This window comes from Sphingomonas arvum (genome assembly GCF_026013565.1).
Lineage (GTDB): Bacteria > Pseudomonadota > Alphaproteobacteria > Sphingomonadales > Sphingomonadaceae > Sphingomicrobium > Sphingomicrobium arvum.
Window position 1 is genome coordinate 1,306,954 of record NZ_JAPDOB010000001.1, and the last position, 112,333, is coordinate 1,419,286.

A 112,333-nucleotide genomic window follows, 5' to 3' on the forward strand; every position below is an offset into this window, starting at 1 on the left:
GCCAGCCTGGCGCTGGACGCGCGCCTGCTGCTGACCGCCGAGCGCCTGCGCACCCGCAAGCCCGACCAGGCCATCGCTTTGCTCAACCTCCCGTCGGACAGCGGCAGCCTGAACTTCCTGGTGCAGCCGGTGCAGGCCTGGGCGTTGGCCGAGCGGCGCAATCCGGCGGCCCTTAGCGTCCTGAGCGCCATTCCGGCCGGCAGCGTGTCGAGCCCGATCGTGCCCGAGCTGCGTGCGCTCATGCTGCTGCGGCTGAAACGCGGGGCGGAGGCGGAGCCGTTCGCCCGGCAGGCAGTGGCGCAGGCGGGCGGCCGGGCCGTGCCGCTGCGCATCGCCATTGCGGACGGCTACATGCAGCTGCGCGACCCGCAGCGCGCCCTGGCGTTCCTGGACGGGTCCGACCCGACCACGCACAAGGCTCGCGCGCTGGTTCAGGCCGGCAGGCGACCCGGCGGCGCCATCGAGACTGCGGCGCAGGGCTTCGCCACCTTGCTGACCGCATTGGCGCTCGACCTTAACCGGGAGAACGGCCAGGCGCTGCCAATCGCGATGGTGCAGGTCGCCCGGTACGCCGATCCGGCCAACGAGCCGGCGCGCGTTTTGCTCGGCCTGCTCCTGGGCCAGGCCGATCGGACTGACGACGCGCTGGTCGCGCTGCGCGGGATCGACGAGCGCAGCCTGTTCGCACCGCAGGTCCGAGACGCCGAGATTCGCGCGCTGGTGAAGGCTGGCCGCGAGCAGGAGGCGCTCGCCCGCGCCCAGGCCTTTGCGCAGGGGCCGGACGCGTCCGCAACCGACTGGGGCCGGCTTGGCGACATGTTCGACGAGCTCGACCGCAATCCGGAAGGTGCGGCCGCTTATGCTCGCGCCATTGCCCTGCTGCCGCCGGAATCAACCGAGCGCTGGCAGCTCTACCTGCTCTACGGGGCCATGCTGGACCGGTCAAAGCAATGGGACCAGGCCCGCGCCGCACTGGAGACCGCACGCAAGCTCGCGCCGCAGAACCCGACGGTGCTTAATTACCTGGGCTATGCGCAACTGGAGCGAGGCGAAAACCTCGACGCCGCCGAGGCGCTGATTACCGAGGCGCACCGCCTGAAGCCGGACGACGGTTCCATTACCGATTCGCTCGGCTGGGCCCAATTCAAGCGAGGCCGGGTCGACCAGGCGATCGCCACCCTGACACAGGCGGCTGCCGGGCAGCCCGCGGAAGCCGAGATACACGAGCATCTCGGCGACGCCCTGTTCACCGCCGGCCGCAAGTTCGAGGCACGCCACGCATGGAACGCAGCCCTGATTACCGCCGAGGACGAAGCCAGGGCGCGGATCCAGTCCAAGCTTGGGGCCGGGCTGAACCCGGGCAACGCCGCACCTTGAAGAAAGCGGTCCTGACGCGCTGGAGCGAGATCGCGCCGGCCAAGCTCAACCTGGCGCTGCACGTGCGTGGCAAGCTGCCGGACGGCCGCCACGCGCTAGAGACCATCTTCGCCTTCTGCACCGACGGCGACCGGCTGTGGGGTGAGCCGGCGGACGAGCTGTCGCTGACGATCACCGGGCCGTTCGCTGCCATGCTGGACGACGGGGGATTGAATTTGGTGCATCGTGCGGCCGCAGGTCTCGCCGCTGAGGCGCGGGTGGGGCGTGGCGCGGCGCTCACGCTCGACAAGCGGCTGCCGGTCGCATCGGGGATCGGCGGCGGCTCGGCGGATGCTGCGGCGGCGCTGCGGCTGCTGACATCCATGTGGGGCATCGATCCCGCCTTTGCCTCCGTGGTGGCGCCGCAGCTGGGCTCGGACGTGCCCGCCTGCCTGCTGTCGATGACCTGTCGCGGGGAGGGCGCCGGGGACGAGTTGGCTTTGGTCGACGCGGGCATCAGCGGCGCGGCCGTACTGCTGGTCAATCCGCGCGTGCCGCTGGCGACCGGCGACGTGTTCGCGGCGTGGAAAGGCAATGATGGCGGACCGCTGATCGACTGGCGGACCGGCCGCAACGACCTGGAGAAACCAGCCCACAAGCAGGTACCGGTGATCGGCCGCGTACTCGACTGGCTCAAGCGCCAGCCGGGCGCCGAGTTCGCGCGCATGTCAGGCTCCGGCGCAACCTGCTTCGCCCTGTTCGCAACGGAAGACGCGCGCGAGGCGGCGGCGTCGGCCTGCCCGGCGGAATGGTGGCACCTGGCGACCACCCTGCGCTAGGACGAGCCATGCGCCCGATCCTCACCGCCGCCCGGATGCGCGCCGCCGAGGAGGCAGCCATCGATGCCGGCACAACGGTCGAGACACTGATGGAGCGCGCCGGCGCGAGCCTGGCGGAAGCTGCCTTCCGCTTTGCTGGGCCAATGGACACGCTGGTGATCTGTGGGCTGGGCAACAATGGCGGTGATGGCTATGTCGCCGCGCGGCACCTGGCCCTTCTGGGCACTCAGGTGCGAGTGGCAGCCTTGGCGGAGCCGAGTACCGACGCTGCGCGGTGGGCAAGGCAGCAATGGAACGGCTCTGTGGAGAGCTTCGAAACAGCCAGGCCGGCGTCCCTGCTGATCGACTGCCTTTTTGGCACCGGTCTCAAGCGCGGCTTGGAACCCATTGTTTCACAAAGACTTACCGAACTAGCTGGCGCTGCTCAACTGACCGTCGCCTGCGACCTTCCGAGCGGCGTTGAGGCGGACAGCGGTGCGTGCTTGTCGCGGGTGCCCACCTGTGACCTGACCGTCACCTTCGGCGCGCTCAAGCCCGCGCATCGGCTGATGGCGGCGTTACCCGCCATTGGACGGGTGGTGCTGGCGGACATCGGCGTCGCAGCCCAGAGCCCATGGTTCGAGATCGGCCGTCCCGACCTACCGCCGCTCGCACCCGATGCGCACAAGTACAGCCGCGGGCTCGTCCATGCGCTCGCGGGCAAGATGCCGGGCGCGATTGCGCTGGCCGCGTCCGCAGCCGCCCGGGCCGGAGCCGGCTACGTCCGAGTGTCGACCAGCCGGGCAATCGACCATCTCCCCGCGGCCGTGGTCCAGACGGACACGGCGGCCCTTACCGATCCGCGGATCGGCTGCCTGCTGGTCGGTTCCGGCATGGGCGACCTGCCGCAGGTGCTGACCCTTGCCCTCACATCGCATGCGCCCAAGGTCATCGACGCGGATGCGCTCGGATATGTCGGGGAACCAGACCGCCTCAAGGGCCAGGACGCGATCGTGACGCCGCACGAGGGCGAGTTCGTGAAGCTGTTCGGCAACCTGGCCGGCAGCAAGCCGGAGCGGGCGCTTGCCGCGGCTGCCCTGTCCGGCGCGGTCGTGGTCTACAAGGGCCCCGACACTCTGGTCGCGTCGCCCGACGGCCGCCTGGGCTTCGCGCCGCCCGCGCAAGCCTGGCTGGCGAGCGCGGGCACCGGTGACGTCCTCGCCGGCATCATTGCCGCCCTTCGCGCCCGCGGGCTGCCCGCGTTCGAAGCAGCTTGCGCAGGCGTCTGGTTGCATGGCCGTGCGGCGGAACTCGCGGGATCCGGCATGATCGCCGACGACCTGCTCGCCGCCATTCGCCAAGTCCAGTGAGCGTCGAGCCGATCGTCCGCATCGCGGCGCGCGGCGATGGCGTCACCACCGGTGGCCGCCACCTCGCGCTCGCCGCGCCCGGCGACCTTGTTGACGAGAGTGGGGCGATCACCCCCGGGCCGCACCATCAGCCGCCGCCTTGCCGTCACTTTCCCGAGTGCGGCGGTTGCCAGCTCCAGCACGTCGACGATGCCGCTTACCGCCGCTACCTGGTCGATCGCGTAGCGGGTGCTCTTGCGGCGCAGAGGTTGGAGACGGACGTGCGCGAGCCGCACCTGTCGCCGCCGCGCAGTCGTCGCCGGGCCACCCTGCGTGCCACGCGGGTGGGGAAGGGGATCCTGCTCGGCTTCAACGCCGAACGCTCCCACCGCATCGTCGACATGCGCGAATGCCACGTTCTTCGTCCGGAGCTGTTTGCGCTGGTGGCGCCGCTTCGCGGCCTGCTCGCAACCATTCTGCTCGCCAAGCGACAGGCGGAGGTCAGCCTCACCCTGTGCGACCAGGGAGTGGATGTCGCGCTCTCCGGAGTCGCGGCCGAGGGCCTCGCGGCGGCCGAGGCACTGACCGCCTTCGCCGAGCGGCATGCGCTAGCCCGCCTCAGCCTGGATCAGGGCTACGGGCTCGAGACGCGCTTCGAGCCGCGGCCCGTCACGGTCGCCCTATCCGGCACGCCGGTCGTACTCCCGCCCGGGGCCTTCCTCCAGGCGACGGATGACGGCGAGCAGGCGCTGGTCGCCGCCGTGCTCGAGGGCGTCGCGGGCGCCGTCCGACCTGCCGACCTGTTCGCCGGGCTGGGCACCTTCGCGCTGGCGTTACCCGGTCAGGTCTATGCCGCCGAAGCCGCTCGTGATGCCGTGCTCGCCCTTAAGGCCGCAAAGCCGTCACTCGCCGTCGAGCACCGCGACCTGTACCGAAGGCCGCTCAGCGCTGCGGAGCTGGCCGGTTTCGACGCAGTAGTGCTCGATCCGCCGCGCTCCGGCGCCGAGATGCAGGTCGGCGAGCTAGCCCGATCGGCGGTCCCGCGCATCGCCTACGTCAGCTGCAATCCCGCGACCTTCGCCCGCGATGCCCGCATCCTCTCGGACGGCGGCTACGCCCTGCGCTGGGTCCGTCCGGTCGGCCAGTTTCGCTGGTCCGTCCATGTCGAACTGGCGGCCAGCTTCACCCGCTAGTGCAGCAGCGCCAATGCTGCGTGCAGCGTCAGGCCGAGCAGACACAGGGTCGACAGAATGAACAGTGACAAGCGGATGGCGACGATATTGACGGTCGCCTGCACGATGCTGTGCGCGATCCGCAGCCCGACGTAACCCCAGGCGAGCGCAACGTTGATCCATGCGTCGAACCCCATGATCGCGAGCGCCAGGACTATCGCGTAGAAGATCGTCGGCTGCTCCATCAGGTGGTTATAGTTGTGCGCCTTCCACTGCGCCCGGTCCTCGCCCGCCTGGTCCAGCGCATGGCCGCGCGAGCCGCGCGGAATGGTGCTCAGCTTGACACCCAGGCGGCGGAACGCGCCGGCCCGCGCCACGGCCATCCACACCAGCATGACCAGCGACCAGGCGACCAGCGCCACGACCGGCCCGAGCAATGGACTATGCCCCATATGAAAAACCCTCCCCCGAATGCTTCCGGGGGAGGGTTAGTCATTTCGCCTGCGTATGCAAACGGCGCTTAGTCGAACAGCTTGGCGAACGCCCGCTTCTCACGGTTCTTCCAGGCGCCCCGGTGGTAGGCATCCGACGCGAGCAGCGGCAGCACGGAAGTCGCCTCGGCGAACACCATCTGCTCCATCGCGGTGCTGACCTTGCCCCAGCTGGCCGCTTCCTGAAGCGTCGAGGAGGAGCAGGCGCCGTCGCGCACGTCGGCGACCGTGATCTGCACGGCGTACTTGTGCACCTCGACATCCTCGTGGCCGAGGATCTCCGCGCAGACCACCGTGTCTTGCGTGAAGTTCTTCGGCACACCGCCGCCGATCATCAGCAGACCGGTCGTGCCGGCCTTGATCTTGATGTCGGTCAGCTCGCGGAAGTCCGCGATCGAGTCCATCGTCATGTAGCGGCGGCCCGCCTTCATCGCGTCGACCTGGTGCTTCACCAGGCCGAAGCCTGCCGAGCTGTCGGTGAACGCCGGGCAGAAGATCGGCACGTCATGCTCGTAGGCAAGCTTGACTAGGCTGTTCTCCTTCTTGCCGTTGTCGACCAGCCACTTGCCCATCTCCTTGATGAACTCGCGGCTGCTGTACGGACGCGGCTCCAGCGAGTCGGCGATCTTGCCGACCGTGAAGTCGGTGTCCTGCAGCTGCACTTCGTCGATGTACGTGTCGTAGATCCGGTCGATGTACAGCGAGCGCAGCGTGTCGTCGTCCGGGATCTCGTTGGCCTGGTAGTGCTTGTGGCCAAGCGCCTCGAAGAAATCCATGTCGACGATCGACGCGCCCGTGGCGACGATCGCATCGACCATGTTGGAGCGGACCAGCTCGGCATACAGGTCCATGCAGCCGCCGGCCGAAGTGGAACCGGCGATCACCAGGATGATCGAGCAGTCCTTGTCCTCCAGCATCTGGTTGTAGATGCCGGTGGCCCGCGACAGGTCGCGGCTGGTGAAGCTCATCTTGCCCATCGCCTCGACGATCGGGCGAGCATCGAACTTGGTGATGTCGATATGCTCGACGGTGCTGGCCAGCAGCTCCGCCTTGCGGGTGTCGTTGATCTTGGTCTGGTCGTTCATGTCCAACTCCAATGAGCCCCCTCCCGCGATGGGGAGGAGGTCTCGATCAGCGGCGTGTCGTTACTCGTGGAGGGGACAGCCTCACCCTCCGATCGCCCTCGCCGGAGCAAGGGTTATATGGTCTATAGCTGAACCACGTTCGAGCGGTTCGCTTCACGGCTCGGCGCGCCGTAGAGGCTCGCCATCGGTTCGTCGGTCACGATCACCGACGTGGCGGTGGCCGAACCGAAGCCATTGAAGCCGGTCCGCATGGCCGAGCCATAGGCGCCCAGCATCCCGATCTCGATATAGTCGCCCGCCTGAACGTCGCCTGGCAGCTCGAATGGCCCGACCATGTGGTCGAGGTCGTCGCAGGTCGGCCCGTAGAAGCTGAAGCCCATGTCGCGGACGTCCGACTCCGGCTCGCGGACGAGCTCGACTGGGAAGCGCCAGCCGATATGCGCGGCGTCGAACAATGTCCCGTAGGCGCCGTCGTTGATGTACAGCTCGTCGCCCCGCCGCTTCTCGACCCGCACCAGCACCGAAGCATATTCAGCGCAAAGGGCCCGGCCCGGCTCGCACCATAGCTCGGCCGAGTAGCTGATCGGCAGCTTTTCGAACGCCTCGTGGATCACCGCGAAGTAGGTCTCCAGCGCCGGCGGCTCCATGCCCGGGTAGGCCGACGGAAAGCCGCCGCCGACGTCGACGATGTCCACCGTCACCGCGGCCTCGACGATCGCATCGCGGACCCGCGACATTGCTTCGGCATAGGCTGCCGGGGACATCGCCTGGCTGCCGACATGGAAGCACAGGCCAAGGGCGTCCGCCGCCTGGCGAGTGGCCATGAGCAGCGACTTGAGTTCGTCGGGCGCCGCGCCAAACTTGGAAGCCAGGCTCAGCTTGGCATGCTCGCTCGACACGCGCAGGCGCACCAGCAGGTTAAGGTCGCTCGCCGCCACACCATTGGTCGACGTCGCCGCGACGATCTTCTCCAGCTCCTCGAGCGTATCCAGGCTGAAGGTCCTGACGCCATGCTGGAAGTACGCCTCGGCGATCGCCTCCTCGGCCTTGACCGGGTGCATGAAGCACAGGGTCGCGCCCGGCAGCGTGCCCGCCACTAGTCGCACCTCGCCGATCGACGCCACATCATAGTGCGTCACGCCGGCGTCCCACAGGACCTCCAGCAAGTCAGGCGATGGATTGGCCTTCACCGCATAGAGCGAACGGCCCGGAAACTTCTCCGTGAAGAAGCGGGCAGCACGCTGAGCGGCATGGGGACGGAGAAGCGTCACCGGCTGCACCGGCTTGAGCTTCGCAATCTCGGCAGCACCGGAAACAACGGCGGTACCGATCGGGGCGGTCGCTAGCCCCAGCGCGCGATGATGCTTGTGCAACTCAAGGGACCTCCAAGTGCCTTTCGGCGAACGTTGACGAAAGCTGCCTTGCGGTTGGAAGTCCCATGGGGCAGCGGAGGCGCGATATATGGGGGGGTACCCCTTAACGCAACATGTTTTCTGACCCTCTTGCGGACGCGTGGCCACAGTTCGTCGCCGCCCTGCCACACCTCGGCTAAGGCCATGAACTCACGAGAGAAAGTGCCAAGTATGGAATTGGATCGAGAAGGGGTTGTGGCCGCGGCGCAGCGCATCGCCGGGCTGGTCGAGCGAACGCCGCTGATCGAGGCGCATCTACCGGGCGGCCGAGTCTGGCTGAAGGCCGAGTGCCTTCAGACTGGTGGCAGTTTCAAGCTACGCGGCGCCACCAACCGACTGCTGCAGCTGAGCGAGGTTGAGCGCCGCGCTGGCGTGGTCGCCTTCTCGTCGGGCAACCACGCGCAAGGGGTGGCGATCGCGGCCAAGCGGCTCGGGATCCCGGCGGTGATCGTCATGCCGAGCGACGCGCCGGCGCTGAAGGTGGCGGGCACCCGTGCTCAGGCAGCAGAAGTGGTCTTCTATGATCGTGCGACGGAGGACCGGGTCACCATTGCGCAAGCGCTCGCGGACGAGCGCGGTGCGGTGCTGGTGCCAAGCTTCGACGATCCGCACATCGTGGCGGGGCAGGGGACTGCCGGGCTGGAGCTGGTGGAGCAGTGCCCCGAGCCGGTGCGCCGCGTGCTAGTCTGCTGCGGCGGCGGCGGACTGTCAGCAGGGATCGCGCTTGCGGTGCCGGATGCGGAGATCGTCTGCGTTGAGCCGGCAGGCTGGGACGACATGGGAAGCTCGCTTGAACTCGGCCGCATCGTCCCGGTCGAGCCGGATGCACCGCCAACCCTGTGCGACGCGCTGCAGACTCCGCGGGTGTCGCCGATCACTTTCGGCATCCTGCAAGGGCGCGGCGCCCAGGGCGTGTCGGTCAGTGACGAAGAGGTGAAGGCCGCCGTGCGGTGGGCGTGGCAGGAGCTTCAACTGGTCGTGGAGCCGGGTGGCTCGGTGGCTCTGGCGGCGTTGCTGGCCGGGAAGGTACCGGTCGAGCCGGGGACCGTCGCCGCCCTGTCTGGCGGCAACATCGACCCGGCGCTGCACGCGGAGCTGATCGGCTAGGCTGCGGCTGTCCGATACCGCCCCGGATGGACCTGCTTGGGCGAGTTGCGTTCAACCGTTCGGGTCAGCTCTTCCAGCTCCGCCGCCAGCGTCTGCAACTCGGCCGCAAGCGCCTTGGGGTCGACTTCGGCGAGGTTGGCCGAAGCATCGAGCAATGTGTCGAGCATCATGGCGATGCACGGCAAGATGGTTTCCTCGATCCGGTCAAAGGCCTCGGCGAGGCGGGCCTGCTGTTCGCGCGCGTCCATGACCATGCTAGATGGACCCCAACGGTTAAGAAAACGCTGAAAGGTTGCAAATAGTGACGGGTTTGGCCGCGGCGGTCTTCTCAGTGGCGATGATCGCCGCCTTCGTCCTGCTCGGCTTCGGCGTCAAATTCGCGCTCGGCACCGAGTACCGCAAAAATGGCTTGCTGATGATCGTGGCCGGACTGGTAATCCTCGCGAACGTCGGAATCTGGACGATCTAATGAATTAGCGGCGGCCGACCGGCGCCTTCGGCAGTGGCTGGGCGAGCCGCATGTCGACGTAATCCTCGACCAGCCTCATCAGCACGTCCAGCTCGTTGGCGAAGAAGTGGTTCGCGCCGGGGATCACCTCATGGTTGATGGTGATGTGCCGCTGCGTGCGCAGCTTGTCGACCAGCTTCTGGACGGCCGCCGGGGTGACGACTTCATCCGCCTCGCCCTGGATGATGATGCCGCTCGACGGGCAGGGCGCCAGGAAGCTGAAGTCGTACATGTTGGCAGGCGGTGCGATCGAGATGAAGCCCTTGATCTCGGGCCGCCGCATCAGCAATTGCATGCCAATCCACGCACCGAAACTCACGCCCGCGACCCAGGTCTGCTCGGCCTCGGGATGGATTTGCTGCACCCAGTCCAACGCGCTCGCCGCGTCGGACAGCTCGCCGACACCGTTGTCGAACACGCCCTGGCTCTTGCCGACGCCACGAAAGTTGAAACGCAAGGTCGCGAAGCCCCGCTTCACGAAGGATTGGTAGAGCAGCTGCACGATCTTGTTGTTCATCGTGCCGCCCGCCTGCGGATGGCTGTGCAGGATCAGCGCAACCGGCGCACGCGGCCTCACGCCCGGATGAAAGCGGCCTTCGAGACGGCCCTCGGGACCGGGGAAAATGACTTCGGGCATGAGCCTCTGACGCTTGGAATGGTGGTTTGAACCTGCGGACGCCTATATAGGGCCCGTTCACAATCAGGCAATCGGCGGCTTTTTGCGGGTGACCGGACGAACCTATCTCGACCATGCGGCGACCACGCCGATGCTGCCGGAGGCGCAGGCCGCGGTGGTCGAGGCGATGGCGCGCTGGGCCAACCCGTCCAGCCCGCATGCCGATGGCCGCGCCGCCCGCGCGTCTCTGGAGCGAGCCCGCGCCGACATCGCGGATGCGCTCGGCTGGCACCATGACGTCATCTTGACCTCCGGCGCGAGTGAGGCCTTGGCGATCGCCGGGCAGCGAGCCTCCGTGGCCGGCCGCTGGCATGGCGCGACGGAGCACGATGCGGTTCCCGCCGCCATGGGGCAGCGGAGCGGGGTTGTTCCGGTCGGACGTGACGGCCTGATCGACCGAGACGCGCTGGCCGACGCTCTGGCGCAGGGACCAGCACTCGTCGCCATCCAGCAGGTCAACAACGAAACGGGCGTCGTGCAGCCGCTTGACGCTATCGCCGAACAGGTCCGTGCCGCGGGCTCCCTGCTGCTCGCGGACTGCGCGCAGGGTGCCGGCAAGCTGCCGTTGCCTGACGCCGACTTCATCGCGGTCTCGGCCCATAAGCTGGGCGGTCCGCCGGGAATCGGAGCGCTGCTTGTCAAGGACTTGGGTGCGCTTGCTGCTACCGGAGGGCAGGAAAAAGGCTACCGGCGGGGCACGCACAACCTGCCCGCCATTGCCGGCTTCGCAGCCGCCCTGACTAGCCGCCGCTTCGCTGACGCCATGCCGCGCCTAGCCGAGCTTCGCGCTCGCCTGGCGGCGCAGCTTCCCGCGACGATCATTGCCGCCGATGCACCCCGCAGCCCTGCTATCGGCGCCTACGCGATTGCCGGTGTAAGCAGCGCCGCGCTGCTGGTGCAGCTCGACCTCGCCGGCTTTGCGGTAAGTACCGGAAGCGCCTGCTCCAGCGGCTCGATGAAGCGTAGCCACGTCCTCACCGCCATGGGGGTGTCGGGCGAGCTCGCCGACCGCACGATCCGCATCAGCTTCGGCCCGGATACCACGGCGGCAGAGGTCGAGGCGATCTCCGCCACCATCAGCCGCATCGCTGATCGCGCACGAGCTGCATGATTTACCTCGACTATCAGGCGACCACCCCGGTTGCCCCGGAGGTCAGGCAGGCGATGCTGCCCTGGCTCGACCACTTCGCCAACCCGCACAGCCCCAGTCGCCCGGGGAGAGAGGCGGCGGCAGCGATCGAAATCGCCCGGAGCCGGGTCGCGTCCTGCCTGCCGGGCGGCGGACAGGTGACCTTCACCTCCGGCGCTACGGAAGCGCTGAACCTTGCGCTACGCGGGGTGGACGTGTCCGGCCGCGACAAGATCGTCACCGTGGCCACCGAGCATGCCGCCGTGCTGGACACGTGCGAGTGGCTGGCAGCGCAGGGTCGCGAGGTCATCCGCTTACCCGTCGGAGCGGATGGTCTAGTCGATCTCGACCGAGTGCGTACGGCGGTGGACGATCGCACGGCTCTCGTTGCCGTCATGCTGGTCAACAACGAGATAGGTGTGATCCAGCCGATCGCGGAGATCGCCGCCATTGCCCGCCGGGCCGGCGCGTTGATGCTGTGCGATGCCGTCCAGGGCTTGGGCCGCATGGCGATCCCCGAGGGCCCAGACCTTGTGGCCTGCTGCGCGCACAAGGTTCATGGGCCCAAGATGATCGGTGCGCTGTGGGTGCGCGACGGCGTGTCCGTCGCGCCGCTGATTCACGGCGGCGGGCAGGAGCGGGGCCTCCGCTCTGGCACACTCTCGCCCATGCTCTGCGTCGGGTTCGGGGAGGCGGCCAAGCTGGCTCGCGAGCAAAGACCTGACGACCATGCCCTTGTTGAGCGGCTGTGGAACGTGGCGCTCGAGGCGCTCGGACCCGGTTGGCAGATCAACGGCAGCACCGAACAGCGCTATCGCGGCAACCTTAATCTCCGCCGGAATGGACTGGACTCGGCCCGATTGCTGACCGACTTGCGCGACATCGCCTTCTCGCTCGGCTCCGCCTGCGCCAGTGGCTCCGGCAGACCCAGTCACGTACTGCGCGCGCTCGGCCTGAGCGACCGTGAGGCGCGCTCGTCCGTCCGGCTCGGCTTCGGCCGCTATACCAAGGAGGCAGAGCTTGGCGATGCCTGCCGCCGCATCGCCGCCGCGGCCGACGCCCAGGCCCGCTTCGCCGCATGACCCTGGTGCACTTCCTTCGGCCCGACGGCAGCCCCGACCGCGACGTCGAGGCTGCAGCTGGTGCGCGCCTGCTCGACGTCGCCCAGGCCGCCGGCCAGCCGCTAGAAGGGACCTGCGATGGCGACATGAGCTGCTCTACGTGCCACGTCATAGTCGCCTCAGACGACTTCGCGCGTCTGCCCCCGCCGAGCGAAGAGGAAGAGGATCTGCTCGACCTCGCGCATGGCGTCACCCGCACCAGCCGCCTTGCCTGCCAGGTTGTCCTGCAGGGGGACATGGCCGAGCTCACGGTCCGCATCCCCTGAGCTTGCGCCGACGGCCGGGCCCCGCCATATGCGCTGCGGGAGTCGGGCGGACGGGGCTGTCGCCAACCTGGTCAGATCCGGAAGGAAGCAGCCACAACGATTTCGTCCCGGGTCGTTCCGGCTCCCACCCAGGTCGCTGCGGGGGCTGGTGACGTTGGAGGCAGGGGCTCTCAAGCATGGCTGGCGCTGAGCCTCAGACCGTTATGCCAGTTCGTCTGCCGGCGCTCACGACCTTGCTGTCTCCACCATCACCGGTAATCCACTCCCTGCCCGATGGCTCGCGCATGGCGGCCGCAACTCGTACAACGAGCAACGATGATTGACTCCGAATCGCCTGGCCTGGGCCTCGACCTGCCCGCGCAACCGCTGGAGAAGAGCGCGGCCGCCTCACCCTACCGGGTGCTGGCCCGCAAGTACCGTCCGCAGAGCTTCTCGGAGCTGATCGGGCAGGAAGCGATGGTCCAGACGCTGGCGAACGCAATAGCGTCCGGCCGGATCGCTCATGCGTTCCTGCTCACCGGGGTGCGTGGCGTCGGCAAGACCTCGACCGCCCGGCTCGTGGCCAAGGCCCTGAACTGCATCGGCCCCGACGGGCAGGGCGGCCCGACCATCGATCCATGCGGCCAGTGCGAGCCCTGCCGCGCAATCGCCGAAGGGCGGCATATCGATGTGACGGAGATGGATGCCGCTAGCCACACCGGCGTTGACGACGTGCGGGAGATCATCGACGCCGTGCGTTACGCTGCGGTCAGCGCGCGCTTCAAGATCTACATCATCGACGAAGTGCACATGCTGTCGAAGAACGCCTTCAACGCCCTGTTGAAGACGTTGGAGGAGCCGCCCGCGCACGTGAAATTTCTGTTCGCCACGACCGAGGTGAACAAGGTGCCGGTCACCGTGCTGTCCCGCTGCCAACGGTTCGATCTAAAGCGCATCCCGGCCGAGCGGCTGCAGGCGCATTTCGCCCGAATCGCGGAGCTGGAGCATGTCGAGGTCGAAGCGGAGGCCCTCGCCGTTGTCGCTCGCGCGGCCGAGGGCTCGGCCCGTGACGGCCTGTCGATCCTCGACCAGGCGATCGCCCACGGCGAAGGTCAGGTTACCGCCGCCCAGGTCCGGGACATGCTCGGCCTCGCCGACCGCGGCCGTGTTCGCCAGCTGCTCGCTACCCTATTGTCCGGCGATGCGACGGCGGCACTGGCGCAACTCGACGAGGCACATGCGCTGGGACTCGACCCCGCAGCGTTGATGCGTGGGCTGATGGAGACGGTTCATGCCGTCACCCGAGTCAAGGCGGGCGCCAGCGCCGACGTCCTGTCCTCGGCCGAGGAGCGGGCGGCCGCCGAGGAGCTGGCCGGCAAGCTCGGCTGGGCCAGCCTTCATCGTTTGTGGCAGTTGCTGCTCAAGGGATTGGCCGACGTCGGCCAGGCGCCCGACCCGCACGAAGCCGCCGGGATGGCCCTGCTGCGCGTGATCCACGCAGCGGAATTGCCAGACCCGGCGACGGTACTGGCGCAGCTGCAAAATGGCGCCACGATCGCTGCCGCGGCGCCGGCCGTCTCGCCGGCGCGCTCGACCGCGGCGACCGTCGCCAGTGCCGCGCCTCCGCCGCCTCCCAGCTTCGTCGACCTGGTCGAGCAGCTGGAACGCTCGGGCCAGGCACTGCTCGGCCTCAAGCTGCGCGACCAGGTCGGCTTGGCCCGCTACGCCCCGCCCGAGCTGGCGCTGAAGCCGCTCAAGCCGCTCGGCCCCGACTTCCCGCGCGAGTTGGCCGCCGCGCTGAAGTCCCTGACCGGCGCCACCTGGACCATCAACCTGTCAGATGGCGAGGCCGAACCGTCGCTGAAGCAGCAGGAGGATATGGCCGAGGAACGCGCACGCGCCGCCGTGCTGGCGGAACCTTCCGTGGCGGCAGCGCTTGCGGCTTTTCCCAACGCGACCTTAGAGTCCGTCTCCAGACCAGGAGCTTAAGACATGCCTGAGATGCCCGACCTCAACGCCATCCTTGAAATGGCTCAGAACGCCCAGGCCGAATTACAGCGGGCCCAGGACAATCTCGACAAGGTCGAAGTTGAAGGTGCTGCTGGCGGCGGGCTGGTCAAGATCCGCGCCACTGCCAAGGGCCGTATCCTGAGCGTCAGCATTGACGACACCCTGCTGTCCCCGTCCGAGAAGACCATGGTTGAGGACCTTGTCGCCGCCGCCATCAACGATGCGCGGGGTAAGGCCGACCAGGCTGCCGCGGCCGAGATGGAGAAGATGCAGTCCAGCCTCCCGCTTCCGCCGGGGTTCCAGATGCCCGGCATGTAAGCCGGCCGACAGGATGTTGCGCACGGCGCGCGGACCCGGCACTCTCTTCCTGTATTCAGGAGGGAAGAACGATGGCGCTCGGTGCGATGCAGGATTGGCCCCTTAGGGTAACTCGCCTGGTTGATCACGCCGAACGCGAGCATGGCGGCCGGGAGGTCGTTTCCGCCTGGGCCGACGGCTCGATGACCCGCACCACCTGGCGCGAGGTAGCGGCGCAGGCGCGGCGAATGGCCCGCGCGCTGGAGAAACTCGGCATTCGGAAAGGGGAGCGGGTCGCCACCATGGCGATGAACCACGGCCACCACCTCACCTCTTGGTATGGCGCGATTGGCATGGGGGCGATCCTTCACACCATCAATCCGCGCCTGTTCTGCGACCAGCTCGCTTATATCGCCAATCACGCCGAAGATCGGGTCCTGCTCTACGACAAGGCGTTTGCGCCGCTGGTCGAGAGCCTAAAAGGCGAATGGCGGTCGATTGAGCATTATATCTGCATGGACGATGGCGAGTTCACTGACTGGGTCGGCAGCGAGGGTGACGACTACCGGTGGGCCGAAGGCGACGAGCGCGAGCCCATCGGCCTGTGCTATACCAGCGGCACCACCGGCAATCCGAAGGGCGTGTTGTACGAACATCGCTCCACCATGCTCCACACAATGATGGAGGTGACACCGGACATTTTCGGCATGTCGGCCCGGTCCACCGTCCTGCCGATCGTCCCCATGTTCCACGCCAATGCCTGGGGTGTGCCGTGGGCGGCGCCGATGACCGGCTGCAAGCTGGTGTTGTCCGCCGACTACCGGCCGCAGCAATTGTGCGACCTGTTCCGCAACGAAGGCGTGACCCATTCCGCCGGCGTACCCACCGTTTGGCTGGGCATGATTGAACATATCGAGCGCACCGGCGAAGACGTCGCGCAGCTCAGCCACGTCACCATCGGCGGGTCGGCCGCGCCTCGTGCCATGATCCAGTGGTTTCGCGCGCGCGGCGTCCAGGTCGGCCACGCCTGGGGCATGACGGAAACGTCGCCGATCGGCACCTGCGGCGCTCCGCCGGCCGGCTGGGACGAGATGACAGACGCCGAACAGCTGGACTTCATCGCGCGCCAGGGCCGCATTCCGTTCGGCGTCGAGCTGCGGATAGTCGATGACGCCGGCACCGAGCTCCCCCGTGATGGGAAGGCCTCGGGCCGCCTACAGGCACGCGGGCCGTGGGTTGTGCAGCGCTACTTCAAGGAAGAGCGGGATGCGGCTGATGCGGACGGCTGGTTCGACACCGGCGACGTCGCCGCGCTGCATCCCGACGGCACCATGCAGATCACCGATCGCTCCAAGGACGTGATCAAGTCCGGCGGCGAGTGGATCAGTTCGATTGAACTGGAGAATTGCGCTGTCGGCTGTCCGGGCGTTGCCGAAGCTGCCGCTATCGGCATTCCCCACCCGAAGTGGGATGAGCGCCCGCTGCTGCTGGTGGTTCGCGCCGCGGGCAGCGATGTCCAAGAGGCCGCCATCCGTGCCCACCTTTCTCAGCACATTGCCAAATGGTGGCAGCCGGACGCCATCGAGTTCGTCAACGAACTCCCACACACCGCGACTGGCAAGTTGAGCAAGAAGACCTTGCGCGAGCAGTTCGCCGGATACCGGCTGCCAGACGCGCACGCGATGGTCGGGCGCTGACCTAGCCAATCGCGCCCGCATCCCCTATCTGCGCGAGCAATCAACCCACCGCAGCAAGGACCTCGCGACCCCATGGCCGCTCAATATGCTTATGTGATGAAGGACATGGTGAAGTCCTTCCCCGGCGCGCAGAAGCCGGTGCTAAACAACATCAACCTGCAATTCTACCATGGTGCCAAGATCGGCATCGTCGGACCCAATGGTGCCGGCAAGTCGACCCTGATGAAGATCATGGCAGGGGTCGACACGGACTTCCAAGGCGAAGCCTGGCCGGGCGAGAATGTCACCGTCGGCTATCTGGCACAGGAGCCGCAACTCGACCCCACCAAGAACGTGCTGGAGAACGTCAAGGACGGTGCCCGCGAGGTGGCCGACATGGTCGATCGCTTCAATGCGATCTCGGCCGAGATGGGTGATCCCAAGGACGACACCGACTTCGATGCGCTGATGGAGGAGATGGGCGAGCTCCAGGGCAAGATCGACGCGGTCGATGGCTGGACGCTCGACAACCAGCTCGAGATCGCAATGGAGGCGCTGCGCTGCCCGCCGTCCGAAGCCGCAGTGGATAACTTGAGCGGCGGTGAGAAGCGCCGCGTGGCCTTGACGCGCCTGCTGATCCAGAAGCCGTCGATCCTGCTGCTTGACGAGCCGACCAACCACCTCGACGCCGAGAGCGTGCTGTGGCTGGAGAACCACCTCAAGGAATATCCGGGCGCGGTGCTGATGATTACCCACGACCGCTACTTTCTCGACAATGTGGTGCAGTGGATCCTCGAGATCGACCGCGGCAAGTACTTCCCCTACGAGGGCAATTACTCGACCTACCTGGAGAAGAAGGCCAAGCGGCTGGAGCAGGAGGAGCGCGAGGAGTCCGGCCGCCAGAAGGCGATCAAGGACGAGCTGGAGTGGATCAGGCAGGGCGCCAAGGCCCGCCAGACCAAGTCCAAGGCGCGTATCGCCAAGTTCGACCAGCTGGTCGCCAGCCAGGAGAAGCGCATTCCCGGCAAGGCCGAAATCCTCATCCAGGTGCCCGAACGCCTGGGTGGCAAGGTCATCGAGGTCAATGGCGTCACCAAGGCCTATGGCGACAAGGTATTGTTCGAGGACCTGACCTTCACCCTTCCGCCCGGCGGCATCGTCGGCGTGATCGGCCCGAACGGCGCCGGCAAGTCGACCCTGTTCAAGCTGATCACCGGCCAGGAGCAGCCCGACTCGGGCAACGTCGACATCGGCCCGACCGTGCACCTGGGCTATGTCGACCAGAGCCGCGACCACCTCGATGCGAAGAAGAACGTCTGGGAGGAGATCTCGGACGGGCTCGACTACATGAAGGTCAACGGCCACGACCAGTCCACCCGCGCCTATGTCGGTGCGTTCAACTTCAAGGGACAGGACCAGCAGAAGAACGTCGGCAAGCTCTCCGGCGGTGAGCGCAACCGCGTCAACATCGCCAAAATGCTGAAGCGCGGCGGCAACGTGCTGCTCCTCGACGAGCCCACCAACGACCTCGACGTCGAGACGCTGGGCGCGCTCGAGGAAGCCATCGAGAACTTCGCAGGCTGCGCCGTGGTCATCAGCCACGACCGCTTCTTCCTCGACCGCCTGGCGACCCACATCCTCGCATTCGAGGGCGACAGCCATGTCGAATGGTTCGAAGGCAACTTCGAAGCCTACGAGGAAGACAAGAAGCGTCGTCTGGGCCCGGAGGCGGACCGCCCGACGCGGACGAGCTACAAGAAACTCGCCCGCTAACCTGGTCTTCTACGAGCGCTCGGCTGGCTCGTTCAGCCGAGCGCTTGAGCGACCTGCAAGATGGCGTCGTCCATCAAGGCTCCACGCGCCCGGGCCCGCGGCTGCAATCAGCAGGAAGATAAAGCAGAACAGGATGGCCGCGTCGCCCCCGTTCGCCGCGGGGTAGAAGCCCTGTGGCGCGTGAAACATGAAATAGGCGACGGCCATCTCGCCAGCCACCACGAAGGCGACGGGCCGGCTGAACAGGCCGACTACCAGCAGCAGCCCGCCGAGCGCCTCGAGTACGCCGCCGATCCACAGCAGCGACCCGACCGGCGGCATTGGCATGCCGGTGGCGGGGAAGCCGAACAGCTTGGCCGTCCCGTGCGCCATGAACAGCAAGCCGGCCATGATCCGCAGCGTCGCGAGTGCCTGCGGCGCCCAGCGGCCCTGCCCAGCCGCCAATGTCTCACTCGCCATTCAATCTCTCCCGGTTGCCGCTCCCGAACGCCCCATCGGCATTTCGGTTCACCTCCGCAACCATTGCTCCGCTTAAGCCTTGCACAATAGGATTGAGCCTGCTCGAACCGGTCGCATGCGCGCTCTTGTGCCCACTACCAAGGCAAGCCGCGGGATAGCCGGAATTCGGCAAGGAGCAGTGGTAGGTTTCTAGGTGTCGCCTTTGTCGCCTTCCGCACTGCAACATGGCCGTGTTAAGAGCGCACCCATGACTTCGACCAACGACATTCGCCGCAGCTTCCTCGATTATTTCGAGCGCAACGGGCACTCGCGCCAGCCCTCCGCGCCGCTGGTTCCGCAGAACGATCCGACCTTGATGTTTGTCAACGCGGGCATGGTGCCGTTCAAGAACGTGTTCACCGGCCTCGAGACCCGCCCGTACAGCACCGCCACCAGCTCGCAAAAGTGCGTCCGCGCCGGCGGCAAGCACAACGACCTCGACAATGTTGGCTACACCGCGCGCCACCACACGTTTTTTGAAATGCTCGGCAACTTCTCGTTCGGCGACTATTTCAAGGAGCGCGCAATCACCCTCGCCTGGGGGTTGCTGACCAAAGAGTGGGGTCTTTCGCCCGACCGGCTGACGGTGACGGTCTATCACACGGATGACGAAGCATTCGACTTATGGAAGCGGATCGCCGGCCTGCCTGACGAGCGCATCATCCGAATCGCCACCAAGGACAATTTCTGGGCGATGGGCCCGGACGGCCCGAGCGGGCCTTGCTCGGAGATCTTCTTCGATCACGGCGACCACATCCCCGGCGGCCCTCCCGGCAGCCCGGACGAGGATGGGGATCGCTTCGTCGAGATCTGGAACCTCGTTTTCATGCAGCACCTGCAGGAAAACGAGCAGATCGTTTCCGATCTGCCGCGCCCTTCGATCGACACCGGCATGGGTCTGGAGCGCATCGCGGCCGTCATGCAGGGCGTGCACGACAACTATGACACGGACACGTTCAGGGCGCTGATTCATGCCTCGGAAGAACTCACCCGCACTCGCGCAGAGGGCGAGCAGCAGGCTTCGCACCGGGTGATCGCCGATCATTTGCGGGCTGCTGGCTTCCTTGTGGCGGACGGCGTGCTGCCGGCGAACGAAGGGCGAGGCTACGTCCTGCGCCGGATCATGCGCCGGGCGATGCGCCATGCGCACCTGCTCGGTGCGGCCGAACCGCTGATGCACCGTCTGGTGCCCGCATTGGTCGCCGAGATGGGGGCCGCCTATCCAGAGCTGGTCCGCGCGCAGCCGTTGATCGAGGCCACGCTCCGTCAGGAGGAGACCCGCTTTCGCCAGACGCTCAGCAATGGCCTGAAGCTGCTGGACGAAGCGACCGCGAGCCTGGCGCAGGGCGGCACGCTGCCGGGCGAGACCGCGTTCAGGCTCTACGACACCTTCGGCTTTCCCTACGATCTCACCGAAGACGCGCTGCGCTCGCAGGGGTTGTCAGTCGATCGCGGCGGCTTCGACAGCGCGATGGCCGAGCAGAAGGCCCGGGCGCGCGCCGCCTGGAAAGGCTCCGGTGAGAAAGTCTCCGACGAGCTCTGGTTCGACCTTGCCGAGGAACATGGTGCGACAGAGTTCACCGGATACGCCGGCCACGAGGGCGAAGGCGTCGTTCTGGCGATCATCAAGGATGGCCAGCGCGTCGAGCAGGTCGGGGAGGGGGAAACCGTCCAGCTGCTGCTCAACCAAACGCCCTTCTACGGGGAAAGCGGTGGGCAGGTCGGCGACGCCGGAAAACTGAGCAGCCTCAATGGCCTGCAAGCTGATGTTACAGATACATCAAAGCCGCTCGGCCGCCTGCATGCGCTGACTGCTACGATTCGTGCAGGCTCCGTGAAAGTCGGAGAGTCGCTCCACCAGAGCGTCGACGAGGAGCGGCGTCGGGCGGTTCGCGCCAACCATAGCGCCACGCACCTGCTGCACGCCGCCCTGCGCCACCGCCTCGGTACGCATGTCAGCCAAAAGGGCAGCCTGGTCGCTCCCGACCGCCTGCGGTTCGACTTTTCGCACCCGTCCGCGCTTACCGCCGACGACATCGCGGCGATTGAAGCCGAGGTGAACGCGCACATTCGCCACAACCAGCCGGTCGCAACTCGCCTGATGACCCCGGACGAGGCGATCGCGGAAGGCGCAATGGCCCTGTTCGGCGAGAAGTATGGCGACGAGGTCCGGGTGCTTTCCATGGGCCTCGACGGCGACTCCACCTATTCGGTCGAGCTGTGCGGCGGGACCCACGTCAGCGCACTCGGAGACATCGCCCTGTTCAAGATCGTCTCGGAAAGCGCCGTCAGTTCCGGGGTCCGCCGCATCGAGGCGCTGACCGGCGAGGCCGCGCGCCAGTGGCTGATCGGCCGCGATGCCCGGCTCCGCGACATCGCCGCGAGCCTCAAGGCCGCACCCGACGAGGCGCCCGCCCGCGTCGCCGCGCTGGTCGAACAGACGCGCAAGCTCGAGCGTGAGCTGGCCGAAGCCCGCAAGCAGCTCGCCATGGGCGGCGGTGCCGCTCAGTCCAGCGGGCCAGAGGAGGTCGCCGGCGTGCCGTTCATCGGTCGCGTGGTCGAGGGTCTCGACCCCAAGGCACTGCGCCCGGAGATTGACACGCTCAAGAAGCAGCTCGGTCGCGGCGTAGCGGCGCTGATCGCGGTGAACGACGGCCGCGCCAGCGTGGCGGCGGGCGTCACCGACGACCTCGCGGGCCAGCTGTCCGCTGTCGACCTGGTCAAGGCGGCAGTCGCGGCGCTTGGCGGGCAGGGCGGCGGCGGCCGGCCCGACATGGCCCAAGGCGGCGGACCGGACGGCACCAAGGCGACCGAGGCGCTCGCCGCCATTCGCGACGCGCTGGCGAAGGTCAGCGCCTAGCGCCGCCGCCCCAACGCCGGCTCGGCGCTGAGCTCGCCTTCCTCCCGGATCTGAGCGCGAAGTTCGGAGCGCTTCTCGTGGATGGAGGCGATCACCGGGCCCATGGCAACGCCGATGTCGACCAGCACCGCCTCGCTCATCTGCAGGCTGCCCTCCATGGTCTCCGGCACGGCATCGGTCGCGCCCGCCTTGTACAGCTGCGCCGCATGGGCCGCATCTCGCGCCCGGGCAACAATGGTCAATTGCGGGCAGGCCTCGCGAATGGCGCGGGTCAGGCGCACGGTCAGCACGGGGTCGTCCATGGTCAGCACCACCGCCGCCGCATCCTGCAGGCCGAACCGCTCGACTGGGTGGCCGCGCGCCACGTCGCCGAAGATCACCCGGTAGTCGGCCGTCCGGGCCTCGGCCACGCAGTCGATGTCCCCGTCCACCGCCAGGTAGCGCCGACCGTGGCTCGCCAGCATGTCCGCAACTAGCCGCCCGACGCGTCCGAAGCCGAAGATCAGCGTCAGCCCGGCCGTGTCCCCCGCACCGCTGCCGAGCGCTTCGGGATCGATCCGCCGCGACAGCCGCCGCCCAAGCGCCGCCAGCACCGGCGTCAGCGTCAGTCCAAGCGCGGTGACGATCGTCCAGAACTCGGCCTCGCGGCCGCTGATCACACCGGCCGCCGCCGCCGCGGTGAGCACGATCAGCGTCAGCTCCGACGGGCTGGACAGCAGGAAGCCCGCCTCGACCGCCGCGCTCGCCCGCCGCCCGCGCCACCGCAGCAGCGCCATGATGATGCCGCTCTTGAGCACCAGCACCGCTGCCAATGCTCCCAGCAGCAACGGCCAGTCGGCCGCGATCGCCGGCAAATCCAGCCGTAGGCCGACGCTGATCAGGAACACGCCCAAGGCCAGGCCGCGCAGCGGTGCGGTGATGACTTCCACCTCGGAATGATAGTCCGTTTCCGCAATCATCAATCCGGCGAGCAGCGCCCCCAAGCTGGCGCCCAGACCGACCTGCCCGGTGGCCATGCTGCACAGCATCAGGACGAGGATGCTGATGCTGAAGAACAGCTCCGGGCTTTTCGTCCGCGCCGCCTGGGCGAACAAGGTTGGCAGCAGGAACTTGCCCACCAACAGCAGCCCGGCAATCACCCCCAATCCGGCGAGCAGCGTCCCGACTATGGCCTCGGAGCCGGCACCCGCGTCGAGCAGGAACAGGATGGGTACGAGGCTGAGGTCCTGGAACAGCAGGATCGCCAGCGCGGCGCGCCCAACCACGCTGGTCGTTCCGGCGATCGGCAGCACCAGCGCCGTGGAACTCATGGCCAGGGCCAGTCCGAGCACCACCGAACTGGACGGCGTCGCCTGCGCTAGGAGGGCGGCAGCCGTGACCACCAGCGCGGTGCTGAGCATCTGCACGCCGCCCAGACCGAACACCGCGGTCCGCATGGCGTTCAGCCGACGGAAGCTGATCTCCAGCCCAATGGCGAACAGCAGCAGGAGGATTCCGAACTCGGCGAACGGCTCGATCCCGGCCGGATCGTTGATGCTGAATGCCTCCAGCCAATGGTGCCGGTCCGCCAGCCCGCCGAGCACGTGCGGACCGCCGACCACACCGACGATGATGAAGCCGAGCACCGGCGAGATTTTCAGCCGGGCAAAGGTCGGGATGACGACGCCTGCCGCGCCGAGAATGGTCAGGGCATCCGATACCGCCGGGCTGATCTGGACTGCGTCGGCCATGGCCTCATTAAGCAGGCGTCACGGCAGGAGCCAAGCGCACGGTAGCTCGTTCTGCATTGAGTTTCAGGAGAAAACCGATGGCGGAGAAGACGTTCAAGGCCGGCGACAAGGTCCAGTGGGACTCCAGTGGCGGGCATTCGGTCGGAAAGGTCGAGAAGAAGCTGACCAGCCCTATGCAGATCAAGGGCCACAAGGTCGCCGCGTCCAAGGACAATCCCGAATACCTCGTCAAGAGCGCCAAGAGCGGCAAGGAAGCGGCGCACAAGCCGGGCGAGCTCAAGAAGGCCTGATTGCCGACGTTGCAAGCGATAGCAGCCCCGATGACAGAACCACAGCTGCTGATCGTCGGTGGCGGGCCGTGCGGCATGATGGCCGGCCTGCTGTTCGCGCGCGCCGGCGTCAGCGTGCGGGTGATCGAGAAGCATTCCGACTTCCTGCACGACTTCCGCGGCGACACGGTGCACCCATCGACCATGGAGGTGCTGGAGCAGCTTGGACTGCTCGATCGCTTTCTGGCGCGGCCGCACCAGCGGCTGCAGCGGGCGGAACTGCGGATCGGCGGTCGCGACCTGGTGGTCGGCGACCTCAGCCGGGTGCGTAGCCGCACGCCGTTCGTGGCGATGATGCCGCAATGGGAATTCCTCGACTTCCTGCGCCGCGAGGCGTCAGCCTACCCGAACTTCCGCCTCGACATGGGCGCACCGGTGGAGCGCTACCTGGAGGATCAGGGGCGGATCACCGGCGTCCGGCTCGGCAGCGGCCAAGAGGTTCGCGCCAGCCTGACCATCGCCGCCGATGGGCGGCATAGCGTGGTGCGGCGCGACCGTCTGCTGCCCGCCAAGGACCTCGGCTCGCCCATCGACGTCTTCTGGTTCGAGCTGCCCAAGCGTACTGCCGAGCATGGCACGTTACGGATCGCGGTTGAGCACGGCCGCATCCTCGTGCGCGTAGACCGCGGTAGCTACTGGCAATGCGCGCTGGTCTTCCCCAAGGGCCGGGCATCCGACCTAAAACAGCTCGGCATCGACGCGATCAGGGCCGAGGTCGAAGCCGTCGAGCCGAGGCTCGGCGCGCTCCGGGACGACCTCAATGACCTTGATCAGCTGCACTTACTGGAAGTCAGCCTGGATCGCCTGAAACGCTGGCATCGGCCCGGCCTGCTGGCGATCGGCGACGCTGCCCATGCGATGAGCCCGATGGGAGGCATCGGCATAAACCTTGCCATTCAGGACGCCGTCGCCGCCGCCAACATCCTGGCGGGTCCGCTCGCCGGCGGTGAGCCGGTGGACGGGCTGCTGCGCCGGGTGCAGCGGCGGCGCGCTGGCTCGACGCGCCTGATCCAGCTCGTCCAGAAGATCGCACAGGATTGGGTGCTCGCACCGGTCATGCGTCGGCAGACTGAGTTGCTGAGGCCGCCATTACCCCTGCTGGTCTTGCAGCGCTTCCCCGCGCTGCGGCGCATCCCCGGGCGCGCGATCGCGCTTGGCGTGCGGCGGGAGCGCGTGGCCGCAGCCTGAAGAGGGCTTTCCGGCCAGGATTTCGTCTGTCAGGCTGCGGCGCTCCGCAGCTCGAGGGCCATCGGGTGCAGCGGAGGTGACAGGATGGAGGCCGTGTGGGCCGTCCTGTGTATGCGAAGGAGCGATTCGTGGCTGAGCGGGACCTGATCGTCGTTGGCGGCGGCCCGGCCGGCGTGATGACCGGACTGCTGTTCGCCCGCGCCGGCTGCAGCGTAACCGTGCTGGAGGAGCATGCCGACTTCTTTCGGGACTTCCGGGGCGACACCGTCCACCCCTCGACCATGGAGATCCTGGCCGAACTGGGCTTTCTGGATGACTTTCTGAACCGTCCGCACAACCGGCTCGACAGGGCCGAGCTGCGTATCGCCGGGCAGGACTGGGTCGTCGGTGACCTCTCGCATCTCGCCACGCCAGCGCCGTTCATCGCCATGATGCCGCAATGGGAGTTCCTTGACTTCCTGCGGAGCAAGGCCGAGCGCTACCCGGGCTTCACGCTTGAGCTGAGCGCGCCGGTGACCACCTTCATCGAGGACGGCGGGCGCGTCGCCGGGGTCCGCCTGGCGGATGGAAGCGAGCGGCGTGCGCGCCTGACCATCGCCGCGGACGGCCGCTTCTCGCTGGTCCGCGAACAACAGCTGCTGCCGGTCGAAAAGCTCGGCGCCCCCATGGACGTCTTCTGGTTCCGCATTCCGAAGACCCGGTCAGGGACGGCGCTGCGCGGTTCGATCGAGCGCGGCCGCCTGCTGGTGATGATCGATCGCGCCGACTATTGGCAGTGCGCGTTCCTGATCCCCAAGGGCAAGGCCGAGGAACTGACCAGGGGCGGCATCGAGCCCATCCGGCAAGCGGTGGCCGCGGCCGCGCCGGAGCTAGACATCTCCGCGTTGCACGGGGTCGATGACCTCAGGCTACTTAGCGTCTCGCTCGACCGGTTGACGTGCTGGCACCGGCCAGGCCTGCTGGCGATCGGGGATGCGGCTCACGCGATGAGTCCAATCGGCGGGATTGGCATCAACCTCGCCGTGCAGGATGCGGTCGCCGCGGCCAACCTCCTGGCAGAGCCGTTGGCGCGTGGCGAAGACACGGACCGATTGCTGCACGCCGTTCAGGATCGCCGCCTGTTGCCCACGCGGCTGGTGCAGTCGGCGCAGAAAGCGGCGCAGGACCGGATCATCGGCCGCCTGCTTGAGCCAGGGCCGCCGCTCGCCGACGCGCCCTGGCTGGTGAAGCTCTTGAACAAGGCCCCGCTGCTCCGCCGCATCCCGGGCCGGATGATCGGCTTGGGCGTGCGGCGGGAACGGGTACAGTCGCCGGACGCTTACGCGGCCTGACCGATGCCCTCGGCCTGCATGGCCTTCTCGAGATTGGCGCGGATCGCCTCAAAGAATTGCTCGGTCGTCATCCACGGCTGGTCCGGCCCGACCAGGATGGCCAAGTCCTTGGTCATGTGGCCCGCTTCGACCGTCTCGACGCAGACCCGCTCCAGCGTCTCGGCGAACTGCACCACGTCCGGGGTCTCGTCGATCCGGCCGCGGAACTTGAGGCCTCCCGTCCAGGCGAAGATCGACGCGATCGGGTTGGTCGAAGTGGCCTTGCCCTGCTGGTGCATGCGGTAGTGGCGCGTCACGGTGCCGTGGGCAGCCTCGGCCTCAACCGTCTGGCCGTCTGGGGTCATCAGGACGGAGGTCATCAGACCCAGTGAACCGAAACCCTGCGCGACCTGGTCCGACTGAACATCGCCATCGTAGTTCTTGCAGGCCCAGACGAACTTGCCGCTCCACTTCAGGGCGGAGGCGACCATGTCATCGATCAGGCGATGCTGGTACTCGATGCCGGCCGCCTCGAATTTCGCCTTGAAGTCGGCGTCGTAGATCTCCTGGAATATGTCCTTGAACCGGCCGTCATAGGCCTTGAGGATGGTGTTCTTGGTGCTGAGGTACACCGGCCAGCCGCGCTGCAGGCCATAATTGAGGCAGGCGCGGGCGAAGTCGCGAATGCTCTCGTCCACATTGTACATGCCCATGGCGACGCCCGAGCTCTCGAACTCGAACACCTCATGCTCGATCACCTGGCCGTCCTCGCCAGTGAACTTCATGGTCAGCTTGCCCGCGCCCGGAACGCGGAAGTCGGTCGCCTTGTACTGGTCGCCGAACGCGTGACGGCCGACGACGATCGGGTCGGTCCAGCCCGGGATCAGCCGCGGGACGTTGGCGATCACGATGGGCTCACGGAAGACCACGCCGCCCAGAATGTTGCGGATGGTGCCGTTGGGCGACTTCCACATCTTCTTGAGGCCGAACTCCTCGACCCGTTGCTCGTCGGGCGTAATGGTGGCGCACTTCACGCCAACGCCATGCTCCTTGATGGCGTTCGCCGCTTCGACCGTGACCTTGTCCTCGGTCTCATCGCGGTGCTCAATTCCCAGATCGTAGTACTTCAGGTCGACGTCGAGGTACGGCAGGATCAGGCGTTCGCGAATCCATTGCCAGATGATGCGGGTCATCTCGTCGCCGTCGAGCTCGACAACGGGGTTCTTCACCTTGATCTTGGCCATGGGCGTGCGGTCCTGCTTTTCGCTTTTTCGATGGTTGAGGGATCGGGCGGCGCCCTAGCCCCGGCGGAGCGCTCTGGCAACTTGGGTGCGCAATAGGGTAGGGGCCTTGCCCATGGCCCAGCTAAACAACCCCGACAGCAACCTTACCAACATCAAGTGGCGCTTTCCGTCCGTTCACCCCGAAGGACGCAAGTACGTCATGATCGCCGCCGGCGTGACCCTGCTCACCTACCTGCTGGTCAGCCATTTCATCGGCTGGCTGCTGGTCGGGCTAACGATCTGGGTCGCCGCCTTCTTCCGCGATCCTGTACGCACCACGCCGCTCGACCCGCGGCTGATCGTCGCACCCGCAGACGGGCTGGTGACGCACATCGTCCGGGTGCCCGCGCCACCGGAACTCCGTACCGAACTGGGGGAGGGCGAGTTCACGCGTGTCTCAATTTTCATGAGCGTGTTTGACGTGCACATCAACCGCTCGCCGATCGCCGGCCGGGTGCGCCGCATTGCCTATGTGCCCGGGAAGTTCGTCAACGCGGACCTCGACAAGGCAAGCGAGGACAATGAGCGGCAGCATTTCGTAGTCGAGAGCTCCGATGGCGTGAAGATCGGCTTCACCCAAATCGCCGGCCTGGTCGCCCGCCGAATCCTTTCCTTCGTGGCCGAAGGCGACCAGGTCGGGGCAGGTGAGCGGATCGGGTTGATCCGGTTCGGCAGTCGCGTCGACGTGTTCCTGCCGGCCGGCACCGGCTCCCGCCTGCTGCTCGGCCAGCGCTCGATCGCGGGCGAGACGGTAGTCGCCGAACTGGGCGTCGACCCGGGTCTCGCCGGATCCGCGCAGTGAGCCAAGCGCCGCGTGCGCCCGGCGGGCTTACCCTGCGGGCTATGATCCCCAATGCGATTACCGCCACGGCGCTGTGCCTCGGGCTCACCGGCGTGCGTTTCGCCATTGGTGGCGAGTGGGAAAAGGCGCTGGCGAGCATCGTCTTTGCGGGCGTGCTGGACGGGCTGGACGGGCGGATCGCCCGCCTGCTTAAGGCGAACAGCAAGTTCGGCGCCGAACTCGACAGCCTCGCCGACAATATCGCATTCGGCACCGCGCCGGCGTTGGTTCTGTTCCTGTGGTCGCTCAAGGACGCACCGCGGTTCGGCTGGATCGCCGCGCTCGCACTGGCGGTCTGCTGCGCGCTTCGGCTCGCCCGTTTTAACAGCCGCATCGAGACGCTCGATCAGCCCCACAAATCCGCAGGCTTCAACACTGGCGTACCTGCTCCAGCAGGCGCCGGTCTGGCCTTTGTTCCTGTTTACCTGTGGCTGGTAAGTCAGGGCAGCGGCTTCGAGGCCTGGTTCCGCAGCTGGCCGCTGGTGATGGCGTGGACGCTGTTCATTGCTCTGCTGATGATCTCCAGCCTGCCCACCTTCAGCTGGAGCTCCTTGCGAATCCGCCGCTCCATGCGGCTGTTCGCCCTTGCCTTCGCGGCCCTGCTCGTCGCGGCGCTGGCCGTGGAGCCCTGGTGGACGCTGCTAGCAGTCTCGGCCGTGTACCTGGTTACCGTTCCGATGGGCCTGGCGAGCTATGCCAGGTTCAGGCGGCGACGCGCCAACGAGGCTCAGCGCGAACGGCCGACCGCGCCTGCACCGGCCGCGAACTGAACTTCACCGTGACCGGCCGGGTAACCAGGCCGATCGCAAGCGGCGATTCGCCCCGCAGCGCAGCGCCCACTTTCGCCCAGTTGCCACCCAGTTCCGAACGCAGCACCTTCGCCGACACGGCCAGAGCGCCAACAAAGGGAAGAGAAGCCAGAACGGTCAGCAACATGCGCGATTCCTTTGCTTTGTCGGTCAACCGTTTCCGATTCGTTTCGTTCCAAAACGGAGAAGTAAACCGAGGTTCTGCGCCAATGTTCTCTCTTTGTTCCGCACCTGTCAAGCCCGGAACTGATTTCTACCGGCTTGCGTACTCACTCACGTTTCGCTAGGGGCGCGCTCCTTAACCCCGCATGGGTGGCAACATAGCCCGGTGCGCCGGCAGTTCAGGCTGCTTTGCGTTCCCGCCGCCCAGAGGCACTAACCGGAAGGAATCATCCCTATGGCGAGCCCGCTCGTCACGCTGCAGCAATTGCTTGAGGCCGGCGCCCACTTCGGCCACCAGACCCACCGCTGGAACCCGCGGATGAAGCCGTACATCTTCGGCGACCGCAATGGCGTCCACATCATCGACCTGTCGCAGACGGTTCCGCTGTTCTCGCGCGCCCTCGACTTCGTCCAGCAGTCTGTCGCCCGCGGCGGCAAGGTGCTGTTCGTCGGCACCAAGCGCCAAGCGCAGGACGCGGTGGCTGAAGCAGCGCGCGCGAGCGGCCAGCACTTCGTCAACCATCGTTGGCTCGGCGGCATGCTGACCAATTGGAAGACCATCAGCAACTCGATCAAGCGCCTGAAGAGCCTTGAGGAGCAGCTGTCGGGCGATACCGCCGGCCTGACCAAGAAAGAAGTGCTGCAGCTGACCCGCGAGCGGGACAAGCTGGAAAAGAGCCTCGGCGGCATTCGCGACATGGGCGGTCTGCCGGACGTCATGTTCGTGATCGACACCAACAAGGAGGAGCTGGCGATCAAGGAAGCGAACGTGCTGGGCATTCCGGTCGTCGCCATCCTCGACAGCAACTCGAATCCGCAGGGCATCGCCTTCCCGGTTCCCGGCAACGACGACGCAAGCCGTGCCATCCGCCTTTACTGCGAGACGATCGCCTCCGCAGCGAACTCGGGCAAGGCTGGCGGGGCTCAGTCGCGCGGCCAGGACGTTGGCGAGATGGCCGAGCCGCCGATGGAAGCGGCCGTCGCGTGATCGGTGCTCCTGCGAAAGCGGGAGCCTGATACCTACATCAGAATAAGGCGCCCCTGCCGTCGCAGGGGCACACCCCCAAGAGGAAGATGAGCATGGCTGAGATCACGGCCGCCAGCGTCAAGGAGCTGCGCGAGCGCACCGGCGCCGGCATGATGGACTGCAAGAAGGCGCTCGCGGAGACGGGTGGCGAGATGGAGCCCGCCGTCGACTGGCTGCGCGCCAAGGGCCTCGCGGCCGCTGCCAAGAAGTCGGGTCGCACCGCGGCCGAGGGCCTGGTCGGCGTCGCCGTCCAAGGCACTCGCGGCGCCGTTGTGGAGGTCAACTCCGAGACGGACTTCGTCGCCAAGAACGAGCAGTTTCAGGAGTTCGTTCGTGACGTTGCGCAGCTGGCACTGGCGGCGAACGGCGACGTGGACGCCCTGAAGTCGGCTCAGTACCCGGGCGGTGGCACCGTGGAAGAAAAGCTGACCAACAACATCGCCACGATTGGCGAGAACCAGTCGCTGCGCCGCACCGCGCTGCTCGAGGTCGCCGAAGGTGCGGTGATCAGCTACGTCCACAATGCGGTCGCGCCGAACATGGGCAAGATCGGCGTGCTGGTCGCGCTGGAGGGCTCGGCTCCGGCCGAAACTCTGCAGACCCTAGGCAAGCAGCTGGCCATGCACATCGCCGCGGCAAATCCGCAGGCGCTGCATGCCGACGACCTCGACGCCGAGCTGATCGAGCGCGAGCGCGCCATCGCCAACGAAAAGGCGAAGGAAAGCGGCAAGCCGGCCAACATCGTCGAGAAGATGGTCGACGGCGCCATCGCCAAGTTCAAGAAGGAGAGCGCGCTGCTGAGCCAGCTCTTCGTCATGGACAACAAGACCCCCGTCAGCGACGTCGTTGCCGGCGCGGCCAAGGAGTGCGGCGCGCCCGTGCACCTCAAGGCGTACAAGCGCTTCCAGCTGGGCGAGGGCATCGAGAAGCAGCAGAGCGACTTCGCCGCCGAAGTCGCCGCGGCTGCGGGCCAGACCCAGGCCGCCTGACCCGGGTCGGAGCTCAAGCAGAACAGAGAGGGCGGGGCTTCGGCTCCGCCCTTTTCGTATCGGCGGTTGGCATTTGCCGGGCACCGCCATAGAAGCGCCCTCGCTTACATTGCCACCCAAGGATGCTGCCAGCCTCATGACTCGCCCGCGCTTCAACCGCATTCTCCTGAAGCTCTCGGGTGAGGCGTTGATGGGGCCAGGGCAGTTCGGGATCGATCCTGAGACGGTCGCCGGCCTTGCGGCGGAGATTGCCGCGGCCAAGGCGCAGGGACACGAGCTGTGCCTGGTGATCGGCGGCGGCAACATCTTCCGCGGCATGGCAGCGGCGGCGCGCGGCTTCGACCGGGCGACCGGGGACTACATGGGCATGCTGGCGACGGTGATGAACGCGCTGGCGGTCCAGAATGCGCTGGAGAAGCAAGGGGTCGACACGCGTGTCCAGTCGGCCATCCCGATGGCGTCCGTCAGCGAGCCCTATATCCGCCGCCGCGCACTGCGGCACATCGAAAAGGGCCGGATTGTCATCTTCGCCGCCGGCACGGGCAATCCGTACTTCACCACCGACACCGCCGCTGCGCTGCGTGCCGCGGAAATGGGCTGCGACGCGCTCTTCAAGGGCACCAGCGTGGATGGCGTCTACGATGCCGATCCCAAGAAGGTGGCCGATGCGCGGCGCTACGACGCGCTCAGCTATTCCCGGGTCCTCGCCGACAACCTTAAGGTGATGGACGCGGCGGCCGTAGCGCTGTGCCGCGACAACGAAATCCCGATCGTCGTGTTCAACATCCGTCAGCCCGGCAATCTTGCCCAGGTGCTGGCGGGTGAGGGGACTGCGACGATCGTCCAGACCGAAGGAGCTTGAACCATGCCCGCCTATGAGAAGGTCGATATCCAGCGCCGCATGCACGGCGCAGTCGACGCACTGAAGCACGATTTCGGCGGCCTGCGTACGGGCCGGGCGTCGACGGCCCTGCTCGATCCCATCCAGGTCGACGTCTATGGCGCGAACATGCCCCTGAACCAGGTGGCCACGGTGTCCGCGCCGGAGCCGCGCTTGCTCTCGGTGCAGGTTTGGGACCGGTCGAACATGAGCGCCGTCGAGAAGGCGATCCGCAACGCGGGCCTCGGCATCAACCCGATCACCGACGGGCAGATGATCCGCCTGCCGATCCCGGACCTGACCGAGGAGCGGCGCAAGGAACTCGCCAAGCTGGCCAGCCAGTATGCGGAGAAGGCCCGGGTGGCGGTCCGTAATGTGCGCCGCGACGGCATGGATGCGCTCAAGACTGACGAGAAGAAGCACGAGATCTCCGAGGACGAGCGCAAGCGGTCGGAGACGGACGTGCAGAAGATGACGGACGACACGATCAAGGAGATCGACGCCGCGTTCCAGGCCAAGGAAAAGGAAATCCTCGGCAAGTGACGTCCCCCGCTCAACCGGTCGTCTCCGGTTCCGTCGCCGGCCGGTCGGCAGGGCATTCTGCGTCCTTGGACGCAAGGAGGGCGGGAGGTTCTGGCCAGGTGCCGCGCCACGTCGCCATCATCATGGATGGCAATGGGCGCTGGGCCGAGCGCAAGGGCCTGCCGCGGGTGGCCGGGCACCGCGCGGGCGCCGAAGCCGTCCGCCGGGCAATGCAATCGGCGGCCGATGCCGGCGTCGAGTGCCTCACCATCTACGCCTTCTCCAGCGAGAACTGGCGGCGGTCTGAGGAAGAAGTCAGCGACCTCAAGGGGCTGATGCGCTTCTACGTCGAGCGTGAGCTTGCGACGCTGAAGAAAGAGCGGGTGCGGCTGAAGCTGATAGGGGAGCCGCGCTCGTTCGGCGACGAGCTATTCGCCCGGCTTCAGCGAGCGGTTGACGAAACACGTGATAACGATCGGCTGACGCTGGTAGTGGCGTTGAACTACGGCAGCCAGGCCGAGATCGCGGCCGCCGCGCGCGGACTCGCTCAACGTGCGGTGGCGGGTGAGATCGCTCCCGATGCGATCGACGAGCAGGCGATCGGCGATCTGCTGCAGACCCGAGACCTACCGCCACTCGACCTGCTGATCCGCACGTCAGGAGAGATTCGCCTAAGCAATTTCCTGTTGTGGCAAGCGGCTTACGCGGAACTGATCTTCACTGACGTGCTGTGGCCGGATTTCGACGAAGCGGCCTTCGGCGAGGCTTTGGCTGAGTACGGGCGTCGCCAGCGCCGGTTTGGCGGCCGATGAGCGAAGTCGGACTGCGGACCGTCGCCGGAGTGGCGATGATCCTAACCGCGCTGACCGCCGAATGGTTCGGTGGTACTGTTTTTGCGATCTTCGTCGCTGCCGTTGCCACCGTCATGTATTACGAATGGGCGCGGATGGTGCGGGGGTGGGGCATCGGCTGGAACATCGCAGGCTTTTTCTACGCGTTGGTGCCGGCGCTTGCCTTGCTTTGGATTCGTGAGCGCGCGGGCGAGCCGGTGGGCAGTCAGGGGTTCGCCCTGGTCCTCTGGGCATTCATCGTAACATGGGCCGCGGACATCGGCGCCTTCTTCGCTGGCCGTACCTTCGGCGGTCCAAAGCTGGCACCAGCGATCAGCCCTAACAAGACGATCTCCGGACTAGTTGGCGGGGTGATTGCCGCGACCCTGCTCGGCGGGTTGTGGACTGACGCCAGCAGTCTAAGCTGGCCGTGGTACGTTTTCGCACCTTTGTTCGCGCTGGCGGCCGCGGGTGGGGACCTATTCGAAAGTTGGCTGAAGCGGAAAGCCGGGGTGAAGGATGCCGGGGCCCTAATCCCGGGACATGGCGGCGCTTTGGATCGGCTTGACGGGCTGGTGCCAGTCGCCGCGCTGACGGGCAGCATGGTATTGGCAGGGCTGACATGAGTCGAAAGGTCTCGATCCTCGGCGCGACCGGGTCAGTCGGCCAGTCGACCCTCGACCTGCTCGCTGCCGATCGAGACAGCTTCGAGGTAGTCGCGCTGACCGCCGCCAGCAACGTCCGACAGCTTGCCGCTGATGCGCAGCGGGTTGGAGCTCGCTTGGCAGTTATCGCCGACGAGCAACTGCTGCCGGAGCTCAAGGACGCCCTTGCAGGCACCGGTGTTCGCGCTGCCGCCGGACAGGCCGCGCTGGCCGAGGCGGCGGCTGGTGAAGCCGAGTGGGTGATGGCCGCCATTGTCGGTTGCGCCGGTCTTGAGCCGGTGATGGCCGCAATTACGGCGGGCAGGACGGTGGCACTGGCCAACAAGGAGGCGCTGGTTACGGCCGGGGGACTGATGACCGATGCCGCAGCTCGCAACGGCGCCACCCTGCTTCCAGTCGACAGCGAGCATAACGCTATATTTCAGTGCCTTGCGGGACAGGATCTCGATCGGGTCTCAAGATTGATCCTTACGGCGAGCGGTGGCCCGTTCCGGACCCGCAGCAAGGCCGAAATGTCGCAGGTGACACCGGCACAAGCCGTCGCGCACCCAAACTGGTCAATGGGCGCCAAGATTTCGGTCGACAGCGCAACCATGATGAACAAGGGCCTAGAGTTGATCGAGGCCCATTACCTGTTCGGCATCCCGGGCGAGCGGATCGACATATTGGTGCATCCGCAGTCTATCGTGCACAGCTTGGTCGAATATGCCGACGGCTCGCTGTTAGCCCAGCTCGGCCCATCAGACATGAGGGTGCCCATCGCGCATACCTTGGCCTGGCCGAGACGAATGGCGACCGGTGTCGCGCGCCTCGACCTGGTGCAGGTCGCGCGACTCGACTTCGAGGCGCCGGACGAGGAACGTTTCCCAGCCTTACGCCTGGCGCGTGAGGCACTGCGCAGCGGTGGGGCAGCGCCGGTGGTGCTCAACGCCGCCAACGAGGCTGCCGTCGCCGCCTTCCTGGCCGGCGCCATTCACTTCACGGACATCGCCCGGCTCGTAGGCGAGACCTTGGAAACAATGGTTGAGCCCGCGCCCGCCTCCATCGCCGACGTCATCGCCATCGACCGGCGCACGCGCGAGGTCCTGTCCCTACAGCTGGAGCACGCCACTTGATGCTTGCGCAACCGCCGCTCTGGCTGATCGTGCTGGCATTCCTCGGATCGATCGGCGTGCTCGTCTTCGTTCACGAAATGGGTCACTATCTGGTCGGACGCTGGTGCGGCATCGGCGCCAAGACCTTCTCCATCGGCTTTGGCCGCGAGATCGCCGGCTGGACGGACGGGCGTGGTACGCGTTGGAAGATCGGCTGGCTGCCGCTGGGCGGCTACGTGCGGTTCGAGGGTGACATGGACCCGGCCAGCATGGGCCGCGACCTCGACATGCTCACCCCGCAACAACGGGCGGTTAGTTTCCATGCCAAGCCGGTCTGGCAGCGGTTCCTTGTGGTGCTCGCCGGCCCTGCTGCGAACTTCCTCCTCGCGGTACTGATCTTCGCCGGCTTCTTCCTAGTGTTCGGCGCGCCCCGCACGCCGCCCGTGGTGGCGATGGTCGCCCCGCAGAGCGCCGCTGCCAAGGCGGGCCTGCAGGTCGGCGACCGTATCCTGGAAATGGATGGGCGCCAGGTTAAGACCTTCAACGAGCTTGGCCAGTACACGGTGCTTCGGCCTGGCGAGCGGGTGCTGGTCCGGCTGCAACGGTCGGGTCAGGTGATCGACGTTCCGGTGACCTTGGGGACCGCGAGCGAAGTGGATCGGTTTGGGCAGATCTACCGGGTTGGTCGGCTAGGCGTTGCCATGCCGCCGCCAGTTTATCAGAAAGTGGGGCCGCTCCGAGCCTTGCCCGAGGGCGTGCAGGCCACTTGGCAAACCACCCGTTCGATGGCCGAGGGGCTTTGGCAGCTGGTGACTGGCCGCCGACCCTTGAACGAGCTGCACGGGGCCATGAAGATGGCGCAGATCGCCGGGCAATATGCGTCGGTTGGTCCGTTCGAGTTCATCCAGTTGCTCGCGCTATTCTCGATAAACCTCGGGTTCATCAACCTGCTGCCAGTCCCGATGCTCGATGGTGGGCATCTCGCCCTCTACACGGTGGAAGCGGTGCGCCGGCGTCCGCTTGGCGAACGGGCGCAGGAGTGGGTGTTTCGGGGTGGTATGGCGGCGTTGCTGACGCTGTTTCTGTTCACCACCTTCAACGACCTGGGGTCGTTTGGATTGTGGGAGCAAATCGGCCAGCTAACGGGCTAATGCTTGATCCACCGGATCGTCTGGGGCAGGGCAGGCGACCATAAACAACCACCGCCCGGGGCAGCGGTGTCTTCAATTTATGAGAAGCGGGGACGCGCGTGATTGCCAATGCACATCTGACCACCAGCCGGCGACTTGGCGCGGCGCTGCTGATCGGAACCATTCTCGGTGGTTGGGCCGGGCCCGCTTTTGCTCAAAGCACTGCCGCGCCTTCGGTTCCAGCCCCGCCGGCCCCGGCCACCGCAGCGCAGCCCGGGACAACTCAGCCCGGAGCGACTACGCCGGCTCCCGTGGCGACCCAGCGGGTAGTCCGCTCCGTATCTGTACGCGGCGCCGAGCGGTTGGAGCCTGAGACGGTTCGTTCCTACGCCAACCTGGCGCCGGGGCAGAACTACGATGCCGAGACGCTCGATCAGGCGATCAAGGATCTGTACGCTACCGAGCTGTTCGCCGATGCGCAGATTGAGGGCGCGGACACTGGTAATCTGGTCATCGCCATTCGCGAGAACCCGGTGATCAACCGTATCGTCCTGGAGGGCAACAAGCGGATCAAGGACGACAAGATCACGCCCGAGATCAAGCTTTCTCCCCGGCAGATCTTCACCCGGTCTAAGGTGCGTTCAGACGTCGAGCGGATCATCGAACTCTACAAGCGGCAGGGACGCTTCGCAGCGCGCGTCGAGCCGAAGGTCGTGCAGCTCGACCAGAACCGAGTCGACCTGGTATTTGAGATCAGCGAAGGGCCGGTTTCTAAGGTTCGCGCAATCAACATCATCGGCAACAACCAGTATGGCGACGATCGCCTGCGCAAGGAGATGTACACGCGCCAGGCCGGCGGCTTTCTGGGTTTTCTTAAGTCCAATGACAGCTACGACCCGGACCGCCTCGCAGCCGACCAGCAAAAGCTGCGCGCCTTCTACCTTACGCAAGGCTATGCCGATTTCCGGGTAGTATCGGCTCTGGCTGAGCTGACGCCCGACCGGCAGGATTTCGTCATCACCTACGTGGTCGAGGAAGGGCCGCGCTACAAGTTCGGCAACGTTAGCTCCGAATCGGCGCTGCGCGACTTCGACACGAAGACCATCGATGCGCTGACACAGCTCAGGAGTGGCGAGTGGTTCAACGCGAAAGCGGTTGAGGACGCTGTCACCCGCCTGGAGGAAGCCGCGGGTGCGCTTGGCTACGCCTTCTCCGACATCGAACCGAACTACGAGCGCAACGCCGACGCGAAGACGATGGATATCACCTTCCGGGTGAACGAGACGCCGCGCGTCTACGTGGACCGGATTGATATTCGCGGCAACACCAACACTCGCGATAAGGTCATCCGCCGCGAGTTCCGTGTGAACGAGGGCGATGCCTTCAATGCACTTAAGGTGAAGCGCACCCAGGACCGGGTCCAGAGCCTAGGCTTCTTCCAGGACAAGCTGGAGATCAAGCAGACCCAGGTTGCGCCCGACCGGGTCGCCCTTGGGTTGGACGTGGAAGAGAAATCGACCGGACAGCTGTCCCTGTCGGCCGGCTACTCTAGCCTGGAGCGGTTTATCCTTTCGGCGAATGTCGAGCAGAGCAATTTTCGCGGCATGGGTCAGATCCTCAACGCGGGCGTCAATTGGTCGCGTTATTCCAAGTCCGTCCAATTGGGGTTCACAGAGCCTTATTTCCTCGACAAGCCGATCCTGTTTGGCGGTGACATCTTCCGCCGCGATTACAACAGCTTCAACTATGTCGGGAATACTCGCAACACCACTTACAGCCAGCTGTCGACGGGCGGCGGCCTGCGGCTCGGCTTCCCGGTTAATGAGTTCCTGACCTTTGGGACGCGTTACTCTTTGGTCCAGGACAATCTGACCTTGGACAAGAGCACCTTCTACACGGACCTCAATGCGGATGGCGTGGTGGAGTGCGATCCCGCCAAGGCTGGCCAGTACCTCTGCGACCAGCTCGGCAGGCGGTTGACCAGTTCGCTCGGCTATACGGCGGTGTTCGACAACACCAACGGCATTCGGGCGACCCGCGGACAGCGGCTGGTGTTCGGGCAGGACTTCGCCGGCCTCGGCGGCGACACCCGCTACATCCGCACCCGGGCCGACGCGACCAAGTACTGGAACCCGTTCGGCGGCTTTGTCCTCTCGGCGCATGCGGAGGGCGGCTATATCCACCCGCTGGAGAAGTCGCCGCGAGCCGGCGTCGATGCCGTGCGGATCACGGACCGTTTCTTTGGCCAGCAGCTGCGCGGCTTCGACATCCGCGGCATTGGACCGCGGATTCGGCGCACGTCATACAATTCGGACGAGACCCTCAGCGACGCCGGCAGCGTCACGGACGCGCTGGGCGGGCGGGCCTACTACATGGGCCGGGTCGAGCTTGAGTTCCCGACCAGCTCCGGCCTGCGCAGCCTGGGCATCCGGCCGTCGGCTTACGTCGACATGGGCTCCGTTTTCAGCCTGAAGCGACCCACGCTGAACAATTATTTCGCAAGGTGCTTCAATACGACGACCGGCGTGCTGGTCCGGACTATCGACGCGAGCACGCCAGCCGCTCAGCGGCAGTGCGACACGACAACCGAAACCCGCGTCAATGGCTATCAGGAAGAATATCTGGGCGACTCGATCAAGCCGCGTCTGTCGGTCGGCATCGGGTTCAACTGGGTCTCTCCGTTTGGCCCCCTGCGCATCGACATCGCCAAGGCCCTGCTCAAGCAGGAAGGTGACGATACCAAGCTGTTTTCGTTCAACGTAGGAACCCAATTCTGATGAAGACCAAGCTTCTTCTCGCGGCCGTCGCCGCCAGTGCGTTCGTGCCCGCAGCCGCGCAGGCGCAGCGGATCCCGGCGGCCGTGGTGGCGGTGGTCGACACGGACCGCATCGGTCGTGAGTGCACGGCCTGCCGGGCTGCCGCGAGCCAACTGCAAAGCCAGGAAACTACGCTACGCAACCGTGCCGCTGCCTTGCAGCAGCAGCTCCAGACCGCACGCACGCCGATCGAGCAGGCCGCGGCGGCCCTAAACGGCAAGCAACCCGATGCCGCCCTGCAGAAGCGGATTACTGACTACCAGAACCAGGAGCGCTCAGCGCAGCAGGAATTGGCGACCGGTCAGCAGCGGCTTGCCTCAACCCAGGCCAACGTCAACCAGCAGATCGGCTCGCGGCTGAACACCATTGTGGCCTCGCTATCCGCTTCCCGCGGCGCAACCGTGACCCTGGCGAAGGGTGACGTCATGTTCGCAGCGCAGACGGTGGACATCACCAACGACGTCCTTGCGCAGCTCAACCAGCAGCTCCCGTCGGTCAGCGTCACGCCGCTGCCGCAGACCCAGCAGCCCCGGCAGCAGGGCCGTTAAATGACGGTAGGCGGCAGCGAGGGCGGCGCCAGGACGCTCGACGTTCGTGCGGTCATGGCCGCGCTGCCGCACCGTTACCCGATGTTGCTGGTCGACCGAGTCGAGCGGCTCGAGCCGGACAAGAGCATCACTGCAATCAAAGCAGTGACGATCAATGAAGGCTTCTTCGCGGGTCATTTTCCCGGCCGGCCAATTATGCCGGGCGTGCTGATCGTTGAGGCGCTGGCGCAAGCCGCCGGCGTACTCGCGGTAGAAAGTCTCGGCCTCGCGGGCTCGGGCAAGCTGGTCTACTTCATGGCGATTGATGGTGCGAAGTTCCGCACGCCCGTCGAGCCCGGCTGCCTTCTGACACTCGAAGTCGAATTCCTGCAGAAGCGCAGTAGCGTGTGCAAGTTCGCCGGCAGAGCGCTGATCGACGGCAAGCTGGCTGCGGAGGCCAACTTCACGGCCATGATCGCCGACCCTCCCGCGGCAGGTTAAGCCCGGCGCAGCCGCCAGCGCGGCCCGCTGGCCTCAACTCGGAACGTGTCAGCTAAGCTGGGTCCGTGGAGGATCTGCTTGGGTGGACCATCTTCGACCAATTGCCCCGCGTTGAGCATCAGGACACGGTCGAATGTGTCCAGCAGGTGCAGGTCGTGCAGCGAGAGCAGCACGGCCGCACCTGCTTCCGCAGCGTCGCGGAGCAACTGCAGGATCGTCACGACCCAATAGGGATCGAGGTTCGACAACGGTTCGTCCAGTAGCAGGACGGCAGGGCGTGGCGCCAAGGCCCGCGCGAGCAAGGCGCGTGCTCGTTCGCCGGTAGAAAGTCGGTCGGCTGGCCGATCTGCAAGCTCGTCGAGCTCCAGTTCGCGGAGCAGGTCCGCCACCCGGCGTTCGTCGGGCTGCGCGAGACCGAGGCCAACGAGGTCGCGAACCGCGATCGGCCAAATCATCTCACGTGCAGCAGGAAGGAAGCCGAGGAGCGCCGGTCGCCGCGCGGGCGGCACGCTGTCGAGGTCTTCATCCATAATCGATACCGCACCGCCTGGTCGATCGATACGGGCAAGGCTGCGGAGCAGGCTGGTCTTGCCGCTGCCGTTTGGGCCGATGGCCGCGGTCAGCGTTCCCGCCGACAGGCTCAGATCCAGTGGGGCTAGCCTCTCGCCCATGCTCAGGCTGGTTGCGACGAGCAACGGCTTCATGAGGTGAGCCGCCAGCGCATCCTGAGCAGGACCCAAAGAAAGATGGGAGTGCCTACCGCCGCCGTGATGACGCCGAGCGGTATGGTTCGACCGACCGGGGCGAGCCTGGCCAGCAGGTCGCCGCCTGACAGCAGTACGGCGCCGATGAGGCCTGCGGGGACGAGTGCCTGCCCGGGATGCCCTCGCGTCAGCCGGCGCGCGGCAATAGGAGCGATCAGGCCAACGAAGCCGACGGCGCCACACACCGACACGCAGGCCCCGACCGCGACTGCGCTGGCGACGATGATCCCGTTTCGCAGGCGCCCGGGATCGTGTCCAAGCGCGGCCAGCACGTCCTCGCCCAGTGCGAGTCGGTCCAAGGTGGCAGTCTGCCGGGCCAGCCATATTCCGGCGAGTGCGGCCGGGATCAAGGCCGCTGCGGCCTGCGGCAGGCTGCGGTCGTCCAGGCTTCCCATCAGCCAGTCGAACGCGTCGTAGAAGGCGAAGGGAGAGGGCGCGAGTGCGAGGGCCAGGCTGGTCAGCGCGCCGGCCGCGAGGCTGATCGCCAGACCTGCGAGCAGAAGACTGCTGCTATCCGCCCGACGTCCGGCCAAGCCGAGCAGGATCAGAAGGGAGAGCAGCGCTCCAGTGGCGCCGCATGCAGCCAGCTCCAATGGGCCGGCGAGACCCAGGTAGTAGCCGCCCAGGACGGCCCCGAGAGCTGCGCCGCTGCTGCTGCCGGTGATGTCAGGCGAGGCGAGGGGATTGGCGAAGATCGCCTGCAGGGCAGCACCGGTGAGACCCAAGGTCGCGCCATATCCCAGACCGAGCAGCACGCGTGGCAGGCGCAATTCCACCAGCAGCAGGCGTGCGACCGCTGGGTCCGAGTGGAGCAGATGGCTCATTGGCGCCCATGGCGTCAGCAGCCCCAGCGCCGCGACCGTCACACCAGCAAGGAACAGCCCCCGCTTCAATGCGGAAACCTCCGCAGCCGTTCGACCTCCGCAATCATCGGCAGCCCCGCGCAGGTCCACGGACGGCCGTCGGTCCGAATTGTTCGTGGACGCAGCCGACGAACCAAAGGATGGTCCAGCCAAGCTTGGCTTCGGCTCCATTGGCCAGACCGATAGCTGCTGCGGATTAGCCATTTGGGTGGATTCGTTGCGAGCAGTTCCAGATCGACCCGTCCACGCGGCAAGGTGCGTTGGCGGTAGCCAGCAAGATCTAGCCACTGAGCGCCCAGCGAAGACGGGTCGAGGCTGTTACCGGCGCCGGCCAGAAATGCGGCGTCCGCCCGTTGAGAAGGACGGCTCGCCTGCAGCGCGTCAATCTTGCCGATCAGAACTTGGGCTCTGTCCGAGGCGCCCATAGCTTGTGCGACCACAAGGGCCTGCTTTCTTATGTCGCGGAGCGACGCCGGGTAGCTCAGGTCGATGACCTTGAGCCCGAGGCGGGCTGCGAGAGCGGCAGTAGCTCTTCCACCGCCCCCCATCGTTAGCACGAGGTTGGGTCGCGCTGGCAGCGCGCTTTCCAGCGTTCCGCGGTTGCGGAGGATGCCTGCGGTTCTACGCCACAGCACGGACTCGGACGGTTCCGCAGCCAGGTAGCTCACGCTTGCGATCTGGTCGGGGCGGGCGAGCAACAGAAGATACTCATCCGTGCAGAGGTTGAGCGATGCCGCCCGGATCGCAGTGCTAGCTGCCGAGGCGAGCGCGAATACCGGCATAGGCGCTTCTCCCTTCCGTGCGGTAGCCGACCACATCCTGGTAACGCTGGTTGAACGCGTTGGCGACGCGCCCGAACAGTTCGAAGCGCTGGTCGAGATGAAAGGCCAACCGGGCGGCAGCCAGCAGATAGCTGTCAAGGGTAACGGTCTGGGCCGGGAATACGTCGAAGTCCGTGTCTCGACGGTCGCCCACCAATGCCATGCTGGCACCGTAGCTCCAGCGTCTCGCTCTGCCGTCAAGCGCGATGCTGCCGCTGTGTCTGGGCCGGCGCAATTCACGGACTGTCGCGTCACTCGCCGAGCGCCGCTCACTGGCCCTCAAGAAGGCATAGTTAGCGCTGACCCGCAGGCCAGGGGAGAGTTGCCAGCCGCCGTCTACTTCAAGCCCTGCGCGGCGGCTGACGCCAGCCGCGTTGTCCGTTGTCGAACGAAAATCCAGGAGGAAAACGTCGACGATTTCATCGGTGAGACGCTGGCGATAGATCGTGGCCGAGGCGCGCAGCGGCCCTCGGGTGTAGCGCAGCCCGGCCTCGACGCCGCGGGACTTCTCGGGCCGCAGCGTGGGATTGCCGATGAAGCTGGCCGGAAAGAAACCGTAAAGGTCGAAGAAGGTGGGCTGCGCGATGCCTTGCCCGTACGATGCCGTTGCGCTCCAATCGCGATCGAGGCTGACGAGAACGGAGCCGCGCAGAGTTGTCGCATCCTTGAAGCGGTTGAAGATATCGCGGCGCACCGAAAGGTCCGTGACCAGCGCCCGCCATTCTGCCCGCCACTCGCCGGTCACTGCACGGTGGAGCCGGTTGCGATTTTGGTCCGTAGCACCGCCGTACCCGGCATCGGCCGCCTTGAACCGCTCGCCATCGCCGTCGAGGGCGACAATCAAGCGGTGAGAGACAGTGCCGGTGCTCACCGCGCGTTCAAGCTGGCCCGAGATCGTTGTGCGAGCGCCTGCGGTGCGATTGACAATGGCACCATCAAGCAAATTTCGGTTGGCCGACCGGAGCAGCGAGCCACCCGCACGGACGGTCCAGTCACTTCCCGTCCAGCGCCCATCCACGCCGATCGCGGCGAGGCGGTTGCGCGTAACGTCCCCGGTGTCTGCCCGGACGAAATCCTGATAACCGTCATATTCTGATCGTCCGCGAACCAGGAAGCCAGTGAGGCCGAGCGTAAGGGGGCTTGCAGGGTTCCAGTTCACGCGCGTTCGCAGCGCTAGGTTGCGATAGCCATCCCGGTCCCCACCCGGCGCGCCGAAGCTGTCGATGCCGGTCGCGCGTTGGTACCCGCCGGCGAAGCTGGCTTGAACAGTGTCCATCGCCACGGAGCCGCGCCCAGACAGCCGTGCGAAACCGAACGATCCCGCCTCGGCACCTGCATTGAAGTCGTTCGACTGGTCCGACGTCAGTGCGAGCACGCCGCCGATCGCTTCAGAGCCCCACAAGGCCGATTGCGGGCCCCGGACCAGCTCTAGCCGGTCGGCCAGGTCTGCCCCAAGCAACTCGAAGCGCGGCGCGTTACCGGCTGCTGGGTCGTTGGCGCGGATTCCGTCCACAAACAGCAGCGTATGGTTCGCTTCGGCACCCCGGATGCGAACTTCGGTGATCGACCCGGCCGGTCCTGATTGTGCGACGGCGGTGGATGGGAACAGGCGGACGATGTTGGTCAGCAACGGCTCGCCGAGTCGGTCCAGAGCTTGGCGGTCGATGACGCTGACGGTTGCAGCCGTCCGATCGCGTGCGGTGGGTGCCCGTTCGGCAGTGACGACAATGGCCGGCCCGGCAGGTGCTGCGGGCAGGTCGGAAGTGAGCAAAGGCACGCAAGAACTCCTCTCGTGAGCGACACACAGGCGTCGTCACGGAGGGTGCAGCACCCACGTTCTGCGCCTGGGCCCGGGCGAGGAACGGACGACGGAGGAGGGCGAGTGTCTGACTTTCCCGGTTGGGCCGGGGCTACAGTTGCGGGCACAGCGCCGGCTTGAAACCGGCTTCCTCTGCGAACCGGCGGCCGTGACCGCCGGACCCTTCTCCTGTGCCGCCGTGTCATCCTGGCCGCCGAACTTGTCAAGCTGGGGGCGCTACTCTAAGGGGCCGCCAACCACTCGAGGCTGGTCGGAACCAGCCATCAGCGAAGGATGATTCCATGAAGAGCGAAGGTCACCCCGACTACCACTTCATCACCGTCGAGATGACGGACGGGACCAAGTTCCAGACCCGGTCGACTTGGGGCAAGGAAGGGGACACGCTGCACCTCGACATCGATCCGAAGGTGCATCCGGCATGGACCGGCGGCAACACCCGCGTGCTCGACCAGGGCGGTCAGGTGGCGCGCTTCAACAAGCGCTTTGGCGGCCTGACGCTCGGCAAAAAGTAAGCTCCGGGCTTAGTTTCTCGCATGACCAAGCAGCGCTCGGCTCCTTTGCTGGAGACCGAGCGTTTGCGTTTGCGGGCGTGGCGGAAAGAGGATTTCCGCCCATATCATGAGATCATGCGCGAGCCGGCGGTTCACCGGCACTTCGGTCCCGAACCAATGGGACAGGAAGAATGCTGGCGGCGGATTTGCGCGGCGAACGGCGGCTGGACGATGGCAGGTTTCGGCACCCTGGCGGTCGAGCGCCGGTCGGATAGCCGGCTGGTCGGCAACGTCGGCTTGTTCAACGCCTGGCGCGAGTTCGAACCGCAGTTCGGTGATGAGCCTGAAATGGGTTGGATCATGGCGACGGACACGCACGGCACCGGCCTGGCCTACGAAGCGTGCCGGGCGGTGCTCGACTGGGCCGAGGTCGAGCTCGCTCCCACGCCGATTTGGGCCATCATCGCAACGGCGAACGAGGCGAGTTTTCGCCTTGCGGACAAGCTCGGGTTCGAACGGGTGACCGAAGTCGACTACCATGGGCCGACCGCCGTCCTGCGACGGCCGGCATGGAGCTGACGCGCCTCTAAAAGGCGCTCAGACCGGTGATGGCGCGGCCGAGGATCAGCGCATGGACGTCGTGCGTGCCTTCGTAGGTGTTGACCGTCTCCAGGTTCAGCAGGTGGCGCATTACCTGGTATTCGGCGCTGATCCCGTTGCCGCCGTGCATGTCGCGGGCGACGCGGGCGATCTCCAGCGCCTTGCCGACATTGTTGCGCTTGATGAGGCTGATCGTCTCGGGGATCAGCTCGCCGTCCTCGAGGCGCCGACCCACCCGCAGCGCCGCCTGCAGTCCCAGCGTGATCTCGGTCACCATGTTGGCGAGCTTCAGCTGGACGAGTTGGGTTGCAGCGAGCGGTCGGCCGAACTGGTGGCGGTCGAGCGTGTACTGTCGGGCGGCCGCAAAGCACGCCTCGGCTGCACCCATGCTGCCCCAGCCGATGCCGAAGCGGGCGCGGTTAAGGCAGCCAAACGGGCCCTTCAGGCCCTCCACGTTCGGCAGCAGCGCGTCCTCGCCGACCTCGACCCCGTCCATCACGACTTCGCCGGTGATCGAGGAGCGCAGGGATAGTTTCTGTTTCACCTGCGGGGCCGACAGGCCCGGCATGCCCTTCTCGAGCACGAAGCCGCGGATCTTGCCGTCATGAGCGTCCGACTTGGCCCAGATCACGAACACGTCCGCAATCGGTGAGTTGGAGATCCACATTTTGGCGCCAGCGATTCGATAGCCGCCTTCGATCTTTTCGGCCCGCGTCCGCATGCCCCCCGGATCGGAGCCAGCGTCAGGCTCGGTCAGGCCGAAGCAGCCGACCAGCTCGCCGCTGGCCAAACCCGGCAGGTACTTACGGCGCTGTTGCTCGGAGCCATACGCGAAGATCGGGTACATCACGAGCGAGCTCTGGACGCTCATCACTGAGCGATAGCCGCTGTCGACCCGCTCCACTGCCCGGGCGATCAGGCCGTATGAGACATAGCCGAGCCCAGCACCGCCGTATTCAGTCGGGATGGTGGCGCCGAGCAGGCCGAGCTGACCCATTTCGCGTAGGATCTCGCGGTCGAAGGTCTCCTCCAGGAAAGCTTCGGTGATCCGAGGTTGCAGCTTCTCCTTGGCGAAACCCTCGGCCGTGTCGCGGACCAGCCGCTCCTCATCGGTCAGCTGCTCGTCCAGACCGAACGGGTCCTGCCAGTCGAATGGCAGCAAGGAGGGCTCATGCGCGAGGGCGGGGTCGACAGGCTTCAGCATGCACGCGCCAATACCGCCAAGGGCCGTCCCGCGCCACCCCTCGTGACGGCGTCGCATGAGCCGGCCTGGCGGATGGGGTGGGATTCGAACCCACGGTGAGCTTGCACCCACGGCGGTTTTCAAGACCGCTGCCTTAAACCACTCGGCCACCCATCCTTGCGTGAGGCTCGGTTCAGCGTGCACCGCCTAGTCTCACAGGCCCTGCTCGTGCAAGCGGGGTTGAAACGGGTGCGCCGCCTCGTTCGTTCAAGCGGCATGGTTCGGGAGGGGTACAGCAGCGTGGCAAGCAGGGTGACGATCGGCGCATTGTGCCTGAGCGCCCTCGCGCTTACGCCGGCAAGTGCGCAACGCGACCCGCTGGCGCCCTTGCCCGATCAGCCGACCAGGCAGGCCGCCCCGGCCAAGCCGGTCACTGCACCGCCGCCACCGGTGCGCTATCAGCCTCCAGCCACGCCGACGGTCACGCCAGCCCCGACCGGTGGCTTCGACAGCTATCGCCAGACGCTCGCCGCGCGGGCCCGCGCGGCGGGCGTGCGAGAAGCGACCATCCAGGCAGTGGTGCCATACCTCACCCTGAACTCGCGCGTCATTGAGTTAGACCGCGCCCAGCCTGGGCAGGTCAACAATCCGAATGCGATCCCGCCGTTCGCGCCCTACCGGCGCAAGCATGTCACCGACGATCTGATTACCCGCGGGGCCGCTCGTTATGCCGCCAACTACGCGTTCCTGACCAACATAGAGCGACGGTTCGGCGTCGAGCCGCTCGTGCTCATGGCCATCTACGGGCATGAGACCAGTTACGGCCGCGTGACGGGCGGGTTCGACCTACCGCAAGTGCTGGCCACCCTGGCCTATGAAGGCCGGCGGCGAAGCTTCTTCGAAGAGGAGTTCGTCGCTTCGCTCCAGCTGCTCGACCAAGGAGTGCCGCGCTCGCGCCTGAAGGGCAGTTGGGCCGGCGCGACTGGCTATCCGCAGTTCATGCCGTCGGTCGTGCTGCGACTGCGGACCGATGGGGACGGTAACGGCACCGCCGACATCTGGAACAGCGAGGCCGATGCACTGGCCTCCATTGCCGCCTACCTGCGCGATGCGGGCTGGAAGCCCAACGTGCACTGGGGCGTGCCGGTACGGGTCGCGCCGACCTTCAACCGTGCGGCCGTGCGGTCGGCCGTGGTCGCGCCGCGCTGCCCGGCGGTCTACGCGCGACACAGCCGTTGGCTGACGGTGCGGGAATGGCGGTCGCTTGGGGTCACACCCCTTGGACGCAGCCTGCCCGAGAACGAGCTGGCGACGCTGATCGAGCCGGATGGGCAGGGCGCCACCGCTTATCTGCTCAGCACCAACTACCGAGCGATCCTCGATTATAACTGCTCCAATTTCTACGCGCTCTCCGTGGGTGTGCTCGGAGATACAATCGTCGGCCGATAGTGGCAGTTTGCCCACTCGCCCGGGGCGATGTGCCGCGCTACTCAGGCGCCTCCACCTGGAGCCGACTGCGAATCCGATGATCCGATCCCTGCTGCTTGCTACTTCCGCCACTGGCCTCCTCGCGACGGCTGCGCCCGCCGCGGCGCCGCCGTTCGATACGCCGGCTAAGGTCGCTTACCTGCTCGACCTGTCATCGGGTGCCGAGCTGCTCAACAAGAACGCCGACGTGCGCATGCCGCCGGCCTCCATGGCCAAGATGATGACCACGGAAGTGGCGTTCGAGCTGATCGACCAGGGCAAGCTGCCGCTGTCCAAGATGTGCACGGTCCGGCCGGAAACGTGGCAGCGCTGGCATGGCCCGCAGGCCGGCTCCACCATGTTCCTCAGCGTGAACGAGCAGGTCAGCGTCGAAAACCTGCTTCACGGTATTGTGACCCTGTCCGGCAATGATGCCTCTGTCGTGCTGGCGGAGTGCATCGCGGGCACGGAGCAGGCCTTCGCCGGTCAGATGAATGCATTGGCGCAGAAGTTGGGCCTGAAGAACAGCCACTTCGGCAATGCCAACGGCTGGCCGGACGAGGGCGTCACCTACGTGACCGCGCGCGACCTGGCCGGGCTTGCGCGGGCGTCGATCGAGCGCCACCCGAAGCTCTACAAGCAGTTTTACGGGCAGCCGAGCTTCACCTGGGGCAAGACTCTGGGTTCTGGCCAGGACATCACCCAGGCCAACCGCAACCCGATTCTGGGCAAGATCCCGGGCGCAGACGGTCTTAAAACCGGCCACACGGAAGAGGCCGGCTACGGCTTCACCGGCTCGGCCGAGCAGAACGGGCGCCGGCTGATCATGGTCATTGCCGGGCTCGACAGCTTCAATGCTCGGATCTCGGAATCGACCAAGCTGATGAACTGGGGCTTCAATGCCTGGCAGACCAAGCCGCTATACGCCGCCAACGCGAAGGTCGGCGATGCGCAGGTGCAGCTGGGTAGCGAGGGCACCGTCGGTCTGATTGCGCCCAAGGCGATCGCCATCACCTTCCCGGCCGGTCTGGCCGTCGGTGATCCCCGGCTGAAGATCCGCTATGACGGGCCGCTCAAGGCACCGATCGCTAAGGGGCAGCAGGTAGCACAGCTGGTGGTCACGCTGCCGGACGGCACCGTGCAGCAAACCCCGCTGGTCGCGGCCGAAGCCGTCGAGGAAGCTGGCTTTCTAGGCCGGTTCTGGGCCGGGCTGAAGCAGATGCTGGGGATGGCTTGAGCACAGGCCGCTTCATCTCGCTGGAAGGCGGGGAGGGTGTTGGCAAGTCGACCCAGGTCACGGCGCTGGCCGAAGCGCTGCGGCACCGGGGCAAGGACGTGCTTGTCACGCGCGAGCCCGGAGGCAGCCCGGGTGCCGAGGCAATCCGCAGCCTGCTGCTGAGCGGTGCGGGCGACCGCTGGAGCATGCGGGCGGAAGCGCTGTTGTTCGCCGCGGCCCGGGCGGATCACGTGGAGAAGACCATCCGGCCGGCGCTCGCGGCGGGGCGCTGGGTCTTATCCGACCGCTTCCTGGATTCGAGCCTTGCCTACCAGGGAGGCGCGGGAGGTCTCGGCATCTCCCAGGTACGGGCGCTGCATCGCTTCGGGAGCGAGGACTTCTTGCCGGACCGGACGCTTGTTCTGCTTCTCGCCGAGGGAGTGGAACGGGCCCGGTTGCGTGACCGCGGCGAAAGCGATCGCATCGGTGGACGTTCGAACGCCTATCACCTAGCGGTCGAGGGAGCGTTCCGGCAAGTCGCGCGCGAAGAACCGGGCCGCGTGCGGCTGGTCGATGCCGCCGGTGCTACCACCAGCGTGACCGGTCGATTGCTGACAGCATTGGGCGACCTGCTGTGAGGTTGTTCGGGCATGACGCGGAGGTGGCGGCCTTCCGCTCCGCGCTCGACAGCGGCGCCATTCACCATGCCTGGCTCCTTGCCGGCCCGCGTGGGGTCGGCAAGAACCTGTTCGCCACCCAGGCTGCTCAGCGGATCCTCGCCCAAGCGGCGGGGCCGGCGGTCGCTTCGCCGGAACTGGAGACGCCCGCCGAGCACCCGGTGGCGCGCCTGTTCGCCGCCGGCAGCCATCCCGACTTCCGCAGGCTGCAGCGCGAGGAGAACGACAAAGGCGACCTGCGGCGGAACATAACCATCGCGCAAGTCCGCAAGCTGATCGACTTCTTTGCGCTGCAACCCGCGCTATCGGACTGGCGCGCCGTGGTGGTCGACAGCGTGGACGACCTAGAGCCGTCCGGCGCCAATGCCCTACTCAAGATGCTCGAGGAGCCGCCGGGGCGGAGCATCTTCTTTCTGGTGAGCCATTCGCCCGGCCGCCTGCTGCCGACCATCCGCTCGCGTTGCCGGCTGTTGAACTTCGGTCCGCTTTCCGAGGACGCGATGACGGCAGCTCTAGCCCAAGCGCTTCCCGAATCGTGCGGAGGGGAGCGCGCCGCGCTGGTGCCGCTCGCTCGCGGCAGCGTCGGGCGCGCACTCGCCTTTGCCGAGCTCGACCTCGCTCCGCTCCAGGCGGACGCGACCGCCATGATGCGCGACGGAGACCCGTCCAACCTGCATCGCTCCCGCTTGGCGCAGGCGCTCAGTGGCAAGGCGGCTGCTCCGCGTTATGCCGCGTTCCTCGAACTGCTCCCGGCGATCGTCGCCGATCACGCGCGCGGCACGGACGGGGGGCGCCGTCGGCGGGCGCTGAAAGCCTATGAGCAGGTGCGCGACGTCACGGCGTTTGCGCCGCGCCACTCCTTGGATCCGGGCGCCACGCTGTTCCAGCTCGGCACCATTCTCGCCTCCGTTGCCGGGGAGGAGCGAGGCGGGTAGGGCGGGCGCAATGTCCAAGCCCTTCTACATCACCACCGCGATCAACTATCCGAACGGCCGCCCGCACATCGGGCACGCCTACGAAGCGATCGCCGCGGACGTGATCGCCCGTTTCCAGCGGACGCAGGGCCGCAACGTCTTCTTCCAGACCGGCACCGACGAGCATGGCCTCAAGATGGCCCAGGCCGCTCGCTCGGAAGGCGTGGAACCGATCGAGATGGCGGACCGAATGGTCTCCATTTTCAAGGAGATGGATGAGCTTCTCAACATTTCCTATGATCGGTTCATCCGCACCACTGAGCCAGCGCACCACAAGGCCAGCCAGGCGATCTGGCGCGCGATGGCGGACCAGGGCGACCTGTACCTGGGCCGCTACGAGGGCTGGTATTCGGTTCGGGACGAGGCCTTCTACGAGGAAGCCGAGCTGACGGCGGCCGAAGGCGGCCTGAAGCTCTCGCCGCAGGGCACGCCCGTGGAGTGGACCGTCGAGGAAAGCTGGTTTTTTCGGCTCTCGGCATATCAGGACCGCCTGCTCGCGCTCTATGCCGAGCGGCCCGACTTCATTCGTCCCGAAAGCCGCCGCAACGAGGTGCTGCGCTTCGTGGAAGGCGGCCTGCAGGATCTGTCCGTCAGCCGGACCAGCTTCGACTGGGGCGTGCCGGTTCCGGACAGCCCGGGCCACGTCATGTACGTCTGGCTTGACGCCCTGACCAACTACATCACGGGCGTCGGCTATCCCGACGGCGGCGAGCGCTGGGAGCGGTATTGGCCGGCCGACATCCACCTGATCGGCAAGGACGTGGTCCGCTTCCACGCGGTCTACTGGCCGGCCTTCCTGATGAGCGCCGGAATCGAGCTGCCGCGGCAGGTGTTCGGGCACGGCCACGTGCTGCTGCGCGGCGAGAAGATGTCCAAGAGCGCGGGGAACGTCGTTGATCCGCTTGAGATGGCACGGCGGTTCGGCACCGATGCCCTGCGCTACTTCCTCATGCGGGAGATCAGCTTCGGACAGGACGGAAGCTATTCCGACGAGGCGATCGTCACCCGCTGCAACGCAGAGCTGGCGAACAGCTTCGGCAACCTGGCGCAGCGCACCTTCTCCATGATCGTCAAGAACTTGGACGGCGTTGTTCCCTCGGCCGGAGAAGACCCCCCGGACCAGGCGCTGTTGGCCCAGGTGCGCGATGCCCTGCTCGTCACGCGGGAACGGTTCGACGCGCTGGACTTCAGCGGCGGGCTGGACGCTTGGATGAGCGCGGTCTTCGCCGGCAACGCTTACGTCGACGCTCAGGCGCCATGGGCCCTCCGCAAGACCGATCCGGCGCGCATGGCCGCGGTGCTCGGCACGCTTGCCGCCGCCGTGGAGCAGCTCACGGGCGCGGTCGTCCCTATCATTCCCCAATCGGCCGAGCGCCTGCTGGCCTATCTGGCCGAGGGCAGGGAGGCGGGCCGCCTGGCGGCTCCCCAGCCCCTGTTTCCACGGCTGGAGCTGGAGCCGGGGGCGTGACGCTGATCGACAGCCATTGCCACCTCAACTATCCGGGCCTGGTCGAGGATGAGGCCGGCGTGCTCGATCGAGCGCGCGCCCGCGGCGTCGGCGGTTTCCTGAATATCTCGACCCGGCAGCGCGAGTGGCAAAACGTTGTCTCGGCAGCCGAGCGGCACCCGGACGTATGGGCCGCGATTGGCGTCCATCCGCACGAAGCCGACCAGCACCCGGACCTCGGGGTCGACGCGCTGGTCTCGGCCGCCGCTCATCCCCGCGTCGTAGCCCTGGGTGAGTGCGGGCTCGACTACCATTACGACAAGTCGGACCGCGGCGCGCAGCAGGAGCGTTTCCGGGCGCATCTTCAAGCGGCGGCGCAAACCGGGCTGCCGGTCGTCATCCACACCCGCGACGCCGAAGAGGATACGGTCGCCATCCTGCGCGACGCACCGGGCGTGACCGGCGTCCTGCACTGTTTCACGGGTTCGCGCTGGCTGGCGGAGCAGGGGCTGGCGCTCGGCTACTTCATCTCGCTGTCCGGCATCGTCACCTTCAGGAACGCTCGCGACCTGCAGGACACGGCGAAAGTCGTGCCAGACGACAAGCTGCTGGTGGAAACGGACTCGCCCTTCCTGGCGCCGGTGCCGAACCGCGGCAAAACCTGCGAGCCCGCCTTTGTGGCCGACACGGCAGCCTTCGTGGCGGACCTGCGCGGCGTGGACTCGGCGCAGCTTGCCGACCGGACCACCGAGAATTTCTTTCGGCTGTTCCACAAGGCAGCGCCATGAAACTTCGCGTTCTTGGCTGTGGAACGTCGTCCGGCGTCCCACGGCTCGGGAACGACTGGGGCACTTGCGACCCTGCGGATCCGCGCAACAAGCGAAGCCGCGCCGCTGCGTTGCTGGAGGTCGCCGGGACACGCATCCTGATCGATTGCGGCCCCGACATGCGCGAGCAGCTGAACGCGGCCGAAATCGGCGAGGTCGACCGGGTGATCATCACCCACGATCACGCGGACCATCTGCATGGGATCGATGACCTGCGGCAGGTTGCGCATAATCGCGGCGACCAGGTGCCGGTGTTCGGGCGCCCAGAACTGGTGAACCGCATCGAGGAGCGCTTCCGCTACCTGTTCCACGGCAATGCGCTCTACCCGGCTGTCGCCCGGTTGGAGCCAATCAAAGAGGAGTGGCAACTGGGAGAGGCGCGGCTTCGCTTCTGCGATCAGCCGCACGGGCGCATAACCTCCCTCGGCATGCGCATCGACGAAGGCGGCAGGAGCCTCGCCTACGCGATCGACTTCCACACGATGAATCGGGCCATGACGTCACTCTATGACCGAGTGGACATCTGGGTCGCCGATTGCCTGCGGCGACGACCGCATCCCACCCACGCGCACCTCGATGCGGTGCTCGGCTGGGCGCGGGAGCTTCGAGTGGGCCAACTCTACCTCAGCCACCTCGACAACAGCATGGACTATGCCCAGCTTGCGGCCGAGCTGCCGGACTGGGCGGCGCCGGCGCATGACGGGTTGGAGATTGGCTGGTGAGCGGAGACGAACTGCCTAACACGTTGTACCTCGTGCTGCTGCTGATGGTGTTCGCAAGTTCGCTGGCCGCCCGGCGGCTGCCGCTGAAGCAGACGGCCCAGATGGGCTTGGCCTGGGTCGGCATCTTCGCGCTGGTGCTCAGCCTGGTCGCGTTCCGCGGCGAGTGGCGGGAGCTCGGCTTGCGCCTCAAGGGCGCCGTGACGGGCACCGAGCAGCAAGCCGTCGCGGGTCCCGGCGGCGAGCTCCGCATTCCGATGCGCGACGACGGGCACTTCTGGGTTCAGGTGGAGGTGAACGGTGTCCGCAGCAACTTCCTAGTCGATAGCGGCGCGTCCATCACGACGGTCGGCAAGGACCTGGCCGAGAGGGCTACGCTCACCCCGGGCCTGCGGGTCGCTCAAGTCGAGACGGCCAACGGCACGGTGGTCATGCACCGCGCCGATGGGTCCTTGCGGATAGGCGCGATCGCCCGCGACGAGTTCCCAGTGCTCATTGCCGACCAGCCGGGGCTGAACGTCCTGGGCATGAACTTCCTTTCGTCCCTGCGCGGATGGCGCGCGGAAGGGCGCACGCTCGTCTTGCAACCCTGATGGGCAGTCCCACCTTGGCCCGGTGATCAACGACTTGCATCTGGGTAGCCTTTATCTGCTGATGGCGTTGATGCTTGTGGCCGGTAGCCTCATGAGCCGCCGGGGGCGGTTCGGGACAACGGTAGCGATGACCATCGCCTGGGTGACCATCTTCGCTGCCGGGTTTGTGGTGTTCACTTTTCGGGATGACCTTGGCTACGTCGGCCAGCGCCTCAGGTCAGAGGCGACTGGAGCTCCGATCCAGGCTGGCCGGACCATCCGCATTCCAATGGCAATCGATGGCCACTTCTGGGTGAACGCGAAGGTCAACGGAGTGCCGGTCAAGTTCCTGATCGATAGCGGCGCAACGATGACGACCGTGGATCTGGTAACGGCCGGTGAAGTGGGGCTCGCAAAGGTGCCCGCACGGGATCAGTTGGTGCGGACGGGCAACGGCGTGATCAAGGTCGCCGTTGCGCAGGCGGACACGCTAGCCGTTGAGGATCTTGTCCGGCACGACTTTCGCATGTTCGTGGCCGGCAACGATGACATCAACGTGCTGGGGATGAACTGGTTGTCTTCGTTGAAACGCTGGAGCGTGGAAGGTCGCTGGCTGATCCTTGAGGCTTGAGCTAGGCGGCACCGAGCAGCGGTGATCCAGTACGGACTTTACATAATGGCTATTATCATACTTTTGGATTGCGACGCTTGAGCGGCTCGTTGTCTCTCCCTCCATCACAGCAGACGGCGCAACCGGACGCGTCGGAGGCGCTCCGCCGACTGGTTGCAGTCATGGCGCGGCTGCGAGATCCCGAACGCGGCTGCGAATGGGATGTGGCCCAGACCTTTGCGACGATCGCGCCGTACACCATTGAGGAAGCCTACGAGGTCGCGGATGCCATCGCGCGCAACGACCTCGAAGAGCTTCGGGCCGAACTCGGTGACCTGGCACTGCAGGTCGTGTTCCACGCGCAGATCGCCGTCGAGGCAGGACTCTTCACATTGACGGACGTGCTGAACGGCATCAGCGACAAGCTCGAGCGCCGGCATCCTCACATCTTTGGTGCGGCGGACGAAGGCGGGCACCATCTGTGGGAGCAGATCAAGGCTGAAGAGCGCGCCAGCCAGTCCGATCAGAGTGCGCTGGCGGGCGTCGCGCTGGCATTGCCGGCCCTGGAGCGGGCAGCGAAGGTGCAGAAGCGCGCCGCCCGAACCGGTTTCGACTGGCCGGACCCAAGCGGTGCGCGGGCCAAGGTCGCCGAAGAGCTGCAGGAGCTCGACGACGCAGCACCAGAGGCGCGCGAGGAAGAACTCGGCGATCTGCTGTTTGCCACCGTGAACCTCGCACGGCTCCTGAACTTAGAGCCGGAACAAGCGCTGCGAAAAGCTACGGCCAAGTTTGAGCGTCGCTTTCGCGCGATCGAAGGCAAGCCAGGTTTTGCCGCCATGACTCTGGATCAGAAGGAACAGCTTTGGGCGGCCGTCAAAGCGACTGAAAACGGGTCCAGTTCTCTGGGCTGAGCCTGACGGCAAGGTCCAGACATTCGCCATCCATGCGGCTCTCCAGGACCTCGCCCCGACTGTGCAGCCAGGCGAGTCTGCTGCCCTCGCTGGCAGGCAGGCGGATATGATGAACGATGTTGCCCTTGCTCAGGCGAGCGCCGATCTGCTCCCGAAGACTCTCGATGTTCTCCCCGGTCACGGCCGATATTGGAAACACGTCGTCGCGGCGCTCGGCCTCGGCCAGCACAGCATTCCGTTCGTCCCCGGCGAGCAGGTCCAGCTTGTTCCATAGCTCGAGCCGTGGTGGCCCCTGCCCCTCCTCAAGCCCAAGTGATGCCAGAACCGTTTCAACGTCAGCCTTCTGGGCGTCCGTGTCCGGATGAGCGATGTCGCGGACGTGGAGGATGAGGTCTGCCGAACTCACCTCTTCCAGCGTCGCCCTGAATGCCGCCACCAGTTCCGTTGGCAGGTTCGACACGAAGCCCACCGTGTCGGAGAGTATGGCCTTGTCAAAGCCGGGGATCCCAACCTCACGCATGGTTGGGTCGAGCGTGGCGAACAGCAGGTCCTCGGCGAACACCTCGGCCCGGGTCAGCCGGTTGAACAGCGTCGATTTGCCCGCATTGGTGTAGCCCACGAGTGCAATAACGGGCCAGGGCGCGCGCTGGCGACGATCACGATGGAGGCCACGAGTCCGACGAACCTGCTCCAGCTCTCGCCGGATCTTCGCCATGCGATCCCGGATCAACCGCCGGTCCGCCTCGATCTGGGTTTCACCAGGCCCACCAAGAAAGCCGAAGCCGCCGCGTTGCCTTTCGAGGTGGGTCCAGCTGCGCACCAGCCGACCTGCCTGGTAGTCAAGATGGGCAAGCTCCACCTGCAAGCGTCCTTCCGCCGTCGCGGCGCGCTCTCCAAATATCTCCAAGATCAGGCCGGTGCGGTCAATGACCTTGGCCTTTGTCCCCTCTTCCAGGCTCTTCTGCTGAACGGGCGACAGCCCCGCGTCGACCACCAGCAAGCCGGCCTCATGTTCCTCGGCGAGGCGGCCAAGCTCTTCCACCTGGCCTTTGCCGAACAGGGTCGATGGACGAGGCTGGCGGATGCGGAACGCGCGTCGACCGACCACGTCGATGCCGATGGCCTCCGCGAGGCCTTCAGCCTCCTCAAGTCGCGCTTCAACAGACCGCGCACCACCGCTGCCGCCGTCGCCGCGGTCGGGAAGGACCACCAGCGCCCGCTCGCCACGGGCTATGCCCTCTTCGCGCGAGAGGCTGAACTCACTCACTTACCGTCTCCCTGATCGTCCGCGTCGCCCAGTGGCAATGGACCATGCGGCTGAATGGTCGAAATGGCGTGCTTGTAGACCAGCTGGACCTGCCGACCGCGCCCAAGCAGCATCGAGAAACGATTGAAGGCCACGACTTCTCCTTGCAGCATTACACCATTGACCAAGAATACCGTCATGGTCTCACCGGCGCGCGTAGCGGCGGCCAGGAAGCGGTCCTGCAACGTGGTCTTCGTTGTGAGCGCCTGAGCGCCCTGGAAAGCTGCAAGGTCGAGGTCCTGCGGCGGGTCGGCCGGCAGGATCGTGGACATGGCATGCTTGTAGATCAATTGATTGATCCCATCCCGACGCAACAGCAGCGAGAACGGATCGAACCACGTGATGATGCCCTGCAGCTTGACGCCCTTAACCAGGAAAATGGTCACAGGAGTCTTTGAGCGACGTAGGCTGTTAAGGAAATGATCCTGGAGACTTAATGGCTTATCGGCCAAATCTGTGACACTTTCCTCATTCGTCGACAGGAGCTCCCTTGTCCCCGAGACCCAAGGCCTTGAGTTTGCGGTGGAGTGCCGAACGTTCCATGCCGATGAACGACGCGGTGCGGGAGATGTTGCCGGAAAAGCGCCTGATTTGAACGCGTAGATATTCTCGTTCGAAACTTTCCCGCGCTTCCCGCAGCGGCGAACCCATGATCGACAGGGTGGCGCTGTTCAGGCCTGCCGACCCTCCGCCGTCCAGCACCTCCGGCGGCAGCATGTCCACCTCGATGCGCTGGAGCCGCTCGGTCGGAGCCAAGATCACGGTGCGCTCGATGATGTTGCGCAATTGGCGGACGTTCCCGGGCCAATCGTGGGCCTGGAGGGCAGCCAGCGCCTCTTCGGACAGCGCCGGTACCGGCACTCGGCGCTCGGCGGCAAACCGGGCCAAGAAATGGCTAGCGATTTCGGCGATGTCCTCTCGTCGCTCCCGCAGCGCTGGGATGCGGACCGGAACGACGTTCAGACGATAGTATAGATCCTCACGAAAACGGCCATTGGCGATCTCCTCCTGCAGGTTGCGGGCAGTGGAAGAAAGGACGCGAACGTCAACCTTGACCGGCCGCGAGCCGCCCACGCGGGTGAAGCTCTGCTCCGTCAGCACCCGCAGGATCTTGCCCTGCGTGGTCAGCGGCATGTCCGCGATTTCGTCCAAGAACAGGGTGCCGCCATGCGCCTGCTCCAGCAGACCTGGCCGAGCGAGCCCGTCCACGTCGCTCCCGAACAACTCTTCCTCGACGCGTTCAGGTTCCATCATGGCAGCCGAAACCACGATGAAAGGCGCGATCGCGCGGGTGCTCCAGCTGTGGATGGTGCGTGCGGCGATTTCCTTGCCAACGCCGGCCGGCCCGGTGATCATCACTCGGCTGCCCGTCGGGGCGACCCGCTTCAGCGTAGCCCGGACGGTGTTGATCGCGACTGACGAGCCGTTGAGCTGCTCATCGTGCCCGGCCCGCTCGCGCAGGCTGGCGTTCTCCTTTCTCAACCGGTCGGTTTCAGTGGCCCGGCCGACTAGGTGGAGCAGTCGCTCGGCCTCGAATGGCTTTTCGATGAAGTCGATCGCGCCTTCGCGGATTGCCGCTACGGCCGTATCTAGATTGCCATGGCCGCTGATCATCAGCACCGGAAGCGACGGATCGCGCCGCTTGATCTCCTCCAGCAACTGCAGGCCGTCCAACCGCGACCCCTGCAGCCACACGTCGAGCAGCGCCAGGCTGGGCCGGCGCTCCTCGATTGCGTCCAGAGCGGCCGTGCTGTTGGCCGCGGAACGAACCGCATAGCCCTCGTCTTCCAGGACACCCGCCACGAGCTCGCGGATGTCGGCTTCGTCGTCCACAATCAGCACTTCCAGCGCCATAAGCTACTTTGGCTCCTCGTCGTCTCGAAGGGGATCGGTCGCCCGTCGTTGGTGCGCGGATGCCGCCACGCCATCCTCGCCGGTCTCCTCGGTGGTCCGCGCTGCCTCGGCCAGCAAGGCCAGGCGGTGCTTGTCGAATGCGATTCGGACGTGCGTGCCGCCGCCGGCCCTGTCGAGGAAGGCGATCTCGCCGCCATGCTCCTCAACGATCTTCTTGACGATCGCCAGGCCCAGACCGGTGCCCCGAACCCGGGTCGTCATATATGGTTCGGTCAGGCGTTCGCGTTCCTCGGGCAGGCCGATCCCAGTGTCCGTAAGGTCGAGCACAAGGCTGTCCTCGCTGTCGCGGATTGCAAGGGCGACCCGGTCGCCTTCCAGGCTATGCTCGCCCCGATTGCGGCGCGCCTCGATTGCCTCGACCGCGTTCTTGACCACGTTAGTCAGCGCCTGGGACAGCTGCCGCCGGTCGCAGATCATCCGGATGTCACCCGCCGGCGGGTTGAGTGCGAAGCTGATTCCCGGGTGCGCCACCTCGTGCAGGAACAGGCTGGTTCGCGCGATGTCATGCACATTCTCGTCGCGAAACACCGGCTTCGGCATGCGAGCGAAGTTGCTAAACTCGTCGACCATCCGGCGCAGGTCGCCGACCTGCCGAACAATTGTTTCGGTCAGGCGGCCGAAGGTCTCCGGGTCAGTCTGCACTTCCTTGCCATAGCGGCGCTGCAGGCGCTCGGCCGCGAGCTGGATGGGCGTAAGCGGATTCTTTATCTCGTGCGCGATGCGCCGGGCGATGTCGGACCAGGCGGCCCGGCGCTGATCGGCTAGCTGGTCAGTGATGTCGTCGAATGTGAGCACGTAACCGTCCGAGTAACGGACCCGGTTGACGGCGAGGGTACGCTGGCCGTGTTCGGATCGAACCAGGACGTCGGCGTTGCGCTGGTCGCCGCACAGGAACTCTTCAAGCTCGGCCGACAGCGCGCCAAGCGTCCGGCCCTCGGCGGTCTGCTCCCCATGCTGAAGCAGCGTGCTGGCCGAGCGGTTGATCAGCAGGATTCGGCGGTCCGTGTCGAGGGCGATGACGCCGGCCGTGACGCTGCCCAGCACGGCCTCGATGAAGGCGCGGCGGGTGTCCAGCTGGGTATTCACGGCCTTGAGCGCGCCGGTCTGTTCCTCCAGCCGGCCGGTCATTCGGTTGAAGGCCGCAGCTAGCACGCCGATTTCGTCGTCGGACTTCTGGATCGGCACGCGCGCCGTAAAGTCCCCCTCCTCCACCCGCCCGGCCGCATCGACTAGCGCGCCCATCGGTCGGACCAAGCGGTCGGCCAGCTTCAGCGCGCCGAGAATGCTCAGCCCAACAATGACGAGGGAGCCAAGCAGCAGCGCGGCGTTGAACCGCAGTTGATTGATCCGGCTGCGGGCGAGCAGTTCCTGATAATCGCTAAGTACGTCGTCGGCACGGCCCATCTGCTCGCGAAATTCCGGATCGAAGACGCGAGCGGCGTACAGGTAGGTGTCAGGTCCATAGTTCAGTCGGGTGAGCACGCCGACCCGATCGGGACTGCTCACCTCCACCCAAGGCTTGCCCTTGAGCTCGGCCAGCTTGGCTGCCGTCACGACGCGCTCGAGCGGACGGTCGTATGGGTTCACCAGGACAAGCGTGCGGATCACTCCGTCCGAGCCGGCGGTGAAGATGGTCGCTTCACTCAGTTCCCGCGGGAGGACCTGATAGCGCGCGAACGCGTCTCCGAAGCGCGCGTCGGTGATCGAAAGTACCGGCAGGTATTTCGCGACCAGGTCCTCAGCCATCGTGGTCGTCTCGCCCGCGACAGTTTGCACCTCCCGCTGGTAGGTGCCTCGGGCAAGTTGAACGCTGTTCTCCAGCATGCCCCGGGCCTTGTCGGAAAACCAGAATTCGAGCCCGGCCTGGAACAACAAGGAGGCGAAGATCGCCACAAGGACGGTCGGCACCGCGGCGATAACGGAGAAGATCGCCACCAGCCGCGTATGAAGCATGCCGGTACCGAGTCCGCCCTGCTCCGCCCGTCGAAGCGCCAGCCGGCGGCTGAACAGCACCATCAGGACAATGGCGGGGATAAGATTGGCCACCAGCAGGAGTGCGATCACCGGGGGCTTGAGGGTCGAGCCCGGGTCACCGCCGCGCAGAACGGTGAAGCTTATCGCCAGCATGGCCACCAGCACAAAGGCGGCAACCAGCTCCGACACTCGGTAGAAGCGCCCGTTCTCCCGCTCCTTGGCAAGCCAGCGGCGGAGGCTGGGCGGCTGCTGCTCGATGCTGCTACCGGTCGTTCGGGCGTCCATCAATAACCGCTCTAGCACGGCCCCGTTGCACAAAGAACACAGTTGTTGTGGGCGACGTTAACTTTTTTCAGGCTGCCTGGCGAGCGCACCAAGGCGCGTAGAAGTCGCGCAGCATGGCGGTGACCACCACCGGATCGTCTTGCGTGTTCACCTTGTTTCGGAACTCGGCCGAGCCCGGCAGCCCCTTGGTGTACCAGCCGATATGCTTGCGGGCGAGGTTCAGGCCAGTCTGCTTCCCGTAGAGCGACTGCATCGCCTCATACTGCTCCAGCATGACGGCCAGCTGCTCGTCCAAGCCCGGCTCCGGGCGATCTCCGCCGGCAAGGTCCGCCATCACCTGGCCGAGCAGCCACGGTCGACCATAGGCACCGCGACCGATCATGACCCCGTCGGCACCGGATTGCTGAAGCGCCTCCCGCGCGTCCTCGCGGCTGCAGATGTCGCCGTTGACGATCACCGGCAGGCTGACCGCGTCCTTGACGCGGCGGACGAAGGCCCAGTCGGCCCTGCCCTTGTACATCTGGTTGCGGGTGCGGCCGTGCACGGTGATCATCTGCGCGCCGAGGTCCTGCGCGATACGCGCGAGCTCCGGCGCGTTCAGGCTGTCGAGGTCCCATCCCATCCGCATCTTCACGGTGACTGGGATCTTCACGGCCTTAACCGTGGCCTCAATCAGGCTCGCGGCGAGCGGCAGGTCGCGCATGAGGGCCGAGCCGGCATCGCCGTTGACGACCTTTCGCACGGGACAGCCCATGTTGATGTCGATGATGGCCGCGCCGCGCTGCTCGTTAAGCCGGGCGGCCTCCGCCATCTCGTAGGGTGAGCAGCCGGCGAGTTGCAGGCTGACCGGCTCTTCCGACGGGTCCCACAGCGCCTTCTGGAGGCTCTGGCGAGTTTCGCGGATGGCTGCCTGGCTGGCGATCATCTCGCTGACAGTCAGCCCAGCGCCATAGCGTTTGACGATCTTCCGGAACGGCAGGTCGGTGACGCCGGTCATCGGCGCCAGGATAACGGGCGCGTCAATCCGGACCGGGCCGATCGCGATGGGTCTGAAGCTGGCCATGGGAGGGCGCGCCTTTACAGGAGCGGCCCGAAACGGGCAAGGCGCGCCCCGTGAGCCAGGTCACCGCCTTGATCGTCGCCGCGGGCAGCGGCAGCCGCATGGGTGGCGACTTGCCCAAGCAATACCGACTCCTCGCTGGCAAGCCGGTCCTGCGGCGGGCGGTAGAAGCGTTGATCGAGCATCCGCGGATCGATGCCGTTCGCGTGGTCATCGGCATTGGGCAGCATTCACTGGCGGCCGACGCGCTGGACGGACTCAAGGTCGGCGAGTTGATCGTCGGCGGGGCTGAGCGTGCGGACAGCGTACGCGCGGGGCTGGAGGCGATCGGGGCAGATATCGTCCTGATCCACGATGCCGCCCGCCCCTTCTGCCCGCCCGAGGTGATCGACCGATTGCTGGACGCTGTTGGCACCGCCGACGGAGCGGTGCCCGTGCTACCGGTCGCGGACACCCTGGCCAAGGGTGACCAAGAGTTGCGCGGCACGGTCAGCCGGACGCAAATGCTACGCGTGCAGACCCCGCAGGCGTACCATGCCGAGGATCTCCTCTACGCCATGGATGAGGCAGGCAAGTCGGCGGACACCGACGAGTCCACGGTTCTGCAGAACGCCGGTCTGCGCGTGGCGACAGTCACCGGAGATGAGATGCTGCACAAGCTGACAAGCGCAAGGGACTGGGAACGTGCGGAAATGATGCTCGGCGGGCAGATGGTTAGCCGTGTGGGAATGGGCTTCGATGTGCATGCCTTCAACGGGCCTGGACCGGTCGTAATGGGCGGGATCGAGATGGAGCACGAGCATGGCCTAGCCGGCCATAGCGATGCGGACGTCGTGCTTCACGCCATCACCGACGCGCTGCTGGGTGCCGCAGCGCTGGGCGACATCGGACAGCATTTCCCGCCCTCGGAGCCGCAGTGGAAGGGCGCATCGTCCGATCGCTTCCTGGTGCACGCCGCCGACCTAATCCGCGCGCGAGGCGGGGTCATCGACCATGTGGACTGCACGGTGATCTGCGAGGCACCAAAGGTTGGTCCGCATCGAGCGACGATGCGGGCACGGGTAGCGGACATCCTGGACATCGCGCAGGACCGGGTCAGCATCAAGGCGACCACTACCGAGCAGCTGGGGTTTACGGGCAGGCGCGAAGGCATCGCGGCGCAGGCGGTAGCCAGCATCCGCCTGCCCGCCTGACGTACCGTCGTGCAACGAAGCAGGTGGAAGCGGGTTTGCTGACACCGGAAGGGGTGAGACCGATGGATTACCTGCTGCCGCCTGAGCTGGTCGATAAGGCGCGTGAGATCATCGAAGCGAATCGGGCGGCGGGACGGACCATCGCACTGGCCGAAAGCTGCACGGGCGGCCTAGTCAGCGCCGCGCTGACGGAAATAGCAGGTTCGTCCGACGTGTTCCTGGCCGGCTACGTCACCTATTCCAACGAAGCGAAAATGAGTGCCTTGCACGTCAACGAGGACGTGGTCGGCACGTTCGGGGCGGTCAGCGTGGCCACGGCCTGGGCCATGGCACGCGGCGCGCTGACGACCTCAGGTGCAGACGTGGCGGTAGCGATCACCGGCATCGCTGGCCCCGGCGGTGGCTCGGCCAGCAAGCCGGTCGGCACCGTGGTGTTCGCCCGCGCCGAGCGCGAGGAGGACCCCGACAAGGTGGTGGCGGACAGCCGGCTGTTCGACGCAGCGGGCGGCCGTGCCGCCATCCGGCTTCAGGCGGCGCTTTGCGCGCTCGAGCTGCTGGAGCCGTAGAGGGCGGCTGCGCGCTGTTCGAAGGCGCCGGTCATCTTGCGCAGCGCGCGATCGAATACCTTGCCGGCGACCGCCTCGAAGATGCGGGAGCGGAAGGCGAAATCGACGGAGAAGTGGACGTCGGTCCCCTCGCCTGACGGTTCGAAGCGCCACTCGTTGTGAAGGTATTTGAGCGGGCCTTCGAGATAATCGACCTCGATCCGCTCCGGCCGGAACTTGCGGACGCGGCTGGTGAAGCGTTCCTTGAAGGCGCCAAAGCCGACGATCAGGTCGGCGATCGTCTCCGCCTCTGACGACGCGCGAATACGCACGGCGGTAACCCAGGGCAGGAACTCGTCGTAGCGCTTCACGTCGGCGACCAGCTCGAACAGCTGCTCGGGCGTATAGGGCAGATACTTGGTCTCGCTATGGCGAGGCATGGGTCGTCAGCGTGCCTTGCGGGCCAGCTGCCCCGCGCGAGCGGCTTGCATTTTCTGGAAGTCGTCTCCCGCGTGATAGCTCGACCGGGTCAGGGGTGACGCGGCGACCAGCAGGAAGCCCTTGGCCCGCGCGATCGCGGCATAGGCCTTGAACGCGTCGGGGGTCACGAACTCCTCGACGGTGGCGTGGCGCGGTGTCGGCTGGAGGTACTGACCCATGGTCAGGAAATCGATGCCGGCCGAGCGCATGTCGTCCATAACCTGGTGCACTTCGAGGCGCTGCTCGCCAAGGCCAACCATCACGCCCGACTTGGTGAAGATGGCCGGGCTGAGCCGCTTCACCTGCTCCAGCAGGCGGAGCGAGGCATAGTAACGCGCGCCGGGCCGGATAGTCGGGTAGAGCCTCGGCACTGTTTCGAGATTATGATTGTAGACGTCGGGCCCGGCATCGACGATGCGGGCGACGGCCTCCTCCGACTTATTGCGGAAGTCGGGGGTAAGGATCTCGATGGTGGTGTTCGGGGTCTCGCGGCGGAGCGCCTCGATTACCTTGACGAACTGCGACGCGCCGCCGTCCGGCAGGTCGTCGCGGTCGACGCTGGTGACGACGATATGCTCAAGGCCTAATTCGGCCGCGGCCACGGCGACATGCTGTGGCTCGAGCGGGTCGACGACGCGCGGCATGCCGGTCTTGACGTTGCAGAAGGCGCAAGCCCGGGTGCAGGTGTCGCCCAGGATCATCACGGTGGCGTGCTTCTTGGTCCAGCACTCACCGATGTTCGGGCAGGCCGCTTCCTCGCAAACGGTCGCGAGGCCGAGGTCGCGCATCAGCTTGCGGGTCTGGGAGAAGTTCTCGCCCACCGGCGCCTTGACCCGGATCCAGTCGGGCTTGCGCTGCTTCGGTGGCGTCGGGAGGGCGGCGGGAGCGTTCATCGCCGCCAGATAGCGAGTGGGGGCAGCGGGTGCCACCCCCACGCGCCGATAAGCGTCAGCTTAGCAATTGTTGTTGGGCAGGTAGACCGGCTGGCCATACTGGTCGACGTAGTAGCACTGGCCCTGCGTCGAACGATAGGTCTGACGGCCGTTCACCACCGCCCCGAGCACTGCACCGGCCAAGCCGCCGGCGATGGCGCCGGTGCCGACCTTGACCCCGGGCACCACCGCGCCGACCGCGGCTCCCGTGGCGGCACCAATGGCGGCGCCGGTCAGGGCATCCTGACCTTGGGTGCGGTTACCATTGTAGTAAGGATCGCCGTAAGCATAGCGGTCCGTAGCGCAGCCGGACAGGGTCACCCCGGTAGCCACGGCCGCAGTCATTAGAAGCTTGTTCATCGCTCACTCCTCGATGTGCTCCCCGTGCGCCTAAAAAGGCATGGCCCTACCCTTCTGTTCCGTCCTGCGGCTCGATTGCCTTGGCGCTTCTGACGTTATAGCGACGCCGGCATGTCCGAGTTCAAAGCCTTGCTGTGGGGCTACCACCGCTTCCGCGCGGGTCGCTACGAAACCGAGCGGCGCCGCTGGGAAACGCTTGCCGAGGGGCAGTCGCCGGCGGTGATGATCATCGGCTGCTCCGACAGCCGGGTCGATCCGGCCACCATCTTCGACACCGAGCCAGGCCAGGTGTTCATCTTGCGAAACGTCGCCAATCTGGTGCCGCCCTTCGAGCAGGGCAGCGGCCTTCATGGCGTCAGCGCCGCGCTGGAGTTCGGAGTCACTGCGCTCAACGTGCAGCACATCGTGGTCATGGGCCACGGCGCCTGCGGCGGCATCACCGCGGCGCTCGGCGGCCACGGCGACCCGAACCGGACCTTCATCGACAAATGGATCGGGCTGCTCGACCCGGCTGTCGAACGCGTGCGGGCCAGATCTCCCGAAGATCCGCAGCGGGCATTGGAGCTGGAAGGGGTGAAGACGAGCCTCGCCAACCTGCGCACCTTTCCGTTTGTCGCCGAACGCGAGGCTGCCGGCGAGTTGCAGCTGCATGGTTGTCATTTCGCAATCGCCGAGGGTCGGTTGTGGGAGCTGGATGAGGGCACCGGCGAGTTCCACGTGGTTGAGGACCCCGGCACCTCTGCGACCGCATGAGCCAGGAAGCGAACATCGCGCTGCTGATCGACGCGGACAATGCCTCACCCGATCACCTGGACGAAGTGCTGCTGGTGCTCGGTGAGCTGGGCACGATCAACATTCGGCGAGCTTATGGCAACTGGCAGAAAACGGCGCTGAAAGGCTGGGGGCTGCTGTCCACCGCCCATTCGATCATTCCGGTGCAGCAGTTCGACGTGGTCAAGGGCAAGTCAGCGACCGACATGCGCATGACTATCGACGCCATGGACCTGCTCTACCGCGGCCATGTCGACGGCTTTGGGATCGTCAGCAGCGATAGCGATTTTCTCCCACTCGCCCAACGCATCCGGGAAGATGGCCTGCCTGTTTATGGCTTCGGTACGTCCAAGACCCCGATCAGCTTTCAAAACAGCTGCACGCGCTTCTTCGACGTGGCGGCGCTGGCTGGCGCGGCGCGGGATGGCGGCGAGCAGGCCGGCGTGGACGAGGATCTCGTGGAGGTGCTCGGCGCGGCTTGGAAAGCGAGCAAGCGGGACGAGGATGGCTTTGCGCCACTGTCGGAGGTCGGGCAGCGGGCCAAGGCTGTGTCGTCATTCGCCGCCCGCAACTATGGGTTCGCGCGCCTCGGCGACCTGGTCCGTTCCCTGCCCAACTTCGAGGTGAAGGCAACCGGCGATGGCAAGCAGCTGGTCAGGCGGCTGCGGTAAGGGAACCGGGCCTGCCTTGCCCCGTTCGGTTGCGAAACGCACATCGACGGAGATAGAAGATGGCCGACGAGGACCGCTCCCAGGAGCTGAAGGAACTGTTCTGGAAAGAGCTCAATAGCTCGCCGTTCGTGATGATCGGCCTGCAAGGCGTCGAAGATAGTCGTACCCGCCCGTGGACGGCGCAGGTCGATACCGCCGAAGGCGCCGACAAGAAGGACGGCGGCACTATCTACTTCTTCGGTGCCAAGTCCGAAGCGCTGGTGAAGGGACTGAGCGAGACTGATCGCGCGGTCTGCACCTATGTCGCGAAGGGTCATGACCTATTCGCCCACGTTCACGGGACGCTGCACACGATCGAGGACCGCGCGCTGGTCGACAAGTTATGGAATCCATTCGTTGCCAGCTGGTACAAGGAAGGCAAAGACGACCCTGATCTCCAGCTGCTCCGCTTTGACACGGAGCGGGCCGAGATCTGGAAATCGGAGTCGGGGGCGACCTTGGTCGCGGCGGCGCTGCGGCTGGTTGGCCGGGATCCCGGCAAGGATCATCAGCGCGAGAACCAGACCGAAGTAGCACTCTAAGCGCTGTGGCCAGCGCGCCACTGGTTACCGAGGACAACATAGATTGATCTGTGTCGGGAACCCGACAACTAGTGTCGGGTTCTTGACGTGATCGGCCGAGTTGAGGCTCCCGGCCGAGTGCGAACATGGGATTTCGAATTGGCTACCGACCCAAGAGAGCGCACCCACGACGACGTGCAATGGCAGGCGGCACCTTCGGAAGATGCTGAAACGCTTGCGTCCAAGGCCGAGCGTTGCCGCCGGTTGGCGGCCGGTATCTCGGACCGGCAGGCGGCTGACGTTCTGCGCAGCATGGCTTCGCAATATGAAGAGAATGCGGCCCGGCTGAACCGCTAGGGCCGCTCGACAGTCAGCCTGGCGCTCGCTAGCCCGGCGGCATGGCCCGATCTGCCGCCCCCTCCCGCCCTTCCCGCAGCAAATCCGCGTCCGGCCGTTCATTCCCGGCCCGCGCTCTTCTGTTCGTCGCCAAACTGGTGCTCGCTCTGTTGCTGTTCAGCCTACTCTGGGTGCTGGCCTATCGCTTCATCAACCCACCACTGACGGCGACCATGGCCGGCGACATCCTCGGGGGCCGCGGGGCCACGCGCGAGTGGATGGGCATCGATCGGATCGACCGCGACATGGTGCGGGCCGCGATTGCAGCGGAGGACAGCAAGTTCTGCCGCCATAACGGCTTCGACCTGGAGGCGATCGAAGATGCGATGAAGCGCAACGCCAGCGGCGGGCGCATTCACGGCGGCTCCACCATCAGCCAGCAGACCGCCAAGAATGCCTTCCTGTGGCAGGGCGGCGGCTACGCGCGCAAGGGAGCGGAGGCCTGGTTCACCTTTCTGATTGAGCAGCTATGGGGCAAGCGGCGGATCATGGAGGTCTACCTCAATATCGCTGAAACCGGGCTTGGGACCTATGGCGTCAACGCCGGCTCCGAGCGCTATTATGGCCATGACGCGAGCGCCATGACCCGGCAGGAAGCGGCCCGGATCGCGGCTGTGCTGCCGCTGCCCAAGAAGCGCGGGGCGGCCGCGCCCAAGGGCTTCACGCGCCGCTACGGGAACAGCATCGCGGCGCGGATCGGTGTGGTGGCGCGTGATGGGCTGGACGCGTGTGTCTATGCCGGTGCCAGTGCCCCGGTCGATCGGACTCCGCCGCCGAGCAAGGCCAAGCGGACGCTTCCGGGGGAAGAATATGAGACCGCCCGCCCGTTGCCGCCGCTCAAGGATGTCGCGGACCAGCTGGGTCCTGCCCCAGCCCCACTGGAGGAGCCGAGGTCGGAGCCGGCCACCCTCGCAACCGAGGAGCCGGCCCCACTGGAGGCTTTGGACGAAGAGCAGCCGGCGCCTCCAGCGACCGCTCCTACGGAGGCGAACGGCGCTTAGCTGCAAACGCCTCGCAACAGGAACGGCGAGGCTTTCCTATCGGTTGAAGCGCCAAGTTTCCCAATAGGAGAGAGTCAATGGCGACGCGCACCGACAATCGTGAACGCAAGTCTTCGAACCGCAGCAGCAACAGCCGTAATGGCGAGCGCAGCGCCTTCAGCTTCGGCTCCGCGGGAACTTCAGGCGGCACTGCCCCACTCCTGGGCGCGCTGGCCGCCGGCGCAGCGATCGGCATCGGTGCCAATTGGGCCCGCAAATTCCTGATGCAAAAGTCGGAGTCGATCTCGGCCGGCAACGAGTGGGACGAAATCTTGAAGCTGGAGCACAGGGCGACGCTGGCGAAGTTCGACATGCTGCTGGCGACGGATGACAGCGACACCGGCAAGCGCGCTTCGCTGGTGAAGACGATCCATTATGCGCTGAACAAGCATGCGCACCAGGAGGAGCAGGTCGTCTATCCGGCGCTGCGACAGGCCAACGAAACGGTCGACGCCGACCACCTCGAGCATGAGCACGGCTACGTGAAGACCTTCCTGTACGAGCTGGAGAACATGGAAAAGGATGCGCCGGAGTTCCTCAGCCGGGTGCGCGAATTCCGCAACCTAATCGAGGAGCATGCCCGCATGGAGGAGGAACAGGTGTTCCCACGCTTTAAGCAGGCGATGAGCCCCGAGCAGGACAAGAAGATCACCATGCTGATGAACAAGGAAGGCATGAAGATGCTCTAAGCGCCCTGGCGCTTAGATCGCGAGGGGCGGAAGCGGGAGGCCGCTTCCGCCCTTTTGCTTGTCAGCCGACCAAACGAAGCGCTTCCTGCACCCCGAGGGTGACGCTGTCCGCGCCCGATACTCGCTCCAAACGAGCGACAAGTTCGGCATCAAGCAGGTAATTGCGGCCGAGCAGCAGCGTAGCGGTGCTCCCGTCGGCAAGGCCGGTCACAAGGCGGACAAGCCCGGTGCCGCCCTCCGCTTTGGCCAGCTCGGCGGCGAGCGCGGGCACCGCCGCGGGGTCATCGCACCGAATGGTCAGCTCAAGGCGGCTGCGGCGCGCAAGCTCGTCCAACGGTTGGAAGCGCTTGATCGTGACGCGGGGCTGCTCCTCACCGGGGCGGCGGTCGAGTTCCACGGTGAGCAGGCCGCAATGACCGGCTTTGGCGGCAGCTTCAACAGCGTCGGCCGCCTCATCGTCGAACACGGTGGCGTCGAACTGGCCACCGCTGTCGCTGAGCCGCGCCATGAGGAAGCGGCGGCCACGCTGAGAGGTGCGCCACCGCGCTTCTTCGACCAGGCCCGCCAACTGCGCCGTCGCGCGAGCGCCGTCCGCAGGTAGCGGCACGGCACCGAGATCCGTTGAAAGGCGGACCTTGTTGGCGGCGAGCAGGTGCTTGTGGTGATCGACCGGGTGAGCCGAGAAGTAGAAGCCGAACGAGTCACGCTCCGCCGCCATCCGCTCGGCCAGTGTCCAGTGCGCGTCGCGCGGCAGGCGGATCGGGACGATGTCGCCGCTGCCCGGTCCGCCGAACAGGCCTCCCTGCCCGCTAGTCCGCTGCTCATGCGCGCTGGCGGCGTGAGCCAGGATAGTCTCCGCGCCCGCGAAGACGGCTGCCCGATCGGGGTTGAGGCGATCAAAGGCGCCCGCCGCCGCAAGGCTTTCGAGCTGCCGTCGATTGAGCAGCCGTGGGTCGATGCGCTCAGAAAATTCGTCCAGGGCCTTGAAGGCGCCAGCGGCTTTTCGCTCGCTTACCATGTTGGCCATCGCCCCCTCCCCCACGCCCTTGAGCGCACCCAGGGCGTAGCGGACCTTCCCGTGCTCGACCGAGAAGTCGGCCTCGCTGGCGTTGACGTCCGGCGGGAGCAGTTCGAGGCCGAGGCGACGGAGGTCGTCAGCGAAGAGACAGAGCTTGTCGGTCTGGTGGATGTCGAAGCTCATGGAAGCGGCGAAGAACTCGGCCGGGTGATGTGCCTTCAGCCAGGCCGTATGGTAAGCAACCAACGCGTAAGCCGCGGCGTGGCTCTTGTTAAAACCATAACCAGCGAACTTGTCGATCAAGTCGAACAGCTCGTTCGCCTTCCCTTCCGAGATTGCCTTCTCGGCGCAGCCGGCGACAAAGCGGGCTCGCTGGGCATCCATCTCAGCTTGGATCTTCTTGCCCATGGCGCGGCGCAGCAGGTCGGCTTCGCCAAGGCTATACCCGGCCAGCACCTGCGCGGCCTGCATCACCTGTTCCTGGTAGACGAAGATCCCGTATGTTTCCTTCAGCACCTCTTCCAGGAGCGGGTGCGGGTATTCGATCGCGGCGCGGCCATTCTTGCGATCCCCGAACAGCGGGATGTTGTCCATCGGGCCTGGCCGGTACAGCGAAACCAGCGCAATGATATCGCCGAAGTTGGTGGGGCGCACCGCCGCGAGCGTGCGGCGCATGCCTTCGGATTCAAGCTGGAACACACCGACCGTGTCGCCGCGTTGGAGCAGTTCGTAGACGGCCGGGTCCTCCCAGCCGAGGGCAGAGAAGTCGACCTCGACGCCGCGTTGGCGGAGCAGGCGCTGCCCCTCCTTGAGCACGGACAGGGTCTTCAGTCCAAGGAAGTCGAACTTGACCAGCCCAGCCGCCTCGACATGCTTCATGTCGAATTGCGTGACCGGCATGTCGGAGCGGGGGTCACGGTGCAGCGGGACGAGCTCTTCGAGCGGGCGGTCCCCGATCACCACGCCGGCAGCGTGGGTGGAGGAGTGCCGCGGCAGGCCTTCGAGCTTCATCGCCAGCTCGAACAGGCGCTTGACCTGATTGTCGGTCTCAACCTCGGTGATCAGCTCCGGCACCCGGTCGCCGGGCTTCTTTGGGTCGCGGCCGAGTGCGCGGTCGAGCGTCCAGGGATCGGTTGGATGGCTCGGCACCAGCTTGGCCAGCCGGTCGACGTGGCCGTAGCTCATTTGCAGCACCCGACCAGTGTCCTTGAGCACCGCGCGAGCCTTCAGGCGTCCGAAAGTGATGATCTGCGCTACCCGGTCGCGGCCGTACTTCTGCTGGACGTAGCTGATGACCTTGTCGCGGTGCGTTTCGCAGAAATCGATGTCGAAATCGGGCATCGAAACGCGTTCCGGATTTAGGAAGCGCTCGAACAGCAGGTTGAGGGCGATCGGGTCGAGGTCTGTGATGGTCAGCGCCCACGCCACTGCCGAGCCAGCGCCTGAGCCACGACCGGGACCGACCGGGATGTCGTTGGCCTTGGCCCACTTGATGAAGTCGGCCACGATCAGGAAGTAGCCGGAAAAGCCCATGCGGCTGATGACATCGAGCTCGAAGTCGAGTCGCTGCCGATAGATCGCCGAGTCCTCGTCGCTGCGGCCGTCGAGCCGTGCTCCGAGGCCGGCATGAGCATCGCGCTTGAGCTGCTCGTCCTCGTCCTCGCTTAGGCGCGGCAGTATCGGCTTGCGCTTTGGCGCGGCCACCGCGCAGCGCTGCGCAATCACTGCCGTGTTGACGAGTGCCTCTGGCAAGTCCGCGAACAGCTCCTCCATCTGCGCGGCTGGCTTGAGCCAGGCTTCCCGGCTGGAGGTTGGGCGGTCGGCGTTGTCGACTTGCGCCGAGTTGGCGATGCACAGCAGGGCGTCGTGCGCGGGGTGGAAGTGGGGTTCCGCGTAAAGCGCGGGATTGGTCGCGACCAGCGGCAGGTCGAGCGCGTAGGCGAGATCGATCAGCGCACCTTCTGCTGCTTCCTCCGCCAGGTCGCCCCGGCGCGACAGCTCGACATAGAGCCGGTCGCCGAACAGCGCCTTAAGCTGCGCCAGCGCCTGCCGGGCGGCCTGCGCTTGGCCCTCGGCGAGCAGCCGCACAACACTCCCCTCCCCGCCCGCAGTGAGCGCGACCAATCCTTCCGCATGCCCAGCGAGCTTTTCGAAAGAAACGTGCGGGATCTGGTCGTCAGGCCGCTCCATGTGCGCCGCGGAGACCAGCCGGCAGAGATTGGCGTATCCTTCCTCGTCCTTGGCCAGCAGCACCAGCCAGTCCATCCCAGCGCCGGGGAGGTCCGCCGGTCGTGCAAGGCCAAGCGTGGCGCCGACGATCGGCTGCACGCCTTCGCCGCTGCAGTAGTCGGAAAAGGCCATGGCGGCGTAGAGACCATTGCGGTCCGTCAGCGCCGCCGCCGGAAAACCCAACTTGCGCGCCTGCTTGGCGATGTCCTTGGGCTCCATCGCTCCTTCGAGCATTGTGAAGGAAGAGAAGACCCGCAGCGGAACGAAAACCATGAGGGAGTTATAAGGGGCGCGCGCCTGAGTGGAAGCTGAAGGCCAGCACTTATCCACGTCTTTTGACGCGCATCGGAGGGCTGGCTAAAGCCCGCGCTCGCTTCACCCAACAGGAATCTTCTCCCTCATGCAGATTGTGATGATCGGCACCGGCTATGTCGGCCTCGTGTCCGGAGCCTGCTTCGCGGACTTCGGTCATCACGTGACCTGCGTTGACAAGGACGAGAGCAAGATCGCCGGCCTGCATGAAGGTCGCATGCCGATCTGGGAACCAGGGCTGGAGGCGATCGTCAGCCACAACGTCAAGCGCGGTCGCCTGGAGTTCACCACCGAGCTGAAGCCGGCGATCGACACGGCCGATGCGATCTTCATCGCCGTCGGAACGCCCGCGCGGCACGGCGATGGCCATGCGGACCTGAGCTATGTCTACGCGGCCGCGGAGGAGATCGCGCGGGCGCTGACCCGGCCGGCGGTGATCGTCACCAAATCCACCGTTCCGGTCGGCACCGGCGACGAGATCGCCCGCATCCTCCGCGCCAACAATGCGCCCGACGGGACCAGCGTCGCCTCCAACCCCGAGTTCCTGCGCGAGGGCGCCGCCATCCGCGACTTCAAGATCCCGGATCGCATTGTGGTCGGCGCGGAAGACGACCGCGCCCGCGAGGTGCTGCACGAGGTCTACCGGCCGCTGTTCCTCAACAAGGCGCCGATCCTGTTCACCGGCCGGCGCACGGCCGAGCTCATCAAGTACGCCGCCAACGCGTTCCTCGCGACCAAGATCAGCTTCATCAACGAGGTCGCCGACCTGTGCGAAGCGGTCGGCGCCGATGTGCAGGAGGTTGCCCGCGGGATCGGGCTCGACAATCGGATCGGGCCCAAGTTCCTCCACGCCGGCCCGGGCTATGGCGGCAGCTGCTTTCCCAAGGACACGCTGGCCCTGCTGCAGACGGCGGAAGCGGCCGACGTGCCGATGCGGATCGTCGGCAGCGTGGTGGCGGTCAACGACGAGCGCAAGGTGCGCATGGCGGAGCGGGTCCGCGAGGCGCTCGGCGGCAGTCTCCAGGGCAAGAAGGTCGCCGTGCTCGGCCTGACGTTCAAGCCCAACACCGACGACATGCGCGATGCGCCCAGCCTGGCGCTGATCGCCGGCCTGCAGCAGCAGGGCGCCAGGGTTGCGGCATTCGATCCGGTCGGCATCGACCACGCCCGGTCGCTGCTCCCGGGAGTCGAGTTCGCCGACGACAGCTACTCGGTCGTCGACGGCGCCGATGCGCTGGTGCTGGTCACCGAATGGGACGAATTCCGCGCGCTGGACCTGAAAGAGGTCGCGCGCCGCATGCGTGGCAACGCGCTTATCGATCTGCGCAACGTCTACGAGCCGGAGGAAGCGACGCGTGTTGGCCTGACCTACCGTGGGGTCGGACGCGCAAGCGCCGCTGTGGCCTAGCAGCTTCTGTTAAGCTGGTTGCCTTGCCGGCCGGTGCCGTTATCTGATCGGCCATGCATCGGGCCGAGCACGAGATTCTGACGGGTTGCAGGCTGTTGCCACTCATGGTTCGCGGCGACGAGCGTGGTTCGTTGGTGCCGATCGAAGCTGGCATCACCGTCCCGTTCGACGTCAAGCGGGTTTATACGGTGTTCGGGACCTTGCCGGGTGTGAGCCGGGGCTTTCATGCGCATCTTAGGCTGCAGCAGCTTGTCGTCGCGGTTTGTGGTGCGTGCACCATGATGCTGGACGATGGCAGTGAGAAGCGCGACGTTCCGTTGGACCGGCCAGACGTCGGCCTCACCATTGGCCCAATGGTCTGGCACGAGATGCACAACTTCACGCCTGACTGCGTGCTAATGGTGCTGGCTGACGCGCACTATGATGAGGCCGACTACATCCGCGACTATGACCGCTTCATGGCGCTGGTCGGGACCATTAACGCGTGACCGTACCGTTTCTGGATCTGCAGGCTGCATATCTTGAGCTGCGGGCAGAAATTGGCGAGGCAATGGACCGCGTCCTCGCCTCCGGCTGGTACGTCGGCGGGCCGGAAATCGCTGGGTTCGAGGCAGCATTTGCGGCTTATTGCGGCGCTGGACATTGCGTCGGTGTGGGCAACGGGCTTGATGCCCTGCACCTGGCGTTGCGGGCGATGAACGTCGGCTCTGGTGACGAGGTGATCGTTGCCAGCAACGGTTACATCGCGACGGTGCTGGCGGTCAGCATGGTTGGCGCCACACCGGTGCTGGTGGAGCCTGATGCGCGCACCCACAACCTTGATCCTGGGCGGGTCGAGGCGGCGCTGACGCCGCGAACCAAGGTGATCCTGCCCACCCACCTGTATGGTCAGCCAGCTGACCTTGATCCGTTGCTCGAATTAGCACGGCGGTACGGGTTGCGCCTGCTGGAGGATGCCGCACAGGCGCATGGCGCGCGCTACAAGGGTCGGCGGGTCGGCGCGCACGGCGATGCCGTCGCATGGAGCTTCTATCCCAGCAAAAACCTTGGTGCGCTGGGCGACGCGGGAGCGGTGACGACGGACGATCCGGTGCTGGCCGAACGCATCCGCACGCTTGGCAACTACGGCTCGCACCGGCGGTACGTGAACGAGGTACGGGGCGTGAACTCCCGCCTGGATCCGGTGCAGGCCGCGGTGCTGACCGTAAAGCTGCGACACCTGAACGAATGGAATGGACGTCGGGCCGTCATCGCCGGACATTACCGCACGGCATTGGCGGCGAGCGGACTGGAGCTGCCGTTCGTGCCGGACTGGGCCGACCCGGCGTGGCATCTGTTCGTCGTGCAGGCGGACGCGCGCGAGGCGCTGCAGGCAGGGCTGACCGAGGCCGGTGTGCAAAGCCTGACCCACTATCCCATTCCGCCCCACCGCCAGCAGGCCTATCGCGACCTGGCCCTGCCCGCAGGATCGCTGCCCGTCGCGGAGCGGCTGGCGCAGCGGGTGCTCAGCCTGCCGATCGGACCGCACATGAGCGCAACGCAGGTGGACGCCGTGGTCGGTGCCGTCGCAACCGCAATGCAGCGGCGGGCGGCCTGACGCATGGACGCTCCCATCCACCCCGCGGCGCACGTGCACCCAGATGCCGAGATTGGGGCGGGCACGCAGGTCTGGCAGGGTGCGGTAGTGCTGGCCGGCGCGCGGATCGGCCGCGACTGCAACCTCAACGCGCATACCCTGGTTGAAGGCGGGGCGGTGCTGGGCAACCGGGTCACCTTGAAGTGCGGCGTCTACGTCTGGGACGGCGTGGTGCTGGAGGACGACGTCTTCTGCGGCCCAAACGCGACCTTCACCAATGACCGACGCCCGAGGTCGCGGATGCGGCCGGCTGAGTTCGAGCGGACCCGCGTATGCCGCGGAGCCTCGATCGGCGCCGGGGCGGTGATCCTGCCGGGGCTGACGATCGGGGAAGGCGCCATGATCGGCGCCGGCGCGGTGGTGACGCACGATGTGCCCGCGGGAGAAACTTGGGTCGGCAACCCGGCAAGGCGGATCGGCGGATCGGCAACAGGCGAGAATGGGTATTAGTGCCGGCTTGGCCGCGCGGCCGCGGGTATCCGTGCTGTTGCTGTGCTGGAATCACCAACGCTACCTGGATCATTGCATCGGAGGCCTTGCGCGACAGACCGATCGCGAGTTCGAAATCCTGTTCCTCGATAATGCGTCGAGCGATGGGTCATCGGAGCGTGCGGCGGCGCTATTCGAGCAGCACGGTCTTCACGCGACCATGCTGCGCAACGAGGTGCCTGCGTCCATCCCCGTCAACCTCAACCGCCTGCTTGAGGGCGCGCGCGGCGAGCTGATCGCGCCGTTGTCAACCGACGACTGGTATGCGGAAGATTATGTGGCCGCTGTTCGCGCGACCGCGGAGGCGCAATCCGACGCCGGCTGGTTCGCGTGCGGCGGATGGTTGTACTTCGAAGACACCGGCGAACGGCGGCCCATCCCCGATGAGCAACACACGGGCGGGATGATCCTGCCGCAGCTGTTAGCAGGAACGGATCCGTTCAACTTCGTTGGCTGCTGCTACCGTCGGACGGCGCTGGAGGCGGCCGGCGGCTGGGACGAGCGCATGCTCGTCGAGGACCGGGACCTGTTCGTTCGCCTGGCCGGGCGCTTTCCCCTGTTCATCATCCCCGAGCGGCTGGTCACCTATCGGCGAAGCAGCGCGGCCGCCTCAGCCGATCCCAAGTTCATGGTGCAGGCCTTTCGGCTGTTCTTCGACAAGCATCGGGCGCTGTTCGGACGCCGTTACCGCAACCAACTCGCGCGCATGCTGGCGGCGAATGCTTCGGTGGCGATCGACCAGGGCCAATTCGGGCTTGCCTGGCAGCTGCTGAGCGAAGCGGTCCGCCTCCGTCCGCAGCTGATATCGGCCTGGCGAGGTCTGTCCTATCTGCTCCGGGCAAAGGCCACAGCGTGGCTCCGCCGGTGAGTTCGCACGCGAGGCGGACGATCCTACGGGCAACGTCGATCATGGGCGGAGCGTCCGCGGTGAACGTCGTCATCGGCTTGGTGAGGACCAAGGTGGCCGCGCTGATCCTTGGTCCCGCGGGCGTTGGGCTGGTCGGCCTCCTCCACAACCTCATTCAGACCGCAGCGACGCTGGCGGGGTTCGGCATCGGCAATGTCGCCACCCGGCAAGTGGCGGAGGCGGGCGACGAGCCTGCCGCGCAAGCCGCGGCGCGAACGGCAATGCTGGTGGCGGCTGTCGTTCTTGGCTTGATCGGCGCAGTGTTGCTGGTGCTGTGCCGGGAGCCGGTCGCGGCCGCGGTGCTGGGCGACCGCAAGTGGGCCAACGCCGTCGCGTGGCTGTCGCTCGGCGCGGCGGCGCTGGTGGGGACGGCGGCGCTGAACGGCATCTTGATGGGCGTGCGAGCGGTCGGCGCCCTGGCGCGCGCAAGCATCCTGTCCGCTTTGCTTGGCACGGCGGGGGGAATCGCCGTGCTGCTGATGTGGGGAACGGGCGGCATCCTGCCGTACGTGCTCCTCTCTCCCCTCGCCGCGCTGCTGGTGAGTGCCTGGTTCGTGCGCAAGAGCCCTTCGGCGGGGCCGCGCCCCCCCCTTTCCGTGATGGTGCCGCAGTGGAGCATGCTGGCGCGGTTGGGCCTGGCCTTTACGGTCGGCTCGCTGGCTGGAACCGCAAGCCAGTTGGCCGTGCGCAGCCTGTTGCAGCGCCAGCTCGGGGCCGAGGATCTGGGGCAATATCAGGCCGCCGTCGGCATCTCGCTCAACTATATCGGCTTCATCCTGGCGGCCATGGCGACCGACTATTACCCGCGGCTCACGGTCGCGATGCGCGATTCGCGGGAGGCCGTCAGCACCATCAACCACCAGGCGGAGGTCGCGCTGTTGCTGGCCGGTCCCCTGCTGGTCGGAACGGTTGCGCTTGCTCCGCTCGCGCTGCACCTGCTCTACTCCGGCAGGTTCCTGGCGGCAGCGGACCTGCTGCGTTGGCAGATTTGCGGCGACTTCCTCAAGATCGCGTCCTGGCCGCTGGGCTTCGTGCTGCTGGCTGGCGGTTGGGGCAAGATGTTTGTCGCGGTGGAGAGCGCGGCGGGATTGGTGCTGGTCGGAGTGACCGCCGTTCTCCTTCCACGCTTGGGGGTCGAAGCCGCGGGGGTGGCCTATGTCGCCATGTACACCGTGTATTTCGGCTTGGTCTGGCTGCTTGCGCGACGGCTGGTCGGTTTCGCCTTTGCGCGCGGTTTCCAAGGGGTGCTCGCCGGAGTCGGTGGAGCGCTAGCCACCACCTTGGCCCTCCTGCATTGGTCCGAACGGGTTGGTGCCATCGTCGGAGTGGCGCTTGCGGGGGCCCTGGCGGTGCTGGCCGTCCGCGTGCTGCAGAACGCCCTTCCAGCGGCCGTGCTCCGGCTCCTGTCGCGGGTTCCTGGCCTTCTCCGGCGCGGCAGGCCGGCGCCGTGAAGATCCTGCTCCTGATCGAGACCCTGACCGCGGGTGGCGCGGAGACGTTCGTGTTGCGCCTCGCCAATGCGCTCGCCCCCCAGAACGAAGTGGCTGTGGCGGTCCTGCACGGCGGCCAGATCGAGCCGCAACTCGCGCAAGGACTTCACCCGCAGATCGCTCTTCATCGCCTGCACACGCCTGCCGAGCGCTGGTGGTGGCGCGCCGACCGCGTGCTTCGCGGCGTAGGGCTGGACAGGTCTCCGTTGCGTTGGCGGCAGCGTCGATGGTTGCGGCAGTTGGTCGACGATTTTCGGCCCGACATCGTCCACTCGCATTTGCTCAAGGCCGACCGCCTAATGCTGGAGGTCACGCGTGGCCGGATTATCGGGCGAGTGACCACGCTCCATGGCGATTACGAACCGTACCTGCGCGGCCAGGCCGATCCGCAAATGCGCGGCGCGGACCGATGGATAATTCGCGTTCTGGAGGAGGCGGATGCAATCGTCGGAGTGTGTCGGGCGCATCTCCAATCCGCCGAGCGCCTCCTACCCAGCATCGGAACGCGCCTACGGCTGATCTACAATGGCTACGAGCGCGTCGGCGCGGCCGAGCACCCCTCTTTCACTCCGCCCGACGGGATGTTCCGGTTCGGAATGGTCAGCCGCGGCGTGCGATTGAAGGGCTGGCGCCGCGCGGTTGAAGCGTTCGCGCGCGTGCGGGATGGCAGCAGCCGACTGGTCCTCGTCGGCGACGGGCCGGCAATCGCCGAGCTTCGGGCCGAACAGCCGAGCGACGTGGAGTTCGTCGGCTTCAGCGCTCGTCCCGCCGATTGGATCGCCCGATTCGACGTCTGCCTGCTGCCGACGCTGTTTCCGCACGAGAGCCTGCCGACGGCGGTCATCGAATATCTCGCCTCCGGCAAGCCGGTGATCGCCACCGACGTGGGTGAAATCCGCACCATGCTGACGGCGCCCGACGGTCGTTTGGCCGGAACCCTGCTCACCTTCCGCGGCGAAGATGTCGACGTGGATGAACTTGCAGCCGCCATGGTTGATCTGCGGGCGGACCCGCAGCGGCGCGCGGCCATGGGGCAGGCCGCGACCGGAGCATTCGAGCGGTTTCAGATGGAACTATGCGTTGCGTCGTACGAGAAGCTCTACCGCGAAGTCGCGCGCGCCAGCCTCAGCCGGCCAGCACCTCGCGGATGAGCTTTTCCCACCGGCTGGCGATCGCCGCTTGCCCGAATGCCTTGACTCGGTCGCGGGCTCCCCTCGCAAGAGCGGCACGCTGTTCAGGCTTGTCGAGAAGGTCACCGAGGAGATCGGCCCAGCAGGCGCGGGCTTGGCGATAAGTCGCTGGGTCATGAAGCAGCGGCATCAGCACGCCGGCTGGCGTGTGCTCGGGAAGGACCAACTTCCCGGGCGGGGCGGAAGCTCCGTCGCTCAGGATCTCCCGTGGTCCGGTTGCACAATCGGTCGTCACGACCGGCGTGCCGCACGCCATCGCCTCGCACAAAGCCAGCGGGAAACCCTCCCAGCCTGACGTCATGACGTAAAGGTCGGCGCGGGTGATGAAGCGGAACGGATTGGCCTGAACTCCGAGGAAGACGACGTGCGGTTCGGCGGGCTGCAACTGGCCCGTCCAGGGCTCCCCCACCGTCAGGCCGAGCGCGTGAGCCTGCTGAAGGAGGTCTGAGCGGAGCGGACCGTCCCCGGCGATGAGCAGGCGACACGGTCGCCGCCGGCGCAGAGCCGCGAAGACGTCCAGCAATGCGGCATGGTTCTTCTGTGCGGCAAGCCGGCCGGTGGCGATCAGCACCGGCGGGCCGTCCAACAGCTTCCCCTCCTCCGGAGTTAGGGCCTCGGAGGCGCGACGTTCGATCGAGCTGAGGTCGAAGCCGTTCGGTATCGCGACGATCCTGCGTCGGTCCACGCCGAGGCTCGCCAGTTCGTCCGCGATGCCTCGGCTTACCGTGACGATCCGGTCCGCCCGTCTGCAGATCAGCGGCAAGACCACGCGCGAACGTAGCCTACCGCCGGCACCACGGATGTCGCCGTTATGAACAATCGATCCATGCATGCACAGGATTACCTTCTCGCGATCGCGACTGAGCACGTCGACCCAGTGCGCTCCTTCCAGGTGGCTGATGCTGACGTCGATCTTCAGTAGGCGCTTCAGGCGGCGGGTGCGGCTCACGCGTCGAGCGAGGTTCATCACCTTGGCTACTGGCCCGCCCCCGCCGCCTACATCAAGACTGGTTGGCACCTGCGAGCCGGGGAAGTCGACGCCGTCCGCGTGGTTAAACACGGCTTCGACCACATCCATGTCCTGGCGAAGCGAGTTCGACAGCTCGCGCACCATCCTGGCCGCGCCACCCATCGATAATTCCGTGATCAGCATGAGGACGCGCGTACGGGCCACGGGCTGTTTCCTGGTGTCAGACACCGGCAAGGATACGCTGCTCAGGAGACCAGCGGCAGCTGCTGGTCCTCATCGCTGATGAACTGGTTGTACTGCGGGTGGTCGAACGAATGGCATACCCAAATCTGGTGACGCCAGCTTCCCCAGCCCTCCCTGGCGCGTAGGTAGTGCGGGACGGCAATCTTGCGGTCGTCCATCTCCCGGTTGAACTCCGCGATCGCCAGGCGCTCACCGGTAAAGTCATTGTACAGCTCGCGGTGAGTGCCGATCGTGTCGTCAAAATAGCAGAACAGGCGCGGGAGCAGGAAGCGACTGTCCTGCTTGAACAACCACAACGCGTCGTGGGTCGAGGAGTAGAAGTCGAGGTCGTGTGCGACTGCCGCGATCGGCGCCGGATCGAACTGCTCGAAGAACGTCCTGCTGGTCTCGGCGACGTCGCCGAACACGAGCTTCGCTCGCGACAGGCTCCGTTCAAGCGCGGGACGGTCCATGGCGAAGAACCCTTCCCGCCAATGGTAAGGAAGATCCCGATAGTCCTTGGGTGCCGGGAGGCCGCCGCCGGTGTCGAAACCATAGATGTCGATGCGGACGGGATAGAGCTTCTCGATCTCGGCTGCGTGCCGCTCCATCCAGCGAAGCCCGCTGCCGCCAGCCACGCCGAACTCGAGCGCGCTGATCCGTTCCAGACCCAACCTGCTGGCCAGCCGCGCCCCTTCCAGGAGAATGAAAGCATAGTGCATGCGGCGCACCGCCTCCAGGCGGTAGCGGAAGGAGAAGCTGCCGATCTCGGTGCGGGCGAGCAAATACTTCAACGCGCGGCGGAGCGGCATCGGCTCCGTCATGAGATAATCCAGCACCGACACGCTGCCCTCCAAATTAACACGGACCGGTTCGAAGCTTGTCTGGCCGGGATCGAAAGCGCCCTCTAAGGACAGGCCGGATGCCTGCAAAGCCGCTTATCGTGATCTACACCGGGGCGGTTGAGGTCACGGGCGCAATGATCGCCGCTTATCGGCAGGCAATCGCACTCAAGGACGATGCGCGCTTCGCAATCGTCGTCTCGGACCGAGCCTCAATCCGTGCCGAAGATTTCCCGGAAGTGTCGCTATTGCGCCTGCCTCTCGCGAGGGTCGCGCGCACTGCCAGGTCGCTGCTCGGCTACCCCCTAGGGACTCTCCGATCGGCTCGCCGGTTAGCCCGGCTGCTGTCGGAACTCGGCTGCACACGGCTCCAGGTGAACGACTTTTACCTGCTCGAAGGTGCGCTGACCCGGCTGTTCGGATTCAGGGGTACGATCGTGACTTGGGTGCGGATCGATCCGTCGCGCTATGGCGGCCTCCTCGCTAGCGTCTGGCTGAGGACGGCGGCGGCCGCATCCAGCTCGGTCGTGACCGTCAGCCGGTTCATGCAGCAGCGGCTGCACGAGTGGTCGACTAAAGCCGAGTTGGTCTACGATCCATGCCCTGATCTTCCCCTCGCGACCCCTCCCGCGGGCAAGCGCCTAGTGTTCATCGGCAACTACAGCGCTGGCAAGGGCCAGGACGTCGCCATCCGTGCCTTTGCCGCGGTTGCGAGCCGCGCTGCCGACGCGCGGCTTGAACTCTACGGCAGCGACCTCGCGTTGGAGCGGAACCGCCAATACCGCCGCTCGCTAGTGGAGCTCGTCAACGAACTCGGCCTTGTTGGGCAGGTCGTGGTCGGCGACTTCATGCCCGAGCCAGGAGACGTGCTGGACGGCACCTTGGTCGCGCTCAACCTCTCCGAATCGGAAAGCTTTTCGCTGACGTGCCAGGAGGCAAGTGCCAGGGGTGTCGCCGTCATCGCCACCCGCTGCGGTGGACCTGAGGAAATCGTCCATCATGGCGAAAGCGGCTGGCTGGTGCCGGTGGGCGATTCGACGGCCATAACGGAGGCGATGCGAGCTGCGCTGGCGGACCCGCACCGGACCCACCGCATGGGTCAGGCGGGAGCGAAGCTGGTGAGAAAGCGCTTCTCTCCCACCATCTTTCGCAAGCAGATCACCAGACTCTTCAATCTAGCGCCGGTCGCAGTCGGCAACGACGGAGCATCTACTTGAGAGACCTGGTTAACCCGGCTGCACTGGCCGACTTGCAGAGCCTTGCCGATCGGTTTGCCTCTGCCCGACCCTTTCCGCATGTCGCGATTGATAACTTCCTGCTGCCCGCAGTGGCAGGTCGGCTGCACGATGAGGTGCGCGCGACTGGAGCGCATGTCGACGCCAACAACCAGATCACGCAGAAGCTCAAGTTCGCGTGCACCGACTGGGACAGATTCGGCGACCTCACGTACCGCCTCATCGCCTATTTCAACTCTGCAGCCTTCGTCGGGCCGCTGGAGGCGATCACCGGCATCGGCGGGCTGCTCGTCGATCCGTGGCTGGAGGGGGGCGGCATCCATCTGACCTCCCGTGGCGGCTATCTGAAGATGCACACCGATTTCAATTGGAACGCCAAGCTACGGGCGGACCGGCGGGTTAACATTCTCCTTTACCTCAACAAGGGCTGGCAGCCGGACTGGCGCGGCGAACTGGTGATCGCGCGAGAAGACGAAGCGGCGCATGCGTCGATTGAGCCCCTGTTCAATCGGCTGGTGGTTTTCAACACCAACGACACTACGCTGCACGGCCACCCGCACCCGCTACAATTCCCGGCGGACTACCCCCGCGCGAGCATCGCCATGTATTATTATTCTACCGGGTTGGAGGTTTCGGAAAAGCGTCGCATGCGGGCGACCACCACACGTTACATCCCGCTTAACAAGGGAGACATCGATCTTACCAAGGGCAGCATTCGTGCACGGATCGGCTATCTCCTGCGGCGCTTCACCCGCCTCTAGCAAGGGAGTGAAACAACTCGATCAGCCGCGGTGCCTGTGAGCTCAACGAATAGCGCTCAACCGCACGGCGGCGACCAGCCGCGCCCATGCGGCACCGCAGGTCCGGATTGTGGATCAGCTGCTGAAGCGCCTCACGCCAATCTTCCACGGTGCTGGCCAAGTAGCCGGTGACGCCATGTTGGACGATCTCACGGTTCACTCCCACCGGTGATGCAATGACCGGCAGCCCACATGCCATGTATTGGATAAGCTTATAACCGCTCTTCCCGCGCACGAACGCATCGTCGGTCAGCGGCATGATGCCGATGTCCATTGACTGCACTTCCGCGACTTCGGTGGCCTCTTCCCAGCGTATCAGGCTTAGGCCGGGGAAGCCTTGGGATGCAGCCCTCGCGCCCGCGCCAACGATCTTGATCGCAGCCTTCCCCTGCCCGCCCAGATCGGCCAGCAAGGGCAGCACTGGCCCAAGCTGCGCAAAGGTGCTCGGGCTGCCAATCCACCCGACGGTGAGCGGTTGCGCGCACGACCGATCGGCGGCCACGTAGCGATCCGTGTCGACCACCGTGGGAACGACCAGGGTGCGGTCGCATAACGGCTTGGCATAGTCCGCCAGATAGTTGTTGCCGCAGGTACAGGCGGCGGCGCCTCCGATCAGCGGCCTGAGCTTGCCGGCGAGGAGATGGCGCACCGCTGCACGTGGGTTGGCATCGTATGGTACGAAGAAGGCATCATCCATGTCATAGACGACCGGCAACCCGGGTCGAAAGGCGAGGCGTTCGCCGCTCGCCGGCAGCCATGGGAACAGCTCCGCGTACACCCACACTATGTCGGCATCGTGAAATGAATGCAGCTGCCGCCAGCGTCGCGCATACGCACGAGCAATGGCTTTACGGTCCGGCCGCTCGCCGGTGGCCAGCGACCGGACGTAATCGTCGCCGAGCAGCGGACGGTATTCAACCTCTATGCCCGCTTTGGTGAACGCCGGGAGATATTGCAGCAAGCGTTGACGGGTGCTGGCCGCTTCCCGGTCGTACTTGGTGTAGGCGATCACCTTCATCGTGGCGGCTTCAGAAGGGATAGACTTGGTAAGGTATCCAGAAACGGGCGTGCACCGCCTGCGTCATCCACACGAGCTCGACAACCAACGCGTACAGGACAACAAGCAGTTGGCTGCCCCGACCCGGATAAGCGATCGGAACACGGCTAAGCACAGCCAGCTGTAGCGGAAAGACGTAGAGTGCCATTCGGTCGATTGCGGTTGAAGAGGGGACTACGAACAAGGCGACAAGCAGCCCTACGGCCGTCAAGCTGTTGAGACGCCAGTAGCGCTCCTGCAAACGGTCAAAACCGAAGCGCGCGGGAGAGAGCAGGAAAAGCACGGCCGGCACAAGGCATAGTCCGACCCGGATTGCGGCGCCCTGCGAGTTGTACTGAGTGACGATGTAGCTTTTGACCAGCTGGTCGACGTCGTTGGCGAGCAAGGCGGTGTAGAAAGCGTAGAACAGCAGCAACCCGCCGAGCACTGACATTAGGCGGTTGCGCTCGCTGGCGAAGATTACCAGCGGCATCAACAGCACCGCCGTTTTGTGGAACAGCGCCGCGACCAGGACATAGACGGCGAAGCGGAGCAGCGAGGCTCCGCGAAATACGCTGGCAAGCCCGGCCATCAGTATGCCGATCGCGACCGCCTGGCGCGAATAGCCCATGGCAACCACTGTCACGAGGTACGGCAAGGCCGCGACGACGGCGAGCCACGGCAGCGGCTGGGTGCCGGCCAGACGGATCAGGCCCCAGGCGAACAGCGCCCCGCAGGCCAGGTTGACGAGCCAGATGCCCGCGCCGGCCTGCTGGGCCAGCCAGTTGAGCAGCTGGTAGGCCGGATCGCTCATGCCCAGGATGCGCTCCAGGTCGGCGTAACCAGCGTACTGCCAATAGAAGTAGTAGGTCTTCCAGTCGGCGCCGACCTTGTAGCGAAGGCCGACCATCGCCGCGATCAGGAGGCCGCCAAGGATCAGCATGGGGGTGGCAACCGGAGATCGATCAGCCACGTGCGCTTCGGCGCCAGGCCGGGCCGCGACCTGCGGCGACCCCTGGAGCAATGCGCCGACCGCAAAGAATGAAAACAACAGCCAGTACGGCCACATGGCGCGGGGTCTCAAGAAAGGGCTTGGCGACAGGCCTAGACAGAGCCGCCCGCTATGGGAAGCGGCCAGCGACGGCAGGGTAGACGGCGACAGGCGAATGCGCGGTCGCAGGCTCCTCCGCGCCGATCACGGGCATGCCGCCCACCTCGACCCAGACGTGCGCCGACAGCGCATCGGCCTGCTGCCGGATGCCATAATGAAGCCGCGACGCAAGCCCGCGGCGCCGAAGCATCCAGTGGGTGGCAAGCCCTTCCTGGAAGCAAAGCGTCCGCCACGGCAGCCGCCGCGAGGCCCGCCGAACCGCCACCCGCACGTGCGCGGGGTCGACGGCGGTTGAAGTGCCGCGCGGATCGGCCCGCCCCATCAGCACGACGAGCCAGCGGAACGGCAGCAGCCGGATGGCGAGGCTCGCCGCCGTCACCGCCGCCGCCGCCTCGCCGGCTCTCAGCATGTCTCCGAGCGAGTGGCGCATCGGCGTCATTGTGCGTCGCCGATTGCCGCCTGCCAAGCGCCCGGCTATCGGCTGCCACGGGGCCTGTAGCTCAACGGTAGAGCCAGCCGCTCATAACGGCCAGGTTGGGGGTTCGAATCCCTCCGGGCCCACTCAGCCCTGCAGTCGCGCCGCCACCTCGCGGGCGCTGGCCGCATCGCGCACCGCCAGGAAGATGGTGTCGTCGCCGCAGATGGTGCCGGCGACGTCCGGCAGGCGCGCCTGATCCAGTGCGACCCCCACCAGGTGGGCCGAGCCGGGCGGCGTCTTGACCACGATCAGCTGGCCTACCGGCTCCACGGAGGTGACCCATTCGTCCAGGATGGCGCGCAGGCGGCGCTCGGACCAGCCGGCGCCGGTCAGCTCGTCGGGCAGCGCATAGCTGGTGACGCCGTCACGCCGCACCTTAACGGCGCCCAGCTGGTCGAGGTCACGCGACACGGTCGCCTGAGTCACCTCGTAGCCGAGCGCCTTCAAGTCGCCGAGCAGCGATTCCTGGCTGGCGACCGGACGGCTGCGCAGCAGGTCTGCGATGGTTCGCTGGCGACGTTGGCGAAGATCGTTCATCGCAGCCTTATGCATGATCTTGCATAATCATGCAAATCGGTGAATAGGCCCGCTCCCATGATTCGTACTGCCATCCTCGGTGCCTCCGGTTACGTCGGAGGCGAGCTGCTCCGGCTTCTCAGCACCCATCCCGTGCTGCGGCCGGTGCGCCTGTTCGGCGACAGCAAGGCCGGCCAGAATGTCGCGGCCGTGCACCCGCACGTGGCCCCCGCATACCGGGAGGTGCGTGTTGAGCGGTTCGAGCCCGCGGCCCTGGACGGCATCGATCTTGTGTTCGCCGCCCTGCCTCACGGCGAAAGCCAGAAGATTGCTGCCGCCATCCTGGATCGCGGTATTAAGCTGGTCGACCTCGGCGCCGATTTCCGCCTGTCGGATCCGGCGCAATATGCACGCTGGTACGGCGAGGAGCATCAGGCCCCTGCCCTGCTCGGGCGTTTCGTTACGGGTATTCCCGAGCTTCACCGCGAGGCTATCCGGTCAGCGCAGGCGGTGGCTGCCGCCGGCTGCTATCCGACGGCCGCGATCCTGGCGTGCAAGCCGCTGGTGGAAGCCGGTCTGGTCGATCCGGCGAACCTGATCGTCGACGCGGCTTCCGGCGTGAGCGGCGCTGGACGGGCCCTCAGGGAAGGCACCAGCTTCAATACCGTGGCGGGCAGCTTCGCCGCCTACGGCCTGCTCGATCATCGCCACACGGCGGAGATGGAGCAGGCGCTGGGCCCGCGCGTCCTGTTCACCCCGCACCTCGCCCCCATGGCGCGCGGCATTCTGGCTACCTGCTACGGCGCGGCGACTCGGCCGATGCAGGCCGACGAGCCATTAAGGGCACTGCGGTCGGCTTATGCTGCCGAACCGTTCGTTCATGTCATTGCCGATCCGCCTGCGACCAAGTGGGTCGCGGGATCCAACACGGCGCAGGTGACCGCCCGCTTCGACGAGCGTACCGGCCGCGTCCTAGCGGTAAGCGCGATCGACAATCTCGTGAAAGGAGCCGCCGGCCAGATGATCCAGTGCGCCAACCTGATGCTCGACCTGGAGGAAACGGCCGGGCTGAGCGTGTGCGGAGTTTATCCATGAGCGTGACCGCTGCGGAGGGGTTTGTCGCCGCCGGCTGTCACGCCGGGGTAAAGCGCCGTCGCCACGACATGGCGCTGCTGGCGACCGAGGACCGGTGGCCAGTCACCTGCGCAGCGGTGTTCACCCAGAACAAGTTCGCGGCGCCGCCCGTGGAGCTCGACCGCCGTCTGCTGGCGCAGAATGGCGGGCGGGCATCGGCAGTGATCGTCAACTCGGGCAATGCCAATGCCGGCACCGGGGCCCCAGGGCTGCGTGATGCCGAGGCGATGGGCGCGGAAGCGGCACGGGCACTGAATGTCGACGCAGCGAACGTGCTGGTCTGCTCGACCGGGATCATCGGCACCCCGCTGCCCATGGAGCCCATCCTGGCCGCGACGCCGAAGCTGGCCAAGAAGCTTGGCCGCGATGGTGCGGAGGATGCGGCGCGCGGGATCCTGACGACCGACCACGTGACCAAGCAGGTGGTGGTGCGCGGCGACGGCTGGACGCTGGGCGGCATGGCCAAGGGCTGCGGCATGATCGCGCCGAACATGGCAACCATGCTGGCGTTCCTGACCACCGATGCGGAGGTGCCGCGCGATATGCTGCAAGGGATGCTGAAGAGCGCGTCGGACGCGACCTTCAATACGCTGAACGTGGATGGCGCGACGTCGACCAACGACACGGCGATGCTTCTGGCCAGCGGTCGGCGGGGCGCTCCGTCAGACATCGACGGCTTCGGGCGTGCGGTCGAGCAGGCGTGCCGCGATCTCACCATGCAGATGGCCCGTGATGCCGAAGGAATGACCCGCATCGCCCACCTGACGGTGACCGGCGCCGTCAGCGATGCGGAAGCACGGGTCGCGGCCAAGAACATCGCCGAGAACAACCTGGTGAAGTGCAGCTGGTATGGCGGCGATCCCTATTGGGGCCGGCTGCTGGCGGCGGCGGGTTCGGCCGGCGTCGAGATGGACGTCGGAGCCTCGGTCGTTGCCTATGGGGGCATCAAGGTGGCGCAGGGCGGCGTCCAGATCGCACATGACGGCACGGGGTTGGCCGAGCACATGATGGGTGACGAGGTCTCCATCGAGGTGCACCTTGGTGCCGGCCAGGGCTCCGCTCGGGTGATCGGCATCGACCTCGGCCCGGGCTACATCAGAGAGAACTCGAAGACGTCATGACCCCGCCACTCTCCCCGAGTGCGACCGCCCAGATCCTGGTCGAGGCCCTCCCCTACATCCGCCAGTTCGCCGGCAAGTCGATCGTCGTCAAGCTGGGTGGCGCGGCGATCGACGACAGCGAGCTGGACCTGGCCTTGGCGCAGGACGTGCTGCTGCTTCGCTCGGTCGGCGTGCGCTGCGTGCTCGTGCATGGCGGCGGTCCGCAGGTCGATGCCATGCTGCGGCGGGTCGGCAAGGAGCCGGAATTTCGTGACGGCCTGCGCGTGACCGATGCCGAGACGCTGGAGATCGTCCGCATGGTGCTGGTCGGCAAGATCAACCGCGAGCTGGTGGCGACGATAAACGGCCAGTCGGGCGCCGAGCCGGTTGCCGTGGGCGTATCGGGTGAGGACGCCGGGCTGCTGATAGTCACGCCGCGTGACTCTGCGTTGGGCTTTGTCGGGGACGTCTCGGAGGTCCGGGCCGACCTCATCCACCGATTGCTCGATGACGGCCTCCTGCCGGTGATCTCGACCGTCGGCGCCGATGCCGGCGGGCAGCCGTACAACGTCAATGCCGACGAGGCGGCGCGGGCGATCGCGGTGGCCATGGGGGCGGAGAAGATCGTCTACCTGACCGCAGCGCCCGGGCTGCTGGCGGACCCGGCCGACGAGGCTAGCCTGGTCCACCGACTGACGTCCGACGAGCTGCGCGAGCGGATCACCCATCGCAGCGTCGGTGGCGGGATGATACCCAAGCTGACCGCCTGCGCCGACGCGGTCGACGGGGGGGTGAGCTTCGCACACATCATCGACGGGCGGGTGCCCCATGCCTTGCTGATCGAGCTGCTGACCGAGCATGGCATCGGGACCATGATCAAGCGGGAGGCGAGCTGGTGAGGCACCTGCTGACGCTGGCGGACCTGTCCGCGGCCGACCTGCGCGCGATCCTGGACCTGAGCGCCGCCGCAGCCGAGCCGGTGCTGCGCGGGCAGGGAGTGGCGCTGTATTTCGAGAAGCCGAGCGCGCGGACCCGCAACTCGATGGAGCTGGCGGTGGTCCAGCTGGGCGGGCACCCGGTTTACCTGCAGCCACAGGAACTCGGGATCGGCACGCGCGAGACGGTGGAGGATGTGACCCGCACCCTCGCGTGCTTCCACTCCATCATCGCCGCGCGGGTGTTCGACCACGGGATGCTGGACGACATGGCGACGATCGGCGCGGCCCCGATAATGAATATGCTGTCCGGCACCGATCACCCGCTGCAGGCGCTGGCCGACCTGCTGACGATCCGCGAGCTGTGCGGGCGGGTGGAGGGGGTCAGGGTCGCCTATGTGGGTGACGGTGACAACAATGTCGCGCGGTCGCTGGCGCACGCCTGCACGGCCCTGGGCGCGGAGCTAACGGTGGCCAGCCCGGCCGGCTATGGCCTGAGCGATGCGCCAGCCGGCGTGCACCAGACGGAGGATCCGCACGCGGCGGTCGAGGGCGCGGACATCGTCTACACCGACGTATGGGTGTCGATGGGCCAGGAGCGAGAGCGCGACGAGCGGCTGGCCGCGCTGTGCGACTATCAGGTCGACGAAGCGCTAATGGCGCGCGCACCTTCGGCCCACCTGCTCCACTGCCTGCCCGCGCATCGCGGCGAGGAAGTGTCGGCCGAAGTCATCGACGGGCCCCGCTCGGCCGTGTGGCGGCAGGCCGAGAACCGCATGCACAGCGCTCGCGGAGCGCTCCGCTGGATCTTGCAACAGGATTGAACAACCATGGCTAAGCTCAAGGTCGTGCTCGCTTATTCGGGCGGGCTCGATACTTCCATTATCCTTAAGTGGCTGCAGACCGAGTATGACGCGGAGGTGGTGACCTTTACCGCTGACCTGGGCCAAAGCGAGGAGGTCGAGCCGGCAAGGCGCAAGGCCGAGCTGCTGGGCGTCAAGCCGGAGAACATCTTCATCGAGGATCTGCGCGAGGAGTTCGTGCGCGACTTCGTGTTTCCAATGTTTCGGGCAAACACGGTATACGAGGGCCAGTATCTGCTCGGCACGTCGATCGCCCGGCCGCTGATCGCCAAGCGGCAGATCGAAATCGCCCGGGAGGTCGGCGCGGACGCGGTCTGCCACGGTGCCACCGGAAAGGGCAATGACCAGGTGCGCTTCGAACTCGGCTATTATGCGCTGGAGCCGGACATCCGCGTGATCGCGCCGTGGCGCGAATGGCAGTTCGCGAGCCGCGAGCAGCTGCTGGACTTTGCCGAGCAGAACCAGATCCCGATCGCCAAGGACAAGCGCGGCGATGCGCCTTTCTCGATCGACGCCAACCTGCTGCACTCGTCGAGCGAGGGAAAGGTGCTGGAGGATCCCAGCATAAAGGCTCCCGAATATGTTCACCAGCGCACGGTCAGCCCTGAAGATGCCCCGGACGTCACGACTGAGATCAGCATTGATTTCGAGCGCGGCGATCCCGTCGCCATCAACGGCCGGCGGCTCTCGCCGGCGGAGCTGCTGACCCGCCTCAACGAGCTTGGCCGGGAGAACGGCATCGGCCGGCTGGACCTGGTCGAGAACCGCTTCGTCGGCATGAAGTCGCGCGGCGTGTACGAGACTCCGGGTGGGACCATCCTGCTGGTTGCGCACCGCGCAATTGAGAGCATCACGCTCGACGGCGGGGCCATGCACCTCAAGGACGCGCTGATGCCGCGCTACGCCAGCCTGATCTACAACGGCTTCTGGTATTCGCCAGAGCGCGAGATGCTGCAGGCGCTGATCGACAAGAGCCAGGAGCATGTCGCCGGGCGAGTCCACATGACACTCTACAAGGGCAACGTTACAGTGGTCGGCCGGACCAGCGACCACTCGCTCTACGACGAGGACCTTGTCACGTTCGAGGAGGGCAGCGGCAGCTACGACCAGCGCGACGCCGCGGGCTTTATCAAGCTCAACGCGCTCCGGTTGCGGATCGCGGCGCAGCGGGCGAAGAAGCTAGCCCAGTAGCGCCTGCCACCGCGCCACCTGCTCCCGCACCCGCTCCGGCGCCGTTCCGCCGTAGCTGGTGCGGGACGCGACGGAAGCTTCGACCGTGAGCACACCGTAGACCCGCTGGTCGATGCGCGGGTCGATGTTGCGAAGCACGTCGAGTGGTAGATCCCAGAGGTCGCAGCCGCGGTCCTCCGCCGCCCTGACCGCGCGGCCGGTTATGTGGTGCGCCTCTCGGAACGGCACACCGGCCTCCCGCACCAGCCAGTCGGCGAGATCGGTCGCGGTGGAGAAGCCGTTCACCGCCGCAGCCCGCATCCGGTCGGTTCGAAAACGGGTTGTCTCAACCATGCCGGTCATTGCGGCGAGGCTGAGCATCAGCAGGTCGTGCACTTCGAACACGGGCGCCTTGTCGTCCTGCATGTCCTTGGAATAGGCGAGCGGCAGCCCTTTCATTGTGACCATGAGGCCGGTCAGCAGCCCAAGAATGCGACCGGAGTGGCCGCGCACCAGCTCGGCGCCGTCAGGATTGCGCTTCTGCGGCATGATCGAGCTGCCGGTCGACCATTGATCGGACAGCGATACAAAGCCGAATGGCGGGCTCGCCCAGACGATCAGTTCCTCGGCGAGCCGGGACAGGTGCAGGCTGCACTGGGCGGCGGCAGACAGGTAGTCGAGCGCGAAGTCGCGATCCGAGACGCTGTCGAGGCTATTGGCGGTCGGACCGGCAAACCCCAGCGCACTGGCGGTCGCATGGCGGTCGACCGGGAAGCCGGTCCCGGCCAGCGCAGCCGCGCCGAGCGGGCATTCATCCATTCGGCGCAGGGCGTCGGATAGGCGCGAGCGGTCGCGGCCGAGCATCTCCACATAGGCCAGCAGGTGGTGGCCAAGGGTGACCGGTTGCGCGACCTGGAGGTGCGTGAAGCCGGGCATGATGGCGTCGGCATGCTCGCCGGCGCGGCCTACGAGGGTATGCTGGAGCGCCGCGGCCGCGGCTTCCGCCTCGGCGCAGGCGCGGCGGACCCACAGCTTGAAGTCTGTGGCGACCTGATCGTTGCGCGAGCGCGCGGTGTGGAGCCGGCCGGCCGCCGGACCGACGAGCTCGGCAAGGCGGCTCTCCACCGTCATGTGGATGTCCTCGAGCTCCAACCGCTCCGGAACCCCGTCTCGCTCGAACTCAGCAGCGATGCTGTCGAGTCCATCGAGGATGGCCGCAGCGTCCTCGTTCGAGAGAATGGCGCGATCGCGGAGCATGGCTGCATGAGCCTTCGAGCCGGCGATGTCCTCTCGCCACAGCCGCTTGTCGACCGGGATCGAAGCGTTGATCTGCTGCATCACGGCGGACGGGCCGCCGGCGAAGCGGCCGCCCCACATGCTGTTGCTGTCATGGCTCATGCCGACCGCCCCTGCCACCCGCCCGGCGCTGACGTCAAACGGCGGGCAGGCAGAGAATGAAGCGCTCCGGTGCGACGTCGAGGGTACCGCCAACCGTATGAGCCAGCCCGCGGACCAGGCGCAGGGCGAAGCCGAGCGCATCGGGGGAGTCCGGCCGCAGCAATTGTTCTTCGCTCAAGCCAAGCGTGCCGGTTGGGCGGTCCAGCGCCAGGCACGTCTGTCCATCGATCATGTCGACCACCAATTTCAGGCGCTGGTCCGGCGCCGCGCCGGCAATCGCCTCGACGAAACGGTTTAACAGGCGCTGTGCAAGGCCCGCTTCCAAGCCGCAACGGGCGCCCGGATCACGCAACATGATGTCGACCCGATCTTCCAGGCCGGCGGCAAGCGACGCGATCCGTGTTCCCTCGCCCGCCGCAAGGCGACCGGACCGCAGCTTGGCGGCAAGGTCGAGATCTTCTGCGGCGGCGAGCAGTAGCCGCGCCTGGCGGACGATTTCACTTGCCCGGTCGCGGTAGGCGCGGTGAGCCGGTCCCAGGAACTGGCCCTCGATGATCTCGCCGAAGCCGATGATTGCGGTAAGTGGGGTGCGCAACTCGTGGATGAGCTCCCGAAGTGAGTCATGATCCACAGGGAACAAGACGCCGGATGGCTGCGATGGCAACGGCGGAGCGCTTGCCCTTTCCCGCACGGCGACTCCGCTATAGCCCGCAAAGCGCCCACTTCCCGGGAGGAAGCGCGGCTGCCCGCTCCACCGCCAACTGCCCGCCAACTCGCCTTCGCCGGCCAATACGAGCGGTTCGTCGGCGAACGGCTGCATCGCCTCGAATCGGCGTGGCAGTTCGGTGCGGATCGAACGTCCGATCGCCGCGCCCCGTGGAATGCCCTCGACCCAGTCGATCTCGCCGGTCGGCCCGCATTCCCAGCGGAAGAGCGGATGGTCAGGTGCTGGCGCCTGAGGGAGCGGCGCAGTGGAACGCTGAGGCAATCGTGCCGGCGACGCTGCTTCAGCTTGTGGCCTCAATGTGTCGAGCAATTCGCGCACGGACGGGGACGCTGCCGCGCGCACCTCCGCCCACTCACGATCCCCAAGCGTGGCTGACCCGAGCAGAGGGGCCGCCACGTCAGCCAGGTCGGCCGCGAAAAGTACGATTAGCCTGGCCGGAACAGCCGGCCCGGCAATCGCGCGTGCGGCGGCCGACCGGACCGTAGTCGGGACTTCCGGCCCGAGTTCGGCGATCCGAGTTAGCGCCCGGCCGAGCAGGGCGGGATCACTACTGCCACCGCCCCGCGCGACCAGTTCGACCAGTTGGCGCCATTGAACCGCCCGGTCGCGCGGAGCCTCGGCCGAGAGGCCGAGCACCGTCGATAAGCGGTCGTCGAATCGCAATGCCTGCCCTCACGCGCGAAAAGCTGCTTCGAGCATGGCTCTAGCGGCAGCGTTAACTCCGCAGATAGGGCAAGTCGATTAACTATCCTGAAACGAGACAGCGAAAACAAGAGGCGGCTCCGATCGGAACCGCCCCTCTCGGCCGCGGGTTGAGTGCGCCCTTACGAGCGGCTTGCGACCCACGCCTGCCAGAGCTGCGCCACCTGCTGCTGCTTGCCGCCGGCGGCACCGAGCGCCGCCGTCGCGCCAGCCTTGTCGCCCCCCCGCGCCAGTGCGATGCCGAGCCGCAGGTTGGTGAGGTCGGCATCGGCGCCCGACTTCGTCAGCGCGACCCGATAGAGCGCCGCTGCCTTGGCATACTGGCCGTAGCCGAGGAACACATCACCGGCGACCAGCGCCTGGCGCGCGGTTGTGGCGGCGAGGCCGTTCCGCTCGGTCGTCGCCAGCGATGCCTGGTCAGCCGCGGCCTTGCTGCTGGCCGAAGTGTAGACGTCGCGGAAGACCGGCCGTGACTTGTCGATGGCGCCGGCGGCGAAGCCCTCGTCCAGCACCGCCTTGGCCTCGCCCGGGAAGCCCTTGATCAGGGCCGAGTTGGAGTAGCGATAAAAATCGCTCTCACCCTTGAGCGCGCCGGCGGCCCGCTGCAGCCGGAACAAGTCGATCTGGTCGGAGTCGCTCATGCCCGACGTGTCGCCGACAATGCGGGCTGCGTCGCGGATGTTGTCTGGGGTCGGATTGGTGCGCACCAACTCGCCGAGCAGCGGCATCAGGGTGGGCAGCTTGTGCTTGTAGGCGAGCGCGACGGTGCGGCGGCGCCACTCGGGGGGGACCGGCTGGCCGGCGGCGGTGCGGGCGGCCATCGCCTTTTGGAAGGAATCGACGGCCTGGGCGCCGTTGCCCTGGTTCGCGTAGACTTCGCCCAGCAGCACCAGCGCGTCGGCGTCGTTCGGGGCGGCAGCGAGCAGCGCCTGCAGTTCGGTCTGAGCGCCGACATAATCCTTGGCGCGGAACTTGATGCGGGCCTGGTTGTCGCGGAGAATCCGGATCTGGTCCGCGCTGGCCATGCCGGAGTTCAGGATCAGCGCGCTGGCCTGCGCGGTCTGAGCATCGTCCTTGGCGGCGATCGCGGCCTTGAGCCACAGCTGTCCCAGCATGTAGCGGTCTTCCTTGGTAGTCGCGACCGCTTGGGCCGCGGCGACGGCGCCCGGAATTTTGGCGGTGTCGTTGGCGTTCACCGCAATCTGCAGCGCCTGGAGCGCGCCTTGCGCCTGCTTGGACACCTTGATGTTCGCGGGCGGCTGGCTTTGCGCGGCCGCCGCCGGCGCGGCGGTGGCCGCAGTTCCCAGCGCCAGTACGGCCGCCAGCGTCCCACCCGTGAACCTCATGCCATTCTCCTGTCTCGCCCCGCTCCGGTAAGGAGCATTGAGCCGCCGCAAAGGACGGGCAGCGGGCCCTTAGACCCGTTCCACCCGGTTCGCCAGCGCCCCTGCCGCCGGGTGCATGAACCGCTTTTGAACTGTTGCGGTCGGCATTGGCCCCGCTTTGACGAGGGTCGCCGCGCGTTGCTAACGCGCCCCGCGTGATCATCCTGCTGTCCCCCGCCAAAACCCTCGACCTTGCGACGCCCTGTAGCGACGAGCCGACGCGGCCGCGGTTCGAGAAGGAGGCCGCCCGGCTGGCGCGGGCGGCAGCTAAGCTCAAGGCTGAAGATTTGGCCGGGCTGATGCACATCAGCGACAAGCTGGCGGAGCTGAACGTCGGGCGCTTTCGCGGCTTCGCCAAAGCCGGCGAGCGGCCGGCAATCCGGATGTTCGCGGGTGACGTTTATCGCGGTTTCGACGCGGCGAGCGCCGACGACGATACGATCGCGTTCGCGCAGGAGCACCTGCGCATCCTGTCGGGACTGTACGGGGTGGTTCGGCCGCTCGATGCCGTCCGGCCCTACCGGTTGGAGATGGGCACGGCCTGGTCCCCGGCGGGGGGCAAGCTGACGGACTTCTGGGGCAGGAAGGTCGCGAGGGCGGTGCTGGAAGATGTGAAGGGGGACGGGTCCGCGACGCTGCTAAACCTCGCCAGCAACGAATATTACGCGGCCGTCGGTCCGCACCTGCCCAAGCGCGGCGTGCGATTGATCGCGCCCGACTTTCGAGTGGCGACCGCCAAGGGGCTGCAGTTCCAGAGCTTCACGGCCAAGGTGGCTCGCGGCGCCATGGCGCGCTGGGTGTGCGAGGAGCGGGTCGACGATCCGGCCGCGCTCACCGGCTTCGACCGGGACGGCTGGTCGTACCACTCGGACGGCAGCACGGCGGACAAGCCGCTGTTCGTGCGCGATTGAGCGATAAGCGCTCGCCCGCGCACGCGCGGGCTGCTAGTCGGTTCCCAGCGGGTCCCCGCGCGTAACGAACAGCAGAAGAGCGAACTCGAACCTTGGCCACCCAACCGCCGGCGGAAGCACCCAGCGACGCGATTGCCCCCATCTCCATCGTCGAGGAGATGAAGACCAGCTACCTCGATTACGCCATGTCGGTGATCGTCAGCCGCGCGCTGCCGGACGTGCGCGATGGGCTGAAGCCGGTGCACCGCCGCATCCTCTATTCGGCCAGCGAGAACGGGTTCTTCTACAACCGGCCTTACCGCAAGTCGGCCCGCATCGTCGGCGACGTGATCGGTAAGTACCACCCGCACGGCGACACGGCGATCTACGACGCGCTGGCCCGCATGACCCAGGACTGGTCGATGCGGGTGCCGCTGATCGACGGCCAGGGCAATTTCGGCTCGATGGATCCCGATCCGCCGGCGGCCATGCGCTATACCGAAGCACGGCTGGCCAAGGCGGCGGGGTTCCTGCTGGGCGACCTCGACAAGGATACGGTCACCTTCCAGCCGAACTATGACGCCAGCGAGCGCGAGCCGCAGGTGCTGCCGGCGCGCTTCCCCAACCTGCTGGTCAACGGTGCGGGCGGGATCGCGGTCGGCATGGCCACCAACATTCCGCCGCATAACCTGGGCGAGGTGCTGGCCGCGTGCCGCGCCTACATCGACGATCCGGCGGTCACGTCCGAAGCGCTGATGGAGCATGTGAAGGGGCCGGATTTCCCGACGGGCGCTATCATCCTGGGCACCGCCGGTATCCGCAGCGCCTACACGACCGGGCGCGGCTCGATCGTGGTCCGCTCGCGCTACAAGGTCGAGGAAGGGCGCGGCGACCGGCGGTCGATCGTGCTGACGGAGATCCCGTACCAGCAGGGCAAGAATGCGCTGGTCGAGAAGATCGCCGAGGCCGCCAAGGAGAAGCGGATTGAGGGCGTCAGCGACATCCGTGACGAGTCCAACCGTGAAGGCGTGCGGATTGTCATCGACTTGAAGCGCGACGCCACTCCGGACGTCGTATTGAACCAGTTGTGGCGGCACACGCCGGCGCAGGGCTCCTTCCCCGCCAACATGCTGGCGATCCGCGGCGGGCGGCCGGAGACACTGGCGCTGCGGGACATCATCGAGAGCTTCGTCAAGTTTCGCGAAGAGGTGATCACGCGGCGATCCAAGTACGAGCTGCTCAAGGCGCGTGAGCGGGCCCACATCCTGCTCGGCCTGGTGGTCGCCGTAACCCACCTGGACGAGGTGGTCCGGATCATCCGCGGCTCGGCATCCCCGGCCGAAGCGCGCGAGGCCCTGCTTAGCCGCGACTGGTCCGCCGACCAGATCAGGCCCTACATCCGCCTGGTGGAGGCGGTCGAGCCGCAGGCCGCGGGCGACACCTACCGGCTGAGCGAGGCGCAGGTGAAGGCGATCCTCGACCTGCGGCTGCATCGCCTGACTGCGCTGGGCCGCGACGAGATCGGCAACGAGCTGGAAGGCCTTGCGAAGAGCATCGGTGAACTGCTTGAGATCCTTGGCAATCGCGCGCGCCTGTACGAGGTGATGCGCGAGGAGTTCGACGAGGTCGACCGCGAATTTTCGACGCCGCGCAAGACCGAATTGGCAGCGGCGGCCGACGGAATCGACGACGAGGACCTGATCGAGCGCGAGGAGATGGTCGTGACGGTCACCATGACCGGCTACATCAAGCGCACGGCCCTGTCGGTGTTTCGTGAGCAGAAGCGCGGCGGCAAGGGCCGCTCGGGCATGAGCACCAAGGATGAGGATGCGGTCACAAACCTGTTCGTAACCTCCACCCACAACCCCGTGCTGTTCTTCTCCAACCTCGGGCGCGTGTACCGCATGAAGGTGTGGCGCCTGCCGGAGGGCGGACCGACCGCCAAGGGCCGGCCGATGGTCAACCTGCTGCCACTTCAGGGCGGCGAGGTGATCACCACCGTGCTCCCGCTGCCGGAGGATGAGGAGAGCTGGAGCGACCTGCACCTGATGTTTGCGACCGCCCACGGGACGGTACGGCGCAACAGCATGGATTCGTTCCGGAATATCCCGACGGCCGGCAAGATCGCCATGCGTTTCGCGGTTGCGGATGATGGCGATGAAGCAGGCGAGGACACGACCGACCGGCTGATCGGCGTGTCGCTGTTGAGCGAGGAGGACGATGTCCTGCTCGCCACCCGCAACGGCAAGGCGATCCGGTTCATGTCGACCGACGTGCGCGAGTTCCAGAGTCGCACGTCGACGGGCGTGCGCGGGGTGCGGCTACTGGGCGACGACGAGGTCATCTCCATGTCGATCCTGCGCCGGGCCGGGACCACGCAGGAAGAGCGCGAGGCCTATCTCCGCTGCCCGCCGTGGCGCGAGCGCGAAGGCATGGACTGCAGCCTCCCGGCTGAGCGCGTGGCGGAAATGGCTGAGCGCGAGCAGTTCATCCTGACGATCACCCGCAACGGCTTCGGCAAGAGGACCAGCAGCTACGAATACCGCCGCACCAATCGCGGCGGCCAAGGCATCACCAACATCGACACGTCCCCCCGCAACGGCGGGGTGGTGGCGAGCTTCCCGGTCAAGCCTGGCGAGCAGATCATGCTAGCAACCGATCAGGGAAAGATGATCCGCACCACCGTTGGCTCGATCCGGGTCGCCGGCCGGAACACCATGGGCGTGATGATCTTCCGCGTCGGCGACGCCGAACATGTGGTGTCCGTGGCGAAGATCGACGAGAGCGATGCAGTCGAGGTCGAGGCGCTGACCGACGAGCTGGCGCCGGACGATGGCGCGACCACCGGGGAGCAGGAGCTCGACAAGCCGGTCGATCCGGGCGTCAGCGACTAGGAAACGAGCAACCGGGTCTCGTTGGGGGCGTTAGTTGAGCGACACGCAAGGAGACCCGAATGCCCATTCCCAACAACGCGCTGGTGCTCGTCGTCGACGGCCGCAAGATGCTGTTCTTCCGTAACCAGGGCGACGAGAACCAGATCGATCTGCGGACGGAAGCGCATGACGAGCGCGACGATGCGCATTTCGACCGAGAGCTGAAGCGTGATGCGCCCGGTACGGCGGCAGCGGGCGGATCAGGTGGCGATGCCCATCGCCCCGCGATGGAAGAGACCGATTTCAAGCAGCAGGACGAGGACAATTGGGTCAAAGAGGCGGCCGAAGAGCTGCGCAAACGCGCCCTGCGGAACGACTTCGATCACCTATGCATCGTCGCCCCGCCCAAGGCGCTCGGGGTACTCCGCAAGGCGCTCCACAAGGAAGTTGAGAAACGGGTGGTCTGTTCCATCAACAAGGAGATGAGCGGCCGGCCCATCCCCGACATCGAAGCGCTGATCGAAAGCGAGACGAAGGCCGACGCACCGGCCGACGTCTGAGCTATTCCGTCCGCCAGCGCGCGCAGGTCTCGATCAGGCTGCTGATATCGCTGCGTCGCCGCTGCCGGCCCGTCTCGTGCACGGTGGGGTTGAACGCCACCACGCAGTTGCGACCCTGCTCCTTGGCGGCATAGAGCGCCCGATCGGCTCGCATCTGCCAGTCGTCGAAGTCGGATCCGCGTTCGAGCATGGCGATGCCAAAGCTGGCCGTGACCGAGCCGCAGAGCGGATGTACCGCATTTTCCAGGGCCTTGCGAACACGCTCGGCGCACGCCACGGCCTGGCGCAGGTTGCAGCCGGTTAGCAGGATGCCAAACTCCTCACCGCCGAGGCGGCCGAAGCGATCGTCGGGCCGCAGCAAGCGCACGCACAGGCTACCGACATCCTGCAGGACGTCGTTGCCGCAGCCATGGCCGAAGCGGTCGTTGACCGACTTGAACCGGTCGAGGTCGAAGCTGATCAGGGCGGCCGGCCGTTGCGCGCTGACGAAGCCGCAGAAAGCGCGGCGGGCCGCTTCCACGAACCCGCGTCGGCTGAGGGCGCCGGTGAGCGAGTCGGTCATAGCGAGTGTGCGCAACTCCATCTGCTCGACGATCAGCCCCGCGAAGCGCGCCAGCACGTCAAGATCGTGGTCGGTGAAGGTCCGGGCCTGCCGATCGATCACGCACAGGGCACCGACATTGTAGCCGTCCGGAGTCGTCAGCGGAACGCCGGCATAGCTGCGGATGCCGGGACCGCCCGTGACCAGCGGATTGGCAGCGAAGCGCGGGTCGGCGGCGGCGTCCTCAACCACCAGCAGGGTACGCGAACGTATGGTGTGATCGCAGAAGGCCATGTTCCGCGGGGTCTCGGCAGCGTCCACACCTTGGCGCGACTTGAACCACTGACGGCCCTCGTCGATCAGCGAGACGGCGCACATCGGCACATTCAGCAGGTCGCGGACGAGCGCGGTGATGATGTCGAAACTGCGTTCTGGCGCGCTGTCCAGGATGTTGTAGCGCTGTAGCGCCCGAAGCCTGCCCGCCTCGTCGTGCAACTGCGGATCATAAGCGGTCACCGGCTTCTTCCTTCCCCTTCCCGAGCTTGCGGAAGATTGGTCCGTGGGGCCTTTGGTACGCCTTAAGCTTCGATCCGAAATGGACGAAGCAGCCGGCTCAGGCGAAGAGGTCGGTCACTGCCGCGTCCGGCGCCTCCCAGCGGAGCCATAGCGAACGATGGCAGCCAGCCGGCTCGCGCTCGAAGCAGAGCAGAGCGGTGGGCGACTCTCCTGCCAGCTGGCGCAGCTGCGCAGTGGCAGCAATCGCTTCGGGCAGCTCGAGTTGAGAGCGGTAGATGCGCTCCAGGTCGGCCTGCCGCCCCTTGCGCGCGGCCTCCCGACCGTCGGCGGGCGTGCCGAGCGCCCGAAGGTGGACGTAGGAGATCCCGGCTTCCTCCAGCGCGCCGCGCAAGGCCGACTTGGAAAAGCCGGGTCGGCGCGAGAGCGGGAGGGCCCGGATGTCGACCAGCTGACGGACGCCGGCGGAGCGCAGCGCCTCCAGGAAGTCAGGAACGGTGGTGCCTTCGTAGCCGATCGTGAAGAAGTGCAGCGGCAATCAGGCCGGACCGGTCAGCGGGAACTTGGGAATGGCGACGTCAAACGCCTGCCCGTCCTCGTCGACCAGGCGGTAGCTGCCCTCCATGGAGCCAATCGCGGTCGAGAGCGGGCAACCGGACACATAGTCGAAGCTCGCTCCTGGTGCGATTAGCGGCATCTCGCCAACGACCCCCTCCCCGCGCACTTCGTGCAGGGCGCCGCGGCCGTCGACGATGCGCCAGTAGCGAGACAGCAGCTGCACGCTCCTGGAACCGCCATTCTCCAGGCGGATATGGTAGGACCAGAACCAGCGCCCGGTAGCGGGGGCGGACTGTTCGGCGAGGTACGAGACCGCCACCCGGACGGTGACGTCGTTGGTGGTCGCCTCGTACGGGAACAGGATTGCGAGTGCGTCCAGGGCCATGGAGTGACCTATGGCATGCCGGCGGCGCGGCGCAAACGCTCAACAAGGCGGGCGCGGCCTTCATTGAGGCTTTCGGCGCGGTCCGTGAGCAGGTCCCGCGCCAGGAAGTGTCCGGTGAGCGTCAGGCCGTCCACCGTGTCCGGGAGTGCAGCCGGCCCGCCGTCGCGGACGAACGGAGGCAGCGGCAGGAGGCGGCCGGCGTAGGGGGCGGCCTCGGCGGCGCTGACCGCGCGCCCCGAACGGGGTGAGACGGCGACCAGCTGATCCGTGGCGCCGCTCGCCGCGCAGCTTTCGAGGTCGAGGCCGAAGCCGAGTTCGGCCAACATGAGCAGTTCGTAGCGAACCAGGGCAGCGCCCCAGCCGCTCGCCGAAGGTGCGGCTTCGATGGCATCGAGCAGGCCGGAGAGCGCCTGGAACAGGCGTGGGTAGGGTTGCTGTTCCGGCAAGGCCGTGGCGGTGAGCGCCGCCGCCCACTCGATGGCCGCTGCGGGGAGCGGCTCCGTGAGCAGCGGACCGCGGCTATGGGTAAGCTCGACCGAGATCTGCGGGAGCTGTGCGTCGGTGCGCGCGGACACCTGCGCCTCCACCAGGTTGCCGGCGATCAGCACCGGGCGCATGCGCCGGCCGCGAGCGCCTCGGACATAGCCGGCGACCAGGCCATGGTTGGGGGTGAGCAGGCGGACGACGGCGCCGTGCTCGCCGTGGCTGCGGAGCGCAAGGACGATGGCCGGGGTGGTCAGCCTCATCCGTTCGGGTGAAAATAGTCGTAGAGCTGACGGGCCGTGCCCTTGCTGATGCCCGGGGCGCGTTCGAGGTCCTCCAGCGCCGCGCCCTTGACCGCGCGGGCGGTGCCGAAGTGCATAAGCAGCGCGCGCTTTCGGTTGGGGCCGATGCCGGGGACTTCGTCGAGCGTCGAGGTGGTCAGGCTCTTGGCGCGCTTGGCGCGGTGCGTCCCGATGGCGAAGCGGTGGGCCTCGTCGCGGAGGCGCTGCAGGTAGAACAGCAGGGGCGAGTTTACCGGCAGGGTCAGCTCGCGGCCGTTCGGCAGGTGGAACACCTCCCTCCCCTCCCGGCCGTGGTGAGGGCCCTTGGCGACGCCGATCACTGGAACATCGTGCACCCCAGCGTCTTCCATGATCTCCAGCACTGCGTTGAGCTGGCCGCGGCCGCCGTCGATCAGCAGCAGGTCGGGCCACTCGCCGCTCTGCCGGTCAGGATCGTCCTTTTCGAGGCGGGCGAAGCGCCGTTCCAGCACTTCCTTCATCATGCCGAAATCGTCGTCGGTCTGGGCCGACTTGATGTTGAACTTGCGATAGCTGTTCTTGCGGAAGCCCTCTGGCCCGGCGACGATCATCGCACCGGTGGCGTTGGTGCCCATGATGTGGCTGTTGTCGTAAACCTCGATCCGCTTGGGCACGTCGGTCAGCTCGAACGTGTCGGCAAGGTCGCGCAGCAGCTTGCTCTGGGTGGTGCTCTCGGCGAGGCGTCGTTCCAGCGCTTCCTCCGCATTGCGGCTGGCCTGCTCGATCAGCTTGCGGCGGTCTCCGCGCTGGGGCCGTTCGATCAGCACCTTGCGCTCGGCGCGTTCGGACAGGGCTTCAGCGATCAGCTCCGGTTCGGGCAGGTCGCGGTCGACCAGCACGCGCTTGGGCGGCGGCATGTCCTCGTAGAATTGGACCAGGAAGGAGGCGAGCACCTCCGCTTCCGGCACCTCGGCGGTATGCGACGGGAAGAAGGAGCGGTGCCCCCAGTTCTGGCCGCCGCGGATGAAGAAGGCCTGGATGCACATCTGGCCGGCCTGGCAGGCGAGCGCGAAGATGTCGGCATCGCCCAGCCCCTCGGCGTGGACCGTCTGGCTGCCCTGGACGTAGGTCAGGGCGCGGAGGCGGTCGCGGTAAATGGCGGCGAGTTCGAAGTCCTGTTTTTCCGCGGCTTCGGCCATCAGCTTGGACAGGCGCGCCTGGACGTTGGTGGAGCGGCCGGCGAGGAAGTTCTTCGCGTCCTCGACCAACTCGGCATACTCAGGAGGCGCAATCCGCTCGACGCAGGGGGCCGAGCAGCGGCGGATCTGGTAAAGCAGGCAGGGCCGCGAGCGGTTCTGGAAGAAGCTGTCGGAGCAGCTGCGGAGCAGGAACAGCTTCTGCAAAGCATTGAGGGTGCGGGTGACCGAACCGGCGCTGGCGAAGGGGCCATAGTACTGGCCTTTCACCCGGCGGGCGCCGCGATGCTTCTGAACGCGGGGGAACGCATGATCCTCGCGCAGGAGAATGAAGGGGAAGCTCTTATCGTCGCGCAACAGCACGTTGTAGGGCGGCCGAAAGCGCTTGATCAGCTGCGCCTCGAGCAGCAGTGCCTCCGCCTCGGTGCGAGTGGTGACGATGGTCATGGAGCGGGTCTGCGCGACCATCCGCTGCAGCCGCTTGGAGAGACGCGCGACCTGCGTGTAGTTGGTGACCCGTGCTTTAAGCGCGCGGGCCTTGCCGACGTAGAGCACGTCGCCGCGCGCGTCCTGCATGCGATAAACGCCGGGGCGCGCAGGCAGGGTTTTCACGACATTGCGGATCGCCGCGACGCCCGCCTCCAGGTCCGGGGCCTCTCCTCCGCCCTGCACGGTGAAGGTCGCCTGGTCCTCGTTGAAGCGCTCGGCGGAACGGGGGTGTTCGGGACGGTCGGCCGGAGTGCGATTCATCAGCCGCGATGTAGGTGGTGCGGAAGGATTTCGGAAGCCGGGCACGTACGGTTGCTTAGGCGTGATTCGAGGCGATGCGGCAGTCGGAAGGCGACAAAGGCGACACCTACAATCCTATCCACACGGACCGGCCGCGGGAACACCACCGCTGATATCGCCGCAAACCGAGGAGACCACCCATCATCACGAACCTGTCTGGCACATTAGGAACGTGTAGGACAGTTCGATGACTTACGCCCATCAGGGCTGAGGAGCGCTCTAATCACTGCGCTTGAGAGTTGGCACGTGGGAACGAAGGAAACGGCGGAGCTGCTATCTTCTTGGACGCAGCGGCTTTAGATTAGCCGCATGCAAGTCGGTTCGGTCTCAAACTCATGAGCGTCGCTTTCCGCCGGGAGAGCGATGAGGAGCATCTCGAGCCGAAGTTCGAGCTACCAATCCCGCCTGGACCGAACTTGGTGACGGCCCGGGGCCTCGGGCTGATCGAAGCAAACGTGGCGGAGCTGGAAGCTAAGCTCGCCCAAGCCTTGGGCGAAGAGGAGCGCAAGGCGGTGCTGCGAGATGCGCGCTACTGGCGGCAGCGGCAGGCGAGCGCGCAGCTGGCGCCGCCGACGTCGGGCGAGCGGGTCGCGGTGGGGACGCGGGTGACCTACGAGCGCGACGGGCAGCAACGGACGGTGGAGATCGTCGGCCATGACGAGAGCGAGCCGGCGGCGAACCGGGTCGCGTTCACGGCGCCGCTGGTCCGGGCGATGCTCGGCGCAGAGGTCGACGACGAGGTGGAACTGCCGGACGGGGCGGCGCTGACGATCATCGCCATCGCCGCCGCGTCCTAGAGGCTCAGGCGGCCGCCCTCGCCTGCTCCCGGTCGGCCAGCATCCACTCGACCGCGGCGCGGGCGTGGATGGCGGTGGTGTCGTAGACCGGCAGAACGTTGGCGCGGGTGTCTACCGCCAGCACCAACTCGGTGCAGCCGAGGACAACGGCCTGCACCTTGGCCTTGCCGAGTTCGGTGATCAGCGTCTTCAGCTTGCGTTGGCTGTCGCGGACGACGCGGCCGGCGGCGAGCTCCTCGTAGACGATGCGGTCGACCTCCTTGCGCCATTCCGGCGTGAGTTCCTGGATGGCGATGCCGCGCTGCTCATAAGGGCCGCGAGCCCAGGCTTCGGTCATGGTGAAGCGGGTGCCAAGCAGGGCGATGCGGGTGCGGCGGTCCGTGGCGACGCACTCGGCGGCGGCCTCGCGGATGTCCACCAAGGGCAGACCGGTGGCGGCGGCGATTGCCTCGCTCGAGCGGTGCATGGTATTGGAGGCGAGCAGCAGGCCGTCTGCGCCGGCCGCCTTCAGCCGCTCGGCCGCTTCGACCACCACGCGATCGGCGGCCGCCCAGTCGTTGACCCGGTGGTAGCGGGCGTAATCGTCCTCGAAGTCGAGGCTTTCGATCACCAGGCGGGCGCTGTGCAGGCCGCCCAGCCGCTGCGCCACCTGGCGGTTGATGTGGTCGTAATAAAGCGCGGTCGAATTCCAACTCGCCCCGCCGATGATCCCCAGCTTGCGCAACGTATGACTCCCCATCCCCGCCGCTCAGAAAACTGGAGCGGCCCCGTAACAAATTTGCTGTCGATTCAAGCTCCTGCCGTGGAGCCTCGCGACCTTTGTCACTTACTCTTGCCCGTCCGGCAAGCGGGTGAATGGAGGTTGGGTGAATAGTTAACTCGTCAAAGGCGGGCTGTTGCGGCGGAGCGACAAACCGTTACGCGAGCGAACTCATCCGAGCGCCTTCACGACCTCCTCCACCATCTTCTTAGCGTCGGCGAGTAGCATCATGGTGTTGTCGCGATAGAACAACTCGTTGTCGACGCCGGCATAGCCAGCGCCGCCCATCGAACGCTTGATGAACAGCACGGTGCGGGCCTTCTCGACGTCGAGCACTGGCATGCCGTAAATGGGCGAGCTTTTGTCGGTCTTGGCGGCTGGATTGGTGACGTCGTTGGCGCCGATCACAAAGGCGACGTCGGTTTGGGCGAATTCGGAATTGATGTCCTCAAGCTCGAACACCTCGTCGTAGGGCACGTTGGCCTCGGCCAGGAGCACGTTCATGTGGCCCGGCATCCGGCCTGCGACGGGGTGGATGGCATATTTGACGCGGACGCCCTCGGCCTTGAGGAGGTCGGCCATCTCGCGCAGCGTATGCTGCGCCTGCGCCACCGCCATGCCGTAGCCGGGCACGATGATCACCTGGTCGGCCTGCTTCATCAGGAAGGCGGCATCCTCGGCCGAGCCGCGCTTGTAGGGACGGTCGATGGCTTCGCCCCCCGCCCCGCTCGCCGCGGTCGCGCCGAAGCCGCCGGCGATGACGCTGATGAAGCTGCGATTCATGGCTCGGCACATGATGTAGCTGAGGATCGCGCCCGAGCTGCCGACCAGCGCGCCGGTGATGATCATGGCGCTGTTGTGGAGCGTGAAGCCCATCGCCGCCGCGGCCCAGCCGGAATAGCTGTTCAGCATGGAAACGACGACAGGCATGTCAGCGCCGCCGATCGGGATGATCAGCAGGAAGCCGATGGCGAAGCTGAGCGCCATGACGGTGAAGAACACCCATGGGCTCTGGTCCTGGGTGAAGTAGGCGATCAGCAGGAGGATGGCGCCGAGCGTCGCGAGGTTGATGAGGTGCCGGGCAGGCAGCAGGATCGGCGAGCCGCTCATGTTGCCGTTGAGCTTAAGGAAGGCGATCACCGAACCCGAGAAGGTGATGGCGCCAATCGCCACGCCGAGGCCGAGCTCGATCCGGCTGACGGGGAAGATGTTGACCACCGTCTGCGAGGCGATCGGGGTGAAGCTAGTGGCGATGCCGAATGCTTCGGGGTTGAGGTAGGCGGCGGCGCCGACGAGGACGGCGGCGAGGCCGACCAGGCTGTGGAAGGCGGCGACGAGCTGCGGCATGGCCGTCATCTGGATGCGGCGGGCAGTGACCAAGCCGATGATCGCGCCGATCGCGATGGCGGCGAGGATTAGGCCGGCTGTGACCCAATCGACCCCGGAGCGGAAAGCTGCCGTACCGGGAACTTCGACAAAGTCCGATGTTCGCGGAAGATGCGTGAGCAGCGTTGTCACCACCGCGATTGCCATGCCGATCATGCCAAGGCGATTGCCGCGCTGGCTGGTGGCGGGGCTCGACAGGCCGCGCAGGGCGAGGATGAAGCAGACGCCCGCCGCGAGGTAGGCCAGGAGTACCCACGCGGGCTGGCCGTGGGCAGCGGCGGTCTCAAGGCCAGGATTGGGTCCGGGGAGCATGCTGGCGTCGGGTGAGAAGGTGACGGCGAAGATCCAGTCGCGATGAACGTGGCTCATCCGCTCAGCGCTCCTTCTTCTTGTACATGGCGAGCATGCGGCTGGTCACCGCGAAGCCGCCGAAGATGTTGATGGACGCGAGCACCACACCGAGGAGGCCAAGCCACTTGGCGACCGGGTTGCCGCTGGCGGCGGCCGCGATCAAGGCGCCGACGATGATCACGCTCGAGATGGCGTTGGTCACGGCCATCAGCGGCGTGTGCAGCGCCGGCGTGACGGACCAGACGACGAAATAGCCGACGAAGCAGGCCAAGACGAAGATCGAGACGATGGAGATAAGGTCCATGCAGCTTCCCTCAACAGGCGCTTAAAGTAACAAAGGTAGCGGGTACGTGCCTCCCCAACGCACGGTGATTGACATCTTCGCGGTGTCCCGGGCCGTTTCCGCACCGTTCCCCATAGGTAATCGTCCATGCATTGCGGGCAGCATGGCACAGGCGAGCGGCCATAGAACAGGGCAAAACGCTGGTCCATTTCGGCGCCGTTACCGATTGTCAAAACACGAACGGTTTCCGTTTTGATAACCTTTTGGCGGCAAACCGGCTGGGACATGCGCTCGCCACCGCCTTCCGCTCAGGCCGACGGGTCGAAGCAGCCGTTGAAGCTGCTGCTGTGGCTGACGCTCGTCTGCGGCATCTTCGGCTACCTGGAAGTCGGCGAAGTTGCAGAAGACTACCTGCGGATGACCCGCAACAACCTTCATCCGCGCTCCGCCAGCGGCGAGATCGTCTTTGTCGCAATCGACGATCGTAGCACGCAGAAGATCGGCGCGTGGCCGTGGCCGCGAGCCAGGCTGGCTGAGGTGATCAGCCGAAGCGCGTCGGCCGGAGCCAAGGGAGTGTTCCTGCAGGTTCCCGTCAATGACCGGACCACGGCCACTGCGGATCGGCAGCTAGCGGAAGCAATTGAGCGCTCCGGCATCGTCACGCTGCCCGTGCGCACCCGGCAAGGAACTGGCCGACTGGGAGAGCAGGCGAGCGGCGGGCCATTGCCGATGTTCTCGCGCCATGCGCATCTCGCCGACATCTCGGTGTTCTACAATTACCAGGGCGCCGTGTGGCGCGCGCCTTTTGCGGGCGGCTACGAGGGACAACCCATCGGCGGCATGGCGGCCGCCATTTCCGGCCGGTCCGCGCTGCCGACCGCAGGCCAGTTCCGGATCGATTACTCCGTGGACACCAAGCGCATTCCGCGGATTGACGCGGCCGACCTCTTGCAAGGTCGGGTGCCGCAGGAATCCTTGCGCGGCAAGTCGGTGGTGGTTGGCCTGGACGGCGAGTCCCTGGGCGACCAGGTCTGGATTCCGGGCCGTGGCCGCATGGGCATGACCTATGTGCAGATGCTCGGCGCGGAAACGCTGAAACACGGAATGCCGGTCGATCTCGGCTTTCTTCCCGCGCTGCTTGTGGCGCTGGCGGCGTGCTGCCTGTCATTGCGCGCACAGACCCGCCGCTCGGAAGAGGTGCCGCTCGTCGCCGGTCTTGTGCTGCTGCTCACAGTTCCCGTCCTGCTCGAGACCAACCTGATCTTCGTGGACGTCTCGGCCGGCCTTGTCGCCCTGATCGCCATGAGCACTCGCCTAGCCTGGCGTCGTTGGCGCAGCGGCAGCCTGACCAATCCGGAAACCGGGCTGCCCAACCTGACCGCCCTGCGTGAGAACCGCGCGGTACCGGACCGCCTGCTGGTCGCGGCACGGGTGCACAACTATGCTGAGATCGCCTCGACCCTAAGCGATCAAAAGGAAGCGGAACTCGTCCGGCAGATCGTGCAGCGGCTCTCCGTCGGTGACCAGCCGCTGAAGGTCTATCAGGGTGACGAAGGCGTGTTCGCCTGGTTCACGGAGCGAAGTGCAGCGCTGACCAACCACCTTGAGGCGCTGCACGCGCTCTTCCGGACGCCGGTGTCCATGGGCGGTCGCCCGATCGACGTGGCGCTGACATTCGGCGTTGAACTCGGCAGCAGTCGGGCCAACGCAAGCCGGCTGGCCAGCGCGCTGGTGGCCGCCAACGAGGCCTGGAGCCAGGGTCTGCGCTGGAAGTACCACGACCCGGCACGGGAAGAGGAAGTCAGCTGGCGGCTGTCCCTGCTCGGCGAGCTGGACGCGGCGATCGACAAGGGCGAAGTCTGGATCGCCTACCAGCCGCAATACGACCTGCGCCGCAACCAGGTCATCGGGGCCGAGGCGCTGGCGCGCTGGACGCACCCGGACAAGGGTCCGATCAGCCCAGCCGAGTTCATCGTTGCCGCCGAACAGCAGGGCCGGATCACCAAGCTGACCGATTTCGTGCTCGACCGGGCAGTGTCAACGGCGGCGGCG

The 112,333-nt window shown here is 66.3% G+C and carries 106 protein-coding genes, 2 tRNA genes, 1 other RNA gene, 1 pseudogene and 1 riboswitch (2 of these 111 running past the window's edge); of the genes and pseudogenes, 70 read left to right on the forward strand and 40 right to left on the reverse strand.

Annotated features, from left to right (window positions below; all coding sequences use genetic code 11):
* The 4 genes in view from OMW55_RS06425 to OMW55_RS06440 are tightly spaced (at most 11 nt apart) and all read left to right on the forward strand, a layout consistent with a single transcriptional unit that may run on beyond the window.
* Positions 1-1,377 carry the 3' portion of a tetratricopeptide repeat protein gene (locus OMW55_RS06425; RefSeq protein WP_264881689.1) on the forward strand. 282 nt of this gene lie to the left of the window's left edge, so only the last 1,377 of its 1,659 coding nucleotides appear in the window; its start codon lies off the left edge, out of view; the stop codon is at positions 1,375-1,377.
* A gap of 11 nt (positions 1,378-1,388) precedes the next feature.
* Positions 1,389-2,195, forward strand: coding sequence for a 4-(cytidine 5'-diphospho)-2-C-methyl-D-erythritol kinase (locus tag OMW55_RS06430; RefSeq protein ID WP_407822124.1), 807 nt, complete (start codon positions 1,389-1,391; stop codon positions 2,193-2,195).
* A gap of 8 nt (positions 2,196-2,203) precedes the next feature.
* Positions 2,204-3,544 (forward strand): NAD(P)H-hydrate dehydratase, encoded by a 1,341-nt coding sequence (locus OMW55_RS06435; RefSeq protein WP_264881692.1) that lies wholly within the window; start codon positions 2,204-2,206, stop codon positions 3,542-3,544.
* Positions 3,541-4,716: a class I SAM-dependent RNA methyltransferase gene (locus tag OMW55_RS06440; protein WP_264881693.1), complete on the forward strand. Its 1,176-nt coding sequence runs from the start codon at positions 3,541-3,543 to the stop codon at positions 4,714-4,716. Before OMW55_RS06435 ends, OMW55_RS06440 begins: the two co-directional genes overlap by 4 nt.
* Here the strand turns inward: OMW55_RS06440 and OMW55_RS06445 are convergent.
* The 3 genes from OMW55_RS06445 to OMW55_RS06455 all read right to left on the reverse strand — a co-directional run bounded on the left by OMW55_RS06445 (position 4,713) and on the right by OMW55_RS06455 (position 7,644).
* Positions 4,713-5,147 (reverse strand): MAPEG family protein, encoded by a 435-nt coding sequence (locus OMW55_RS06445; protein ID WP_264881694.1) that lies wholly within the window; start codon positions 5,145-5,147, stop codon positions 4,713-4,715. The two genes, OMW55_RS06440 and OMW55_RS06445, sit on opposite strands and share 4 nt — an antisense overlap.
* Positions 5,148-5,215: 68 nt before the next feature.
* Entirely contained in the window at positions 5,216-6,271 is a 1,056-nt protein-coding gene (locus OMW55_RS06450; RefSeq protein ID WP_264881696.1) for a 1,9-bis(guanidino)-5-aza-nonane synthase, read from the reverse strand.
* Positions 6,272-6,393: 122 nt separating this feature from the next.
* Positions 6,394-7,644, reverse strand: a complete 1,251-nt coding sequence (locus tag OMW55_RS06455) for a type III PLP-dependent enzyme (protein WP_264881697.1) — start codon at positions 7,642-7,644, stop codon at positions 6,394-6,396.
* A 210-nt stretch (positions 7,645-7,854) separates the two neighbouring features.
* Between OMW55_RS06455 and OMW55_RS06460 the strand changes: the two genes are divergently transcribed.
* Positions 7,855-8,790: a threonine ammonia-lyase gene (locus OMW55_RS06460; protein WP_264881698.1), complete on the forward strand. Its 936-nt coding sequence runs from the start codon at positions 7,855-7,857 to the stop codon at positions 8,788-8,790.
* Here the strand turns inward: OMW55_RS06460 and OMW55_RS06465 are convergent.
* On the reverse strand, positions 8,787-9,038 hold the full coding sequence (locus OMW55_RS06465) for a hypothetical protein (RefSeq protein WP_264881699.1): 252 nt from the start codon (positions 9,036-9,038) through the stop codon (positions 8,787-8,789). The two genes, OMW55_RS06460 and OMW55_RS06465, sit on opposite strands and share 4 nt — an antisense overlap.
* Before the next feature lie 53 nt (positions 9,039-9,091).
* On the opposite strand from OMW55_RS06465, the gene OMW55_RS06470 reads away from it, so the two are divergent.
* A complete protein-coding gene (locus OMW55_RS06470) occupies positions 9,092-9,259 on the forward strand; it encodes a hypothetical protein (protein WP_264881700.1) in 168 nt (55 codons plus the stop codon).
* A 4-nt stretch (positions 9,260-9,263) separates the two neighbouring features.
* Here the strand turns inward: OMW55_RS06470 and OMW55_RS06475 are convergent, their stop codons facing one another.
* Entirely contained in the window at positions 9,264-9,935 is a 672-nt protein-coding gene (locus tag OMW55_RS06475; RefSeq protein ID WP_264881701.1) for an alpha/beta hydrolase, read from the reverse strand.
* An 88-nt stretch (positions 9,936-10,023) separates the two neighbouring features.
* On the opposite strand from OMW55_RS06475, the gene OMW55_RS06480 reads away from it, so the two are divergent.
* The 8 genes from OMW55_RS06480 to ettA all read left to right on the forward strand — a co-directional run bounded on the left by OMW55_RS06480 (position 10,024) and on the right by ettA (position 18,225).
* Positions 10,024-11,085, forward strand: a complete 1,062-nt coding sequence (locus OMW55_RS06480) for a cysteine desulfurase family protein (RefSeq protein ID WP_264881702.1) — start codon at positions 10,024-10,026, stop codon at positions 11,083-11,085.
* Complete coding sequence (locus OMW55_RS06485; protein ID WP_264881703.1) at positions 11,082-12,185, forward strand: cysteine desulfurase family protein; 1,104 nt, start codon at positions 11,082-11,084, stop codon at positions 12,183-12,185. Before OMW55_RS06480 ends, OMW55_RS06485 begins: the two co-directional genes overlap by 4 nt.
* The gene (locus tag OMW55_RS06490; RefSeq protein ID WP_264881705.1) at positions 12,182-12,490 is read left to right on the forward strand and encodes a 2Fe-2S iron-sulfur cluster-binding protein; all 309 of its coding nucleotides are present in this window, start codon (positions 12,182-12,184) and stop codon (positions 12,488-12,490) included. The genes OMW55_RS06485 and OMW55_RS06490 overlap by 4 nt, the downstream gene beginning before the upstream one ends.
* A gap of 34 nt (positions 12,491-12,524) precedes the next feature.
* Positions 12,525-12,622, forward strand: an RNA gene (gene ffs, locus OMW55_RS06495) — signal recognition particle sRNA small type.
* Positions 12,623-12,805: 183 nt separating this feature from the next.
* Positions 12,806-14,458, forward strand: a complete 1,653-nt coding sequence (locus tag OMW55_RS06500) for a DNA polymerase III subunit gamma/tau (RefSeq protein ID WP_264881706.1) — start codon at positions 12,806-12,808, stop codon at positions 14,456-14,458.
* 12 nt (positions 14,459-14,470) lie between these two features.
* Positions 14,471-14,797 carry a YbaB/EbfC family nucleoid-associated protein gene (locus tag OMW55_RS06505; RefSeq protein WP_264882030.1) on the forward strand — a complete coding sequence of 109 codons (327 nt, stop codon included), beginning with the start codon at positions 14,471-14,473 and terminating at the stop codon, positions 14,795-14,797.
* Between the two features lie 71 nt (positions 14,798-14,868).
* Entirely contained in the window at positions 14,869-16,473 is a 1,605-nt protein-coding gene (locus OMW55_RS06510; protein WP_264881708.1) for a long-chain fatty acid--CoA ligase, read from the forward strand.
* Positions 16,474-16,545: 72 nt separating this feature from the next.
* Complete coding sequence (gene ettA / locus OMW55_RS06515; RefSeq protein ID WP_264881710.1) at positions 16,546-18,225, forward strand: energy-dependent translational throttle protein EttA; 1,680 nt, start codon at positions 16,546-16,548, stop codon at positions 18,223-18,225.
* A 9-nt stretch (positions 18,226-18,234) separates the two neighbouring features.
* Here ettA and OMW55_RS06520 read toward each other — a convergent pair whose 3' ends face one another.
* Positions 18,235-18,684, reverse strand: coding sequence for a DoxX family protein (locus OMW55_RS06520; protein ID WP_264881711.1), 450 nt, complete (start codon positions 18,682-18,684; stop codon positions 18,235-18,237).
* Between the two features lie 247 nt (positions 18,685-18,931).
* On the opposite strand from OMW55_RS06520, the gene alaS reads away from it, so the two are divergent.
* The gene (alaS, locus tag OMW55_RS06525) at positions 18,932-21,583 is read left to right on the forward strand and encodes an alanine--tRNA ligase (protein ID WP_264881713.1); all 2,652 of its coding nucleotides are present in this window, start codon (positions 18,932-18,934) and stop codon (positions 21,581-21,583) included.
* Here alaS and OMW55_RS06530 read toward each other — a convergent pair.
* Positions 21,580-23,313 carry a cation:proton antiporter domain-containing protein gene (locus tag OMW55_RS06530; RefSeq protein ID WP_264881715.1) on the reverse strand — a complete coding sequence of 578 codons (1,734 nt, stop codon included), beginning with the start codon at positions 23,311-23,313 and terminating at the stop codon, positions 21,580-21,582. The two genes, alaS and OMW55_RS06530, sit on opposite strands and share 4 nt — an antisense overlap.
* 77 nt (positions 23,314-23,390) lie before the next feature.
* Between OMW55_RS06530 and OMW55_RS06535 the strand changes: the two genes are divergently transcribed.
* From OMW55_RS06535 to OMW55_RS06545, 3 genes are all read left to right on the forward strand, one after another.
* Positions 23,391-23,603 carry a hypervirulence associated TUDOR domain-containing protein gene (locus OMW55_RS06535; RefSeq protein WP_264881716.1) on the forward strand — a complete coding sequence of 71 codons (213 nt, stop codon included), beginning with the start codon at positions 23,391-23,393 and terminating at the stop codon, positions 23,601-23,603.
* A 30-nt stretch (positions 23,604-23,633) separates the two neighbouring features.
* Positions 23,634-24,830, forward strand: coding sequence for an FAD-dependent oxidoreductase (locus tag OMW55_RS06540; protein ID WP_264881717.1), 1,197 nt, complete (start codon positions 23,634-23,636; stop codon positions 24,828-24,830).
* A 128-nt stretch (positions 24,831-24,958) separates the two neighbouring features.
* A complete protein-coding gene (locus OMW55_RS06545) occupies positions 24,959-26,161 on the forward strand; it encodes an FAD-dependent oxidoreductase (protein WP_264881719.1) in 1,203 nt (400 codons plus the stop codon).
* Here OMW55_RS06545 and OMW55_RS06550 read toward each other — a convergent pair.
* A complete protein-coding gene (locus OMW55_RS06550; RefSeq protein WP_264881721.1) occupies positions 26,149-27,384 on the reverse strand; it encodes an NADP-dependent isocitrate dehydrogenase in 1,236 nt (411 codons plus the stop codon). The two genes, OMW55_RS06545 and OMW55_RS06550, sit on opposite strands and share 13 nt — an antisense overlap.
* A gap of 112 nt (positions 27,385-27,496) precedes the next feature.
* Here OMW55_RS06550 and OMW55_RS06555 point away from each other — a divergent pair, with 112 nt between their 5' ends.
* The 13 genes from OMW55_RS06555 to fabZ all read left to right on the forward strand — a co-directional run bounded on the left by OMW55_RS06555 (position 27,497) and on the right by fabZ (position 40,216).
* Positions 27,497-28,225, forward strand: coding sequence for a phosphatidylserine decarboxylase (locus OMW55_RS06555; protein WP_264881722.1), 729 nt, complete (start codon positions 27,497-27,499; stop codon positions 28,223-28,225).
* Positions 28,226-28,266: 41 nt separating this feature from the next.
* Complete coding sequence (locus OMW55_RS06560) at positions 28,267-29,034, forward strand: CDP-alcohol phosphatidyltransferase family protein (protein ID WP_264882031.1); 768 nt, start codon at positions 28,267-28,269, stop codon at positions 29,032-29,034.
* Positions 29,035-29,470: 436 nt separating this feature from the next.
* On the forward strand, positions 29,471-30,223 hold the full coding sequence (rpsB, locus tag OMW55_RS06565; protein WP_264881724.1) for a 30S ribosomal protein S2: 753 nt from the start codon (positions 29,471-29,473) through the stop codon (positions 30,221-30,223).
* A 92-nt stretch (positions 30,224-30,315) separates the two neighbouring features.
* Complete coding sequence (gene tsf / locus OMW55_RS06570; RefSeq protein ID WP_264881726.1) at positions 30,316-31,251, forward strand: translation elongation factor Ts; 936 nt, start codon at positions 30,316-30,318, stop codon at positions 31,249-31,251.
* Between the two features lie 136 nt (positions 31,252-31,387).
* Positions 31,388-32,113, forward strand: a complete 726-nt coding sequence (pyrH, locus tag OMW55_RS06575) for a UMP kinase (RefSeq protein WP_264881727.1) — start codon at positions 31,388-31,390, stop codon at positions 32,111-32,113.
* A gap of 3 nt (positions 32,114-32,116) precedes the next feature.
* Complete coding sequence (gene frr / locus OMW55_RS06580) at positions 32,117-32,674, forward strand: ribosome recycling factor (protein ID WP_264881728.1); 558 nt, start codon at positions 32,117-32,119, stop codon at positions 32,672-32,674.
* A gap of 122 nt (positions 32,675-32,796) precedes the next feature.
* Positions 32,797-33,465: a polyprenyl diphosphate synthase gene (uppS, locus tag OMW55_RS06585; RefSeq protein WP_264882033.1), complete on the forward strand. Its 669-nt coding sequence runs from the start codon at positions 32,797-32,799 to the stop codon at positions 33,463-33,465.
* Positions 33,462-34,109: a phosphatidate cytidylyltransferase gene (locus OMW55_RS06590; protein WP_264881729.1), complete on the forward strand. Its 648-nt coding sequence runs from the start codon at positions 33,462-33,464 to the stop codon at positions 34,107-34,109. Before uppS ends, OMW55_RS06590 begins: the two co-directional genes overlap by 4 nt.
* Complete coding sequence (locus OMW55_RS06595) at positions 34,106-35,263, forward strand: 1-deoxy-D-xylulose-5-phosphate reductoisomerase (protein WP_264881730.1); 1,158 nt, start codon at positions 34,106-34,108, stop codon at positions 35,261-35,263. Before OMW55_RS06590 ends, OMW55_RS06595 begins: the two co-directional genes overlap by 4 nt.
* Positions 35,263-36,393, forward strand: coding sequence for an RIP metalloprotease RseP (gene rseP / locus OMW55_RS06600; RefSeq protein WP_264881732.1), 1,131 nt, complete (start codon positions 35,263-35,265; stop codon positions 36,391-36,393). Before OMW55_RS06595 ends, rseP begins: the two co-directional genes overlap by 1 nt.
* A 98-nt stretch (positions 36,394-36,491) precedes the next feature.
* Positions 36,492-39,149: an outer membrane protein assembly factor BamA gene (gene bamA / locus OMW55_RS06605; RefSeq protein WP_264881734.1), complete on the forward strand. Its 2,658-nt coding sequence runs from the start codon at positions 36,492-36,494 to the stop codon at positions 39,147-39,149.
* Positions 39,149-39,736 (forward strand): OmpH family outer membrane protein, encoded by a 588-nt coding sequence (locus tag OMW55_RS06610; RefSeq protein ID WP_264881735.1) that lies wholly within the window; start codon positions 39,149-39,151, stop codon positions 39,734-39,736. Before bamA ends, OMW55_RS06610 begins: the two co-directional genes overlap by 1 nt.
* Positions 39,737-40,216: a 3-hydroxyacyl-ACP dehydratase FabZ gene (gene fabZ, locus OMW55_RS06615; protein WP_264881736.1), complete on the forward strand. Its 480-nt coding sequence runs from the start codon at positions 39,737-39,739 to the stop codon at positions 40,214-40,216.
* On the opposite strand, the gene OMW55_RS06620 is transcribed toward fabZ, so the two are convergent.
* The 4 genes from OMW55_RS06620 to OMW55_RS06635 are packed head-to-tail and all read right to left on the reverse strand — an operon-like array spanning position 40,213 to position 44,441.
* Positions 40,213-40,920 carry an ATP-binding cassette domain-containing protein gene (locus tag OMW55_RS06620; protein WP_264881738.1) on the reverse strand — a complete coding sequence of 236 codons (708 nt, stop codon included), beginning with the start codon at positions 40,918-40,920 and terminating at the stop codon, positions 40,213-40,215. The two genes, fabZ and OMW55_RS06620, sit on opposite strands and share 4 nt — an antisense overlap.
* Positions 40,917-41,873, reverse strand: coding sequence for a FecCD family ABC transporter permease (locus tag OMW55_RS06625; RefSeq protein ID WP_264881739.1), 957 nt, complete (start codon positions 41,871-41,873; stop codon positions 40,917-40,919). Before OMW55_RS06625 ends, OMW55_RS06620 begins: the two co-directional genes overlap by 4 nt.
* Positions 41,870-42,625: a substrate-binding domain-containing protein gene (locus tag OMW55_RS06630; protein ID WP_264881741.1), complete on the reverse strand. Its 756-nt coding sequence runs from the start codon at positions 42,623-42,625 to the stop codon at positions 41,870-41,872. Before OMW55_RS06630 ends, OMW55_RS06625 begins: the two co-directional genes overlap by 4 nt.
* Complete coding sequence (locus OMW55_RS06635; RefSeq protein WP_264881743.1) at positions 42,594-44,441, reverse strand: TonB-dependent receptor plug domain-containing protein; 1,848 nt, start codon at positions 44,439-44,441, stop codon at positions 42,594-42,596. The genes OMW55_RS06630 and OMW55_RS06635 overlap by 32 nt, the downstream gene beginning before the upstream one ends.
* Before the next feature lie 83 nt (positions 44,442-44,524).
* A riboswitch (cobalamin riboswitch) is annotated at positions 44,525-44,663 on the reverse strand.
* A gap of 101 nt (positions 44,664-44,764) precedes the next feature.
* Between OMW55_RS06635 and rpmE the strand changes: the two genes are divergently transcribed.
* Together rpmE and OMW55_RS06645 are read left to right on the forward strand one after the other, a co-directional pair.
* Positions 44,765-44,995, forward strand: coding sequence for a 50S ribosomal protein L31 (gene rpmE, locus OMW55_RS06640; protein ID WP_264881745.1), 231 nt, complete (start codon positions 44,765-44,767; stop codon positions 44,993-44,995).
* A gap of 21 nt (positions 44,996-45,016) precedes the next feature.
* Complete coding sequence (locus OMW55_RS06645; RefSeq protein ID WP_264881746.1) at positions 45,017-45,553, forward strand: GNAT family N-acetyltransferase; 537 nt, start codon at positions 45,017-45,019, stop codon at positions 45,551-45,553.
* A gap of 7 nt (positions 45,554-45,560) precedes the next feature.
* On the opposite strand, the gene OMW55_RS06650 is transcribed toward OMW55_RS06645, so the two are convergent.
* Together OMW55_RS06650 and OMW55_RS06655 are read right to left on the reverse strand one after the other, a co-directional pair.
* On the reverse strand, positions 45,561-46,778 hold the full coding sequence (locus OMW55_RS06650; RefSeq protein WP_264881747.1) for an acyl-CoA dehydrogenase: 1,218 nt from the start codon (positions 46,776-46,778) through the stop codon (positions 45,561-45,563).
* Between the two features lie 66 nt (positions 46,779-46,844).
* Positions 46,845-46,934, reverse strand: a tRNA-Ser gene (locus tag OMW55_RS06655).
* 273 nt (positions 46,935-47,207) lie between these two features.
* Between OMW55_RS06655 and OMW55_RS06660 the strand changes: the two genes are divergently transcribed.
* The 10 genes from OMW55_RS06660 (at position 47,208) to mazG (ending at position 56,177) form a co-directional block, all read left to right on the forward strand.
* Positions 47,208-48,206 carry a lytic murein transglycosylase gene (locus tag OMW55_RS06660; RefSeq protein WP_264882035.1) on the forward strand — a complete coding sequence of 333 codons (999 nt, stop codon included), beginning with the start codon at positions 47,208-47,210 and terminating at the stop codon, positions 48,204-48,206.
* Positions 48,207-48,282: 76 nt separating this feature from the next.
* Positions 48,283-49,461, forward strand: coding sequence for a D-alanyl-D-alanine carboxypeptidase family protein (locus tag OMW55_RS06665; RefSeq protein WP_264881749.1), 1,179 nt, complete (start codon positions 48,283-48,285; stop codon positions 49,459-49,461).
* Positions 49,458-50,078, forward strand: coding sequence for a dTMP kinase (tmk, locus tag OMW55_RS06670; protein ID WP_264881751.1), 621 nt, complete (start codon positions 49,458-49,460; stop codon positions 50,076-50,078). Before OMW55_RS06665 ends, tmk begins: the two co-directional genes overlap by 4 nt.
* Positions 50,075-51,052, forward strand: a complete 978-nt coding sequence (locus OMW55_RS06675; RefSeq protein WP_264881752.1) for a DNA polymerase III subunit delta' — start codon at positions 50,075-50,077, stop codon at positions 51,050-51,052. Before tmk ends, OMW55_RS06675 begins: the two co-directional genes overlap by 4 nt.
* A gap of 10 nt (positions 51,053-51,062) precedes the next feature.
* Positions 51,063-52,559 carry a methionine--tRNA ligase gene (metG, locus tag OMW55_RS06680; RefSeq protein ID WP_264881753.1) on the forward strand — a complete coding sequence of 499 codons (1,497 nt, stop codon included), beginning with the start codon at positions 51,063-51,065 and terminating at the stop codon, positions 52,557-52,559.
* A complete protein-coding gene (locus OMW55_RS06685; RefSeq protein WP_264881754.1) occupies positions 52,556-53,326 on the forward strand; it encodes a TatD family hydrolase in 771 nt (256 codons plus the stop codon). Before metG ends, OMW55_RS06685 begins: the two co-directional genes overlap by 4 nt.
* On the forward strand, positions 53,323-54,087 hold the full coding sequence (locus OMW55_RS06690; RefSeq protein WP_264881755.1) for an MBL fold metallo-hydrolase: 765 nt from the start codon (positions 53,323-53,325) through the stop codon (positions 54,085-54,087). The genes OMW55_RS06685 and OMW55_RS06690 overlap by 4 nt, the downstream gene beginning before the upstream one ends.
* Positions 54,084-54,677 carry a retropepsin-like aspartic protease family protein gene (locus OMW55_RS06695; RefSeq protein WP_264881756.1) on the forward strand — a complete coding sequence of 198 codons (594 nt, stop codon included), beginning with the start codon at positions 54,084-54,086 and terminating at the stop codon, positions 54,675-54,677. Before OMW55_RS06690 ends, OMW55_RS06695 begins: the two co-directional genes overlap by 4 nt.
* A 127-nt stretch (positions 54,678-54,804) precedes the next feature.
* Positions 54,805-55,287: a retropepsin-like aspartic protease family protein gene (locus tag OMW55_RS06700; RefSeq protein WP_264881758.1), complete on the forward strand. Its 483-nt coding sequence runs from the start codon at positions 54,805-54,807 to the stop codon at positions 55,285-55,287.
* A gap of 161 nt (positions 55,288-55,448) precedes the next feature.
* Positions 55,449-56,177, forward strand: coding sequence for a nucleoside triphosphate pyrophosphohydrolase (mazG, locus tag OMW55_RS06705; protein ID WP_264881759.1), 729 nt, complete (start codon positions 55,449-55,451; stop codon positions 56,175-56,177).
* Here the strand turns inward: mazG and hflX are convergent.
* From hflX to dusB, 5 genes are all read right to left on the reverse strand, one after another.
* The gene (hflX, locus tag OMW55_RS06710) at positions 56,140-57,444 is read right to left on the reverse strand and encodes a GTPase HflX (protein WP_264881760.1); all 1,305 of its coding nucleotides are present in this window, start codon (positions 57,442-57,444) and stop codon (positions 56,140-56,142) included. The genes mazG and hflX overlap by 38 nt on opposite strands.
* Positions 57,441-57,935, reverse strand: coding sequence for an RNA chaperone Hfq (gene hfq / locus OMW55_RS06715; protein WP_264881761.1), 495 nt, complete (start codon positions 57,933-57,935; stop codon positions 57,441-57,443). The genes hflX and hfq overlap by 4 nt, the downstream gene beginning before the upstream one ends.
* 16 nt (positions 57,936-57,951) lie before the next feature.
* The gene (gene ntrX, locus OMW55_RS06720; RefSeq protein WP_264881762.1) at positions 57,952-59,337 is read right to left on the reverse strand and encodes a nitrogen assimilation response regulator NtrX; all 1,386 of its coding nucleotides are present in this window, start codon (positions 59,335-59,337) and stop codon (positions 57,952-57,954) included.
* 3 nt (positions 59,338-59,340) lie between these two features.
* Positions 59,341-61,656 carry a sensor histidine kinase gene (locus tag OMW55_RS06725; RefSeq protein ID WP_264881763.1) on the reverse strand — a complete coding sequence of 772 codons (2,316 nt, stop codon included), beginning with the start codon at positions 61,654-61,656 and terminating at the stop codon, positions 59,341-59,343.
* Between the two features lie 67 nt (positions 61,657-61,723).
* Positions 61,724-62,719, reverse strand: a complete 996-nt coding sequence (gene dusB, locus OMW55_RS06730) for a tRNA dihydrouridine synthase DusB (RefSeq protein WP_264881764.1) — start codon at positions 62,717-62,719, stop codon at positions 61,724-61,726.
* Positions 62,720-62,769: 50 nt separating this feature from the next.
* Between dusB and OMW55_RS06735 the strand changes: the two genes are divergently transcribed.
* Together OMW55_RS06735 and OMW55_RS06740 are read left to right on the forward strand one after the other, a co-directional pair.
* Positions 62,770-63,909: a bifunctional 2-C-methyl-D-erythritol 4-phosphate cytidylyltransferase/2-C-methyl-D-erythritol 2,4-cyclodiphosphate synthase gene (locus OMW55_RS06735; RefSeq protein ID WP_264881766.1), complete on the forward strand. Its 1,140-nt coding sequence runs from the start codon at positions 62,770-62,772 to the stop codon at positions 63,907-63,909.
* Between the two features lie 62 nt (positions 63,910-63,971).
* Positions 63,972-64,475: a CinA family protein gene (locus OMW55_RS06740; protein WP_264881767.1), complete on the forward strand. Its 504-nt coding sequence runs from the start codon at positions 63,972-63,974 to the stop codon at positions 64,473-64,475.
* On the opposite strand, the gene OMW55_RS06745 is transcribed toward OMW55_RS06740, so the two are convergent.
* The 3 genes from OMW55_RS06745 to OMW55_RS06755 are packed head-to-tail and all read right to left on the reverse strand — an operon-like array spanning position 64,436 to position 66,226.
* Positions 64,436-64,894 carry a type II toxin-antitoxin system RatA family toxin gene (locus OMW55_RS06745; RefSeq protein ID WP_264881768.1) on the reverse strand — a complete coding sequence of 153 codons (459 nt, stop codon included), beginning with the start codon at positions 64,892-64,894 and terminating at the stop codon, positions 64,436-64,438. The genes OMW55_RS06740 and OMW55_RS06745 overlap by 40 nt on opposite strands.
* A gap of 6 nt (positions 64,895-64,900) precedes the next feature.
* The gene (lipA, locus tag OMW55_RS06750; RefSeq protein ID WP_264882036.1) at positions 64,901-65,827 is read right to left on the reverse strand and encodes a lipoyl synthase; all 927 of its coding nucleotides are present in this window, start codon (positions 65,825-65,827) and stop codon (positions 64,901-64,903) included.
* Between the two features lie 60 nt (positions 65,828-65,887).
* Positions 65,888-66,226: a hypothetical protein gene (locus tag OMW55_RS06755; RefSeq protein WP_264881769.1), complete on the reverse strand. Its 339-nt coding sequence runs from the start codon at positions 66,224-66,226 to the stop codon at positions 65,888-65,890.
* A 111-nt stretch (positions 66,227-66,337) separates the two neighbouring features.
* Here OMW55_RS06755 and OMW55_RS06760 point away from each other — a divergent pair, with 111 nt between their 5' ends.
* The 5 genes and pseudogenes from OMW55_RS06760 (at position 66,338) to OMW55_RS06780 (ending at position 70,353) form a co-directional block, all read left to right on the forward strand.
* The gene (locus tag OMW55_RS06760) at positions 66,338-66,979 is read left to right on the forward strand and encodes a carbonic anhydrase (protein ID WP_264881771.1); all 642 of its coding nucleotides are present in this window, start codon (positions 66,338-66,340) and stop codon (positions 66,977-66,979) included.
* Positions 66,976-67,668: an NYN domain-containing protein gene (locus OMW55_RS06765; protein WP_264881773.1), complete on the forward strand. Its 693-nt coding sequence runs from the start codon at positions 66,976-66,978 to the stop codon at positions 67,666-67,668. The genes OMW55_RS06760 and OMW55_RS06765 overlap by 4 nt, the downstream gene beginning before the upstream one ends.
* Positions 67,669-67,727: 59 nt before the next feature.
* A complete protein-coding gene (locus OMW55_RS06770) occupies positions 67,728-68,249 on the forward strand; it encodes a pyridoxamine 5'-phosphate oxidase family protein (RefSeq protein ID WP_264881774.1) in 522 nt (173 codons plus the stop codon).
* A gap of 377 nt (positions 68,250-68,626) precedes the next feature.
* Positions 68,627-69,358: pseudogene (mtgA, locus tag OMW55_RS06775) on the forward strand (monofunctional biosynthetic peptidoglycan transglycosylase); the annotation flags it as partial.
* 344 nt (positions 69,359-69,702) lie between these two features.
* Entirely contained in the window at positions 69,703-70,353 is a 651-nt protein-coding gene (locus tag OMW55_RS06780; RefSeq protein ID WP_264881775.1) for a hemerythrin domain-containing protein, read from the forward strand.
* Positions 70,354-70,414: 61 nt separating this feature from the next.
* Here the strand turns inward: OMW55_RS06780 and dnaE are convergent, their stop codons facing one another.
* Positions 70,415-73,873 carry a DNA polymerase III subunit alpha gene (gene dnaE / locus OMW55_RS06785; RefSeq protein ID WP_264881777.1) on the reverse strand — a complete coding sequence of 1,153 codons (3,459 nt, stop codon included), beginning with the start codon at positions 73,871-73,873 and terminating at the stop codon, positions 70,415-70,417.
* A 127-nt stretch (positions 73,874-74,000) separates the two neighbouring features.
* On the opposite strand from dnaE, the gene OMW55_RS06790 reads away from it, so the two are divergent.
* The 7 genes from OMW55_RS06790 to OMW55_RS06825 are packed head-to-tail and all read left to right on the forward strand — an operon-like array spanning position 74,001 to position 80,993.
* Positions 74,001-75,320 carry a UDP-glucose dehydrogenase family protein gene (locus OMW55_RS06790; RefSeq protein WP_264881778.1) on the forward strand — a complete coding sequence of 440 codons (1,320 nt, stop codon included), beginning with the start codon at positions 74,001-74,003 and terminating at the stop codon, positions 75,318-75,320.
* A 53-nt stretch (positions 75,321-75,373) separates the two neighbouring features.
* A complete protein-coding gene (locus OMW55_RS06795) occupies positions 75,374-75,808 on the forward strand; it encodes a sugar 3,4-ketoisomerase (protein ID WP_264881780.1) in 435 nt (144 codons plus the stop codon).
* Complete coding sequence (locus tag OMW55_RS06800) at positions 75,805-76,917, forward strand: DegT/DnrJ/EryC1/StrS family aminotransferase (protein WP_264881781.1); 1,113 nt, start codon at positions 75,805-75,807, stop codon at positions 76,915-76,917. Before OMW55_RS06795 ends, OMW55_RS06800 begins: the two co-directional genes overlap by 4 nt.
* Positions 76,918-76,920: 3 nt before the next feature.
* On the forward strand, positions 76,921-77,406 hold the full coding sequence (locus OMW55_RS13845) for an acyltransferase (protein ID WP_319950657.1): 486 nt from the start codon (positions 76,921-76,923) through the stop codon (positions 77,404-77,406).
* Positions 77,396-78,313 (forward strand): glycosyltransferase family 2 protein, encoded by a 918-nt coding sequence (locus OMW55_RS06815; RefSeq protein WP_264881782.1) that lies wholly within the window; start codon positions 77,396-77,398, stop codon positions 78,311-78,313. Before OMW55_RS13845 ends, OMW55_RS06815 begins: the two co-directional genes overlap by 11 nt.
* Before the next feature lie 41 nt (positions 78,314-78,354).
* A complete protein-coding gene (locus tag OMW55_RS06820) occupies positions 78,355-79,803 on the forward strand; it encodes an O-antigen translocase (RefSeq protein WP_407822105.1) in 1,449 nt (482 codons plus the stop codon).
* Positions 79,800-80,993, forward strand: a complete 1,194-nt coding sequence (locus OMW55_RS06825; RefSeq protein WP_264881785.1) for a glycosyltransferase family 4 protein — start codon at positions 79,800-79,802, stop codon at positions 80,991-80,993. The genes OMW55_RS06820 and OMW55_RS06825 overlap by 4 nt, the downstream gene beginning before the upstream one ends.
* Here the strand turns inward: OMW55_RS06825 and OMW55_RS06830 are convergent.
* The gene (locus OMW55_RS06830; protein WP_264881787.1) at positions 80,968-82,206 is read right to left on the reverse strand and encodes a glycosyltransferase; all 1,239 of its coding nucleotides are present in this window, start codon (positions 82,204-82,206) and stop codon (positions 80,968-80,970) included. The two genes, OMW55_RS06825 and OMW55_RS06830, sit on opposite strands and share 26 nt — an antisense overlap.
* Positions 82,207-82,247: 41 nt before the next feature.
* Positions 82,248-83,069, reverse strand: a complete 822-nt coding sequence (locus OMW55_RS06835; RefSeq protein ID WP_264881788.1) for a hypothetical protein — start codon at positions 83,067-83,069, stop codon at positions 82,248-82,250.
* 77 nt (positions 83,070-83,146) lie between these two features.
* On the opposite strand from OMW55_RS06835, the gene OMW55_RS06840 reads away from it, so the two are divergent.
* Complete coding sequence (locus OMW55_RS06840) at positions 83,147-84,283, forward strand: glycosyltransferase family 4 protein (RefSeq protein WP_264881789.1); 1,137 nt, start codon at positions 83,147-83,149, stop codon at positions 84,281-84,283.
* Positions 84,280-85,062, forward strand: coding sequence for a 2OG-Fe(II) oxygenase (locus OMW55_RS06845; protein ID WP_264881790.1), 783 nt, complete (start codon positions 84,280-84,282; stop codon positions 85,060-85,062). Before OMW55_RS06840 ends, OMW55_RS06845 begins: the two co-directional genes overlap by 4 nt.
* Here OMW55_RS06845 and OMW55_RS06850 read toward each other — a convergent pair.
* From OMW55_RS06850 to OMW55_RS06860, 3 genes are read right to left on the reverse strand one after another with little or no spacing between them, the layout of a single operon-like run.
* A complete protein-coding gene (locus OMW55_RS06850; protein ID WP_264881791.1) occupies positions 85,049-86,119 on the reverse strand; it encodes a glycosyltransferase family 4 protein in 1,071 nt (356 codons plus the stop codon). The genes OMW55_RS06845 and OMW55_RS06850 overlap by 14 nt on opposite strands.
* Positions 86,120-86,129: 10 nt before the next feature.
* Positions 86,130-87,206 (reverse strand): EpsG family protein, encoded by a 1,077-nt coding sequence (locus tag OMW55_RS06855; protein WP_264881793.1) that lies wholly within the window; start codon positions 87,204-87,206, stop codon positions 86,130-86,132.
* A 52-nt stretch (positions 87,207-87,258) separates the two neighbouring features.
* Positions 87,259-87,657, reverse strand: coding sequence for a lasso peptide biosynthesis B2 protein (locus OMW55_RS06860; protein WP_264881795.1), 399 nt, complete (start codon positions 87,655-87,657; stop codon positions 87,259-87,261).
* An 80-nt stretch (positions 87,658-87,737) separates the two neighbouring features.
* Between OMW55_RS06860 and OMW55_RS06865 the strand changes: the two genes are divergently transcribed.
* Positions 87,738-87,809: transfer RNA gene (locus OMW55_RS06865), tRNA-Ile, on the forward strand.
* Position 87,810: 1 nt separating this feature from the next.
* On the opposite strand, the gene OMW55_RS06870 is transcribed toward OMW55_RS06865, so the two are convergent.
* On the reverse strand, positions 87,811-88,263 hold the full coding sequence (locus OMW55_RS06870; RefSeq protein WP_264881797.1) for an arginine repressor: 453 nt from the start codon (positions 88,261-88,263) through the stop codon (positions 87,811-87,813).
* 57 nt (positions 88,264-88,320) lie between these two features.
* Between OMW55_RS06870 and argC the strand changes: the two genes are divergently transcribed.
* Genes argC through OMW55_RS06895 form a run of 5 tightly spaced genes read left to right on the forward strand, consistent with a single transcriptional unit; the run spans position 88,321 to position 93,465 of the window.
* Positions 88,321-89,337: an N-acetyl-gamma-glutamyl-phosphate reductase gene (argC, locus tag OMW55_RS06875; protein ID WP_264881798.1), complete on the forward strand. Its 1,017-nt coding sequence runs from the start codon at positions 88,321-88,323 to the stop codon at positions 89,335-89,337.
* Complete coding sequence (argJ, locus tag OMW55_RS06880; protein ID WP_264881801.1) at positions 89,334-90,497, forward strand: bifunctional glutamate N-acetyltransferase/amino-acid acetyltransferase ArgJ; 1,164 nt, start codon at positions 89,334-89,336, stop codon at positions 90,495-90,497. Before argC ends, argJ begins: the two co-directional genes overlap by 4 nt.
* A complete protein-coding gene (gene argB / locus OMW55_RS06885; RefSeq protein ID WP_264881804.1) occupies positions 90,494-91,375 on the forward strand; it encodes an acetylglutamate kinase in 882 nt (293 codons plus the stop codon). Before argJ ends, argB begins: the two co-directional genes overlap by 4 nt.
* Positions 91,372-92,235, forward strand: coding sequence for an ornithine carbamoyltransferase (gene argF / locus OMW55_RS06890; protein ID WP_264881806.1), 864 nt, complete (start codon positions 91,372-91,374; stop codon positions 92,233-92,235). Before argB ends, argF begins: the two co-directional genes overlap by 4 nt.
* Positions 92,236-92,241: 6 nt before the next feature.
* Positions 92,242-93,465, forward strand: a complete 1,224-nt coding sequence (locus OMW55_RS06895) for an argininosuccinate synthase (protein ID WP_264881808.1) — start codon at positions 92,242-92,244, stop codon at positions 93,463-93,465.
* Here OMW55_RS06895 and argH read toward each other — a convergent pair.
* The 3 genes from argH to OMW55_RS06910 all read right to left on the reverse strand — a co-directional run bounded on the left by argH (position 93,454) and on the right by OMW55_RS06910 (position 97,617).
* Positions 93,454-94,821 (reverse strand): argininosuccinate lyase, encoded by a 1,368-nt coding sequence (gene argH, locus OMW55_RS06900; protein ID WP_264882038.1) that lies wholly within the window; start codon positions 94,819-94,821, stop codon positions 93,454-93,456. The genes OMW55_RS06895 and argH overlap by 12 nt on opposite strands.
* Before the next feature lie 55 nt (positions 94,822-94,876).
* Positions 94,877-96,232: a histidine kinase dimerization/phospho-acceptor domain-containing protein gene (locus OMW55_RS06905; RefSeq protein WP_264881809.1), complete on the reverse strand. Its 1,356-nt coding sequence runs from the start codon at positions 96,230-96,232 to the stop codon at positions 94,877-94,879.
* Positions 96,233-96,393: 161 nt separating this feature from the next.
* Complete coding sequence (locus OMW55_RS06910) at positions 96,394-97,617, reverse strand: tetratricopeptide repeat protein (protein WP_264881810.1); 1,224 nt, start codon at positions 97,615-97,617, stop codon at positions 96,394-96,396.
* Positions 97,618-97,811: 194 nt separating this feature from the next.
* On the opposite strand from OMW55_RS06910, the gene OMW55_RS06915 reads away from it, so the two are divergent.
* The 3 genes from OMW55_RS06915 to OMW55_RS06925 all read left to right on the forward strand — a co-directional run bounded on the left by OMW55_RS06915 (position 97,812) and on the right by OMW55_RS06925 (position 101,979).
* Positions 97,812-98,567, forward strand: coding sequence for a YaaA family protein (locus OMW55_RS06915; RefSeq protein ID WP_264881812.1), 756 nt, complete (start codon positions 97,812-97,814; stop codon positions 98,565-98,567).
* Between the two features lie 92 nt (positions 98,568-98,659).
* Positions 98,660-101,440 (forward strand): DNA gyrase subunit A, encoded by a 2,781-nt coding sequence (gyrA, locus tag OMW55_RS06920; protein WP_264881814.1) that lies wholly within the window; start codon positions 98,660-98,662, stop codon positions 101,438-101,440.
* Between the two features lie 59 nt (positions 101,441-101,499).
* Complete coding sequence (locus OMW55_RS06925) at positions 101,500-101,979, forward strand: host attachment family protein (RefSeq protein ID WP_264881815.1); 480 nt, start codon at positions 101,500-101,502, stop codon at positions 101,977-101,979.
* A 1-nt stretch (position 101,980) separates the two neighbouring features.
* On the opposite strand, the gene OMW55_RS06930 is transcribed toward OMW55_RS06925, so the two are convergent.
* The 5 genes from OMW55_RS06930 to uvrC form a co-directional block, all read right to left on the reverse strand.
* Positions 101,981-103,036 carry a GGDEF domain-containing protein gene (locus OMW55_RS06930; RefSeq protein WP_264881817.1) on the reverse strand — a complete coding sequence of 352 codons (1,056 nt, stop codon included), beginning with the start codon at positions 103,034-103,036 and terminating at the stop codon, positions 101,981-101,983.
* Positions 103,037-103,133: 97 nt separating this feature from the next.
* Entirely contained in the window at positions 103,134-103,565 is a 432-nt protein-coding gene (locus tag OMW55_RS06935; RefSeq protein WP_264882039.1) for a DUF488 domain-containing protein, read from the reverse strand.
* Positions 103,566-103,571: 6 nt separating this feature from the next.
* Complete coding sequence (gene apaG, locus OMW55_RS06940) at positions 103,572-103,976, reverse strand: Co2+/Mg2+ efflux protein ApaG (protein WP_264881818.1); 405 nt, start codon at positions 103,974-103,976, stop codon at positions 103,572-103,574.
* 8 nt (positions 103,977-103,984) lie between these two features.
* Positions 103,985-104,722: a DNA repair protein RecO gene (gene recO / locus OMW55_RS06945; protein WP_264881820.1), complete on the reverse strand. Its 738-nt coding sequence runs from the start codon at positions 104,720-104,722 to the stop codon at positions 103,985-103,987.
* Positions 104,719-106,665 carry an excinuclease ABC subunit UvrC gene (uvrC, locus tag OMW55_RS06950; RefSeq protein WP_264881821.1) on the reverse strand — a complete coding sequence of 649 codons (1,947 nt, stop codon included), beginning with the start codon at positions 106,663-106,665 and terminating at the stop codon, positions 104,719-104,721. Before uvrC ends, recO begins: the two co-directional genes overlap by 4 nt.
* 374 nt (positions 106,666-107,039) lie before the next feature.
* Here uvrC and OMW55_RS06955 point away from each other — a divergent pair, with 374 nt between their 5' ends.
* Positions 107,040-107,501 carry a GreA/GreB family elongation factor gene (locus OMW55_RS06955; RefSeq protein ID WP_264881822.1) on the forward strand — a complete coding sequence of 154 codons (462 nt, stop codon included), beginning with the start codon at positions 107,040-107,042 and terminating at the stop codon, positions 107,499-107,501.
* A 4-nt stretch (positions 107,502-107,505) separates the two neighbouring features.
* On the opposite strand, the gene OMW55_RS06960 is transcribed toward OMW55_RS06955, so the two are convergent.
* The 3 genes from OMW55_RS06960 to OMW55_RS06970 form a co-directional block, all read right to left on the reverse strand.
* Positions 107,506-108,225: an aspartate/glutamate racemase family protein gene (locus OMW55_RS06960; RefSeq protein WP_264881823.1), complete on the reverse strand. Its 720-nt coding sequence runs from the start codon at positions 108,223-108,225 to the stop codon at positions 107,506-107,508.
* 207 nt (positions 108,226-108,432) lie between these two features.
* Positions 108,433-109,959: an NAD(P)(+) transhydrogenase (Re/Si-specific) subunit beta gene (locus OMW55_RS06965; protein WP_264882041.1), complete on the reverse strand. Its 1,527-nt coding sequence runs from the start codon at positions 109,957-109,959 to the stop codon at positions 108,433-108,435.
* Between the two features lie 61 nt (positions 109,960-110,020).
* The gene (locus tag OMW55_RS06970) at positions 110,021-110,302 is read right to left on the reverse strand and encodes an NAD(P) transhydrogenase subunit alpha (protein WP_114227924.1); all 282 of its coding nucleotides are present in this window, start codon (positions 110,300-110,302) and stop codon (positions 110,021-110,023) included.
* A 264-nt stretch (positions 110,303-110,566) separates the two neighbouring features.
* On the opposite strand from OMW55_RS06970, the gene OMW55_RS06975 reads away from it, so the two are divergent.
* On the forward strand, positions 110,567-112,333 hold the 5' portion of the coding sequence (locus tag OMW55_RS06975; protein WP_264881824.1) for a putative bifunctional diguanylate cyclase/phosphodiesterase. 537 nt of this gene lie beyond the right edge of the window; 1,767 of the gene's 2,304 nt are visible here — the first part of the coding sequence; its start codon is at positions 110,567-110,569; its stop codon lies beyond the right edge, outside the window.

What these genes read in the sequence shown, in the direction of transcription:
- OMW55_RS06435 (WP_264881692.1), top strand. Translation starts at nt 2,204, where the DNA reads ATGCGCCCGATCCTCACCGCCGCCCGGATGCGCGCCGCCGAGGAGGCA.
- OMW55_RS06445 (WP_264881694.1), bottom strand. Translation starts at nt 5,147, where the DNA reads ATGGGGCATAGTCCATTGCTCGGGCCGGTCGTGGCGCTGGTCGCCTGG.
- OMW55_RS06450 (WP_264881696.1), bottom strand. Translation starts at nt 6,271, where the DNA reads ATGAACGACCAGACCAAGATCAACGACACCCGCAAGGCGGAGCTGCTG.
- OMW55_RS06460 (WP_264881698.1), top strand. Translation starts at nt 7,855, where the DNA reads ATGGAATTGGATCGAGAAGGGGTTGTGGCCGCGGCGCAGCGCATCGCC.
- OMW55_RS06465 (WP_264881699.1), bottom strand. Translation starts at nt 9,038, where the DNA reads ATGGACGCGCGCGAACAGCAGGCCCGCCTCGCCGAGGCCTTTGACCGG.
- OMW55_RS06475 (WP_264881701.1), bottom strand. Translation starts at nt 9,935, where the DNA reads ATGCCCGAAGTCATTTTCCCCGGTCCCGAGGGCCGTCTCGAAGGCCGC.
- OMW55_RS06485 (WP_264881703.1), top strand. Translation starts at nt 11,082, where the DNA reads ATGATTTACCTCGACTATCAGGCGACCACCCCGGTTGCCCCGGAGGTC.
- OMW55_RS06490 (WP_264881705.1), top strand. Translation starts at nt 12,182, where the DNA reads ATGACCCTGGTGCACTTCCTTCGGCCCGACGGCAGCCCCGACCGCGAC.
- OMW55_RS06500 (WP_264881706.1), top strand. Translation starts at nt 12,806, where the DNA reads ATGATTGACTCCGAATCGCCTGGCCTGGGCCTCGACCTGCCCGCGCAA.
- OMW55_RS06505 (WP_264882030.1), top strand. Translation starts at nt 14,471, where the DNA reads ATGCCCGACCTCAACGCCATCCTTGAAATGGCTCAGAACGCCCAGGCC.
- OMW55_RS06510 (WP_264881708.1), top strand. Translation starts at nt 14,869, where the DNA reads ATGGCGCTCGGTGCGATGCAGGATTGGCCCCTTAGGGTAACTCGCCTG.
- ettA (WP_264881710.1), top strand. Translation starts at nt 16,546, where the DNA reads ATGGCCGCTCAATATGCTTATGTGATGAAGGACATGGTGAAGTCCTTC.
- OMW55_RS06520 (WP_264881711.1), bottom strand. Translation starts at nt 18,684, where the DNA reads ATGGCGAGTGAGACATTGGCGGCTGGGCAGGGCCGCTGGGCGCCGCAG.
- alaS (WP_264881713.1), top strand. Translation starts at nt 18,932, where the DNA reads ATGACTTCGACCAACGACATTCGCCGCAGCTTCCTCGATTATTTCGAG.
- OMW55_RS06530 (WP_264881715.1), bottom strand. Translation starts at nt 23,313, where the DNA reads ATGGCCGACGCAGTCCAGATCAGCCCGGCGGTATCGGATGCCCTGACC.
- OMW55_RS06535 (WP_264881716.1), top strand. Translation starts at nt 23,391, where the DNA reads ATGGCGGAGAAGACGTTCAAGGCCGGCGACAAGGTCCAGTGGGACTCC.
- OMW55_RS06540 (WP_264881717.1), top strand. Translation starts at nt 23,634, where the DNA reads ATGACAGAACCACAGCTGCTGATCGTCGGTGGCGGGCCGTGCGGCATG.
- OMW55_RS06550 (WP_264881721.1), bottom strand. Translation starts at nt 27,384, where the DNA reads ATGGCCAAGATCAAGGTGAAGAACCCCGTTGTCGAGCTCGACGGCGAC.
- OMW55_RS06555 (WP_264881722.1), top strand. Translation starts at nt 27,497, where the DNA reads ATGGCCCAGCTAAACAACCCCGACAGCAACCTTACCAACATCAAGTGG.
- OMW55_RS06560 (WP_264882031.1), top strand. Translation starts at nt 28,267, where the DNA reads ATGATCCCCAATGCGATTACCGCCACGGCGCTGTGCCTCGGGCTCACC.
- rpsB (WP_264881724.1), top strand. Translation starts at nt 29,471, where the DNA reads ATGGCGAGCCCGCTCGTCACGCTGCAGCAATTGCTTGAGGCCGGCGCC.
- tsf (WP_264881726.1), top strand. Translation starts at nt 30,316, where the DNA reads ATGGCTGAGATCACGGCCGCCAGCGTCAAGGAGCTGCGCGAGCGCACC.
- pyrH (WP_264881727.1), top strand. Translation starts at nt 31,388, where the DNA reads ATGACTCGCCCGCGCTTCAACCGCATTCTCCTGAAGCTCTCGGGTGAG.
- frr (WP_264881728.1), top strand. Translation starts at nt 32,117, where the DNA reads ATGCCCGCCTATGAGAAGGTCGATATCCAGCGCCGCATGCACGGCGCA.
- uppS (WP_264882033.1), top strand. Translation starts at nt 32,797, where the DNA reads ATGGATGGCAATGGGCGCTGGGCCGAGCGCAAGGGCCTGCCGCGGGTG.
- OMW55_RS06590 (WP_264881729.1), top strand. Translation starts at nt 33,462, where the DNA reads ATGAGCGAAGTCGGACTGCGGACCGTCGCCGGAGTGGCGATGATCCTA.
- OMW55_RS06595 (WP_264881730.1), top strand. Translation starts at nt 34,106, where the DNA reads ATGAGTCGAAAGGTCTCGATCCTCGGCGCGACCGGGTCAGTCGGCCAG.
- rseP (WP_264881732.1), top strand. Translation starts at nt 35,263, where the DNA reads ATGCTTGCGCAACCGCCGCTCTGGCTGATCGTGCTGGCATTCCTCGGA.
- OMW55_RS06610 (WP_264881735.1), top strand. Translation starts at nt 39,149, where the DNA reads ATGAAGACCAAGCTTCTTCTCGCGGCCGTCGCCGCCAGTGCGTTCGTG.
- fabZ (WP_264881736.1), top strand. Translation starts at nt 39,737, where the DNA reads ATGACGGTAGGCGGCAGCGAGGGCGGCGCCAGGACGCTCGACGTTCGT.
- OMW55_RS06620 (WP_264881738.1), bottom strand. Translation starts at nt 40,920, where the DNA reads ATGAAGCCGTTGCTCGTCGCAACCAGCCTGAGCATGGGCGAGAGGCTA.
- OMW55_RS06630 (WP_264881741.1), bottom strand. Translation starts at nt 42,625, where the DNA reads ATGCCGGTATTCGCGCTCGCCTCGGCAGCTAGCACTGCGATCCGGGCG.
- rpmE (WP_264881745.1), top strand. Translation starts at nt 44,765, where the DNA reads ATGAAGAGCGAAGGTCACCCCGACTACCACTTCATCACCGTCGAGATG.
- OMW55_RS06645 (WP_264881746.1), top strand. Translation starts at nt 45,017, where the DNA reads ATGACCAAGCAGCGCTCGGCTCCTTTGCTGGAGACCGAGCGTTTGCGT.
- OMW55_RS06650 (WP_264881747.1), bottom strand. Translation starts at nt 46,778, where the DNA reads ATGCTGAAGCCTGTCGACCCCGCCCTCGCGCATGAGCCCTCCTTGCTG.
- OMW55_RS06665 (WP_264881749.1), top strand. Translation starts at nt 48,283, where the DNA reads ATGATCCGATCCCTGCTGCTTGCTACTTCCGCCACTGGCCTCCTCGCG.
- metG (WP_264881753.1), top strand. Translation starts at nt 51,063, where the DNA reads ATGTCCAAGCCCTTCTACATCACCACCGCGATCAACTATCCGAACGGC.
- OMW55_RS06690 (WP_264881755.1), top strand. Translation starts at nt 53,323, where the DNA reads ATGAAACTTCGCGTTCTTGGCTGTGGAACGTCGTCCGGCGTCCCACGG.
- OMW55_RS06700 (WP_264881758.1), top strand. Translation starts at nt 54,805, where the DNA reads ATGACCATCGCCTGGGTGACCATCTTCGCTGCCGGGTTTGTGGTGTTC.
- mazG (WP_264881759.1), top strand. Translation starts at nt 55,449, where the DNA reads ATGGCGCGGCTGCGAGATCCCGAACGCGGCTGCGAATGGGATGTGGCC.
- ntrX (WP_264881762.1), bottom strand. Translation starts at nt 59,337, where the DNA reads ATGGCGCTGGAAGTGCTGATTGTGGACGACGAAGCCGACATCCGCGAG.
- OMW55_RS06725 (WP_264881763.1), bottom strand. Translation starts at nt 61,656, where the DNA reads ATGGACGCCCGAACGACCGGTAGCAGCATCGAGCAGCAGCCGCCCAGC.
- dusB (WP_264881764.1), bottom strand. Translation starts at nt 62,719, where the DNA reads ATGGCCAGCTTCAGACCCATCGCGATCGGCCCGGTCCGGATTGACGCG.
- OMW55_RS06740 (WP_264881767.1), top strand. Translation starts at nt 63,972, where the DNA reads ATGGATTACCTGCTGCCGCCTGAGCTGGTCGATAAGGCGCGTGAGATC.
- OMW55_RS06745 (WP_264881768.1), bottom strand. Translation starts at nt 64,894, where the DNA reads ATGCCTCGCCATAGCGAGACCAAGTATCTGCCCTATACGCCCGAGCAG.
- lipA (WP_264882036.1), bottom strand. Translation starts at nt 65,827, where the DNA reads ATGAACGCTCCCGCCGCCCTCCCGACGCCACCGAAGCAGCGCAAGCCC.
- OMW55_RS06755 (WP_264881769.1), bottom strand. Translation starts at nt 66,226, where the DNA reads ATGAACAAGCTTCTAATGACTGCGGCCGTGGCTACCGGGGTGACCCTG.
- OMW55_RS06760 (WP_264881771.1), top strand. Translation starts at nt 66,338, where the DNA reads ATGTCCGAGTTCAAAGCCTTGCTGTGGGGCTACCACCGCTTCCGCGCG.
- OMW55_RS06765 (WP_264881773.1), top strand. Translation starts at nt 66,976, where the DNA reads ATGAGCCAGGAAGCGAACATCGCGCTGCTGATCGACGCGGACAATGCC.
- OMW55_RS06770 (WP_264881774.1), top strand. Translation starts at nt 67,728, where the DNA reads ATGGCCGACGAGGACCGCTCCCAGGAGCTGAAGGAACTGTTCTGGAAA.
- OMW55_RS06780 (WP_264881775.1), top strand. Translation starts at nt 69,703, where the DNA reads ATGGCGACGCGCACCGACAATCGTGAACGCAAGTCTTCGAACCGCAGC.
- dnaE (WP_264881777.1), bottom strand. Translation starts at nt 73,873, where the DNA reads ATGGTTTTCGTTCCGCTGCGGGTCTTCTCTTCCTTCACAATGCTCGAA.
- OMW55_RS06790 (WP_264881778.1), top strand. Translation starts at nt 74,001, where the DNA reads ATGCAGATTGTGATGATCGGCACCGGCTATGTCGGCCTCGTGTCCGGA.
- OMW55_RS06795 (WP_264881780.1), top strand. Translation starts at nt 75,374, where the DNA reads ATGCATCGGGCCGAGCACGAGATTCTGACGGGTTGCAGGCTGTTGCCA.
- OMW55_RS13845 (WP_319950657.1), top strand. Translation starts at nt 76,921, where the DNA reads ATGGACGCTCCCATCCACCCCGCGGCGCACGTGCACCCAGATGCCGAG.
- OMW55_RS06815 (WP_264881782.1), top strand. Translation starts at nt 77,396, where the DNA reads ATGGGTATTAGTGCCGGCTTGGCCGCGCGGCCGCGGGTATCCGTGCTG.
- OMW55_RS06820 (WP_407822105.1), top strand. Translation starts at nt 78,355, where the DNA reads ATGGGCGGAGCGTCCGCGGTGAACGTCGTCATCGGCTTGGTGAGGACC.
- OMW55_RS06840 (WP_264881789.1), top strand. Translation starts at nt 83,147, where the DNA reads ATGCCTGCAAAGCCGCTTATCGTGATCTACACCGGGGCGGTTGAGGTC.
- OMW55_RS06850 (WP_264881791.1), bottom strand. Translation starts at nt 86,119, where the DNA reads ATGAAGGTGATCGCCTACACCAAGTACGACCGGGAAGCGGCCAGCACC.
- OMW55_RS06855 (WP_264881793.1), bottom strand. Translation starts at nt 87,206, where the DNA reads ATGTGGCCGTACTGGCTGTTGTTTTCATTCTTTGCGGTCGGCGCATTG.
- OMW55_RS06860 (WP_264881795.1), bottom strand. Translation starts at nt 87,657, where the DNA reads ATGCTGAGAGCCGGCGAGGCGGCGGCGGCGGTGACGGCGGCGAGCCTC.
- OMW55_RS06870 (WP_264881797.1), bottom strand. Translation starts at nt 88,263, where the DNA reads ATGAACGATCTTCGCCAACGTCGCCAGCGAACCATCGCAGACCTGCTG.
- argC (WP_264881798.1), top strand. Translation starts at nt 88,321, where the DNA reads ATGATTCGTACTGCCATCCTCGGTGCCTCCGGTTACGTCGGAGGCGAG.
- argJ (WP_264881801.1), top strand. Translation starts at nt 89,334, where the DNA reads ATGAGCGTGACCGCTGCGGAGGGGTTTGTCGCCGCCGGCTGTCACGCC.
- argB (WP_264881804.1), top strand. Translation starts at nt 90,494, where the DNA reads ATGACCCCGCCACTCTCCCCGAGTGCGACCGCCCAGATCCTGGTCGAG.
- OMW55_RS06895 (WP_264881808.1), top strand. Translation starts at nt 92,242, where the DNA reads ATGGCTAAGCTCAAGGTCGTGCTCGCTTATTCGGGCGGGCTCGATACT.
- argH (WP_264882038.1), bottom strand. Translation starts at nt 94,821, where the DNA reads ATGTGGGGCGGCCGCTTCGCCGGCGGCCCGTCCGCCGTGATGCAGCAG.
- OMW55_RS06910 (WP_264881810.1), bottom strand. Translation starts at nt 97,617, where the DNA reads ATGAGGTTCACGGGTGGGACGCTGGCGGCCGTACTGGCGCTGGGAACT.
- OMW55_RS06925 (WP_264881815.1), top strand. Translation starts at nt 101,500, where the DNA reads ATGCCCATTCCCAACAACGCGCTGGTGCTCGTCGTCGACGGCCGCAAG.
- apaG (WP_264881818.1), bottom strand. Translation starts at nt 103,976, where the DNA reads ATGGCCCTGGACGCACTCGCAATCCTGTTCCCGTACGAGGCGACCACC.
- recO (WP_264881820.1), bottom strand. Translation starts at nt 104,722, where the DNA reads ATGAGGCTGACCACCCCGGCCATCGTCCTTGCGCTCCGCAGCCACGGC.
- uvrC (WP_264881821.1), bottom strand. Translation starts at nt 106,665, where the DNA reads ATGAATCGCACTCCGGCCGACCGTCCCGAACACCCCCGTTCCGCCGAG.
- OMW55_RS06955 (WP_264881822.1), top strand. Translation starts at nt 107,040, where the DNA reads ATGAGCGTCGCTTTCCGCCGGGAGAGCGATGAGGAGCATCTCGAGCCG.
- OMW55_RS06965 (WP_264882041.1), bottom strand. Translation starts at nt 109,959, where the DNA reads ATGCTCCCCGGACCCAATCCTGGCCTTGAGACCGCCGCTGCCCACGGC.
- OMW55_RS06970 (WP_114227924.1), bottom strand. Translation starts at nt 110,302, where the DNA reads ATGGACCTTATCTCCATCGTCTCGATCTTCGTCTTGGCCTGCTTCGTC.